This is a genomic window from Streptomyces sp. NPDC025638 (assembly GCF_055558775.1).
Window position 1 is genome coordinate 1 of the sequence record NZ_JBVHLX010000014.1, and the last position, 112,803, is coordinate 112,803.

Genomic DNA, 112,803 nt, shown 5'->3' on the forward strand with positions numbered 1-112,803 from the left:
GCAGCTGGTGGGCGAGGTCGCAGACCAGCTTGGCGGCCCGCTTCTCCCCGGGCAATGCGGTCAACTGCGACTGGGCGGCCTCCACGGCCTTGGCCGCCACGGCAGCAGCCCCGCGGACCTTGCGGCGTTCCAGCCAGGTCGTCAGCCGCTTGACACCGATCCGGCGCAGGGCGGCCGGGGTCTGGTACTCCGTCAGCATCACCACCGGCCCCTTGGCTGCGGAGTAGTCGAAGGCCCGCTCCAGCGCGGGACAGATCCCGACCAGCAGGTCGCGGAGCCGGTTGACCAGCCGGACCCGGTCGGCGATCAGGTCGGCCCGGTAGTTGGTCAGCACCTGGAGTGTGGTGACCAGGTCGGGAGGGGTGCTCAGCGGGGCGAAGTCCCGGGGGCGCATGCGGGCCTGGTCGGCGATGACGCGGGCGTCCTTGGCGTCGGTCTTGCCCTCGCCGCGGTAGGCACCGGACATGCGGTTGACCGTGCGGCCGGGCACGTAGACCACCTGCTGACCGTGCGCGATCAGCAGGGCCAGCAGCAGGGTGGAGGCCCTGCCGGAGATGTCCACCGCCCACCGCACATCCTCGGCCCGCTCGCGGGCGGTCTCGATGAGGGTGAGGATCTGCGCCTCGTCGTTGATCACCTTCGTCGAGAACAGCGTCGCCCCGTCGGCGTCGACCGCAACCGCCCAGTGATGCCCCTTGCCGGCGTCGATACCGACCCATATCCGTCCGTGAGGCGTGCTCGAGCCCGTCGCTCCGTTCCACCGTGACCAGCACTTCAGTGGTCCGAAGAACACTCCGCCGACAGGTCCCTGACCAGCGATGACCGCAGTTCTCAATCAGTGGTCGGAGCGTCCCGGAGGACCGGGCGGCCATTCCTTCCGAGCCATCAACGGCAAACACCCATCAGCCATACCCGGTCCTCCCGGACCGGCCAACATTCTTAGGGAACTCCCATGACGCGCACGGGAATCAAGGCCGCCCTCACCGACCTGCTCTTCACCTGGGACCTCACCGTGCAGGAGGCAGCGGACCGCCACTTCACCCCGCAGTACCGCCAGCGCACGGACGGGCAGTGGGCCGACCGCGCCGAGTTCCTCGAGCACATCACCCACCTGCGTGACATGGTCGCCGACGGCCACGTCCAGGTTCACGAAGAGCTCTACGACGGCAGCAAGTACGCCGACCGGCACACCGCCCACATCACGAAGAAGGACGGCTCGGCCGTGAGCATGGAGGTCTACGTGTTCGCCGACCTCGCGCCGGACGGCCGATTCAGCCGCATCGAAGAGACGACGCTGATGCTCCAGGGCAACGAGGCCGACCGCAACATCGGCAGCGCCCGCTAGAAGCGTCGCGATCGCATGCGCTCATGCCGATCGCACCCGTTCATACGAGCCCGCCGCCGGGGCCGGGTTTCTGAGTCGGCGTCGGCACCGCGCCGCATTCCGCCCATGTGATGTCGACCCCTGGCAGAACCCGGCTCCATCTGTCGGTGGTCTCGGCCAGGCCTGCCGCGTCGGGCGGGTGGAGACCGAGTCCGATCGCGTACCGGGCCGAGCGCGGGCCGGTGTCGAAGGGGTGGGGCCAGGCGTGCGCGTCGGTCGTCCCCGCCTCTTCGAGGGCGCTGACCAGACCCCGGACCCGGCCACGGAAGCGACCGAGGGTTTCCTCGAACTCCTCGCCACGGTACGGGCGTACGGTGAGGATCGCCCACGCCGCGTGCCGACGGTGCAGTGGTGGGGGTGACAGCAGTTCGGGCCAGGGGGTACTGCCCGTCCTGGCCGCCTTCTCCAGGGTCTCCCAGGCCTGGTAGAGCTCCTGGGTCAGCAGGTCCCGGAGGCCGGCGGTGACCTGTTCGGTGCACGAGCGGACCGGTGTGGTGGGCGTCATGACCGTCACCGCGGCGTGCGGTGCCGGTGCGGGGGCCGCCGTGGGGGACAGGGTGATCGGCTCTCGCCAATCCCAGGCGGCCCAGGTGGCGAAGAAGTGCCGGAGCAGGTCGGCGGCGGGAAGGGGCCCGGCCTCGCGTGCCGTACGCGCCGCCAGGACCGTCCAGGCCAGGCCGGGCAGTCCGCCGAACGGTGCCGAGTCCAGGCCGTGGGCCTTCGCCCACGCCTTCACCTGCCGGGCCAGCCGGGCGAACGACGGGTGGGCGTCGCCGCTCGCGGCACGGACGGCGTCGGCGTCGCTGACCGCGCTCAGGGCGACAGCGTTCGCCTCGCCCAGCTCGGTCCGGAGATCCACCGCCTCACCACAGGGCACCGGCCCGGCGGAGACCACCACCACATCGACGTCCAGCCCTCCGACGGTGAGCCTCAGACCCGGCACCCTGGCGCCGCTGACCCGGCGTACGCGGGTGACGTTCGGCAGCGCCACCGTCACGCGGTCGGTCACCTCTGCCATGTCGACGGGGTCGGGCATGACCGCCACAAGATCGAGGTCGGCTCCCGCCAAGTGGCAGCCCATGCGCCGGGATCCGACGACGTGCACGGTTCCTTCGGCCAGCGCCTCGGTGATGCGCCGCGCCGTCCGCCCGGCATCGGCATCGCGCCACACGTCCTCCGTGGCTGGATCCTCAGCACGCGCACCTGCGCTGCCGGGCACCGCGCCGGTGTCGGGCAGCCAGCGGACCTCTCCCGTGCCCAGGGCGACGGTGGCCCGCTCCCGCATCGGCTCGTCGCCGCGGCGTGACAGCAGTACCAGCTCCCCGACCTCGGCCGTCATGCTGTCGAGCCGGGCCGCACAGAGGGCGGCCAGGCGCTGCGGGTCCTGGGTGCGGCCCAGCGTCAGGTGCGGGGTGAAACCCTCGGCGCGGTCCCGGCAGCGGGGGAAGCGCCGCTGCAGGGCGTGGGCAAGCGCCGCCCAGGGGTCCTCGCCGTCCGCCGCGGGGTCGAGCCAGACAGTGGCGTCCTCCCGGTGCCCGAAGGTGTGCACGCCGTCCAGCCGGGTGGTGAAGGCCGGCGTCTCCTCGGCAGCAGCAGCCAGCAGGGGTGCGGCCCGCTCGAAGTGCGACTCCGGTACGAAGCCGAAGAGAAGGTTGACATGGGGCGGCCAGCGGTGGACCTGCGGGTCGTGCTGCCGGCGCAGTTCCTGGATCTGCGGCCACAGGTGCCGGGGCGGGAGCCACGCCACCGCCGTACGGGCGGTCGGCGGCACGTCGAGGACGTTGCTGTCACCGGGCAGCACACCGGCGGGGGAATCGGGGGAACCGCCCAACCGCAGGACGACCTCCACGCCGTAGTGGTCCGAGAGGTAGAGGCCTTCCCGGGTGGGAGAGTCTCCGCGCAGGGTCGCCCCGGCCACACACAGCGCGTCGCCGCGCACCAGTACCCGGTCCAGGCGGGAGACGCGGCCGGACAGCGAGGAGACGGCGGCCAGCGGATTGACGACGGGATCGAAGGTGGGGGTGGCGTCGTCGGGCCCGTGCGCATCGGTCCAGGCGTCGCGCATCCCGAGTACGGCGGCCGGTCCGTCGTGCCCGTTGCCGCCGTCGTTGAAGTCGCCCAGCACGACCAGGTCGCAGTCCACACCCGCCAGTCCTTCGGCCAGCCGGGCCAGTTCGGCCTCCCGCCGGGCCGGTCCGTTCTCGGAGTGGTCGCTGCTGAGGTGGGTGGCGGCCACCACCAGCGGACCGGACGCGGTGTCCACGCTGAGCGCGGTGACTGCTTTGTGCGGGCCGAGGACGTGCCGCCCCGCTTCCCGCACCGGCAGGCGGCTCAGCAGCAACAGCCCGTTGTCGTCGACGTTCTTGCCCTCCGGATCGGTGTCCAGGGTGTAGCGGGCACGGACCCAGTCGGCGTTCAGGAGCATGTCGAGCAGGTGCGGCTCGACCTCCTGCAGAGCGATGACGTCCGCGTCGGCGTTCTCCAGAGCGTCGACCAGCAGAGGACGGCGGCGTGCCGTGTCGATCAGGTCACTGTCGTAGCGGTCCCACAAGGTGTTCCAGGTCAGTACGCGTATCGTGCCCGCCCCGCTCGGCGAAGCCGCACCGGAGGCGTCGGCCACGGGGCACCACCCGGCCCCCTCCTGCCAGGCGTACGGCGTGCCGGCGGTGAAGAACGGAGCCCTCAGCAGGCGCGGCCGCCGTACCCGGCCCGCGTCGCAGTCGTCGAGGCGGTCCGTGCCCGTGGCCCGGTCCCACACCAGCTCGCCGTCCGCCTCCACGAACAGCACCCGGTGCCAGGGGATGTCACCGCCGGGCGTGAAGGACGGCAGCGGGACGCGCTTGACGCCGGCCCCGCGCTGATGAATGCCCAGCACGAACCGGGCCGGGTCGAACCGGGCATCCCAGCGGACCTTGTGGTAGATCTCCTCGCTGGTGCGCATCACGCCTCCTCTCCCTCCAGGGTGCTCTGCAGGGCACCCGCGATGTCGTCGACCGATCCGCCCGCCCCGATGTACCAGGTGCGGTGCGCCTGACCCGGGTAGGGCGGGTCGAACCGGCGCTGCTGAGCGCTGAGCACCTCCGCCGGCACCGGATGCGTCCGGTCGGCGTTGCGCCGCGCGGTCTCTTCCTCGTCGACGAGGACGACCGCGTGGGTCACCAGCGCATCACGGCGCTGTGCGACAGCAAGCACCAGAGAACGCTGCTGACGGCTGAGGGAGGTGGCGTCCCACACGACGGTGCCGCCCCCGGCCAACGCGGCATCCAGCCTGCCCAGGCCCTCACGCAGGACGTCCGCGTTGGCGCTCTGGTCCGCCCGAGAGCCGCGTGCCTGACGCAGGTCGTCCAGGCAGACGAGAGCATCGACACCGGACAGGCCCGCGCCGAACGTGCTCTTGCCGCTGCCGGACGGCCCGACGAGGTGGATCAGCCGGGGGAACGCCCCCGACCGCCAACGCCAGGTCGCCGCCAGCGCCTCCTCGACGCTGACGATCCGCCCCTGGGCACACATCTCCCGTGCCTGGGCCCAGCAGCGGTCGGCGGCGTCGGTGTCGAGGTCCGTCAGTGCGTCGTGCAGGCCGCTGCGCAGCGGTTCGAGTGGTGCCCGGCCGAGCAACCCGGCCTCCTCGGCGTGCAGCGCGGACCACTCCACCTGCTCGCGTGCCTCGGCGGCCGCCACGTCCCCGCGTCCGGCCAGTACGGCGCCCGCCACCGAGTGCAGCACCCCCAGATCGACCGCCGTGGTCATGCGTATCAGTCCGCCGCGGCGCTCCTCGTCGGGGAACGGGCGGTGCAGCCCGGTGTGCAGCCCGACCAGGTCGCCGACGCGGCGGGCCAGCGGCATGCCCAGCGGAACCGCGAGCCGTGCCATCAGCCGGGCCCGTGGGCGGCGGTGCAGCAGCGCGGCCAGCACACCGGCCAGTCGCGCGTCACCCAGCCGCCCCAGCAGATCGAGTCGCGCGGCTGTCTCGGCCACGGCCGCCTCGACGGCCACGGGTTCGGCGGCGGGGGAGGGGCCGTACTCCGGCACTCCGACCGCGGCCAGCAACGACGGCACATCGGGCGCGGCGCCGGAACGCACGGCCCACAGGGCCGCGCCCGGACCAAGTCCGTTCTCCACGACGGGCGCGTGCATCCAGTGCGTACCGGTCTGTACGTGTCCCGGGCGCACCCACTTGGCGACCCGCTGCCCGAACTCCGCGCGCTGGAAACCGTCCACGGCCCGTACGACGTACCCCTCCTGCCGCGCGGCATCCAGCCGCAGCGCACGCAGGGCCCGCTCGTCGAACGTGCCACGCCACAGCACGCGCGGGACGGGTATTCCGAGCCTCCGCAGGAACCGCACGGTGGCGTCCCAGTCCAGGCATCGTTCCCTGTCCCAGACGGAGAAGCCGTAGAACCAGCTCTCCAGGCCGTCGTAGGCGATCGAGTGGCGGGCGTAGAGGTTCTCTCCGCATATGCGCCATCCCGCCGGAATCCCCGGTCCGATCCGTCCCTGAAGGGCCTTGACCCAGGCCCTGGACGGATGGTGCCCCGAATCCAGTGACCGCGCATGCAGCCCGTCCGGGTAGAGGGTGGTGTTCTCCCCGTCGAGTTTCTCGGTGACCACGATCTCCCGGCCCCTGAGCCCCGTCAGGTCACCGGCCCGCACATCGTCGGCTGTCGCACCCGGGGACCATGGCAGATGCGGTGTGCGCGGATAGTGCGTCCGCATGATCCGAGAGCCTCCCCGTGGCGATGTCGTGCCTGGCCACTGTAGGGATCGGGCAGAGGCGCAGCCACGCAATATCCGCCCGGCCGGGGGCAGTCGCGGTGCCGCGTGGCTGCGCCGGCGGGCCAACTGCTCGCAATCCGGGGTCGGATGAGGCGCACGGCCGCCCAAGGTGTCGCGGCCGGTGTTGTCAGGGCTGTGCGGTCAGGTCCCGGGCCGGAGGCGGGCTTTTGAGGCGATGGGCCAGGGCCGGCTCCTGGGCCGCGACGGCACCCGAGCTGATGCTGATCGCGACGGCGACACAGACCACGATCAGCCACGACAGCATGATGAACACCGAGCCGAGGGGGCCGTATTCGGCGAGGGCATGGTTGAGCGCCCGCGGCAGATACAAGCGGGCGGTCCCGGTCAGCGCGGTGAGGGCGACCGCCGTGATCACCGCTCCCGGCAGCAGCGGTTTCCAGCCGATCAGGCCGCCGAGCAGCAGGTGCTGGGTCCACCACCACAGACCCGTCAGACCCACCAGGCTCATCGGGATCCCCAGCCAGGCCCCTACGCCGAACCCGTCGTGCAGGGGGCCCTGCACCAGCAGTGCCCCCAGCCACAGTGCGAGCCAGGCCAGCCAGCGCCAGGGGGCGATTCTGGTTCCGGCCCGGGGAATCTCCCAGGCACGCTTGCACAGCCGTTGCATCGCCCTGCTGACCGCGGTGGCCGAGAGCAACACCATCAGGCCACCCACCACGCCGGTCGCCTGCCGCAGATTGCCCGTCGTGGGACTGAGCGCGTGTACGAGCTGGGCGTCCGCGGCACCCGTGAGCCCGAAGACAGTACGGACAGACGTGATGAGCTCGTGTCTCACCGCAGGCGGAGCGTACGCCCCGATCACGAAGAGCAGCGGAACCGCGGTCAGGAAGCACTCCGCCGCCAGGCGCGTCGCGGAATCGAAGATGTTGACCGACACCATGCGGTCCACGAGGTGGGTGAGCACCGGAAAGCGGGTCGCCGCCCGCGTGTGCGCGGCCCGGGCGGAGGCGACCAGCCCACGTGTCCATCTCTGCCGGCGGGACGCGTCGGCGGGCTCGCGCTGCGAACGGAGCATGCCCGTTGGCGGCACCTTTCCGGTACGGGGCATGACGTTGCTCCTTCCTCCCACCAGGTTGGGGGACGGGGCGCTGCGCGGCACGTCAGGTACGTCCCACCGACGGAGGACCCGACGGAGGACCCCACGGAGGACCGCGCAGACCACGAGATGCCGCGGACCGTGCGGGTCACCTCACCCGGTCACCGGTACGGGTACAGGCGCGAGACATCCGGTGCGGTGCAGCTGCGCCACCAGCCCGGCGCACACGAGCCCGGTGCCGGCCAGCACAGCCCACGGCAGCCACCCCACGCCCGTGTCGAACAGTGCCCCGACCGCGAGGTTCCCGAGGGAGATCGCGATGCCGCAGACGGTGTTGTAGGCGCCGTAATAGGTCGCGATGAGCCGGTCGCTGGAGAGACGGACCACGGTGTCCATCTCGAACGGGTACAGCAGGGCCCCGCCCCAGGCCAGCAGCGCGGCGCAGAGCACGAGCGCGAGGACGCCGGCCGCCAGGCCCGCTGCCCCGTCGTACGGACCCGGCAGAACCAGCAGGAAGGCGGCGCTCATCACCACCATCCCGTACGCAATGGCCCGTGGTCCGGGCAGAGTTCGTTTCGCCCACGCGGTCAGCTTCAGCTGTCCCGACAGGGCGGCGAGCGCGGAGACGGCGAAGACCGCCGCGGTCACCGGTCCCGTTCGTTCGCCGAAGAGTTCCCGGGCACGCAGGGGGAGGGCCAGATAGACCTGGAAGCCCAGGACGTAAGAGCCCGTCATGGCGGCGGTGAACAGGAGGAAGGGCCGGTTGGCGGCGACGGCCCGCCAGTCGGCGGCCACGGCGCGCCAAGCGGGTTCCGCGCTCCTGCCGGCCGGAGCGCGTGCCGGCAGGGCCCGGGCCTGGAGTACGGCAAGGACGGCGAAGATGAGCGCCGCGGCCGTACACACCGCGCTGAAGTCCCAGGTCAGCAGGGCCAGCCCCGCGAGCGGGCCGATCAGGATTCCCGCCTGGTAGAAGACGTTGAAGGCGGCGAAGGCCTCGACGCGGCGCTCCTCGCCCGCGTCGGCGGCCAGATACGCCCGTACGGCCGGGTTGAACAGCGCACCCGCCAGCCCGGTCAGAGCGGAGGCCAGGACCAGCGCGGGCAGCGTGTTCGCCACCGCGAGAGTGGCGAAGGCGACCGTCCGCAGGGTGCAGCCGATGAGAATCATCGGCTTGCAGCCGTAGCGGTCGGCGAGGGTGCCGCCGATGAGGAACATGCCCTGCTGGGAGAGGTTGCGCACGCCGAGGACCAGGCCGACCGTCCAGGCCGCGAGGCCGAGCCCGTGAGCCAGGTGATCGGCCAGGTAGGGCATGAGCATGTAGAAGCCGAGGTTGATGGCGAACTGGTTGACCATCAGCAGCCGCGCCGGCCGGTCGAAGGAGGCCAGCTGGGCCCGCAGCCCCCTCATCGAACGCCTGCCTCGGCGGGCTCCGCGGTCGTACGGCCGAGCGGGTCGCGGACCTTGCCGCACCGGGTCCAGCCGGTCACCTCGCTCTCGTCGGGCTCGGTGATCTCCTCGGGTGCCGACGGCGGTTCCTGGCCCAGCAGCTGCTGGTGGCGGCACCATGCGTCGTTGTAGACGGTGTCCAGGTAGCGGTGCGGGCCGTCGGGGAAGACCGCCGCGACGCGGGTGCCGGTGGGATACGTCCGCGCGACCCACCCCGCGACGAGCGCGACGGCCCCGACACTCCAGCCCCCCGTAGCGAAGTGGCGGCGGCCCAGCTGACGGCAGGCCCACACGGCTTCGGCCGGTGCCACCCAGTGGACCTCGGCGAAGGCCGCGTAGTCGACGTTGCCCGGATGGATGCTGGAGCCGAGGCCGCGCATCAGCCTCGGCCGGGCGGGCTGCCCGAAGATCGTGGAGCCGACCGCGTCCACGCCGATCAGGGTCAGCGCGGGGAAGGCCTCGCGCAGCACGGAAGAGACGCCGGCGGAGTGACCTCCGGTGCCCACCGACGCCACGAGGACGTCGATACGGCCGAGTTGCGCGATCAGCTCGGTGGCCAGCGGCCGGTAGGCGGCCACGTTGTCGGGGTTGTGGTACTGGTCGGGGCAGTACGCCCCCGGCGTACGGGCCAGCAGCTCGGCGACGCGCCGACGGCGGGCCTGCTGCCAGCCGCCGTCCGCATCCGGGGCCGCCACCTGGTCGACGTGCGCGCCGAGCGTGGTCAGCAGCCGCAGCACCGACGGCTCCATGCCCGGGTCGGTCACGACGGTGACCGGATGACCGAAGGTCAGCCCGGCCAGCGCGAGCCCCAGGGCGAAGGTACCGCTGGAGGACTCGACGATCGGGGTCCCCGGCGCGAGATCCCCGCGCCGGCGGGCCTCACGGATCATGTGCAGACCGGGACGGTCCTTGATGCCGCCGGGGTTCGTGCCTTCGAGCTTGGCGTAGAAGCCGCGGCCGGGCGGGGCGAAGGGCTCGTCGATCCACAGGACCGGGGTGCAGCCGACCAGCTGTGCGGGGCGACGGGCAACAGCGGGGAGCGAAGCGCGGGCTCCAAGGGTTTCGGACAGCGGAAAGTTCATGCGTGTACGGCTCCTTCGCACCGCGCAGGGCAGAGGAGGGCGCGGTGCGGTCGTCATGGGTCATGGGCGCGCGAGCACGCCCCTGCCACGTGATCTCGGGCGGGGTCGGGGCGTGCGGGCGGTGCTCAGAGACGCCAGACGCAATGGAGCGCGAGCGTACGGGGGCCGCCGGTGGCGCAGGCGGCGGTGTCGACCGGCCGACCCCAGCTGGTGGGCACGACCGCGAAGCCCGCCGATCCGGACGCGCCGGCTGCCGGATCGGTCCGGTCGCACTCGGCGACCGCTTCGTCCGCCGTGGCCCTGGGACGGTCGGCCGCGTGATCGATGTGGCCCCCGGCGCTGTGCCGGTGCGCGGGGGCCGGTTCGTGACCGTGCCCGGTGCCGGCCGGCGGCTGAGCAGTCGCGGCGGCCTCGACCGTCACAGGCGGCCCCGTGAAAGAGGAGGCATGGACGGCACCGGCGAGATGGGCGGTGATCAGGAGGACGAGGCCGAGGAAAAGCCCCACCCGGCCCGGCCGCATCGCGGCCCGTCGCACCACCCGCACTCCGATCACATACACAGAGTATTTGACCGATTACTGAATGCGTTGCAGGACGGGGCGGCGGCCTGGCACGGGACCGCCGTCACCCTCGACCGGCCCCACTCACCGGCGCGCCGCTCCGACCCGTGCAACGGCGACGTACGGTGGGCACATGGCCCTGCCCCTCCCGGGCCCTCTGGTCCACTTGGCCCCGCTCCTCAGCGCCTACGGCTACTGGGCGGTCGCCGCTGTGGTTCTGTTGGAGGACTTCGGCGTTCCCGCCCCGGGCGAGACGATCCTGATCGCCGCAGGAATCTACGCCGGGCCGGACAGCTGAACATCGTCGCTGTCGCCGCGCGCGCGTTCACCGCGGCCGTCGCAGGGGACAACATCGGCTACTTGCTCGGCCGGTCCGGAGGCCGAGCCTTCGTCCACCGCTGGGGCCGCTATGTGTTCCTGACAGCTCTACGCGCTCCTCGCCCTCGGTCTGCTGGCCGCCGGGCTCCTCGCCCGGCATGTGCTGCGGCGCAGGCACCAGAACTGAAGCCGTCCTTGCGCCCGTTCACCTGCCTGTCCCGGGTTTGAGCACGACCGACGCCGAGCGGCGGTGCACGATCGCGACCACCGCGCCCGTCCCGATCACAACCGCGAGCGCCCCGAAGCCGTAGGTGAGCGTGGTGAGCGAGGCGACGGCGGCGACGAGGAGGGGCCCGCCCGCGTCGCCGAGTTCGCGACCGAGTTCGGCGGCGCCCATGGTCTGGCCGAGGCGCTCGGTGGGGGTGCTCGCGGCCAGCGCGGCGAAGCCGAGCGGAGTGATCAGTCCCGTGCCGACGCCGATCAGGGCCGCACCGAGGAGGACGCCGGTCAGGCCCGGCAGCATCGCGCAGGCCAGACCGGAGGCGGTGACCAGCAGTCCCGCGGCCAGGCCGGTACGAGTCGTGAGGCGCCCGTCGTCCAGAGCGCGCCCCGCTCGCGGCTGGACGACAGCGGCACAGCCGGCGAGCACCGACACCGCCGCACCGGTCGCGACCGTGCCCAGCCCGGCGGCGCGGCCGGAGACCGGAAGGAAACCGACCCCGACCGACAAGGCCGCGGTCGCCGCCGCAAGCGCGGCCGTCGGGGCGAGGAAGGCAGGGTCCGCCAGGCGGCGGGCCAGATCCAGCACCGTCTGCCGGGCCTTGGGCAGCGGGGGTACGACGGGAACGGCGACGGTGGCCCAGACGGCGACCGCCGCGCCGAGAACAGCGAGAACGGCGAACAGCAGCCGCAGGCCCCCGGCCCACACCAGGACGCCGCCGAGCAGTGGACCAAGGGTGTAGCCGATGGACTTGTAGAAGCCGTAACTGCCGAACGCGCGGCCGTGTTTGGCGGCCGGGTTGAGGCGGGCGACCAGTGCCGAGGCGGACGGGGAGAACGCGGAGGCCGCGGCGCCCTGCCCGAGCCGGGCGGCCCACAGCCAGCCCGGGCTGTCCGCCATGACATACAGCGCGGACGCGGCGGCGAACGCGACGAGTCCGCCGAGCAGGACGGGGCGGGCCCCGATGCGGTCGGCGAGGGTGCCGAAGAGCGGCTTGAGGAGCACTTCGGCGCCGTCATAGAGGGCGAGCAGTCCGCCTAGGACAAGCAGCGAGGTGACCGCGTCCTCGGAGTTGCTGCCGAGGGTCGCTGCGATGCCGTGAGCGCCGAAGGCGGTGGTGAACCCGGCCGCGTACAGCGGCCACATCTGCCGTGTTGGAGCACCCTGCGCCGTCATTGTTCCCCCTCCGGAGTCTGGTGCAGTGCGGCGAAGACCCGCTCGGCGTAGTCCTCGCACGCTGCGGCGCACTCCTTGAGCCGTCGGCCGGCCTCGGCCGCCTCCGGAGCGCCGAACACATCCCGCGCGGTCAGGTCACGGTGCCAGCGCCGCAGCCGCTCCAGCGACTGCTCCTCTTCCTCCAGCTCGGCCAGCGTGAACTTGGCGATACGGATCTCCTTGGCCAGTTCCTGTTCGAACTTGCCGCAGTCGGCCAGGAACTCCGTCCAGTCCGCGGACCGGGCGGCCGTGAACAGCTCCTGGAACCGGGACGCGTCCTCGGCACTGCGCCCGGAAGCGTTCAAGGTCACGGCCTGCCCACCGGCCTGCTCCGTGAGGGTGAGCGCCCGGGCGATGCCGTCGGCGAAGACCGGCACGTCCGGTACGGCCCAGATCCCCTGGCCGAGCGAGAGCGCACCGCACTTGCGCAGCTCCCGCCAGACCCCGACCCGGTGCCGGGTCGGCTCCGCCGGAAGTTTGATCACGAGGACGAGCCAGCGGCTCCCCGGTTCCATGTTCGCCACGAAGGCGAATGTAGCAGGCGTTACATCGGCCGATGTGTCCGCTGATCGCGAGGAAGCATGGTGCCGCTGTGCGCGTCGTGCGGGGAGATCAGGATCGGTAGGCGACCAGCGCCATCATGCCCGCCTCGCCGTGGTAGGCGTTGTGGCAGTGCAGCATCCACTGCCCCGGGTTGTCGGCGTCGAAGAACACCGACACCGTCCTCTTCGGCAGCACGATCGTGGTGTCCTTGCGCGGTCCGCTGCCGCCGAGTTGGTAGGTGTGGCCGTGCAGGTGCATCGGGTGCCACATGGTGGTGGTGTTGACGAAGTCGAGCCGGACCCGCTGGCCTTGCTCCACCGTGATCGGATGCGCGGTCGGGTTGTTCATGTCGAACCGTCGGCCGTTGATGGCCCAGTTGTACATCATCATGCCGCCGGTCAGTTCGATGCGGTGGACCCGGTCGGTCTTCTTCGACGCCAGCCGGACGTCGTCCGCCGCGTGCAGCTGCGCCGCGGCCAGGAGCATGCCGTCCAGTTCCGTGGGGCGGACGGCCGCCGGGGGAGTGCTGCCGGAGCCGGTGCGGATGACGGCCATCCCGGTGGCGTCCTTGCCCTCGGCCGACGCCACCAGGGGGAAGACACCGTCGCCCAGGGTGACGAGGACGTCGTAGCGTTCGCCCATGCCGATCAGCAGGGCGTCGACCTGCTGGTGCCGGACGGGGAAGCCGTCGGTGTGGGTGATGGTGAGCTTGTGGCCACCGAGGGCGACGCGGTAGGCGGTGTCGCTGCCGGCGTTGATCAGGCGGAGCCGGACGCGCTTGCCGGGCTTGCTGCGGAAGATTGCCGGGTCGTTCGGAACGCGCCCGTTGACCAGGTGATACGGGTACTTCACATCGCCGGCATCGCCCCCGAGCAGTGGGCTCCGAGCGCCCGTCAGCATGTACCTCATGCCCATGCGTCCGTCGGGGGACGAAGCGGAGGGGGAGCTGGGCATGCCGTCCGTGCCACCGCTCATATCCATGCCGTCGCCCATGTCCATGCCGCCCATCCCGTGCCCGAGCTCGGCGAAGACGTCGTCCGGGGTGCCGGTGACGCCGTCGAGCCAGTCGTCCAGGACGATCACCCACTCCTCGTCGTACGACAGCGGCTCCCTCGGGTCCTCCACGATCAGCGGCGCGTACAGGGCCCGGTCGAGCTGGACACCGACGTGCGGGTGGAAGAAGTAGGTACCGGCGGTGTCCGCGGTGAACCGATAGGTGAAGTTGCGTCCTGCCCGGACGGCACTCTGGGTGGCCGGCGGTGCGCCGTCCATGTCGTTGCGCAGGGCGATGCCGTGCCAGTGGATGGAGGTGGCGGTCTGATGGGGCAGTTGGTTGGAGAGCGTGGCGGCCAGCGTGTCGCCGGCCGAGACGCGCAGCTCCTTGCCCGGGATCCGACCGTCGTAGGCCCAGGTCCTGGCCGTGATCCCGGCCCCCAGGCCGACCTTGGCCTGTGCTGCGGTCAGGGTCAGCTCGTGTGTCCTGCCGTTCTTGCCGCGCTTCTTGTCGACGGCGGCCACGTCCGCCCCGGAGGGGCTGACGAGGGCAGGCGTGCTACCGGAATCGCTGCAGGCGGCGAGCGCGCCCGCGCCCGCGACGCCGAGGCCGGCGAGCAGGACGGAGCGGCGGTTCATGCTGTTCACTGAGGTGTCCTTCTTCTCGATATCGCTTCTGTCCGACGCGCGTGCGGACGGCTGAGAGCACGTTTGAGTGCGCGCAGCCGCGGGCGCGGCCTACAGCAGGAATCGAGAGAGGACGGAGAGATCGGGTGGTGCCCGGCCTGTGGTTCCCGGGATGTCCCGGCCGACGGCTGCACCGGCACACGGGGCCGGGGCACAGCCGATGGCAGGCTGGTGGGGAGGGGAGAGCTTCATGCTGTCGACCCCGGCGGCGGAACAGTGCTGCATCGCCGTGCCGGAGCACGCACCGCCGTCGTCGTGGCCCGCGGTCGGCACGGTGACACCGGCCTGACCGGCGTGCCCGCTCGTGTGGACGGACATCTCCGACGTGGCCGTATGGTGCATGCTCGCCATGGCCCCGGCGGGCGGCACGTGGGTGAGGGCGGCGGCCGTTTCGTGGTGGACGAGCACCGCGAGGGCCGCCAGCAGCGCGATGACCGCAGCGCGGGTCCACCGGAGCCCGGCGCTGCGAGCGCCGTCTGACCGGTGGCCGGCTGTCGTCATGGCTTCCATCCGTGCTTCCGCTGAGAACGGCTGATCGCTGCCAATATACCGGGAGGGGTACGGGGCGCGCCCGGAACGGTGAGGTGCTCGGTGAGGGGTCAAAGAATGCGAAGTCGCCGCCGGGTTCGCTGTCGGTGGAGCGCTACGCTGACCGCATTCCGGCATTCCGGCATTCCGGTCGAAACCGCGCCAGCGATGAGGTGAGCAACGATGAGGGTGCTGACTTGGCTTCTCGTCGCCGTCGGCCTCCTCACCGTAGCCGCCTGCGGCGTTCGGGTGCACCGCGAAGGCGGTCCGTCGCGTCAGGTGGCGATCGTTCTGCCGGCGGCTGTTGTGCTCGCCTTCGTCGGCCTCCTGGCCGACGAAGCGCCCGCCGCTGCCTGGGGCCTGTGGGGTGCTACGGCCATCGCCGCCGCCTTGACCTGGGCCGTCGCCGACGCCTTGCGTGACATGCCCGACCGGGCAGCAGGCAAGCCCCGCAAGTCGTCATGACGCCTGCCGTCCCCCGCCCTGCGGGCAATCGCTCGGAAGTGCCCGGACTGCAAGCGTGCTCACGGTGCGCGGGCGGAGCAGCGATCTGGCTTCGCGGCATGAAACGGTCACCGTCGCCGGGCAGGCCAATCCGGGCGCGGCCTGGTACTACCCGCACCCCGGCCCACTGGCGAGGAAGATCAAGAACCAAGTGGCGTTCTGGTGCGGCGTCGTGGTCGAGGAGGCGGAGCCGGGAACCGGGACGGTGACCCTGCTCGTCGCCGAGAAACCCCGGTGTGCACCAGGCGTCTCGCCCCGAACGTAAGGGCCCTCACATACCCGCTCCTGTCAGCACACCTGGCGTCGATGCCGTAGCAGCACCGTGTGGTGGGTCCTCGGCGCGCTGTGGATCATGCCCGCCAATATGCACCTGCCGGTCTTCGCGTGGAACGCCGTCACGAGTTCCAGCCTCGGCGCCCACCTGGTGTACGGGCTGCTCCTCGGCTTGGCCTTCTCCTGTATCGCCCAGGCGATGGCCAGGCGGACGGGCTCGGTCGGCCGATGACGCCGCCGCATGGGGCGGACGGCTCTCCCGCACCGACTTGGGGTGCTGATCAGCGCGGTAGCACCCTGGACGGTAGGGGTGTCGCCTACTGTCTGGCCGAGGGCCTCGACGTTCTGGCGAGCCCGTCCGGGGTGCCGCACCCCCGCCCCGGGCCCCGGGGCGACGCGAGGAGGCCATCCACATGATCGAGCGCGATGGCGAAGCCGACCGCACCTGGTGCAGCTCCGAGGTCGACATCTTCCGTGACCTGTCCGCGGCCGAGATGGACGCCATCGCCGCCGCGGCCCCGATGAAGGCCTACAGCGCCGGCGAGATCCTCCACTCGCCCCAGCAGCCCTGCGAGGTGCTGTTCATCCTCGAACGCGGACGCGTCCGTACCTTCCGGGTCTCCGCCGACGGCCGCGCCCTGACCACCGCGATCATCAGCCCCGGCACGATCTTCGGCGAGACGGTGCTGCTCGGCCGGCGCATGTGCGACAACTTCGCCGAGGCCCTCGACGACGTCACCGTGTGCGTGATGAGCCGCGCCGACGTCCACAAGCACCTGTTGTCCGGCCCCCGTATCGCCGCCCGGATCACCGAGGTCCTCGGCCGCCGCCTCGCCGATCCGGAACAACGCCTGTCCGACAGCGTCTTCAAGTCCGTCCCGCAGCGCATCGCCGCCACCCTGAGCACCCTCGCCGCCCGCGCCGACACCCGCACGGGCCGCCTGCGGCCCGGCACCCGTCACGCCCAGATCGCCCTCACGCACGAACAACTCGCGGCCCTCGCCGACACCTCACGCGAGACCACCACAAAGGTCCTGCACGAGTTCGCCGATCGCGGCATGCTGCACCTGGCCCGAGGCCGCATCACGGTCCTGGACCGCGGGCGTCTGAGCGACGCCGCCGGGTAGCCCCCGCACACCGGCCGAGCCAAGGAGACGGAAATGGACCTGACCGTGCTGGTCGTACCCGAATGCCCGCACGCCGCCCTGCTGCGCGAGCGTCTGGCCCTTGCCCTGAAGGAGCATCCCGGCACCGAAGTGACCTGGCGTGAGATCAACGACGTCCAGGAAGCGGAGCGCCTCGGCATGCACGGTTCGCCCACGCTCCTGATCGACGGAGTCGACCCGCTGGCAGCTCCGGGGCAGGCGCCGAGCCTGTCCTGCCGAGTCGGCGCACTACCCTCCGTGGACCGGCTCCGAGCGCTCCTCACCGAAGCAGCGGCACGGAACTGAAGCAAGCGGTGCGCAACGACGCAGTGAGACCTCAACCGCGGTTCGACGCGCCGCTGTGCGCGTGCGGCGGCGTCGCGTGGTGCATGCGGATACGGCCTTTGCCCGCGGCCTTGGCCGCATACATGGCCAGGTCGGCTTGGTGCAGCAGCTGGTCCGGAGTGCTGTCCGGTACCGCCACCGCCATGCCGATGGAGGCCGACACCTCCACATCCTTGGTGCCGATCGGGTACGGCTGCGTCAGCGCGGTCAGGATCCGCTGGGCGATGTCCCGCGCGCTCCAGGGACACGCTCCCGCCTCCCGCTCCAGGAGGGCTGCGAACTCGTCGCCGCCGAGCCGGGCCACGGTGTCGCCTGCCCGTACGGATGCCTGGAGCCGACGAGCGGCGTGCCGCAGGAGGGCGTCTCCTGCGGCGTGTCCGGCCGAGTCGTTGACCGCCTTGAAGCCGTCCAGGTCCAGGAAGAGCACCACGGGCGGATCCGCGCCGGGCGCCCGCTTCCGCAGGGCACGGCCGACCCTGTCGGTGAACAGGGCCCGGTTGGGCAGTCCGGTCAACGCGTCGTGGAACGCCAGGTGTTCCAACTGCACCTGCTGGGCGACGCGCTCGCTCACATCGCGACTGATGAAGGTCATTCCATCGGGGTGATGGCTGATCGTCGACTCGACGTGCCGCCATGTTCCGTCGGCGGCCATCACCCGGCACGACACCCTGAGAGCCGGCCCGCGGGTGTCCGACGCGGCTTCCTGCCGCAGCGTCCGGACCGCCTGCATCAGGGTCTCAAGATCGTCCGGGTGGCAGTACAGGGGCAGGCGAGCACCCACGAGGTCCTCGGGCCGGTGGCCGAAGACGGTCAGGGCGGCCGGGCTGACGTAGAGCAGAAGCCCGTCCAGGGAGACGATGGTGATCACGTCGGAGGTGCGGTCGACCAGCGTTCGGTAGTGAGCCTCGCGCGCCGCGGACTCATGCGTGATCCGCAGGTGGTCGGCGTGGATGACACCCTGCCGGACACCGAGCGCGAGAAGCACCGAACCCGCCAGGCCCGACATCACCGTATCGATGGGACCGCCGGCGGCCGTGTGCGCCGTGATGGCAAGCGCGCAGACGACGACGGGCACGAACGCCGCCACCACGCCGATGACGGGCATCATCCGCTGGTCGAAGCCCACGACACTGACACCGCCCGGCAGCCAGGGCGCCGCGGCGACGAGGATCAGCCCCGCCACCGAGCATGCCGCGGCGAGGGGGACCGCGTGCCACGTGTCCGGCTCGGGCCGCAGGACGCGAAGCACGTCGCCCGTGGTCAGGACCGCGAGCGCCAGGGCTGCCACCGTGGTCGCCGTGCGCTCCGCCTGCTGCAGGCCGAACCGCAGGGTGACCAGCAGGCCGAACACGAGGATGTCCGCCACCACGCGGGTCAGACCGAGAAACGATGCCGATACGTCACCGCCGTGGTCGGCACGATGGAGCAGCAGGACCCAGCCCACCGTGAACAGGGACCCCGCGATCAACCAGCCGTCCAGGAGCCGCCGTAATCGGATCAGGGCCGTACCGTTCTCCGCGGCGGCCATGACCAGCGCGGCGACCGCGGCCCCCAGGCATGCGGCGATCCCGGCGCATGCCAGCACCCGGACGAGGGGTTGGAGGTCGCCCGCGGCAAGCGGCTGTGAGGCGGCCACCTGAGCTCCGAGGGCGTAGTGAAGTCCGCCTGCGGCCACCGAGACGACCGACAGCCTGAGGCGCAGCCGGACTCTTCCCGTGACGGTCTGGGCGCGGGCGAGGAGGGACACAGCGGCTGCCACGTGTGCCGTCGGTACGGCGATACCCGTCGGCACCACGAGGGCCACCAGCACGCCTGCTCCGACGGCGACCACGACCGCGGCGCCCTCGGACAGGGCCCTGCCTGCTTTGGCGACATGCGTTCGGCCGACGCGAGCAATCCGGCCAAGACAGCCTCGACCGGCCCACGCCTGCATCATGCGAACCCCCCGACGATGATCGAGCCTGAAGAGCAGAGGCACACGACGTCCGGGACTGCTCGAGCGATTACGAGAGTAGGACGATCACTTCGCGTGCTGCACGGTCGACCATGGGGTTTTCACCTGAAGTAGCGACAACTCGGCACGCTGGGCATGGCGTTGCCCGTACACGGGTAACCGAGGGAATTCCACCAGCACTTGAGATCTGGCGTGCCGCGCCCGCCCCCGCCTCGGACCCGGCAGGTGAGGTCAGCGGCACATCATCAATTCGGAGTAATCCGATCGTCCGCCGATCGCATGTCACCCGTTCGGAGTGGTCGACGGGGAGCGTCCGAGCGACGTCGGTCCACCCGGGTCCGACAGACACCGACCAGTCAGGAGCGCAGAACCCCGATTCCGTCCCCGAGGAGCTTCAGCCCGAACACGAAGAACAGAACCGCCATGACAGCTGTGTTGTGCCGCGCCGCCCATTCCTTCCAGTTGCCCAGCATGCTCTTTGCCCGCTCACCCATGACCAGGAAGACCCCGAGCGGGGTCAGCAGCCCGAGGGAGGCGATGACGACGAAGATGGCCAGCGTGGCGATCTGCTCTGCGAGCGGCAGCCCCGACGTGCTGATGGACGCTGCCGCGGCAATGGTCAGCGGGGCGTTCTTCAGGTTTCCGGCCGACAGAAGGAGGGCGAGGAGGAAGACCTTCACCGGTGTGAAGCGGTCGAGCGCGGCCATCCATTTGGGCAACTGCGCCTGCGTGGCATCGGCAGGGCGATGACGCCACATCCTCGCGGCGAAAAGAACCAGCGCCACCCCCAGCGCGAGCTTGAGAGCCCCGACCCAGTCGGCCGGCTGCCCGTGGGAGGTGGAATTCCCATGGCCGCCGATGGCCAGCATCACCGCGCCCAATGCCGACAGACCCACCACCCAGCCGAGGGCGAACACCAATCCGTTCACGCGTCCCCGAGGCGTGGCCAGCACGATGATGATGGCGATGATCGGAAGAGGACTGACGGCGACACCGGCCGCCAAGCCCAGCACATCACCCAGTACCTCACCCATGCGTGCCTCCGGCACATCCAAGAACTGCACTCAGCGCTCTCTAAAGAATCAACGACAGTGCACGGTTCTCGCCGCATGGGCGCGCGGCGCGCGAGTGAATGACGGTCTCGGCTGCCAGGTGGCTCCGGCACCGAATCGGCAGGACATCCCCTGTCCTTCCCGGGGTGCGGGTGATCTGCCCGCGGGATAGGCTTTTGACGGCAAGGTCAGGTTCTCTGAGCGGTTTTACAGACGCCGGTCGCCTCATTCGCGACGATCGGTTCCTTCCGTGGAGACCCGACGAGCGCGGTGCGCCCCCTCGAACCTCCCAGGCGTGGGCAACGGCCGAACCCCATCTCTCGCAGCCCGTCTCGCGCTTTGTGCGCCCGAGTGGCACCGGCTTTCAGGGTCCGCAGCTTGCAGTCCCTGTGGAGGTCGGGATGAGAGTTGTCGTTGATCTTTCCCGATGCGAAGGGTATGCGCAGTGCGCGTTCCTCGCTCCGGACGCGTTCCGGATGCACGGCGAGGAAGCGCTGATGTACGACCCGAACCCCGATGACACCCGGCGCGAGCAGGTCCTGCGGGCCGCGGCTGCCTGCCCGGTCCAGGCAATTCTGGTCGACCAGTTGGAGGGACGGGACGTACCGGTGGAGGCGTCGACGTCATGACCAGCGCCGACACTCTGCGAGCGTTCAAGCGCGACGGCCGCATCGTGGTCGTCGGGGCGTCACTGGCGGGACTGCGGGCCGCGGAGGCTCTGCGCGACGAGGGTTTCACCGGATCGCTGACCATGATCGGTGACGAGCTGGGCGAGCCCTATGACCGGCCTCCCTTGTCCAAGCAGGTACTGACCGGATGGGTGCCGGCCGACGGCACCACGCTGCCGCGCTGCCGTGACGTCAATGCGGAGTGGCTGCTGGGCGTGCCCGCCAGCGGGCTGGACCTGGCGACCAACCACGTGCGTCTCGCCGACGGACGCGAGGTTCCCTTCGACCGGGTGTTGATCTCCACCGGGGTACGGGCCCGGCCCTGGTTCGTCGAGAGCGAGGCGGCCCTGGACGGCGTGTTCGTCGTGCGTACGCGCGAGCACGCCGAGGGCCTGCAGCGAGCCCTTGCCGCCGGGCCCTCACGCGTACTGGTCATCGGCGCGGGATTCACCGGCTCCGAGATCGCCTCCATCTGCCGGGAGCGGGACATCCCGGTGACCGTCGCGGAACTCGCGCCGGCCCCACTCGTCGGCGCGCTCGGGGCCATGATCGGTGAGATCGCGTCGGACATGCAGCGCGCTCACGGCGTCGACCTGCGCTGCGGTGTCAAGGTCACCCGACTGGAGGGCGACGCGCAGGGGCACTTTCGCCGCGCTCACTTCGACGACGGCAGCACGATCGACGCCGACGTGGCGGTCGTGGCACTCGGAGGCATCCGCAACACCGAGTGGCTGCGCGGCTCGGGACTGGCGGCCGGCGTCTGGGGCATCGCCTGCGACACGGGGTGCCGCGCCCTCGACCTCAACGGTCTGATCACCGACGACGTCTTTGCCGCCGGAGACGTGGCACGCTGCCCGAATCCGATTTACGAGTACCGGCTCATCTCGCTCGAACACTGGGCCAACGCCGTGGAACAGGCCGAAGTCGCCGCGCACAACATGGTCAGCGGCCAGGCGGACCGCTGGCCCCACCTGTCCATCCCGCTGTTCTGGTCGATCCAGTTCGGCGTCAACATCAAGTCCGTCGGCGTGCCGACCTTCGCCGACGAGGTGGTCGTCACCCAGGGCTCGGTGTCCGACCACCGTTTCGTCGCCGCTTACGGCTATCGGGGCCGTGTCACCGCGGCGGTCAGCTTCAACAACGCGAAGTGGCTCGACCACTACCGGCAGTTGATCGAGACGGCCGCACCGTTCCCGCCGCCCTGTCCCACGCCGGACCAGCCCGTCGACATGAAACCGGTGCCCGTCGACTTCCCCGGCCCCGTCCTGCTCGCCCAGGGCGCCACCGTGGTCGTCACCGGTCACGATCCGGGTGAGCGGCGCGTCACGGCCGTGCAGCAGCACCGTTAGGAGGGAAGGCGAGATGACCACGACCGAGATGCCCGACACGCTGCACCGGATCCTCGACTACTCCTCCCGGGCCGACCCGTACCCGCTGTACGCCGAACTGCGCGAGACGCCGGTGGCGCCGCAGGAGGACGGCAGCTATGTCGTCAGCACCTATCGCGAGATCACGGAGCTCCTGCACGACCCGCATCTGAGCTCGGACGTCCGCAATCTGTCACGTCCGATGCCCGCGGCCGAGGGAGGCGCCACGCCGGCGTTCATCAACCTCGACCCGCCCGAGCACGACCGTCTGCGGCGCATGGCGATGCGCCACTTCGGCCCGCCGCACACCCCGGGACTGGTGACCGGCCTGGAACCCGACCTGACCGCCATCGTCGGCGGTCTGATCGACGACTTCGCGGGCAAGGAACAGATCGACATCGTCGACGACTTCGCCTACCCGTTCCCCGTCACGGTGATCTGCCACCTGCTCGGCGTGCCACGCGAGGACGAACCGACGTTCCGCCTGTGGGTCAACGACATCATCAACTCGATCGACTACGACCCCAGGACCGACCCGAAGGAAAAGCTGGACAACGGCGTGCAGGCCCGCAAAGCCCTCCGCCAGTACCTCGGCGGGCTCCTGGAGCAACGCCACGGCCGACCGGGTGACGACCTGTTGACCCGGCTGGCCAACGATGACGGGCCGGACGGGCGGATGACCGACGAGGAAATCATCAGCACCGCGAACCTGCTGCTGATCGCCGGTCACGAGACCACCGTCAACCTCATCACCAACGGCATGCTGACGCTGCTGCGCCACCCTGAGGTGCTCCAGCGACTGCGCGACGAACCGGATCTGGTCGTCCCGCTGGTAGAGGAACTGCTGCGCTACGAGCCCCCCGTGCACATCATTCCCTGGCGCGCGGCCTACAGCGACATCACCGTCGCCGACACCGTCATCCCCAAGGGCTCGCAGATCATGCTGATGCTGGCTTCGGGCAGCCGCGATCCGAACCGCTTCCACGATCCCGACCGCTTCGACCCCGATCGACGTGACAACCAGCACCTCGGATTCGGCAGCGGTATCCATCTGTGCTTCGGCGGCCCGATGGCCCGGCTGGAAGCCCAGATCGCATTGAGCGAACTGGCACGCCGCCTCTACGGGCCCAGCCTGGTCGCAGACCCGCCGCCGTACCGGCGCAGCCCCGTTCTTCGCGGTCCGATCCATCTGCACATCGAGCAGAGCTAGCAGCCGTCGCCCATGGGCGCACTGTGCCGCCCGCGCTTTAACTCCCGCGTCCGGCTTGCGCAAGTCTTCGGAAATTGCGTAGGCATATGGAGCATGATCGAAATGCGATGAGCGTCGTTCCCTTCGACGATGGCGATGAAGGGCGGAGCGCAAGGCTTGTGACAGCCGAGCGCTCCGCTGAATCATGCATCAAAGAAAGAGGAAAACATGACGGCAACGACGGAGACTCCCACCCGGGAAAAGGCAGGGGCAGGCCAGGAAGAGTTCGGCGAGGAAACCGGCTTGGGTCCGCTCCTGCTGGCAGCGATGCTGGCCCGTCGTGAGGAGCGTGGTGAGGAGCCGATCATTGAGAACCCGCTTCTCCTCGCTGCGCTGATGCGTGGCCGTGAGGAGCGCGGCGAATCGCTGATCCAGCACCCCCTCCTGCTCGCCGCGCTGATGCGTCGTCGTGAGGAGCGTGGTGAGGAATCGATCATCCAGCACCCGCTTCTCCTCGCCGCACTCATGCGCCGCCGTGAGGAGCGCAGTGAATCGCTCATCCAGCACCCCCTCCTCCTTGCTGCGCTGATGCGTCGTCGTGAGGAGCGTGGTGAGGGATCGATCATTGAGAACCCGCTTCTCCTCGCTGCGCTGATGCGTGGCCGTGAGGAGCGCGGCGAATCGCTGATCCAGCACCCTCTCCTGCTGGCCGCGCTCATGCGTGGCTGATGAGAAATGGTGACACCCCTGCCCTCCGGTTGTTGCGGTCGTCAGCAGCGGAGGGCAGGTCCGTACGGAAATGGAAGACTTGAGGAACCACAATGGCAGCTGAGTCCGGCGGAGAATCGGAACGGGACCCCGTGGAGGCCTTCATCGACGAGGTCTTCGAGGAAATTGTGCGCGAGGCCGGAATCCCGCATACCGGCATCGGTGTCAGGCATGGAAAGGACCCGCTGGCGGGAGCCCTGATGGAAGCGGCCGTGGCATCCCTGTCCCAGCCGCCCTCCCGTTCCTCGGAACTGGAAAGGGTGCTGTTCGCGCAGACCCTCGCGACCGCCCTGGCGGAATCTCTCGCACCCGCTCTGGCGGACGCGCTGTCCTCGGAGATCATGAAGGTGCTGACCCAGCACGCCGCGTCTCAGGGCGGCAGCACCCACGAATCCGTCGGCGGGACCGGCCGCAGCCACCGTGCGTCCGGCGGAAGCGGACGCTCCTGACCGACCGTCGGCCCGGCGCCCACCCTCGCCCACCACTTCACAGGCGCGGGTGGGCGCAAACGTGTCCGCGCTGGGCCCGGCACTTCGGTCTGTCACAGGGGTTGCGTACGGCGCGGGGACGGGGGCTCGCTACGATGCGCTGCCGGTCGCGCCCAAGGCGGCGCGGATCCGTTTCCGGAGGGGGACCACCTGTGTTCGTGCTGTCCATCCTGCTGCTCATAGCGGCGGTCGTGCTCTTTCTCGTCGGCCGCGCACGCGACGCCGGGAGCTGGAAGCTCGGTGCGGTGCTCAGTGCCGTGGCGGGCGTACTGGCCGGCGTCTTCGCCTGCGTCTATGTTGTGAGCGCCTATGAGGTCGGCGTGCCGGTGACCTTCGGCAAGGTCGGTACGCCACTGTCCTCCGGCATCCACTTCAAGTCGCCCTTCACCGACGTGACGTCCTACTCCACCCGCCCGGTGGACCTCAACCTCTACGACAAGGACGTGGTCGAGGTCCGCTCCTCGCAAGGGGGCGTCCTGTACGCGGACGTCACCATCAAGTGGGCGGTGGTGCAAGGAAAGGCGGTCGCGCTGTACCGGCTGGCGGGCAGTGAGGAGTCGATCCAGGCACGCCTGGTGCTGCCGGACAGCCGCGAGATCATCCGCAACGTCTTCGCGAAGCACACCAGCGAGGAGGGCTACGCCTCTGCCCGCGAACAGATCAGCTCGGAGATCGAAAGCCTCATAAAGGAGCGCCTGGCGCCGCGTGGGATCGACGTCACGGCCGTCAACCTGCGCAATGTGAAGCCGTCGGACAAGCTGCAGGAACAGATCGACAAGAAGATCCAGCAGGAACAGGCCACCGAGCGGGCTGTCGAGGCGTCACGCACGGCCAAGGCGGAGGCGGAGCGCAAGCGGATCGAGGCGGAGGGCATCGCCCGCGCCAACAAGATCATCGAGAAGTCACTGAGCGACAAGGTGCTGTACAACCAGTGCCTGGAGGCCTACCGGGAAGCCGCCAAGGCCAACCCGGTGTACGCGGTGCCGTGCGGCACGGACTCGAACGGCACCCCGGTCATCGTGGACAACAGCAAGAACTAACCGGCACCTCGGCTACGCCGGTTGGCGACGGATGCCGGCGTCGGCCCCGTTGACGTCTGCGTCCGTCCCACCATCGACCCCGCTCTTGCCTGTTCGACGCCTGGCATGATCGACGCTCTGAGCAACCAGCGTCGGGTCTGGGGAACCTGGGCGGATCGGTATGGGCTGGATGCGGACGAGGTCTACCAGGTGGCTCTGCGCACACGGCCGATGGAGACCTCGCCCAGGTCGCCGCGGACCACGATCCGCGCGATTGCCCGGCCACGCTGCACGAGCCGGAGGACGAGGACGTCCGGTCCGGCGTCTGTGCGGCCTTCGACGGTGCGCCGGAGCTGCTGCCGCTGTCGAGGAGGGCAAGCCTTCTCCCGTTCCGTATCTGCGGGCCGCTGCGCAGCTCGGCGCCCAGCCGGGAGACTGCCTGGTCATCGAGGACGCCCTGTCCGGAGTGCAGTCCGGGCTGCGGGCCGGGATGACGGTGTGGGGCGTGAACGCCCCTGCCGCGGTGGGGGGCGTGCACCGCCACTTCGCGAGTCTGCGCGAGGCAGTCCCGCACATCCTGGCCTTCGCGTCAGGTCCTCACTGGAATGCCGCAGCCTGAGCCCATTGGTGCGCGGGTGGCGTCCGGGCCTTCTTGCGGGCGCCGCTATCGCGGCGCTCCCTCGATACCGTCGTCGTCCTTGACCATGCTTCCCTTGATGAGGTCGGCCGCCTTCTCCGCGGCCATGATGGTGGGCGCGTTGGTGTTCCCGCGCGGCACCGTCGGGAACACCGAGGCGTCGACGACCCGAAGGCCCGGCACATCGAACACGCGCAGCTCGGGATCGACGACGGCGCCGATGGCACATGTCGACGCCGGGTGGTACAGCGTCTGTCCGGACCGCTGTGCCCAGGCGAGGAGGTCTGCGTCGGAGTCCGATGCGGGTACGTCGCCGTACGGCCCGGTGACGAGATCGGTCACCGCCTGCTGCGCCGCGATCTCCAGGGCGATCCGTATCCCGGCGATGATGCAGTCCCGGTCGTCGGACGTCATCAGGTAGTTGTGCACGATCCGGGGCGCGGTGTCCGGGCGCGGGGAGCGCAGGGTCACCGCGCCGCGGCTGGTCGGTGCCAGCAGACCCGGGCCGAAGGCGAAGCCGTGCTCGGTGACGGGGCCGAGCCCCTCCTGGTGGAAGAGTACGGGGGCGGCGTGGAACTGCAGGTCCGGGGCGGCCATGCCGTACCGGCTGCGGAAGAAGCCGCCGGCCTCGCCGATGTTGGAGGTCAGCGGGCCGCGCCGCTCGCTCTGCAACAGCGCGGCGTTCTCCGGGCTCGCCGCGCTGATCAGCGACTCGGTGTCGGTGCGGAAGTTCAGCAGCGTCATGTAGTGGTCCTGCAGGCCCTGGCCGACCGGCAGATCGCGTATCACGTCGATACCGAAGGCGGACAGGGCGGCGGCGGGCCCGATCCCGGACAGCATCAGCAGCTTCGGGGACTCGTAGGCGCCCGCGGACAGGATCACCTCGCGCTCGGCGCGGACCACCTCGATGGCGCCGCCCCGCTCCACCTCCACACCCGTCGCCCGGCCGCTCTCGATCACCACGCGGTGTGCGCGGGCCGCGGACAGCACGGTGAGGTTGGGCCGTTCGAGAGCGGGGTGCAGATAGGCGACAGCGGTGCTGCAGCGCATGCCGTTGCGCTGCGTCAGCTGGTAGCGCCCGACACCGAACTGCGTCTCGCCGTTGAAGTCGTCGGTCGCCTTGTGTCCCGCCTGCTGGGCAGCCTGCACGAAGGCCGAGGCGAGCGGGTGCTCGGACCTGCCGTCGCTGACCGTCAACGGCCCGCCCACGCCGTGGAACCGGTCCTCGCCACGCTCGTTGTCCTCGGAGCGCCGGAAGTACGGCAGCACATCGGTGTAACCCCAGCCCGTGGCCCCGGACGCGGCCCAGCCGTCGTAGTCGGCGCGGTTGCCCCGGATGTAGACCATCGCGTTCATCGAACTGGAACCGCCGAACATCCGGCCCCGGGGCAGATAGCTCCGCCGCCCGCCGATCCCCGGCTCCGGGTCGGTGTCGAGGTCCCAGTCGAGGTCGGACTTGAACAACTGGGGGAAGGCGGCCGGGACATGGATCTCCTGCGCGGTGTCGGGGCCGCCCGCCTCGATCAGGGCGACCCGGACAGCGGGGTCTTCCGACAGGCGTGCCGCCAGGACGCAGCCCGCGGATCCGGCGCCGACGATGACGTAGTCGTACCTGCTCATGGCAACCCCTTTGGTCGAAAGGCACTACTGAGGAGCCAAAACCGAAAAGGGCACATCTGAAAAGGCGTTTTCACGCCCGTGCCGCGCATGGCGGCGCCACTCGGTCGCAGCGCGCGACTGTCAGGGGGACCGGCGGGAGTTGAGCCGGGCCGCCTGGCGCGTCAGGTGGTCGCGTTCGGCGAGGTTGGCTGCCTTCTGGGCCGCCTCGGCGTACAGCCGTGCCGCCGTCGCCAGGTCGCCGTCGCGCTCGTGGAGGTACGCAGCCACCGCGGCGCGGCGGGGCAGTGAGTCGTCCAGCGCCGCGAGTGCCGCCAGCCCGGCGCGCGGTCCGTCGGCCTCGCCGACGGCGACCGCGCGGTTGAGCCGGACGACCGGGCTGTCGGTCAGGCGCGTGAGCTCGTCGTACCACTCGACGATCTGCACCCAGTCGGTCTCCTCGGCGGTGGGCGCGTCGGCGTGGAGTGCCGCGATGGCGGCCTGGGCCTGGAACTCGCCCAGCCGGTCGCGGGCGAGGGCCGCCTGCAGGATCTCCACGCCCTCGGCGATCAACTCGGTGTCCCACCGGCCGCGGTCCTGCTCGGCGAGCGGTACCAGGCTGCCGTCGGGCGCGGTCCGGGCGGCGCGCCGGGCGTGGTGGAGCAGCATGAGGGCGAGCAGCCCCGCCACCTCGGGGTGGTCGATGGCGGCCGCGAGCTGCCGGGTGAGCCGGATGGCCTCGGCGGCGAGGTCGACGTCGCCGGAGTAGCCCTCGTTGAAGACCAGGTAGAGGACACGCAGCACGGTGGCGACGTCGCCGGGCTGGTCGAACCGCACGCCGGAGACGGTGCGCTTGGCCCGGCTGATGCGCTGCGCCATGGTCGCCTCGGGCACCAGGTAGGCCTGGGCGATCTGGCGGGTGGTGAGCCCGCCGACGGCGCGCAGGGTGAGCGCGACAGCGGACGCGGGCGTCAGCGACGGGTGGGCGCACAGGAAGTACAGCTGGAGCGTGTCGTCCACCGCGGGCGTGGGCCCGGGCGCGGGTTCCTCGTCGACGAGGTCTTCACGCCGACGGCGGGCGGTGTCCGCCCGGGTCGCGTCGAGGAACTTGCGCCAGGCCACGGTGACCAGCCAGCCCTTCGGGTCCCGCGGCTGGTCGGCCGGCCAGCCGCGGACCGCCTCGACCAGCGCGTCCTGCACGGCGTCCTCGGCCGCCGCGAAGTCGGCTCCGCGGCGGACGAGGATGGCGAGCACGCTCGGCGTGAGGCTCCGGAGCAGGACCTCGTTCATCCGAGATGGCACTCCGTGATGGTCGGGGCCGCGGCGAGAAACGGGCGCACCTCGAGCCACTCGTGGATCGGCTTCCCGCCCGCGCCCGGAGCGGCCGACAGCTCCCCGGCCAGCTCGGCGGCGCGCTCGTAGCTGTCGACGTCGATCACCATCCAGCCGGCGATCAGGTCCTTGGTCTCGGCGAACGGTCCGTCGGTGACCGGCGGGCGCCCCTCGCCGTCGTACCGGACCCAGGTCCCCTCGGGGGCCAGCGCCTGACCGTCGACGAACTCGCCGGTCTTCTCGAGCCGGGCCGCGAAGTCCTGCATGTACTGCACGTGCGCCGAGATCTCCTCCGGCTTCCACTGGTCCATGGGCACGTCGTTGACCGGAGCCGGGGCGCCGCGGTAGTGCTTCAGCAGCAAGTACTTGGCCATGGTGATTCTCCTCGGTACTGGTGCGACCCATTGTGGTCGCGTTCACCACTGGGACGGAGCCGACCACAGGTTCTCGACATCGCCATCCGATCTTTTCTTGGGATCTCGTGGATGAGTCCGGGTGAGCCGCCTCGCGGCGCCCGGGGCCGCGGCGTGAGCACACCGCCACTGTGCCAAGCGGGCGCCGCCGAATGGGCGGTACCACTGTGCCTGGACTGTGCGACCGCCTGCCCGTCGGCGGATGCGACAGTCGGACTCCAGCGGCGATCCCGAGCGCGTAACCGCCCCCGCTGTGCAACTCAATTGCCACTCGAAAAGCTCAATGAGACGCGTCGCTCGAAAGGCCCAATAAAGTTTGCATCACTCGAACGCCGGACCTGCCATGCGTACGCTTGCCATGCCGGGAAGCCTAGGATCCGTCACCGACAACGGGTCATCGTCCGCCGTGCCTGAAATGGGCGGGCCGATTTGACGACTGAAGGAGACGGGATGTCGCATAGCGCTGGCAGAACTCGTTGGAGACGCTTCGCGGCAGTTCTGGTCCCCGGCGTCGCAGCCAGCGCGACTATTGCCGTCGCCATGGCACAGGGAGCACTCGCCGCGTCGTTCCTCATCTCCGGCCAGAAATTCCAAGTCTCTGCGGACACCATGACCGCCCACGGAGTCAGCATCTATGGCATGGTCGACGTGACCCGGAAGGGCAGACTTGTGCCCGTCGTGGTCACAGGAGCCCGGCGCGCGTCGATCACCGGCCTGTGCCAGTCCGTTGTGGTTGATATCCCGGTGCTCGGCCCGTACACACTGAGAGTGACCGGCGGCAATGAACGGCCGGCTGAGGCATCGAATCTGTTTCTCGACGCGACAAGTCAAACGGCCGACGAGGTGAAATTCAGGGACCTCGACATCGGAATCGCACAGGGGGCGATTACCAAGGGTCCGATCAATCCCGGGGACAGACACTCGCGATTCTTCGACCCCGACGGCTTTGGCCAGCAGGCCGAGTCGTCCACCCTGATCAACGTGCGCTGGACCACGGTCGCGGTCACTGCCGGCACGTTCAGCATTCCCGGTCTGTTCACTCGGCTCAAGTCAGGCGTCCACGAATGCTTCTGATCCCCGGGTGGGGAGTTTCGCACCCAAGCCCCATGTCGGCCCTCATGCGCTTGATGCGTACGCCGTGCCGCTCATCAGGACAGGACACGTGATCACCAACTTCTTCGGCAGACAGCGCGATCTGCGCGTTGTCGTGGCAGACGCCCGGTGCAGATTCAGAACCTGGCGTGGTGTACGCCCTTTCTGGGCCGGGCTGTTCACGTTCCTGGCCGGCTTGCCGATCCTCTACTGGCCGTACGCGAACCTGGACTTGAGCGGTATTCCGCTGGCTCTGTCGACCACATCCGGTGCCGGATCACTGGTCATCGGCATCCTCCTCATGGTCCTGGGATTCACTCTCTGGTATCACCCCGACGTTCGCGTGTTCGCGGGGATCGCCACGCTGCTGCTCGCGCTCATCTCCTTTCCCGTCGCGAACTTTGGTGGCCTGTTCCTCGGACTGATCTCCGGCCTGATCGGCGGCTCCCTGGCGTGTGCCTGGCTGCCACCCATCGACTCCGAGCCCTCTACGGGGTCGACGGACGGCGCGTAGCGCAGGCGCACATGGTCCGGGCTCAGGAGCCGGCCCTGAGAAAATCGATGAGGGCCGCGTTCACCTCGTTCGGGCGTTCCTGCTGAGTCCAGTGTCCGCAGCCGCCGACTTTGAGGGGCTTGCGCGACAGGCTGGGCATCAGGTCGGGGAGTCTGTCGATGAGTTCGGGTGTGCCGGGAAAAGCCGGGACGGCGCCGCGGTCGCCGTAGATGTACAGGCTGGGCCGGGTGACGACGGCGCCATGCCAGGGAGCGGTCAGTTCCCAGTTGCGGTCGAGGTTGCGGTACCAGTTGAGTGCCCCGGTGAAGCCTTTGGAGAAGCTCTCGGTGAATGCGTCGAGATCATCCTCGGTGAACCACTCCGGCAGCACCTCGGGGTCCGGCATGGTCGCGAGCCAGCCGCGCTCGGGGTCGACCAGTGGCTGCTTGCCCTCCTGGGCGTCGGGAGCGTCACCGGAAGCCCAGTAGAAGAACTTCCGCAAAGCGGTGCGCGTGTCCTTTGCGAACTCCGCGTCGGCGACGCCGGGGCGGTTGAAGTAGTTCCAGTAGAAGCGCCCGCCGAATTGATGGTCCATCGCGGCCAAGGGAGGCTCTGTTCCCCGGAAGGGGGGTGGCACGCTCAGCCCGGCCACCCCGAGCACCCTGTCCGGTCGTAGCAGCGCGGTGTGCCACGCGACGGGCGCGCCCCAGTCGTGTCCGACGACGTACACCTTCTCCTCACCCAGGGCCTGGATCAGTCCGACGACGTCGCCGACCAGATGGAGGATGGTGTACGCGTCGACGTCGTCGGGATGGTCGCTGCGTCCGTATCCGCGCTGGTCCGGGGCGACCACTCGGAAGCCCGCGTCGGCCAGGGGCCCGAACTGGTGGTGCCAGGAGTGCCATGACTCGGGAAAGCCGTGCAGGAGCACCACCAGGGGACCGTCGCCTTGCTCGGCGATGTGAAGCCGAATGCCGTTCGCGTCGACCATTCGATGCTCAACCATGTGCATGAGCGTATGCGTCGTGATCGTCGGACGGTGGCGTCGCATCCTGGTCCTGTCGCGAGCCTCCCCCGTTTGTCTCACAGAGGGCCGCCTCTACCCGGTGACACGCAGCAATGTGCTCGAAGTGATGTCGTATGCCTCAGGGTCGAATTCGGCCAGGCGCCGCCGCATCCGACCCGTCGACCAGGGCCAGCTGAAGCTGTTGCGGCCGTTGTCGTCGAGGTAGTAGCTGGAGCACCCGCCCGCGTTGTAGACGGTACGCGGCAGAGCCTGCTGGATCTCGGCGCTGAAGGCGGCCTGGACCTCGGGGCGTACATTCATGCTCGTCCAGCCTGACGCGCGGAAGTGACGCACCGCGGCTGTGACGTAGTCCAGTTGTGCCTCAAGGATCGTGTAGGCGGAGGAGTGCCCGGTACCGAGGTGTGGCCCGAGCAGGACGAACGCGTTGGGGAAGCCACTGACCGTGGTGCCCAGATAGGCGTCCGGGCTGCCCTTCCAGTGGTCGTCGAGGCTGGCGCCGTCGGCGTCGAACACCCGGTGGGCGATGGGCATGTCGAGGATGTGGAAGCCGGTTCCGAGAATGATGGTGTCGACGTCCGCGCCGCTGCCGTCCGCGCCGATGACACGGCTGCCGCGGACGGCCGCGACCGCCGTGGCGTGGACGGTGACATTGGGCCGGGTCAGCGCGGGATAGTACGTGTTCGACAGCAGCAGCCGCTTGCAGCCCAGGGTGTAGTCGGGTGTCAGGGCCTGGCGCAACTGCGGGTCCTTGACCGTCGCTTTGAGATGGAGCGTGCCCACCTTCTGCACCGCGCGCAGAAGGGACGGGTGTCGGAAACCGACTCCCAGGGTCTCCAGCGCCGCGTATTCCGCGTTCCGCAGGGCCCGTTGGGCCGCGGGAAGGCGTCGCATCAGCCATCGCTCGGCACGGGGCACGTAGTGGTCGGGCTTGGGCAGCACCCATTGGGCGGTGCGCTGGAACAGGTGAAGTCGCCCGACGTGTGGCTGGATGGCGGGGACGAACTGGACGGCTGACGCGCCGCTGCCGACCACGGCGACACGTGTGCCCGTCAGGTCGTGATCGTGGCGCCAGCGCGAGGAGTGGAAGACCTCGCCGGGGAAGTCGGCCAGGCCGGGGATGTCGGGGAGCAGGGGTTCGTGCCAAGGGCCTGCCGCCGCGATCAGGAAGCGGGCCGTGTAGCGGTCCCGGTTGGTCTCGACATGCCAGCGGGCCTGGTGGGGGTGCCATTGGGCACGTACGGCCTCGGTGCCGAAGTGGATGAGCGGGGTGATGCCGTACCTGGCCGCGGTGTCACCGAGATAGGCGCGTATCTCCGGCTGGCCCGCGAAGGCACGCGTCCACTCCGGGTTGGGTGCGAACGAGTACGAGTAGAGGGCGGAGGGAACGTCGCAGGCGCACCCTGGGTAGGTGTTGTCCCGCCAGGTGCCGCCGAGGTCGTCCGCCTTCTCCATGAGGACGAGGTCGTGGATGCCGGCCTGGCGCAGTCTGACGGCGGCTCCGATGCCGGACAGACCGGTGCCGATGATGAGGAGCTCCACGTCGCGGGTCTCGCCGGTGACTCTTGCCACGGGAGCGTTGGGCTGGGGCATGTCAGGCTCCTGTCCGAGCGTCGAGGCCGTGGCCGGCGGGGGTGTGCGGAGCGGGTGAGCCGGCCGATCGGAGGCGCTCGCGGACGGTGGCTCGCGTCGTGCGCAGGGCCGTCTCCAGGACCGTCAGGCGGCGTCGGCCGTTCATGAAGTTGCCTCCCATCACCTTCAGATCGGTGGCGGTGGGCTCGATCCGGATCACCCGTGTGCCCGCTGCCTGCAACGCGGCGCATTCGGCATTCAGCGTGCGGGTCATCACGCGGCGGAGCAGCGACTCCGCGCGGCCGAGGCCTGTGCGTGATGCGGGGGAGGACGAACTCATCGGCGCCACGACGTACACCTCGTCGAGGCCGCGGGACACCAGGAGGTCCGCCGAGGCAGTGGAGACGATGCCGCCGTCCGCGTAGCGTCGGCCGCCGATGCTTACGGGTGGAAACCATCCCGGGACCGCCCAGGACGCGCGCAGGGCGTCACGCAAGGCGACCGGCGCGGTGTCCGGATGCCCGAAAACGGTACGTCGCCCCATGTCGAAGTCGGTCGCCACCAGCCAGGTCGCGGGATGGGTGACCCAGCCCCCGGCAGGGGCGAGGAAGTCCGCCAGGGCTGCCAGCCAGTCCGCTGAACCACGTCCTTGCGGCAGCAAGCCGGACAGGCCCGCGAGAGAGGGAGCGCCGCCGCCCAGCGCGCGGCGCGTCAGCCGGGGCGACCCGGGGAAGAGCGCGGGCCGGGGCGGTAGGCCTCGGGGAGGGGCCGCGAAGTGGCGGCGGAGTTCGGGTTGGGCATCTGGGCGCGCGAGTTGTGCGGCCAGGAGTTCTGCCGCTCCGATGCCGCTGCCGAGCATGGCCGCCAGCTCCGCCCCGGCCGAGGTGCCCACCAGGACATCGGCGTCCCGCACGTCCCACTGCACGATCTGTTCGAGTGAATGCAGAGCGCCGATCGTCCAGGCCGCGCCGAGGGTTCCGCCACAGCCCAGTACCAGTGCGCGGGATGGGGTCGTTCGCCTGCCAGTCATGGTCACTGAGTACTCCGCCCAATCGGGACATCGAGCCATCGGGGTTCCGGCGAGATCGGGATACCGGTGGTATCTGAATTCGGGATACTAGCGGTATCCGGGTGGGGTGGACAGCCCGTGTCGGGGATAGGATCCGAGGACTTCAAGAACGTCCGAGCCTGCGGGTCGAGCCGCGCAGGACGGGAGGGAACAGAAACTTGGCCCGCCTCAGCCGCGTCGAGAGCCAGGAGCGCACGCGCGAGCGACTCGTCGCCACCGCGCGGGACCTGTTCTTGCGCAACGGCTACGGCGCGACTTCCCTCAGCGAAGTAGCGGAGGCGGCCGGGTATTCGAAGGGCGCCGTCTACTCCAACTTCCGCAGTAAGGGCCACTTGTGCCTGGCCGTCCTCGATGACATCCGTGCCGAGCAGCTGGCCCTGCTCACCGACTCCGTCATGCATGACGCCCGGATCGAAGACCGCCTTGCGGCCTTCACCGCGTGGGGCGAGGCGCACATCGGTGACGAGGCCTGGACCACGCTCGAAGTCGAGTTCCTCACCCAGGCCCGCCACGACGACGAGCTCCGGCACGAGATCACGGCGCGCGCCGTCTCGATCCGCGAGGCACTCGCTCAGCTGCTCGACGCCCTGGCCCAGGAGTTGGGCGCCTCCCTGGCCATGCCCGCCGAGCAGGCCGCGATGACGCTGCTCAGCCTCGGCATCGGACTCGGCCTCCAGCGGATCACCGACCCTGCCGTTTCCACCGGGGTCCTCACCGACACGCTGCGTCTCATCCTGCGCTGATGGCCGTGCGCACCCCGCGGAGCTGACAGGGAAGACCCCGGTGATCCAGTGGTGAGCCGTGGCGGCCGCCATCCGAGTGCAGTTGGTGGCGAGGGCGATGGGGAATGCCGTGGCTGCCGTGGTCTGGTGGGACGGTGGTGGCCTCATGCCGGCGCCGCTATGCCACGATTAGTCCATTTTGCCAGAGCATCTACCCGTGAACGAAACCTTGCGGCCGCTGCCGCGTCATACCTAAAATAATTTCGCTGCTACTCGCATTCGGCGAAATATATTCGGTGAACGGCTATCGAGAGTAGGTGCCTCCATGACGGTTGCTGCTGCGTCGACGGTCCACCCGGACGAGGTGCACGACAGGCTCGGCCGCTATGTGCTGACCGACGGTTTCAAACTTGTGCTCGACCCGCTTGCCAGTCACGGCTCGTGGATCGTCGATGCGCGCACCGGTGAGAAGTTCCTCGACCTCTACTCGTTCTTCGCGTCCGCTCCGCTGGGGCTCAACGCGCCGGGCATCGTGGACGACCCGGCGTTCATGACCCTGCTCGCGCAGGTGGCGGCGAACAAGCCCGCCAACCCCGACATCTACACGACCCACTACGCCGAGTTCGTCGAGACGTTCGTGCGCGTGCTGGGCGATCCCGACCTGCCGCGACTGTTCTTCGTCGAGGGTGGCGCGCTCGCCGTCGAGAACGCGCTCAAGACGGCGTTCGACTGGAAGAGCCGCCACAACGAGGCCGCGGGCCGCTCACCCGAGCTCGGCACCAAGGTGCTCCACCTGCGGCGGGCGTTCCACGGCCGCAGCGGCTACACCCTCTCGCTGACCAACACCGAGCCCAACAAGACGGCCCGCTTCCCGAAGTTCGACTGGCCGCGCATCGACGTACCCGCCGTGCGGTTCCCCCTCGATCGCCACCTTCCCGAGGTCGAGGCGGCCGAGCAACGGGCCCTCGAACAGGCGCGGCGAGCGTTCGAGGACAATCCGCACGACGTCGCCTGCTTCATCGCCGAGCCGATCCAGGGCGAGGGGGGCGACAACCACATGCGCGCGGAGTTCCTGCAGGCGATGCAGGCGCTCTGCCACGAGTACGACGCGCTGTTCGTACTCGACGAGGTACAGACCGGGGTGGGCATCACCGGCACCACCTGGGCCTACCAGCAGCTCGGTCTTGAGCCGGACATCGTCGCCTTCGCCAAGAAGGTCCAACTCGGCGGCATCATGGCCGGCCGCCGCGTCGACGAGGTACCCGACAACGTCTTCCAGGTCTCCGGCCGGATCAACTCCACCTGGGGCGGCGGGCTGGTCGACATGGTCCGGGCCCGCCGCATCCTGGAGATCATCGAAAGGGACGACCTGGTGGCCCATGCCGCTGCCGTGGGATCGTGGTTCCTGGCCGAACTGCGTGATCTGGAAGTCCGACACGCACCGGTGGCGTCCAACGCGCGGGGACGTGGACTGATGAGCGCCATCGATCTGCCCGACAGCGGCGTCCGCGACGAGGTGGTACGCCGATTGCGAACCGAGGAGCAGGTGATCGCATTGCCGTGCGGTGAGCGTTCGGTGCGCTTCCGCCCTGCCCTGTCCATCACCCAGGACGAGCTGTCGATCGCCCTGCGGGCCCTCGACCGGATCCTCGCCGGTCCGCAGTGACCCCGTACCAGCCGACAAGGAGCAAAGTCATGGCCCGTTCCGTCGCCTCGATCGTTGCCGGCCGCATGGTCGCCGGCGCTCCCGGCGGGACTCTTCAGCGCCCCAATCCCGGCCGTACCGCCGAGCTGGTCTCCGAGGTCTCGCTCGGTGACGCCTCGACGTTCGTCGCGGCCGCCAAGGCCGCGAAGGCGGCTCAGCGGTCCTGGGCGGACATCCCGGCGCCGGTGCGCGGATCCGCGATCGGAAAGATCGGCCGGCTCGTCGAAGCCAACAAGGACCGGCTGGCCCGCATCGTGACCGAGGAGATCGGCAAGCCGTACGCCGAGGCACTCGGCGAGGTCCAGGAGATCATCGACACCTGCGACTTCTTCCTGGGCGAGGGCCGTCGGCTGTACGGGCAGACGGTGCCCTCGGAGATGCCCGACAAGCAGCTGTTCACCTTCCGCAACCCCGTCGGCTCGGTCGCGGTGATCACCGCGGGCAACTTCCCGGTGGCCGTGCCGGCCTGGTACCTCGTACCGGCGCTCGTGACCGGCAACACCGTCGTGTGGAAGCCCGCCGAGTACGCCGCCGCGAGCGCCAAGGCCCTCTTCGAGCTGTTCGTGCACGGAGGCGGCCTGCCCGACGGCGTACTCAACCTCGTACTCGCCGACGGAGAGCAGACGTACGCCGGTCTGGAAGCCTCTCTTGAGGCCGGGCTGGTCGACAAGGTCGGCTTCACGGGGTCCACGGTCGTCGGCCAGAAGATCGGCGCCCTGTGCGGAAGCCATCTGCAGACCCCGTGCCTGGAACTGGGCGGCAAGAACCCCCAGGTGGTCACCCCGAGCGCAAACCTCGACCTGGCGGTGGAGGGCGCGTTGTTCTCCGGATTCGGCACTGCCGGGCAGCGCTGCACCTCCCTCGGGACGGTCATCGTCCATGAGTCGGTGAAGGAGGACTTCCTCGCCCGCTTCGACGCCGCGAGCCGCGCGGCCCGGATCGGCGACGCGTTCGAGGACGTCCTCTACGGCCCGATGCTCGACGAGCGGTTCGCGCAGCGCTACGAGACCTTCCTCGGGTGGGTCAAGGATCACCACCGGACGTACGGCTCCGACGGCATCGGGCGGATCACGGCCGACAACCCCCGCAAGGGCTTCGTCGGGGACCCTGATGCGGGCATGTTCTACCACCCGGTGATCGTCGACGGAGTGCGCCGCGACGACGAGGTGTTCCTCAACGAGACCTTCGGCCCCATGGTCGGAGTGACCACCTACCGGGACTTCGACGAGGCCGTCGAGCTGGCCAACGCCCACGGCTACGGCCTGTCCGCCGCGATCTACACCACCGATCCGCACGAGGTGTGGACGTTCCGGCGCGGCATCTCCGCGGGCATGGTCAGCGTCAACAACACCACCTCCGGAGCGGAGGCGCACCTCCCGTTCGGCGGCAACGGCAAGTCGGGCAACGGCAGCCGTCAGTCGGGGCAGTGGGTGCTCGACCAGTTCACCCGCTGGCAGTCGATGAACTGGGACTACTCCGGCCGTCTGCAGAAGGCGCAGATGGACGTGGCCACGCTCGAGCCCGACATGGCCTTCCGCCTGTGAACGGCGTCGAGGACCTGGACCGGCACTTCCGCGAGGAGGTGGCCGGTCTCCGGTCCGCCGGCCCAGGGCTGACGGGCGGTGCCGCCGGTTCCGGGTCGCTCGCCGGGAGCACCGACGCGGCGATCCAGCCGCATCCCGGCGCACTGGACAGCCGTACCGCACTGAACAGCCGTACCGCACTGGACCTGTTCGACGCCCAACTGGAGAGCCGGCACGCCGACGCCGCTGCGCGCTGGATGCAGCAGCAGGGCCGTGGCTACTACACCATCGGATCGAGCGGGCACGAAGGCAACGCCGCGGTCGCCCTCGCCTTGCGCCCCACCGACCCGGCGTTGCTGCACTACCGGTCAGGCGCCTTCTACTGCGCCCGCGCCCGGCAGGCCGGCGGCGTCGATGCGGTCAGGGACATGCTGCTGGGGGTGGCCGCCGGGGCCGACGAGCCGATCGCCGGTGGACGGCACAAGGTGTACGGGCGTCGCGAACTGGCCGTCATCCCGCAGACGTCGACCATCTCCTCCCACCTGCCGCGGGCAGTCGGGGTGGCATGGAGCATCGCCCGCGCCAAGCGGCTCGGGACCGAGTGCGCCTGGCCCGGCGATGCCGTCGTCTGCTGCTCCTTCGGCGACGCCTCCGCCAACCACTCCACTGCGGCAGGCGCCATCAACAGCGCCTGCCACGCGGCCTACCAGGGCCTTCCGATGCCGGTGCTGTTCGTCTGCGAGGACAACGGCCTGGGAATCAGCGTGCCGACACCGCACGACTGGGTGCGGCGCGCCTACGGAAACCGGCCGGGGCTCGCCTACTTCGCCGCGGACGGGTGTGATCCGTCGGCCGCCTTCGACACCGCGCGCGAGGCAGTGGCCCATGTACGCAAGAGCCGGCAACCCGCCTTCCTGCATCTGTCGATGGTGCGATTCCTCGGCCACGCGGGCTCGGACGCCGAAGCCGCGTACCGTATGCCTTCCGAAGTCGCCGCGGATCTGCAGCGCGACCCATTGCTGGCCACGGCCCGGCTGCTCACGACGACCGGCGTCCTCACCCCGCAGCAGGTTCTCGAGCGGTACGACGAGGTGGCCGGGCGGGTGTTCGCCGTCGCCAAGGAGGCCCTCGACAGCGAGCCCCTGACCACCGCCGCGGAGATCGCCGCGCCCGTCGCCCCCCGCCGTCCCGACCTCGTGGCGGCTTCGGCACGCCGCACGAGCGAACCACCCACAGCGCCCGTGGGCGAGCCCGTCACCGTCGCCCAGGCCATCAACCACACACTCGCCGACCTGCTCGGCAGCTACCCGGAGATGGTCGTCTTCGGCGAGGACGTCGGCCGCAAGGGCGGGGTCTACGGACTGACCCGGGGATTGCAGCGGCGTTTCGGTACCGCCCGGGTCTTCGACACCCTGCTCGACGAGCAGGCCATCCTCGGCCTCGCGCTGGGTGCGGGGCTGTCCGGGCTGCTGCCGGTGGCGGAGATCCAATACCTTGCGTACCTGCACAACGCCGAGGACCAACTGCGCGGCGAGGCCGCGACGCTTCAGTTCTTCTCCCAGGGCCAGTACCGCAACCCCCTCGTGGTCCGCATCGCCGGCTACGGCTACCAGCGCGGGTTCGGCGGCCACTTCCACAACGACAACGCGCTGGGCGTCCTGCGTGACATTCCGGGCCTGGTCATCGCCTCTCCGTCCCGCCCCGACGACGCCGCCGCGATGCTGCGCACCTGCGTGGCGGCCGGCAAGGTGGACGGAACGGTCAGCGCCTTCCTCGAACCGATCGCGCTCTACCACACCCGAGATCTCCACACGGAGAAGGACAACGGCTGGCTCGCCGCATACCCGCCACCCGCACAGCACGTACCGATCGGCCGGGCACGCACCTACGGCACAGGCACGGACCTGACCCTCGTGACCTTCGGCAACGGCCTGCCCATCTCGCTTCGAGCCGCACGCCGACTGGAGCAGCAGGACATCGACTGCCGGGTCGTCGACCTGCGCTGGCTGGCACCCCTGCCGGTCGACGACCTGCTGCGCGAAGCACGTGCGACGGGACGCGTCCTCGTGGTCGACGAGACCCGCCGCACGGGAGGGGTCTCCGAGGGAGTCGTCACCGCTCTGGTCGACGCCGGATTCACCGGCGCCGTCCGACGGGTCACCAGCGCGGACACCTTCGTCCCGCTGGGGAACGCGGCGCAGTTGGTGCTCGTGTCCGAGTCCGACGTCGAGCGCGCCGCCGGCGAGCTGTTCTCGGCGGGCCCGCCTGCTCACCGTTGACGGTTGGTCAGCCGGTCGAGGCGGTCGGTGGCGCACGGTGATCCGGAGGGAATGGCCTGGACACGATCGGCGGGCAGGTCGGACGATGAGCGCATGCTCAGCACCCTCCTCGCCTTCCTGGGCGCCTGCACCCTGGTCGCGGCATCACCCGGCCCCAGCACCATGCTGATCATCCGGCAGTCCTTGCACAGCAAACGGGCTGGGTTCTTCACCGTTCTGGGCAACGAGACCGGTGTGTTCCTGTGGGGTGTCGTTGCAGCGCTCGGGCTCACGGCGCTGATCGCCGCCTCACAGCTGGCCTACGACATCATGAGGATGGTGGGGGCAACTGTCCTGATCCTCTTCGGTGTACAGACTCTTCTGGCTGCCCGGCGCGGGCACGCGAAGCCGGTCGAGCAGACGACGGCAGACGTTGTCCAATCCGGTTGGAAGACGTACCGCTCGGGCCTGCTGTTGAACCTGGCCAATCCGAAGGCTGCGTTGTTTGCGATGTCATTCCTGCCGCAGTTCGTGCCGACGGGTGCACCCAAGCTGCCCACGATGATCGCTCTTTCGGTGATTTGGGCGGTTTACGAGGTCGGCTACTACGGCTTGTACGTGTGGTTCGTCGGCCGGATGAAAGCTCTCATCTCAAAGGCTGATGTGCGCCGGCGACTGGAGCAGGTTTCCGGAGGGGTGCTGCTGATCCTGGGTGTTCGGATGGCTGTCGAAAGCTAGCTGGATCGCGTACGGCCCTCAACGGACGTACAAGCCTTCCAGCAGCGAGGTCAGATAGCGGCGGGCGGTCTCGACGCGGGCCGCGGGCGTGCCGTGGACGTTCGCGGCGTAGGCGATACCGCACATCAGCGGGACCAGGTCGGCAGAGGTCAGGTCGGCGCGCACGACCTCGGCGTCGCGGGCCCGCTCCAGCAACTCTTTGCCGACCGACGACAGGGTCCGCTTCAGTTCGGTGGTGCGTGGCAGGGCGTCCGTGGAGGCGGCGGTGACCGGGGACAGGGACGCGTCGGTGACCTGCGCTTCGATGGTGCGGGTGAGAAAGCCGGCGAGGGCGCGCCCGGGGTTGTCGTCGGCCAGCGCCTGCTCGCCGTGGGCGGCGAGCGCCTCCAGGCTGGGGGTGGCCACGGTCTCCAGGAGCGCCTCGGCGGTGGGGAAGTGGCGATAGACGGTGCCGACGCCCATGTGTGCACGGCGGGCGATGTCGTTGAGCTGCAGTGGCGTGCCTTCGTCGACGAGATCGCGAGCCACCGCGACGATCCGTTCCCAGTTGCGGGCAGCGTCCTTGCGCAGGCGGGCGGTCGTCATGCGAGAAGTCTAACTGGATGGCTCATCCGCATCGCTGTCAGAACGCGATCCGGATGAGCCACCCGTTTCCCGCCGTTGCTGATCGTCTTCAGATCGCGTCACGCATGCGTGAGTGGCGCGAGACGCTCGCTGAGGTGGCGGACGGCTTCGGCGATGCGAGGATCCGTTGCCGAACGGAAGGGGGTGACCGGCAGCGCCCGGGGTCCGATGACCACGCCGGTCCGGCCGGCCAGTGAGCCGTCGGTCGCGGCGAAGATCGAAGGCTTGGCCGCCAGGGACGCCGGGCCCGAAGTCGAGCGCTCGAACTTACGCCGGACCAGCGGCCAGAGCAGCCGCAGCCCCGGCGAGACGATCTTCGGATCGCGCATGGTGCCGTTGGTCATGTCGGTCGCGGCGCCGCCGGGATCCGCCGCGAAGACCGAGACGCCCGTGCCGTCCAGTCGCCCGGCAAGATCAAGCGTGTAGGCGAGGTTGGCGAGCTTGGCGCGGCCGTACCAGTGAAAGCCGTAGTAGCCCCCTGGCGGCTCGACGGAGTCGAAGACGCGCTTTGCGACACCGATCGCTCCCGAGGTGACGTTCACGATCCGGCTCGGCGCACCGGCGCGCAATGTGGGCAGCAGCAGTTCGGTCAGCAGATAGGGCGAGAGGTGGTTGACGGCGAACGAGGCCTCGATCCCGTCCACCGAGTCCTGCCGGTCCGGGAACATCGCACCGACGTTGTTGACCAGACCGGTCAGCGGGCCGTCTGCGGCGATGCGGTCGGCGAGGGCGCGGACCGCATCGAGCGAAGAGAGATCGGCGGCCAGGAACCGGGCGGAGTGCAACGGCGCCGTCGCGTTGATCCGTTCGACCGCACGGGCACCGCGCTCGGCGCTGCGCCCGACCACGGTGACGGCAATACCTGCCTCGGCCAGCCCCAAGGCGGTCTCCAAGCCGATTCCCGCTGTTCCTGCTGTGACGACCGCTGTCTGCTTCATTGCGCAACCGTTCTGCGTATGTGGATGAGCTATCCGGTTAGTGTCACCGTAGCAGATCCGGATTGTCTATCCGCTTTGTGCGACCGAACGGACGGGCCTTGAGGTGGCGTGACGGGTGCGGTGTCACACGCCAGTCAGGATGTGTTCAGGTGTCCGGTGGCACGGTCGCTCTCCATGACCTACGAAACGTCTGAGGCTTCCGCCGTCTCCGCGGCCGACAGGCCCGTCGCACCGGGGCGGCGTCGGCTGCGCTGGAACAAGGTGCCCGAGGTCACCGTCTACTTCTGGATCATCAAGGTGCTGTGTACGACGGTCGGTGAGACCGCGGCCGACCTGTTGAACGAGAAGGCCGGCCTCGGCCTGACCGGTGTGTCGGTGTTGATGAGTGCGTTGCTGGCCGTGGTGCTGGTCGTGCAGTTCCGGACGAGCGCGTACCGGGCGGGCGTGTACTGGCTCGCCGTGGCCCTGATCAGCGTCGTCGGTACCCTGATCAGCGACAACCTCACCGACAACATGGGCGTGCCGCTGGAGGTGAGCACGACGGTGTTCGGGCTCGTTCTCGCCGTCGTGTTCGTCGTCTGGTACCGCCGGGAGCGGACGCTGTCCATCCACAGCATCGACAGCGTCGGCCGCGAGTCGTTCTACTGGCTCGCCGTCCTGTTCACCTTCGCCCTGGGCACCGCGGCCGGTGACCTGGTCTCCGAGCGCATGGATCTCGGCTACTGGCTGTCCGCCGTGCTGTTCGCCCTGGCCATCGCCGCGGTCGGCGTCGCGCACTTCGCACTCGGTCTCGACGCGGTCTGGAGCTTCTGGATCGCGTACATCCTCACCCGGCCGCTCGGCGCTTCCATCGGCGACTATCTCTCCCAGTCGACCGGTGACGGCGGAGTGGGTCTGGGCACGGTCGTCACCAGCGTGCTGTTCCTCGCGGTCATCCTCGGTCTGGTCGTGTACCTGGGCGTCACCCGAAAGGACGTCACCGAGCCGGAAGGGGCCGCACAACACGCGGCGTGACCTGCAACCCGCCTGTGTTCAGGATGCGTTCAGGATCTCTGTGCCACGGTCGAAGATCACGGCCGCCGCCGGCGGCCGAGTCATCTCACAGGGCGCTCGTCCCGGTTCCCAGGGGCGAGCGCCCTGTCGTTCGACCGAACAGGAGAATCCGAGTTGGAGAAATCCGAGGTCCTCACCGACCTCGACGTGGCGAGCACGTCGAAGACCAAGTCGGTGATGAAGAAACTGCCCGAGGTTACGCTGGCCTTCTGGATCATGAAGATCGCCGCAACGACCTTGGGTGAGACGGCGGGCGACCTCTTCGCGCAAACCCTGAAGCTGGGCTACTTCCTCACCACGATCGCGCTGTTCCTGATCTTCGTGGTGACACTGGTGGTCCAGCTGCGAGCCAGCCGCTACAACCCGTTCTGCTACTGGACCGTGATCCTGTCGACCAGCATGGCCGGCACCACGATGTCCGACTTCATGAACCGCGACGCCAGCGCCAAGTTCCTGTCGAACGGCGCGACCAGGCTGGGCTGGGGCCCGCAGGGCCTTGGCCTGGGCTATCCCGTCGGAGCGGCCATCCTGATCTCCATCCTCCTGGCGATCTTCCTCGCCTGGAAGCTGAGCGGGATGACCTTCCAGATCCGCGACATCGTCACCTTCAAGGGCGAGGCCCTGTTCTGGTCGGCGATCCTTGTGTCGAACACCCTCGGCACCTCGATGGGCGACTTCCTGTCCGACAGCTCCGGCCTCGGCTACGCCGGTGGTGCGCTGCTCGTGACCGGGGCGCTCGCCGTGCTCGTAGCGCTCATGAAGGTGCCCACCGTGCCGAACGTGCTGCTGTTCTGGATCGCCTTCGTCCTCACCCGGCCACTGGGCGCCACCGCGGGCGACTTCCTCACCAAGCCGGTCACCAAGGGCGGCCTGGATCTCGGTACCGTGGGCTCGTCCGCCGTGCTGCTCGTTGTTCTGTTCGGCCTGATGGCCTATGCCCACGGGCAGGAGCGCCGGTCCTCGGCCTGGCTGGCGACGGAGAAGCGGGAGTCGGTCACCCGGCGGGGAGACTGACCGTGAACCTGGCCCCGGGCGCGTGTCCGGGGTCGTAGGAGACCTCGCCGCCGACGGTGCGGGCCAGACGTCGCGCGAGCGGCAGCCCGAGGCCCGCGCCGTCGTGCCCGTCGTCGGCGTCGGCGCGTCGGCCGGGCTGGAACAGCTCCGCCACGAACGCCTCCGGTACGCCGGGCCCGTCGTCGACGACATCGATCCGTACCGCACTGGGCAGGCGCCGCGCGGACACGGTCACGCTGGAGCGGGCATAGCGGACGGCGTTGGCCAGCAGCGGGCTGAGGATGCGTTCGAGGAGAGCGGGTGCGACTCCCGCCTCCAGTACCCGAGTGTCCGTCGCCACCGTGGCCTTGACCCGATCCCCTCGGTCGACGTGCTGGAGCAGGCGGCCGAGGAGGGGGACGACGTCGGTCGTTGCGGGGGCCGTCGCCGGGTTGAGCGCATTCTCGCGGGCGTCGTCGAGGAGCGTGTCGCAGATCGTGCGCATGGACTGCGCGGCCTCGGCGATCACCTCATGGGTGGCGCGGGTCTGGGCATCCGTCCGCGGACGGGCCTGCCACCAGTCGAGTTCCATGATGATCCGGGTGAGCGGCGTGCGCAGTTCGTGGGACAGTTCCCCCGTCAACTGCCGTTCGTGGCGCAGTACGGTGCGTATCCGGTCCAGCAGCGCGTCCAGTGAGCCACCCAGGCGGGCGAGTTCGACCGGGTGATCCTCCGTACCGAAGCGGTCGTCGGAGCCCGCAGCGCTCCACTGCGTTGCCTGGTCGGTCATGGTCCGCACCGGTCTCAGTGCCCGGCCGACGGACAGACGCGTAAGTACGTACGTGCAGCCGAGCATCACGGCGTCCAGGACCAGCGACCCCAGCAGCAGGGTGTCGGCCGAACTCCGGTACGGAGCCAGGTCCAGGGCGGTGACGACAGTGGCTTTGGCATCGTGGCCGGGGATCGGCTGGGAGCACAGCCGGACGGGTCGGTGACCGTCGACGGTCGTGCAGGCGTGCTCTCGCTGTGCGGCCAGCCGGTCGGCGGCCTGGGTCACCGGGCTTCCGACGGTGGCGGACGGCGGCCTCTCCAGCAGGCGGGTGTCGGCGTAGATCCACACGTTCGCGTCGAGGAGGCGGTCGTTGACAGTTTCCAGGACGCGTACTCGGGGACCGCTGGTGTCGACGGTCGTGGTCACCGCTGCCGCTCTGGTGCGCAGCTCGTCGTCCGCCTGGCGTTGCAGATGCTCGTCCATCACGGCGTTGAATGCCACGGTCAGGACCGTCATCAGCAGTGCGGCGGCGGCCAGTGCCACGAGGGAGAGCCGGCCTTGCAGGGTGCGTGGGGCCAGGCGACCGAAGACGCGGTAGGCACGGGTCATGACAGGCGGTGTCCGACTCCGCGTGCCGTGTCGATCGTCAGACGGCTGCTCGCCTCGCGCAGTTTGCGGCGCAGTCGGCTCAAGTACTGGTCCAGAGTGTTGTCACTGACTTGCGCGCCCTCGGGCCAGCCGGCCCGCACCAGGTCACGGCGGCGCACGAGGGCTCCGTCCGCGGCAACGAGCGTGGCCAGCAGCCGGAACTCCGTCGGGGAGAGGTCGACGCGTGCGCCGTCGTGCACGGTCGCACTGTGATCCACCGCGTCCAGCACCAGATCGCCGGTTGTGGCACAGGCCCGGGGGGCGGCCCGTCTGAGCGCGGCGCGCAGCCTGGCGGCGAGTTCGGCGAGGTGGAAGGGCTTGGGCAGGTAGTCGTCACCCCCGGCGGAGAAGCCGGACAGGCGGTCGGTGAGCTGGTGCCGGGCGGTCAGGAAGATCACGGGGGCGAAGAAGCCGTTGGCCCGCATGGCCTGGCATACGTCCCGTCCGTCCGCGTCGGGCAGGCCGACGTCCAGTACGGCCGCGGCGATGCCGGCGGTCGCCAACCGCAGGGCACTGGCGCCGTCGGGGGCGAGGACGGGCTCGAAGTCCTCGTCCTGAAGGCCCCGTCGCAGCACGTCCCGCAGGGCGTGATCGTCCTCAACCACCAGGATCTTCGGGTGCATGATCCTCTGTCGGTCCTCCGGTCATGGTTGTGGTTGCGAACCCCCGTGTGTGTAGCGCGCCACACACGGGCCGAACGGGTGACTACAGGAATGTAGACCGTCCATGTCACTGTAGACGAATGGCGGTCGAGGTCCGTTCCCGAGCTGCGGGTGCGTCCCGGTAGAGCCGGAACAGCTCCAGGTTTGGGCGAACGGGACGCAGTCTGAGCGGGCTGCGGTCTGGCGTCGGCCTTGATCAGTGGTCGTGAGTTGTTCGCCGATGTGGCCGTGTGTGGTGGTCGTGGCCGTCCGTGGGCAGGCCAAGCCCGGCGGTTGTCAGGTCCACGAGGCGCTGGACGGCTCCCGGGTCGGGTGCCGTGGCCGCTGCGGCCAGGGCGTGGACGCAGTAGTTGGTCCCGCCCCTACACCGCATACCGCCGCCCGCTGTTCGAGCTCGGCGCCCTGCTGGAGGCCAAAGCCATGCACGGCAGCCGCAGCGCCCACCATCACCTGCTGTCCCTCGCGCTGAGCAACGGCATCGGCAAGGCCCGGGTCGGGCAGGTGCTGGAGCAGGTCGGACTCGGCAGCGTCGCACACAAGCGGACCGGAGGCTTCTCGCTCGGCATGAGCCAGCGCCTCGGCATTGCCGCCGCACTCCTCGGCGACCCTCCGGTGCTCATGCTCGACGAGCCGGTCAACGGGCTCGACCCCGAAGGCGTGCTGTGGATCCGCACCCTGCTCAAGGCATTGGCCGCAGAGGGGCGCACCGTGTTCCTCTCCAGCCATCTGATGAGTGAGATGGCGCTGACCGCCGACCGGCTCGTCATCATCGGCCGCGGCCGCCTGATCGCCGAGACCAGCATCGCGGACTTTCTCGCGAGCGGCGACAGCGGCTTCGTCCGGGTCCGCACTTCGCAGTCCGCGGCGCTTGCCCAACTGCTGCGCTCCCACGGCGCGTCGGTGGCCGAGCCCGCCCCGGACACGCTGCAGATCACCGGAGCCACCAGCGACACCGTGGGCGAGCTCGCCCGCTCCGCCGGCATCGCTCTGCAGGAACTTGCTGTCCAGCAGGCCTCCTTGGAAGAGCGCTACATGCAACTGACCGGCGAAGCCGTCGACTATCGCACCGTCGCCGGCCCCGCGCTCACCGCCCCGGCACCCAACGCCACCTGAGGACGACTCGTGACCACCCCTGCCTTCGTCTCATCCCTGCCCCGGCCCGCCGACCGTGCCGCGTTGTCCGGCTTCACCGCCGTGCTCCGCTCCGAGTTCTGCAAGGTGCGCTCCGTCCGCTCCACGCTCTGGACGCTGCTCGGCGCCGTCGTGTCCAATGTCGCCCTCGGCGCGCTCGTGGCGGTTTTCCTGGTCAGCCGCCTCAGCGCGGAGCAACAGCAGACCGCGGACCCGGTCCGGCTCAGCCTGATCGGCCTGCACCTGTCGCAGATCGCGCTCGGCACGCTGGGCGTCCTCATCGTCACCAGCGAGTACGGAACCGGGCTGATCCGCGCCACCCTCGCCGCCGTACCGAGGCGTCGTACCGTCCTTGCCGCCAAGGCGGTCGTCTTCGCCGGCATCGGCCTCGTCGTCGGCGTGCTGTCCTGCGTGGCCGCGTACCTGGTCTTCCACGCCGCGCTGCCCGCCGGCACCGGCAGCAATCTGAGCCGGTCACTCACCGGCCCGGGTGTGCTGCGAGCCGCCGTCGGCGGCGGGATCTACCTCACCCTGCTCGGTCTTCTCGGCCTCGGCCTGGGCGCCGCCCTGCGCTCCAGTGCCGGGGCCATCGCCGCCCTGCTCGGCCTGCTGTTCGTGCCCGACATCCTGGTCGGCATGCTGCCGGACACCTGGCAGAACACCGTCGGCCCCTACCTGCCGATGAATGCCGGAGACGCCCTCTACCTGCTGCACCCCGAGCCCAACGGCCTGAGCCCCGCGGCCGGGTTCGGCGTCCTCGCCCTGTACACGGTCCTCGCCCTCGCAGCGGGATTTGCGGTGATCCGCCACCGCGATGCTTGACCGCTGTCGCAGGACAGGGTCAGGGTTTGGTGAGGGGTCCGGCGTGCAGTGCGGTCAGGCGGCGCCGGTAGTCGTCCTCGTCGATCTCCCCGCGGGCCAGCCGCTCTCGGAGGATGTCCTCGGCCGACGGCGTGGCCGGGGTGTGGGTGTGCTCTTGGGGCCGGTTGAGGGCGCGGAAGAGCAGCACGGCGATTGTGATGATCAGCGCCCAGAAAAGGATCATGCCGGTCGACATCGCGAACCAGCCCCAGCCGCTGACATTGTGGTCGTACCAGAACATCATCGCTATTCACCTGCTTCGGCCTTGTTGTGTGGCCGGATGCGATGGGGCATCCGGCGACCTTTGCCTTCTCCTGCATCGTCCCGCCGCTGGGCGTGGCCGTCCGGGGCCGGATGGTCCAAAACCGTGGGCCACTGCGCCCCTACCAGGTAGGGGTAGCCAAGGCGCAGGCTGGAGAGTGACCCGACCAGGGAGGTGAGCAGCGCATGGGTGCTCTTGAAGTCGTCGTCGTCCTGGCCTCGGCAGTGCTGATCGCCGCGCTGGGCTGGTACTTCTTCGGCCCGCGCCGGACTGGTGCCGCCCGGCTGGAAGGCGGGGTGCAGCGGGTGGACGTGACGGTGCGGGGTGGCTACAGCCCTGACCTGATCAAGGTCCGGCAAGGTATCCCGGTGGAGTTGGTGTTCGACCGGCAGGAAGCCGGCGAGTGCACCTCCCGTGTGGTCTTCCCCGATCTGCAGATCGGAGCGGGCCTGCCCGCCCACACGCGCACCACCGTGCGGCTGAACCCCGACCGTCCGGGTTCCTTCGGCTTTGCCTGCGGCATGAACATGATCCACGGCACCCTGCTGGTCGAGCCCGCGGAAGGCGCCGTACCGCCTGGGCCGGGCGGTCACGGCGGGACGGCCGCAGCTCCTCCTGCTGCCACCGGCGGGCCCGCGGCGGGTGAGGAGCGGACGGCGGCCGAGTCGGAGGCCGCGGACGCCGCCGAGCGGCGGGCGGAGATCAAGGACCTCACCCGCAGAGTCGTGGTGGGCGCGGTGCTCACCGCCCCGGTGCTGTTCGCGGTGATGGCGCACGAACTGTTCGGCGCGGACTGGGTGCCTGGATGGATGCTGAACAGTTGGCTGCAGCTGGCGCTGATCACGCCGGTGATGTTCTACACCGGGTGGCCGATCCATGTGACGGGCTGGCTGACCCTGCGCCACCGGGCCGCCGACATGAACTCTCTGATCACCCTGGGTACGAGTGCCGCCTACGGCTACAGCCTGCTGGTCACCCTTGCGCCCGGTCTGCTGCCCCAGGACGTGCGGGAGGTGTACTTCGAGACCGTCGGCGTCATCCTGACACTGATCCTGCTCGGGCGGCTGCTGGAGGCCCGGGCGAAGGCCGGCACCGGTGAGGCCATCCGCGCTCTCCTGGGCCTGCAGGCCCGTACCGCCCGTGTCGTGCGGGACGGAAACGAGAGTGAAATCCCCGTCGAGGACGTGGTGGTCGGAGACGTGCTCGTCATCCGGCCGGGGGAGAAGATCCCCGTCGACGCCGAGGTGCTCTCGGGCTCCTCCGCCGTGGATGAGTCGATGGTCAGCGGCGAGCCGATGCCCGTCACGAAGCACACCGGCGACACGGTCATCGGTGCCACCGTCAACGGCACCGGGTCCCTGCGGGTGCGGGCGGCCAAGGTCGGTGCGGACACGATGCTCGCCCAGATCATCCGCCTGGTGCAGCGGGCCCAGGCGTCCAAGGCCCCCATCCAGCGGCTTGCGGATGCCGTGTCGGCGTACTTCGTGCCCGCGGTCATCGCCGTCGCGATCGGCACCTTCGCCGTCTGGTTCGCTCTGGGACCGTCTCCCGCGCTGACCCTGGCGCTGGTCTCGGCGGTCGCCGTGCTGATCATCGCCTGCCCGTGCGCGCTGGGCCTTGCCACGCCGCTGTCCGTGATGGTCGGTACGGGCAAGGGTGCTCAGGCCGGCATCCTGATCCGGTCGGCCGAGGCGCTGGAGACCGCGCACAAGCTGGACACCGTCGTGCTGGACAAGACCGGCACCGTCACCGCGGGCAAGCCCGTTCTGACCGACGTGCACCCCGTGGGCGGATTCGACGAGACAGAGCTTCTGCGGCTGGTCGCGGGGGCCGAGGCCGACAGCGAGCATCCGCTCGCGCGGGCCATCGTCACCGGCGTCCGTGACCGCGGTCTTCACCCGTCGGCGGCGACCGGCTTCGACTCGGTCACCGGCAAGGGCGTCCAGGCCACCGTCGACGGGCACGCCGTCCTGGTCGGCACCGCCCGGCTGCTCGGTGACGTCGGTATCGACACCGCCGCACTGACCCCTGTGGCGGCTGCCCTCTCCGCCGAGGGCAAGACACCCGTTCTCGCCGCGGTGGACGGACAGGCCGCCGGTGTGGTCGCCGTCGCCGACACCGTGAAGGACGACTCCGCCGCGGCCATCGCCGCCTTGCAGCGTCTCGGCGTCGAGGTCGTCATGCTCACCGGCGACAACGCCCGCACCGCCGCCGCGATCGCCGCGCAGGTCGGCGTCACCCGGGTGCTCGCCGAGGTGCTGCCCGAGCACAAGGCCGACGAGATACGACGGCTGCAGGCCGAGGGCCGTACTGTCGGCATGGTCGGCGACGGCATCAACGACGCCCCCGCGCTGGCCGCCGCCGACGTCGGCCTGGCCATCGGCACCGGCACCGACGTGGCCATCGAGGCCGCCGACATCACCTTGATCTCCGGCTCGCTCGGCGGAGTCGTCACGGCGATCCGGCTGTCGCGGGCCACGATGCGCAACATCCGGCAGAACCTGTTCTTCGCCCTGGTCTACAACGCCGTCGGCATCCCTCTGGCCGCCGGTGCCCTGTATCCGCTGTGGGGCATCCGTCTCAGCCCGATCGTCGCCGCCGCGGCCATGGCGCTCAGCTCGCTGTCGGTCGTGACCAACGCGTCCCGGCTGCGCCGCTGGAGCCCCCAGCCGCTGCCCGACGTCCGGCCCGCCCGCAGCCGGCCCCGCGTCGAGTCGGCCGTCGACCGAGCAGCGACCAGCAGCACGGCAACCACGGCGGGCGAGGGGCACCACCGCCACACCTCCCACGGCGACAGCGACAGAACGGTCGCGGACCCGGTGTGCGGCATGCAGCTGGACAAGGCGACCGCCGCCGAACACCGGCACACCGCAAACGGCACCTACTACTTCTGCTCCACCCATTGCGCCGCGACCTTCGACGCCGACCCGGACCGCTACACCGCCCCCACGACAGGCGGCACGCGCGAGGGAGGCGAACCCCGATGACCGCCGCCGCCACCCCGCGCGACGCTCATGAGCAGCACACCCAGGCACCCGGATACGCCGACCACAAGGCCGATCACCTGGACCGCCTGAACAAGATCGAGGGCCAGATACGCGGCATCTCCCGCATGGTCACCGACGACCGCTACTGCATAGACGTCCTCACCCAGATCACTGCCGCCAGCCGCGCGCTGCAGGAGGTCGCGCTCGGCCTCCTCGACGACCACGTGCGCGGCTGCGTCACCGATGCCGCCCGCGCCGACCCCGCCCGGGCCGACGAGAAGTTCGCCGAGCTCACCGACACCTTGCGCCGCGCACTGCGTGTGTAGCCGCTCAGCCCTCCTTGCGGGTGGGCAGGCGCCATCCCGGGCGCGGGAAGTGGCAGGTGTAGCCGTCGGGGTAGCGCTCCAGGTAGTCCTGGTGCTCCGGTTCGGCCTCCCAGAAGGGGCCGACCGGTTCCACCTCGGTGACGACCTTGCCCGGCCACAGCCCGGAGGCGTCCACGTCCGCGATGGTGTCCTCCGCGATCCTCTTCTGCTCGTCGTCCACGTAGTAGATCGCCGAGCGGTAGCTGAGACCGATGTCGTTGCCCTGGCGGTTCTTGGTGCTCGGGTCGTGGATCTGGAAGAAGAACTCCAAGATCGTGCGGTAGTCGGTCTTCTCGGGGTCGAAAAGGATCTCGATGGCCTCCGCGTGGGTGCCGTGGTTACGGTACGTCGCGTTCGGCACGTCACCCCCGGTGTATCCGACCCGGGTCGCTGTCACGCCCGGGAGCCGGCGGACGAGGTCCTGCATCCCCCAGAAACATCCGCCCGCCAGTACGGCCCTCTGCGTCTGCGCTGCCATTTCGGCCCCTTCGATGTCTTTCGTCGGTCGCCCGGGCTGCTCGGCTCGCCTGCCGCCGGCATCCCGTACCTTCCGGCTCCATCAGCACCTGAAGCGTGCAAACAATTCCGTGCCTGCCCGCCGGCCATGGCTCAGTGTCCCGCGGACCCCTCGGGGCGTGCGTGGCGCGGCAGGAGGAACGCGAGCAGGAAGGTCAGGGCGAGCATGCCGTCGACGATCCACAGCAGCGTCTTCATGACGGAGCCGAAACCGGTCCGGAAGGCCGACGACGCGGTTGCCTTCAGCGCGGCGGGTATCCGGTCACCGGCCTGAGGTGAGGTCATGGCGGACCCAGTGTCCTTCTCCAGGCGAGTGCAGGACGCCGGGGTCGCGGCAGGATCCTTGGCCACGGCGCGGTCCGAGGTGCAGGTACGCAGGTCCGCCACGATGCGCTCCTGAGCGGCGGGCGCGACGTGCGCCGCGGTCAACTGAGCGCGCAGGCCGTCCGAGTGGTGGTCTACGGCGGAGGCGATCCCGCCGCCCAGCAGACCGAAGAACACGGTGCCGAGGACGGCTACGCCGAAGGCGCCGCCCAGCTGCTGTATCGCGGTCATCGTGCCGGACGCCGAGCCCGTCTCGTGCTGCTCGACACTGGCGAGCACGATGTCGAAGAACGGCGCCATGAGCAGGCCCATCCCGATGCCGGTGACGAGGAGGGACGGCAGGAGCTGCCAGGGGCCGACACCGCTTCCCACCAGGTCGAGGGTCAGCCACACGCCGAGCACGCCGAGGGCCATGACCAGCGTGCCCGCCTGCAGGACGGCGCGTCCGAACCGGGCGACACCCTGAGCGATCCCGAAGCCGACGATCATGCCGCCCGACCAGGGCACCATCACCAGTCCGGCCTTGAGCGGCGAGTAGCCGAGGCCGATCTGGGTGTAGAGGTTGAACACCAGCATGAAGCCCTGCATGGTCGAGAAGAAGACCAGGCCGAGGGTCATGCCGCCGCTGAATCCACGCTTGCGGAAGAGGCTGGGGACGACCAGCGGGTCCCGGCCGGTCTTGCTGCGGCGCGACTCGTACGTGGCGAAGGCGACGAAGACGACCACTGAGGCGGCCATCATCAGGAACGTCCACATGGGCCAGTCGTACTCACGGCCCTGGACCAGCGGGAAGATGATGAGCAGCGCGGCCAGCGAGACCAGGAGCATGCCGGGGATGTCGAGGCGCGGCTTGCTCTCGGACCGGCCCCTCGGCAGGTAGCGCAGGGCACCGAGGATGGCCGCGGCGCCCAGCGGCAGGTTGATCAGGAAGATCATCCGCCAGCCGGTGCCGAAGTAGTCGGCGTCGACGAGCCAGCCCGCCAGGATCGGCCCGCACACCGCGGACAGTCCCATGACCGGGCCGAACATGCCGAAGGCCTTCTGTGACTCCTTCGGCGGGAACATCTCCTTGATCATGCCGAGGCCTTGCGGCAGCATCACCGCGCCGAACAGTCCCTGTACGACGCGTGCGGCGATCAGCATCTCGGGCGACGCGGACGTCGCGCACAGCAGCGACCCCAGGGTGAAGCCGGCGGCTCCCACCAGGAACATCCGGCGGCGCCCGTGGATGTCCCCGAGCCGCCCTCCGGTGACGAGCCCGACGGCCATCGAGAGCGTGTATGCGGCGGCGAGCCACTGCAGGGTGGAGGCACCGCCGCCCAGGTCGGCCCGCATGGAGGGGCCGGCGATGTTCGTGACGACGGCGTCGAGGAGGTCCATCACCTCGGCCGCGAGGATCACGAAGAGCGCAGCCCAGCGCCATCGGTAGGGCGCTGGTGAGTCGATGGGCGTCTCGGCGGACGCGACACCGGTGGTGGACATCGGAACTCCTTGCGAAGGGCCCGCGGAGACGGGCGACTGGGCGCTCGAATCGAGAGAACGGTGTTCACCGTAACAGAACAGTGCTCACCTGGAGAACGGTGTTCATCAAGATATAGCGCAACTTTGGATGCAGGCAAGATATATCGCGTCTGGGGGGTCGGGTGAACGCCGCTCGCTCAGGAAGAACACTGTTCTCCCGACGCCTAGACTGTCCTCATGACCGACGCGGCCGCCGGCACCCCCGCACCCCCTCCGCCGTCCCCCTGGGAGCGCGAGCGCCCCGTTCGCGCCCGCGTCGCCCCCGCGCGCGCCCCGCTGTCGCGCGAACGAGTCGTCGAGGCCGCCTTCACCGTGCTGGACCGCCAGGGGCTCGACGGGCTGTCGATGCGTCAGGTGGCGGCCGAGCTGGGGGTCACGGTCTCCGCCCTCTACGCCCACGTCAGCTCCAAGGACGACCTCTTGGAGCTGATGTACACACGGCTCTTCGACAGCTTCGAGATGCCCGCACCCGACCCGGAGCGGTGGCAGGAGCAACTGCGCGACTTCGCCTGCTCCGTACGGCAGCGCCTGCTGTCCCACCGGGACATGGCCCGGATCTCCATGGGGCACGTCCCCTTCACCGCCGAACTGCTGCCGCACGTCGAGGCGTTGCTCGCCGTCTTCCGGACCGCCGGGCTGCCCGACCGCATCGCCGCGGAGGCGGGCGACCTCATCTCCACCTACATCGACGGGTTCGTCCTGGAGGAGGGCATGTGGCAGGACCGGGCCGCCCAGCAGAGCGGTGACGATCCCTCCATGGCCCGCCCCGACTGGCGCGAGATGGCCGACGAGATGCAGAACTACTTCGCGTCGCTGCCCGCAGCGGACTTCCCCCATCTGCGCGCCCTGGCCGGACTGATGGTGACGGACTCCTCCGACGAGAGGTTCGACATCGGCCTGGAGATCATCCTGCGCGGCCTCGCGAGCTACCTGCCGGACCCGGAGGCGTGCGCTCCAGACGCCACCTGATGGTGAGTCATGGGTTCGCCGAAGCCCGCGGTTCGGGCCGCGCCGGAATAGAACCGAACGGAGCGGCGCCGCCCGACTTGCAGCCACGCGCAGGGAAGTTGTGGCGGTACGCAGCGCGCAGCAGGCGGTCTCGTGCGGACACGCTACGGCCAAGTAGCTTTACGGCTCGTACAGAAGTCCGAGTGCCAGGGAGGCCGCGATGGGAGACCCCCGCCCCTTAGTCATCGACGCGACCGGCCGTGACATCCACGCCGAGGCTGCCCGGATCCGCGAGAGGGGACCAGTGACCCTCGTCGAACTTCCGGGCGGTGTCGAGGCATGGGCCGTCAGTAGTCCGGAGCTGCTCAAACGCCTGCTCACCGACCCACGGGTGTCGAAGGACCCGCGCCGCCACTGGCCGCGGTGGATCAACGGTGAAATCTCGCCGGAATGGCCGCTGTTCACCTGGGTCGCGGTGCAGAACATGTTCACCGCGTACGGCGGTGAGCACAAACGGCTGCGCGCCCTGGTCGCCAAGGCGTTCACCGCCCGACGCACCGCGGCGCTCCAGCCCCGGATCGAGGAGATCACCAAGACGCTGCTCGACGGACTGGAGGAGGCCGGGCGGCGGAATTCGGTGGTCGATCTGCGGGAGGGGTTCTGCTACCCCTTGCCGATCCAGGTCATCAGCGAGCTGTTCGGGCTGCCCGAGGAACAGGGCGAGGAACTCCGGGCCGTTGTGGACGGCATCTTCCACACCTCCGCCAGCCCGGAGGAGGTCACGGACATCTATACCCGGCTCTATGCCGCGCTCGGTGAGCTGGTGGCCCTCAAACGGCGGTCGCCCGGCGACGACCTGGCCTCGGCCCTCATCGCGGCCCGCGACGACGAGGGCGACACCCGGCTGAGCGAGCAGGAGCTGCTCGACACTTTGGTACTCATGGTGAGCGCCGGCCACGAAACCACGGTCAATCTCATCGACAACGCCATCCACCTCTTGCTCACCCACCCGGAGCAGCTCGCCCAGGTCCGCTCGGGCGGTGCTTCCTGGGACGACGCGATCGAGGAGGCGCTGCGGGTGGAGGCGCCGGTCGCCAGCCTGCCGCTGCGGTACGCCGTGGAGGACCTCGGCATGGAGGAGTTCGGCGGCCCGGCCGCAGTGGTGATCGGCAAGGGGGAGGCGATCCTCGCCGCGTATGCGGCCGCCGGACGTGACCCCGAGAAGTACGGCGCGGACGCCGACAGGTTCGACGTCGCCCGCGCCGACAAGGAGCATCTGGCGTTCGGCTACGGCGTGCACTTCTGCCTGGGTGCCCCGCTGGGGCGGCTGGAGGCCCGGATCGCGCTCCCGGCGCTCTTCGACCGCTTCCCGGGGCTCCGTCTCGCCAAGGAGGGGGAACTGGAGCCCGTCGACTCCTTCATCTCCAACGGCCACCGCTCCCTTCCCGCGCTGCTGTCCTGATCACTCCCCGCGCCACCAGGACCGCAGCCGCGCCACCCAGCCGCGGCCCGTCCGGCTTGCCGGCCTCGCCGTGGGCGGCCGTACGTCCGATGAGGAACTCTTGCGCCGCGTGGACCGATCGTCGTCCGAGGCGGGCTCGGCGGGTGGCAGGAGCGGGGCCGCCGGGTAGACGACGGGAAGCGCGGCCAGCGCCCGGTGGAAGGGACCGGGCCGCCAGGTCAACTCCTTCACAGGGATGGCCAGTTCGACATCGGGGAGGCGGTCGAGCAGCTTCTCGACCGCCACCGCCGCGATCAGCCGGGCCGGACTCTGCGCCGGGCAGGTGTGCGGGCCCGCGCTCCAGGCCAAATGGGCGCGGTTGCCCGCGCGCTGATCCGACGTCAGGGACGGGTCGGTGTTGGCGGCGGCCAGGCTGACCACGATCGGGTGGCCCACCCGCAGTGTCACCCCGTCGTGGACGACATCGTGCACGGGATAGTGCACGGCGTAGTTGGCCATGGGCGGGTCCGTCCACAGCACCTCGTCCAGGGCGTCCTCCACCGGCAGGCTGCCGCCGGACAGGGTGCCTTCGAACCGGTCGTCGGACAGCAGCAGCCGCAGGCTGTTGGCGATGAGGTTCTGCTGGGGCTCGGTGCCCGCGCCCATCAGCAGGACCAGGCTGTGGACCATCTCCTCGTCGGTCAGTGCGGCGGGATGGGCCATGAGCCAGGAGGTGACGTCCTGCCCGGGCCGGGACCGCTTCAGTGTCACGAGGTCGAGCAGGGTCGTGGCGAGCAGTTCGTTCGCCTTCTCGGCGTCCACGCCGTCGAAGATCCCGGACATCCCCTCGACCAGCCGCATCCCGTACTCGGGCGGGCAGCCGAACAGCCGGTTGAACACCAGCAGCGGCAGGACCTGGGCGTACTCGCCGAGCAGGTCGGCCTTCCCGGCCGGCGCGATCCGGTCGATCAGGGTGTCGGCACTGGCCTCGACGTAGCCGCGCAGCGTGTTGGGATCCACCTGGGCCAGGCTGTCCGTGATCGCGTCGCGCAGTCTGCGGTGTTCGGCGCCGTCGGTCCACAGGGCGTTCGGCCGGTACATCATCATCGGGACGACCGGGCTGTCCATGGGGACGGTGCCGTCCGCCAGGTCCTGCCAGCGGCGGGGGTCCTTGGAGAAGGTCTCGGGGCTGCGCAGGACGTGCAGGGCCGCCTCGTAGCCGACGACGAGCGATGCGTGTACGCCGGGCGCGAGTTCGACCGGAGCGATCGGGCCCGCGGCCCGCAGCCGTCGGTAGGCGGCCGCGGGGTCGGCCGCGAACTCGGGCCCGTACAGGGGCTCGTGGGCGGGGCAGCGCGGTGGTGGTGTTGGCGAGGTCACGCGTTCTCCAGTTTGCCGGTGCGGGTCAGGAGGTATTCCACGAGGGCGATCAGGGCGTGTGTGGACGAGATCCGGTCGCGGGCGTCGCAGCGGACGAGCGGGGTCTCGGGAAGCAGGTCGAGGGCCTCGCGTATCTCGTCGAGGTCGTGCGAGGGTGCGTCGTCGAACTGGTTGAGGGCGACCGCGTACGGCAGTCCTAGCTCCTCCAGTACGCCCATGACCTCGAAGGACTGGCTCAGCCGCCGGGTGTCGGCGAGGACGAGGGCGCCGAGCGCGCCGCGGGTCATGTCCTGCCACAGCTGGGTGAAGCGCTGCTGGCCGGGGGTGCCGAAGAGGTAGAGCACCAGGCGGTCGTTGAGGGTCAGACGGCCGAAGTCCAGGGCGACGGTGGTGGTCGTCTTGTCCTTCATGCCGGCCAGGTCGTCGACGAGTGCGCCGGCCTCGGTCATGACCTCCTCGGTGCGCAGCGGCCGGATCTCGGAGAGCGCGCCGACGAGGGTGGTCTTGCCGACCGCGAAGTGGCCCACGACCAGCAGCTTGGCCGCGGTCTGCACACTGGGGCGCAGATACAGGTTGCCGGCGGCGTGTTCAGAGGCGGGCGCGGAGCCCATCGAGCACCTCCTGGAGGATTCGGGCGTCGGTCGGCCGGGCTGCGGGGATGGGCGCGCGGGTGACGATGTGACCGCTGTCCATGAGGTCGGCGATCAGGACTTTGGTGACGCCGACCGGGAGGCCGAGGTGGCCGGCCACCTCGGCGACGGACAGTGCTCCCGGCCGGCACAGTTCCATGAGCCTGCGCTTTTCCGGGTTGAGCCCGGTCAGCGGCAGATCGTCGGTGGCGATCAGCAGCGTGACCAGGTCCAGGGTGTTGCGGGAGGGCTGGGCGCGGCCGTCCGTGATGACGTACGACCGCACCAGCCTGTCTGCGGGCCGGCGCCGGGGAGTCATGCCGGGCTGCCGGTGTCCTGCCGGGCCGGGCTGGTCAGCTCCTTGCCGAGCCGGTCGACGAGTTTGTGCATGCGGTACGTCACCGCCTCCATGTCCACGTCCTGGCTGGTGGAGACCGCGAGGTAGGCGCCTTCGCCGGCGGCGACGAGGAACACGTAGCCGTGCGCGAACTCGATCAGGGTCTGTCGCCACGGGGTGTGCGGGGTGCCGCAGAACTCGGCCGTGCTGCGGCTGATCGACTGGACTCCGGACAGGCCCGCGGCCAGCCGTTCGGCATCGTCCCGGTCGATGTCCTTGGAGTAGGCGCGGAGCATGCCGTCGGCGGAGAGCAGGATCGCGTGGAGCGCCTCCGGCACCTTCAGCACGTCGTCCAACATCCAGCCCAACTCGTTGTTGGTGGGCCCGGTCATTCGTGGCTGTTCCCTTCGTCTTCCTGGGGGGTGTGCTGGGCGGACCGGCCGGAGCGGGTGCCGCGGGCGAAGGCGCCCATGCGCCGGGCGTTCTCCTCGGCGGAGCGTCCGCCGACCTCGTCGGCGGGAGGGGGAGCAGGCTGTACGGCGGTTTCCCGGAGGGCACGGCGACGGCGTTTGGGCAGGCCTCCGGACGTGGTCGCCTCCGTGGTGCCGGGGTCGGGTTCCGGGTCGGCGGCCGGTACCGGGTGCGCCGTCGGCACTGCCGTGGTCGCGGCAGGGGATGCGGGGGCGGACAAGGTGGGGGAGTCCGGGGTCCGGGCGGGTGCCGCATCAGGGGTGGGTGCGGCCGGCACGCCGGACGGCTGCCGCTCGGGCGTGGCGTCCAGGTGTGTGAGCAGGGCGGACGGCAGGAACAGTACGGCGCGTACGCCGCCGTAGGGGGAGACCGTGTCCACGGAGACGTTGAAGCCGTAGCGCCTGGCGAGCACCCCGATGACGGCGAAGCCGAAGCGGGGCGGGTCGCCGAGCCGGGTGACGTCGGAGGTGTGCCCGCCGCTCAGCAACTCGGCGGCATGCCCGGCGGCCTGGCCGTCCATGCCGACGCCTGCGTCGTCGATCACCACGCAGGCGCCGTTGTGCACCGCCTGGATGGTGACCTCGACGGTCGTGTTGGGCTGTGAGTGGCGTGCGGCGTTGTCGAGCAGCTCGGCGACCGCGAGTACCACCGGTTCCACCGTCCGGCTGGCCACGGCGATGGCGACCTCGCCGTGGATGCGGATGCGCCGGTAGTCGCGGATGCGGGAGGTGGCGCCGCGTACGACCTCGATGAGTGCGGAGGTGGCACGCTGACGGCCCGGCCACGAGCCGCAGAGCACGGCGATGGCTTGGGCCCGGCGGCCGAACTGGGCGTTGGTGTGGTCGATTTCGAGCAGGTCGCGCAGCACGTGGGGGTGGTCGTGCCGGTCCTGCATCTCCGCGATGGACACCTGCTGTTCGTTGGCCAGGGCCTGGATGGATCGCATGGACGCCTTCAGGGCGGCCTTCGCGGACTGGTCGGCGCGGGACTGCGCGTCTTCGACGGCTCCGGCGAACCGTGCCAGGACCTCGTCCAGGCACTTGGCGAACTCCGTGTCGGCGAGCCGGGTGTCGAGCGGCCCGACGGCCGGGGAGTGCTGCCGGGCCGCATCCTCCAGGGCCGGCAGCCGGGCGGACACGAGGTGACGTACTTCCTCGTCCCGCGCCCGCAGGCCGTCCGCGAGTTCGGCGTTGCGACTGCGCTGCCGTGCGGTGATCCCGCGTTGGCGCACCAGCAGCACGGTGACGGCGAACAGGCTTACGGCCAGGCTCCAGAACACCGCTTCCGGTATCTGTTCGGTCATGAAGTCCTCAAAGACGGACGTGAGTTGACGGGCGCTTGACGGTAGCGACGGTTCCGCGCCCGTACTTGTGCGTGCGCGCAAGGAAGTTGTCACCAGGCGCAAACAGGCCGGATGAGACGTTTCAGGCGACCGGCTTACCTTTGGCATATGCCAAACGGCTGAGATTGTCTTACGGGGACCGGCTGTTGCCCTAGTCTGACTACGCGTAACGGTCGATGGCGGCGAAGAACACGACGCCGCTCGTCAAGCGCTGTCGTGACGCGTCGCAGCGGAGGAGATGGGTTGTCCGCGGGAAGCTACTTCGTGGAGACGACCAGGACCGGCGAGGTCTCGTCGAGCGAGGGGACCGACCTCTGGAGCGAGCGCATCGATGTGTACCAGACGCGCATGGACTACCGGTTCACCCAACCCGACACCTTCCGGGGCGAGCTGGTCCGGCAACGCAGTGACAACTACCAGCTCGTCAAATGGCGCAGCGACCAGATCGAGTACGTCCGCACTCCCGGCCTGATCCGCCAGAAACCCGACCCCGACTACCGGTTCGTCCTCCCCCTCGCCGGCGAGGTGGTCCTGCGGCAGGACGACCAGGAGACACGGCTGACGCCGGGGACGGGCAGCCTGCTGACGCTGGGCGCGCCCTTCGAACTGCTCCACGACGCGTCCTTGGACGGATTCATTCTGTCGATCCCGGCCCGGGAGATCGACAGCCCGCTGAACCGGAAGGCCCCGCTGGCCACCGGAATCGATCTGGGCCGAGGGCTGGGCCGCATCGTGCTCGGCATGGTGCGCACCCTGCACGAGGAGCGCGACCAACTCACCGCCACGGCGTTCGACGCGATCTCCGACCGCATCGTCGAACTCCTGTGCATGCTCGCCTGCGGCGACGACCGCCCCGACGTCCCGGGCCATCTCATCGAGGTCGAGGCGCTCGTCCGGCGCTACGTCCGCGATCACGCGGCCGATCCGGGCCTCACGGGTGCGTCCATGGCACGCGCCCTCGGCTGGTCCCTGCGCCAGATCCAGCTGGCCCTCCAGTGTGTGGGTACCACTCCTCGCGGACTGATCCGTGAAGAGCGCCTGCGCCTGGTTCGCGACCGCCTCCAGTGCGCCGACTGCGAGCACATGACGATCACGGAATTGGCCTACGCCTCGGGGTTCTCCTCGGCCAGCGCGCTGAGCACGGCCTTCCGTCAGCGCTATGGCCTCAGCCCCCGGGAGATGCGCGACAGAACCCGTCGGGCGTGTGTGCCGGCTCCGGCCGACGCGGAATTGCGCTCCGTGTGAGTTGCCGGTGGCAGCACGGTGTGGCTACGGCCCGGGTGAAAGACCAGGTCAGCCGACCTTGAGGAGGCCGGCTTCGACGACGGCGCGGCCGAAGGGGCTCGCGAGTTCGGCAAGACGCTCGCAGTCGGTGTCACCCAGGGCGGCGTAGGCGGGGAGGGCCAAGTGGTCGGTGCGGTCCTCGATGTGCCGGCGCAGGCGTGTGCCTTCCGGGCTGAGGGAGTCACCGTCGAGGAGACCTCGCGTGCGCAGGCGCTCTTTGGTGGCGACCCACTCGTCCTCGGGCCATGCGCGGCTCGCCTTGAGGAAGTCGACGGGGACCTCGGCGGTGGCAGCGTGCAGGATCAGGGCCTCCAGGCCTCCCACGCCCTCGGTCAGCAAGCACGCGACATGGCCGTCTCCACGGAACTCCCGGAGCAGCGTCTGGGCGTGCCAGAGTTGCAGTACCGGTTCGTCCGGCCAGGGCAGCGCGGCATGCGCGGCGAACAGCGGGCGGCCCTGAGCGTGCTCGCGGGCGGCTTCGGCGGCCCTGCGCGCCAGCGCCAAGACCTCGTCGAAAGCCGGGAGTTCGTGGATCCCGGCCCGCCGCAGGGCCTCACCCGCGCCCGCGTAGCGCGCGTCCAGCACCTGCTGTGGTGTCGTCGCCTCCCAGACCCCGTGGACCGCCTTCCGTACCAGATCGGGGTTGAAGTTGTAGAAGGTCGCGATGACGAGCTCGGCGGATGCCCGGCCGAAGGCGGCGCTGCGGGAAGCGAAGTACCCGGCCCGTCCGCCCAGTCCGAGCTCCGCGTACCGCCGCCTTGCCTCGGGGGCGAAGTAGATCATGCCGTGCACGGGCTCGAGCCGGCGCCAGGCTGCTCGCGCTGTCTTCAAGGGGGTCACCTTTCGGGATTCGGCAGACGGGTGGTCGCTGAGGTTCCTCACTCGCCGTGCGCGCGCAAATGTTCGAGCAGTAGACGGTTCAGCGTTTCGGGTGCCTCCTCGGGGACCCAGTGGCTGACGCCCGTGAGGGTCTCGAACCGGTACGGCCCGTTGACCCACTGCCTCGTCTCCTGCGCGGCCGCCGGGCCGAACGCGCTGTCCTCCGTGCTCCAGACGTACAGCGTGGGCACGTCGATGGCGCGGATCGCGCCGTCAGGGCGGCCGGACCGGTACCAGTTCAGCGCCGCGGTCAGAGCGCCCGGCTGGGAGAGGTGTCGCACGTAGGCCTCGACACTGTCCTGTGGGATCTTTCCGGCGTAGACGGAGCGAAGGGCCTCGGCGTTGTCGGCGAGCATGAGCTCTTCCGTTGCGGGCGTTTCACGCCAGTCGATCATGTAGCGCGAGCGTTCGCGTTGGTCCGGGTCGGTGCGCAGAGCGGTGGCGAGGGCGCCCGGGTGCGGGGTCGAGACAACCGTCAGGGTGCGTACGCGGCCGGGGTGGGCCTGGGCGGTCCACCACGCCACCGCGCCTCCCCAGTCATGACCGACCAGATCGAACGAGGCCCAGCCCAACTCCTCCGTGATCGCGACCACATCGTCGACCAGGACGCTGATGCGGTAGTCCTCGGGCCGTTCGGGGCGAGCCCCGGGGGAGTACCCACGCTGGTCGGGTGCCACGACCCGGTAACCGTGCGCGGCGAGCGTCGCGATCTGCTGCTGCCATGCCAGGCCCGTCTGCGGGAAGCCGTGCAGCAACAGCACCGGGCGACCCTCGCGCGGGCCCGCCGCGACCGCGTCGAACAGGCCCGCCGCGGTGGAGATGCTCAACTCGGTCACGATCCGCCCCTTCATACCGACTGGTCGGTCAGCATTTCAGCTGTGCGAGGGGGTTTGTCAAGGGTGAAGGGAGACGCACGGAAGGCTGTGCGGCCTCTCACCCCAGGTAGGCGGGGGCCACGGCGGAGGTCATCAGTCGGCGGGCCGTGCCGGTGCCGTCGGCGGGGACGGTCCACAGGTCCGAGCCGTAGTCGCCGGGAAGGGCGTAGACGAGGGTGGAGTCGTCGCGCCACAGCGCCTGGTCGTCGATGTTGCGCTGCTCGGCGGTCGCGGTCTCCTTCATGGTGCGCAGGTCGAGGACGTACAGCCGCCAGGGAGCGTCGGACGAGGCCCCCGGGATGCGCTTCTTGTAGGCGATCCGGGTGCCGTCGGGCGAGAGGGAGGGGCATTCGACGTTGCGGTGCACGGTGGTCAGGGTGCGTGCGGCGACGTCGCCCCGCACGAGGTAGGTGCGGCCGCCGGTTGCCAGCGTGGCGTAGAAGCGGGTGTCGTCGGCGAAGGTGACACCCCAGACGTTGATGTCCGCGGCGCGGTAGGTCCGGCCGTCCTTGATGACGCGGAACGTCTCCAGATTGTCGTCGATCGCCCAGGTGCGGGTGTCGACGATGGCGGTGCGGGTGGAGAAGTCGGTGCCGGCATAGGAGTCTCCGCTGACGAAGACCGTCCAGGCCACCAGGTGGCCGGAGGGTGAGACCCGGGCCCGGGTGGGGATTCCTGCCGCCGGGAAGTGGTGCAGCTCGTGCAGTTGCGAGTCGAGTACCACCGCCCGGTAGGTGTCCTGCAACGTGCCGTGCACGGCCTGCAGGCAGATGCCGGTACCGGCTGCCGCGTGGAAACGCAGGCACTTGACGCCCGACGCGGTGCGCGGCCCCTGCGGATCGTCGGCCGACACGGTGGCGATCTCGTCACGGTGCGGGCCCCAGGCCAGATTGCGTACCAGGAACCGACGGCCGCCGGCCGGCCGGAGCGAGACGGTACCGGCCCGCACGGTCGGACCGTTCGCCTGCTGCTGGTCACGCATGCCCGACCGGTGAGCGGCGTACAGCACCGCCCCGGTGCCCACGCTCCCGAGCACCACGACGGCGACCAGCAGGATCACGAGGCGGGTGGTTCTTCTCATGCAGGCACCTCATCGGCGGTACGGAGGACGAACCAGGCCACGACGGCGCTGACGGCCAGTGCGACGGCGGTGACGGCCAGCGCGTTGCGCCCGCCCCACAGGCTCCAGGCCGCGCCGAAGGCGAGCGAGCAGGTGAACCGGGCCAGCGCCTGGCCGGTGCCGACCAACGCCTGCCCGGCACCCTGGTGTTGCGCCGGGACGACCCCGGCGGTGGCGGCCGCAAGGACTCCGTCGGTGGCCGCGTAGAAGGTGCCGTGCAGCACGAGAACGGCGACCACGGCCGGGACACCGCGCCAGGGGCTGAGCACCAGGCTGTAGCCGAGCAGCAGGACGCCGTGGCCGGCCAGGAAGAGCCGACGGCGGCTGATGCGGTCGGCGAGTGCGCCCAGCGGGACGGCGAGCAGCAGGAAGACGGCGGCAGTACCGAGCGGCAGCAGCGGGAACAGATCGGCAGGCAGGGCCTCTTCGCGCTGGAGCAGCAGATAGAGGAAGGAGTCGCTGACGGTGGTCAGGCCGAGCAGAGCCGCGCACACGGTGAGCCGGCGCAGCTGCGGGCGGCGCAGCAGCCCGATGGCGGCGCGCAGCGTCGGCCGCTCTGCCTCGGGCGGCTGTGCGGGACCGGCGGGGGAGATGTGGCGGGGCACGAACAGCACCAGCACCAGGACCCCGAGCACGGCGACGCAGCCGCTGACGGCGAAGACCGCGTCGTAGCCGTCGACGGTGGCCCGCAGTACGGCGAAGGCGACGAGCGGGCCGAGCAGCGCGCCGGTGGTGTCCATGGCGCGGTGCACCCCGAACGCCCGTCCCCGGTGCTCGGGTTCGGTGGCGAGGGAGATCATCGCGTCCCGGGGGGCCGTGCGCAGCCCTTTGCCGGTGCGGTCGGCCGCGAGCACGGCGCTGATCACGGGGAGGGTGTGGGCGAGCAGCAGCAGCGGCTTGCACAGCGCCGACAGGCCGTAGCCGACGCCCGCCACGATCTTGTGCCGGCGGCCTCCCCGGTCGGCGAGGTGACCGCCGGCCAGCCGGACCAGGGCCCCGACGCCGTTGTTGATGCCGTCGAGGAGACCGAACCCGAGGGGCGACAGGCCGAGGCCCGCCACCACATAGAGCGGCAGGACGGCCGTGACCATTTCCGAGGAGACGTCCGTGATCAGGCTGACCGCACCCAGGGCCAGCACGGTGCCGGGCACAGCGGCCGGCCGCCGCCCCGGACGGGTGTCCGGGGCGACGGCGGGCTTGGTGCTGCGGGAGTCCGCGAGATACACGGGCGTCAGTTCCAGATGCCCGCGATGTCGGATGCCGAGGCTGCGTTGCCCGCGTGCGTGGTCAGACCGGCCAGGTCCTCGACGGTGCGCAGCACGTTGTAGTGGTTGTAGGTGGTGGAGCTGGAGCTGCCGGGCGCGACGTGCTGTCCATACAGGACGGTGGGGATGCGGTTGCCGGACAGCTTGTTGTCCTCGTCGAAGGTGACGGCGAGGATGCTGTTGTGGCTCTGTGCCCAAGTGGCGTAGGCACCGAGGTTGTTCTTGATCCAGGTGTCGCCCGTGGAGACCGAGCAGTCGTGCATGTCACTGCACAGGTTCGGGATCACGAAGGAGACCTTCGGCAGCGTCGTGTAGTCGGTCGGGAACTGCGTCATGGTCTTCGCGCTGCTCGTCGGCACGTTGGAGAAGCCGAACCACGGGTTGTGCTTCTGCGCGTACTTGCCACTGCTGCAGGTCGTCGAACCCTGGCTGGGCAGCGACTCGTTGTAGCTCGCCCAGGTCTTTCCGGCGGCGAGCAGCTCGGAGGCGAGGTTGGGCGCGGAGATGGAACCCACCGGTACGCAACTGTCGTCGGTGCGGCCCTGGTTGGAGCCCGAGAAGAGCATGTAGTAGTTCGGCTCACTGGGGTGGGTGAGGCCGTAGGACTGGGTGAGGTTGGCGCCACCCGCTTTGAGGGTGTTGTTGATGTACGGGGCGCTGGAGCTGCCGATGACCTGCGAGTAGGCGTGGTTCTCCATCACCACGACCACCACGTGGTCCGGGGTCGGGAGAGCGGCGGCCTGAGCGGGGGAGGTCGTCGCGGCCCACAGACCGATCGACGTGGCGGTGAGGGCGACGGCCCCGGCGAGTGCGGCGAGCGGGCGATTGGTGCGCTTGGGAGCCTTGACGGCGGTCATGACTGTCCTCCGGGCAGGGGTGACGGTCGTACGGGGAGCGGCGCGGCAACCCTAGGAGTCTCAAGCAGGGTCTGCGTGAAGGACAGACGAACGGCGGACTCTGCCAAGCAAAGGTCATGTACAAGTCACGTAAAGCAAAGGCATGCTGAGCAGGCGTCAGTCATCGGTCGGCACAGGACCGGGCGCGGCGTCGCGGTTCAGCCGGGCGGAGTCGACAGGTGGGTGAGGATGCCGCACACCTCGTCCACGATCTCCCGGGCCTCTGTCTCGTCCGCGCAGTCGCCCAGCTCGCGCGCCGCTCCTCCGATGACCGTCGTCAGCACGATCACCCTGACCCGGCCCGCGCGGTGCCGCTCGTCCACCTGCAGGAGTCTGGCGTTGCGCCGTACCCAGGCCTTGTCCCATTGGCGGCGCAGCGTGTCGAAGCCCGCCGGGCCGTCGTCCTCGGCGAGGAGTCTGCCGAGCGGCCGGTTGTTCCAGATGCCGTCCAGGTAGGCCCGCGCGCCCGCGGTGAACACGGCGACGGGGTCGTCCACCCCACGGCTGCGCGCCGCGGCCAGCGCTGCCGCGGTCCGGCGTTCCTGCTCCTCCCGGAACTCCTCCCACAGCGCCAGATACAGTCCGCGCTTGCCGCCGTAGTGCTGGAAGAGGCTGCCCACGGGGATGCCGGAGTGCGCCGCGATCTCGGCGAGGCCGGCATCGGCGTAGCCGCGCTCGGTGAACACCTTCAACGCCGCGTCCAGAAGGGCGCGTCGGAGGGGGAGGTCCGGCTCTCCGGGTTCCTTCGGCACGCCGGACGTCCCGTGCTCGCCGGGCTGATGGCGTGCCGCCACCTCGGTCTCCGCAGGCTCAACGATGCCGCTCACGGGCAGTCCTCACCTTCCCCGGCCTCGTCGCGGATGGCGAGGGCGACCAGCAGTTCCAGGAGGTCGGCGATCCGGCGTGGATTGCATCCGGTGCGTTCCTCGATGCGGCGCAAGCGGTAGTGCGCCGTGTTGTGGTGCACCCGCAGCCGGTCGGCCGCCAGCCGCAGGTTCAGGTCCGCCTCCGCGAACGCCCGTATGGTGGCCGCCAGCGTGCCGCCGCGTCTGCGGTCCTCGTCCAGCAGCGCACGCACCCGGGGATCGACCAGCTGGCGGGCGAGGTCGTCGGCGCGCAGCGCCAGGTAGTCGAAGGGGGACAACCGCGGCAGCGCCGCCACCCCGCCCCCCATCGGGACCAGGTCGAGGGCGGCCCGCGCCTCCTGGTAGGCGCGCGGCAGTTCGGCCGCGCCCCGGGCGACCGTGCTGATCCCCATGGACAGCACGGTTCCCTTGCGGCCGAGCCGCTGCTGCACACCCTCGAAGTGGCTGCACATGTCCTCTTCGTCCATGCCGGCGCGCATCACGGGTACGGCCACCACCTCGCCCTGGCGCACGACGACGAGTGTCCTGCTGGCCCAGACGCCGGCGACGCTGATCGCCGCGCTGGTGGCGTAGCCGCTTTCGGCGGCGGCGAGGTCCCCGCTGGAAATATTGCTGTCGCAGACCGCCACCACCACCATCATCGGTGAGTGCGGTCCGATGCCGTACGCCTGTGCCGCGGCCAGCAGCGGACCACGCGTCGGTGCCACGCCCGCCAGGAGCTGCTCCAGCAGGTCCCGGCGCTCGCGGTCCGCGTCTGCGACGACGTGCTGTTGGTAATCCACATAGGCCTGAGCCGCGTGCGTGCTGGCGTAGTCCACGTACCGCATCATGGGGGTGACCAGGGACAGCGCGGCCTGATGTGCCGCCTCAGAGGTGCCCACGTCGGCCACCATCGCGTCCCAGAAGACCTGTCGGCCGATCCGGAACGCGCTCATCCAGTCCTCCAGGGCGAACCCCGCGCGCGCTCTGCGCATGGCCGCCGCACGGCTGAAGCCCAGGTCCTCCGGGGCGATTTCCCGGTCACCGGCCAGTGCCGCCAGCTTGATGCGGTAGTGCGTGAGCACCTGGTCGCGTACATCGTCGAAGAACGGCTCGCTCTGGAGCGCGTACGAGGGGATCTCGGCACGCATCACGGCAACGGCGGTCTCCACCACGTCCTCCAGCCGCTCCTCGACGGCGCGCAGGATCCGCCGCCGCTCCTGGAGCAGCGGTTCGGACAGACCTGGGGTGCCCAGGGTGAGGCCGCGAGGCATGCACAGATCGTGGTCGTGTCCTCGTGTCTCGTCAACAGGCACGGTGGGGGAGATGTCCGAGGCATTGTGCGCCGCGCACAGGTCGGCGGACCCGAAGTTGGGTGCTCGCACCCAATGTGCGCCGGGAAGGCCCCCACCTACTGTGACGCTCGCCCACATCCCAGCACGTCGGAAGGGGCGTCACTCATGCTCACGGTCGACGGTATCACCGTGCGTTTCGGCGGCATCACGGCACTGGACGGTGTCGCGTTCACCGTCGAGCCGGGCACCGCCGTGGGGCTCATCGGGCCGAACGGAGCCGGCAAGACCACGCTGTTCAACTGCCTCACCCGGCGCTGCGCCCCCGACGCGGGGACGGTGTCGTTCGACGGTGAGGACCTGCTCGCCGTGGCGCCCCACGCCGTGGCCGGGTGCGGAATCGCCCGCACCTTCCAGAACCTCGGCCTGTTCGCGCGGCTGACGGTCCGGGAGAACGTCATGGTCGGCGCCCACAGCCGGGGGCGTACCGGACACCTCGCCGCGGCGCTCCGGCTGCCCCGCGTCCGGCGGGAGGAAGCGGAACTGCGTGATCGGGCGGACGCACTGCTGCGACGGCTCGACCTGGAGGACGTCGCCGACCATCCCGCCTCCGGGCTGCCGTTCGGCACGCTCAAACGCGTCGAACTCGCAAGAGCCCTCGCGGTTCGGCCCCGGCTCCTGCTGCTCGACGAACCCGTCAACGGTCTCAGCCACGGCGAGGTCGGCCAATTCGCGGATCTGGTCCGGGCGGTGCGCCGGGACTTCGACGTCACTCTCGTGGTGGTCGAGCACCACATGGGGTTCGTGATGGGTCTGTGCGACAAGGTGGTGTGCCTCGATTTCGGGCGCAAGATCGCTGAGGGGCCGCCGGAGGAGATCCAGCGCGATCCGGCCGTCATCGAGGCGTACCTGGGGGTGGCGGCGTGAGCGGGCCTCCCATCGACGGCACCGAGGCCGGGGCGACCGCGGAGCGGGACTTCCTGAAGGTCTCCGGCCTGCATGCCGGATACGGACAGGCCCGGGTGCTCCACGGCCTGGACTTCTCCGTCGCCCGGGGCGAGGTGTGCGCCGTCCTCGGACCCAACGGCGCGGGCAAGACCACAACCCTGCGAGCCCTGTGCGGCATGATCCGCGGCCGCGGATCGGTGACCCTGAACGGTGCTGAGTTGCTGGGCCGTTCCCCGGAGCAGGCCGCCCGGCTCGGTGTGGCGCACGTGCCCGAGGGCCGCGGCACCTTCAACGAGCTGACGGTCGAGGAAAACCTGCGCATCGGCGCGCACCTGCGCACCCGGGGCCCGTGGCGCGGCCGCGGCGAGCGCGCGGCCGTGGCGGCGGACCTGGAACGGATCTACGACCACTTCCCCAAGCTGCGCCAGCGGTCCCGGCAGGCCGCGGGCAGTCTCAGCGGCGGCGAGCAGCAGATGCTCGCCATCGGCAGGGCGCTGATGCTGCGGCCCGCGCTGCTCCTGCTGGACGAACCATCCCTGGGGCTCGCGCCCCTGGTCACGCGTGAGCTGTTCGAGATCGTCCGCACCATCAACGAGGAGGAGCGCACCACCGTGGTCGTTGTTGAGCAGAACGCCCAGCTCGCGCTGGACATCGCGCATCAGGCCCATGTGCTGGAGGCCGGCCGTCTGGTGCTGTCGGGACCGGCCGCGCAGATCCGCGAGGACGGGCAGGTCGCCGAGGTGTATCTCGGCGTTCCGGCCCGCTCCGGGCAGGGCGGGTGAGCGCGTTGACAGATCTGCTTCAGCAAGTGGTGGAAGGGATCGGCTCCGGAGCGGTGTACGCCAGCCTGGCACTGGCCCTGGTACTGATCCACCGGTTCACGGGGATCGTCAACTTCGCGCAGGGCGAACTCGCGATGCTCTCCACGTACGTGGCCTGGCAACTGATGGCGTCCGGAATGCCGTTCTGGCTGGCGCTGCCGGTCACCCTGGCCGTGTCCTTCGCCGGCGGCATGCTGGTGGAGCGGATCGTCATCCGGCCTGTGCAGGGTGCCCCCGAACTGACGGTGGTCATCGTCACCGTGGGCCTGTTCATCTTCGTCAACGCGGCGGCCGGTCTGATCTGGTCGTTCACCGTCAAGGACTTCCCGCAGCCGTTCCCCGACGGCGGGATCGACCTGGCGGGGGTGAGCATGGACTGGTCCACCCTCGGGATCATCGGCGTGGTGGCCGCGGTGATGGGCCTGCTGTATCTGCTCTTCCAGCACACCTCGATCGGCCTGGTGATGCGGGCGGTCGCCGGCAACCCCGCGTCCGCCCGGTTGTCGGGCATCCGTGTGAGCCGGGTGCTGATGCTCGGCTGGGGGCTGGCCGCGACGGTCGGCGCGGTGTCGGGCGTGCTGGTCGCTCCGGTGCTGTTCCTGGAGCCGAACATGATGGGCGGGGTGCTGATCTACGCGTTCGCCGCGGCCACCCTCGGGGGCTTCGACAGTCCGGTGGGAGCGGTCGTCGGCGGCCTGTTCGTGGGAGTGGCCGAGACGCTGGCGGGCGCCTACGTGGACGTCATCGGCGCCGATCTGAAGGTCGGCGTACCCCTGGTGATCATCCTCGCGGTGCTGCTGGTGCGGCCCCAGGGCCTGTTCGGACGTGCGGCGGTGGAGCGGGCATGAGAACGATGACCGCGGTCCTCGACCGCACCCGGCTCGCGCGCCTCGCGCTCACCGCGCTGCTCGCGGCGGCCATCGCCCTGGCCGTGCCCTTCTACTTCGCCCCCTTCCAGGTCTTCCAGTTGAGCATGGTGCTGGTGTACGCCGTGGCGCTGGCCGGACTGAACCTGCTCGTCGGCTTCGGCGGACAGATCTCGCTCGGCCACGGCGCGTTCTTCGCGGCCGGCGCCTACACCGCGGCGATCATGCTCGACCGGTTCGACACCGGCCACCTGGCCACCCTGCCGGTCGCGGCCGCGGCATGCTTCCTGCTGGGACTCGGCTTCGGGGTGCCCGCACTGCGGCTGCGCGGCCTGTACCTGGCGCTGGTGACCCTCTCCTTGGCAGTGTTCCTGCCACCGCTGCTCAAGCGGCTGGAGGCCGTGACCGGCGGCTCCATGGGCCTGACGGTGGAAAAACCGCAGCCACCGGCCTGGAGCGGGCTGGCGGAGGACCAGTGGACGTACTTCGTCGTCCTCGCCGTCGCCGCGGTGGCGCTGTTGCTGGCCCGCAACCTGCTGCGCTCCCGGGTCGGGCGCGCACTGCTCGCGGTGCGGGACAACGAGAGCGCGGCTGAAATCATGGGCGTGCGGCTGTCGCTGCACAAGACCTTCGCCTTCGCATGGAGCGCGATGTTCGCGGGCGTCGCCGGGTGCCAGTACACCTGGGTGATCGGCTTCGTCTCGCCGGACTCCTTCAGCTTCGTCCTGTCCATCACGCTGCTGGCCGGCCTGGTGGTCGGCGGGCTCGCCTCGCTGTACGGGCCGCTGCTCGGTGCGGCGTTCGTGATGTACGTACCGAGCGTGGCCCAGGACCTCAGCGAGGCGGCACCCGGTGTGGTGTTCGGCCTGCTGATCATCGCGGTGATGTTCGTGGCTCCGACCGGGCTGGCCGGCCTGGCGAGCCGGGCCGGGGGTGCCGTCGCCCGTCGCCGCGCCCGCGCAGCCCCGTCCGACCGATCGCCGGTGGCGGAGTCCGCGCCCGAGTCCACGTCCGAACCCTTCGCGCCCCCCACCCCTGCGAATCCCGCATCTGTCGAGGCCGAACCCGTGGGCGCCCCGCCCCGCACGGAAAAGGAATGAATCACATGCGCAACATCACCGTTCTGCGGGCGGCCGCGGCAGCGACCGCCGCGCTGCTCACCGCGACCGCCTGCAGCACCCAGCGAGGTCAGGACGACCAGGGCACCGTCGCCGGCGGCGCCTGCAAGGGTCAGCAGACCACGGGCATCACCGACAAGACCATCAAGCTGGGCGGGATCTACCCGCTGTCCGGGCCGGCCTCCGCTTACGGCACCATCAGCAAGGGCGTCGGTGCCTACTTCCAGTACGTCAACGACCACGGCGGCATCGGCGGCCGCAAGGTGGAGTTCGTCGTCCGTGACGACGGCTACCAGCCGCCCAAGGCGGTGGAGGAGGCCCGCCGGCTGGTCGAGCGGGAGAAGGTCTTCGCCGTCTTCCAGACCCTGGGCACTCCCTCCACGGCGGCCGTGTGGGACTACCTCAACCAGCAGAAGGTGCCGCAGCCCTTCGTCGCAACCGGCGCCTCCGTCTGGGGCGCGGACACCAAACACCCCTGGACCATCGGCTGGCAGCCCAACTACGTCGCCGAGGCGCGCATGTACGCCAAGTACCTCAAGGACGAGAAGCCGAAGGCGAAGGTCGCGGTCCTCTACCAGAACGACGACTTCGGCAAGGACCTGCTCGGCGGGTTCAAGAAGGCCGTCGCCGGCAGCGGCGTCAAGGTGGTCGCGGAGGAGAGTTACGAGGTCACCGACCCGTCCGTCTCTGCGCAGATGACGAGTCTCGCCCGCTCAAAGGCGGATGTGCTGCTGGATGTCACCACGCCCAAGTTCGGCAGCCAGGCCCTTGCCGCCGATGCCAAGAACACCCGGTGGAATCCGCTGCACATCGTGAACAACGTGGCCTCGTCCGCCGCCGTGCTCAAGCCGGTCGGCTTCAAGAACGTCCAAGGGGTGGTGTCCGCCACGTACTTCAAGGACCCTGCCGACCCGCGGTGGGCGCAGGACCCGGAGGTGAAGACGTATCAGGACGCGATGCACAAGTACGCACCGGACACCGACCCGGCCAACCAGTTCAACGCCTACGGCTGGGCCGTCGCGGCGAGCCTGCACAAGGCCCTGGACGCGATGAAGTGCCCGACCCGCGAGGGGCTGCGGGACGCGGTGCGCAACCTCAAGGACGTGAAGGTGGGCATGCTGCTGCCCGGGGTCACCCTGTCCACCGGCCCGGACGACGCCTTCCCCATCGAGACGCTGCAGTTGATGCGGTTCAAGGGTGAACGGTGGCAGCTCTTCGGCAAGCCCGTGGACACCCGCAAGGAGTTCGGCCCGCTCACCGATTGAGCGAGGGAGGGTCCGGGGGCGGATTCGGCGCCCCCGGACCCCTGGGACATACCGACCAGTTAGTATCTCCTTCGGGTGTCACAGGCACCGACCCCCGCGGCATGCCTCGCCTCATACGGCCTGGGCGGGGGCCTTCTCGGTGTCGACGGGCTTGACCGCGCGGACGATGGCGGAGTGCATGCCGTCGGCGACCGGGTGGGTCGGGGTGATGGTGATGTCGGTGAAGCCGGCGGCCTGCAGGCCCGCCCGGTACTCGGCGAAGGACAACGCGCCGGCGATGCAGCCGGCGTGGTCGCCGCGCTCGGCGCGCTGTGCGGGGCTGAGGGCGTCGTCGGCGACGACGTCGGAGACGCCGAGGCGGCCGCCGGGCCTGAGGACGCGGAACGTCTCGGCGAAGACGGCGGGCTTGTCGGTGGACAGGTTGATGACGCAGTTGGAGATCACCACGTCGATCGTGTTCGCGGGCAGCGGGACGGCCTCGATGGTGCCCTTGAGGAACTCCACGTTCGTGGCGCCCGCCTTCTGCGCGTTGGCGAGGGCCAGGGTGAGCATCTCGTCGGTCATGTCGAGTCCGTAGGCCTTGCCAGTGGGGCCGACGCGGCGGGCGGACAGCAGGACGTCGATGCCGCCGCCGGAGCCGAGGTCGAGGACGCGTTCGCCTGCGCGCAGTTCCGCGACGGCGGTGGGGTTGCCGCAGCCGAGCGAGGCGGCCACGGCCTCGGCGGGCAGGGCGTCGCGCTCGTCCGCGGCGTACCAGGTCGAGCCGAAGTTCTCGTCGGTTTCGACCGGCTGCGGCCCGCAACAGCCGGCGCGGCCCTCGGTGACCTGCACGGCCGCCGCCGCGTACCGCCGACGGACGGTTTCACGCAGATCAGTGGACTGCTCGCTCATGACTCACTCCCAGGTGACGGGGCTCAGCACGGCCCCGGAACGGCCTGTATTGATGTTCATTGATGCAACCTTGCGCCTTGAATCGAAAAACGTCAACATAGAGGCATGTCGAAACAAGATCTTGAGGTGATCGGCCAGGACGCCGCCTGCTGCCCGGGCCTGTCCGCAGCGCCGCTCGACGAGGACCAGGCGACCGAGCTGGCCAAGGTCTTCAAGGCCCTGGGCGATCCGGTCCGGCTGCGCCTGATGTCGATGATCGCCTCACGCGGCCAGGGCGGCGAGGTCTGCGTCTGCGAGCTGACCCCCGCCTTCGACCTCTCCCAGCCGACGATCTCCCACCACCTCAAGCTGCTGCGTCAGGCCGGGCTCATCGACTGCGAGCGCCGCGGCACCTGGGTGTACTACTGGGTGCTGCCCGGCGTCCTGGACCGACTCGCCGCGTTCCTCACCACGTCCCGGAACGCCGGAGCCACCGCGTGAGCGCGCCGCTCGCCCGCCGCGCCGCGGCCGAAGGGATCGGGACCGGGCTGCTGGTGGCGGTGGTGGTCGGCTCGGGCATCCAGGCCACCGAACTGTCGCGCGACGTCGGCGTGCAACTGCTCGCCAACTCCCTCGCCACCGTCTTCGGCCTGGGCGTGCTGATCGCCCTGCTCGGACCGGTCTCCGGCGCGCATTTCAACCCCGCCGTCACCCTCGCCGCCTGGTTCACCGGCCGCCGCGACGCTGACGGCTTCACCCTTCGTGATGTCGCCGCGTACGTGCCCGCCCAGATCTGCGGCGCGATCGGCGGTGCCGTCCTGGCCGACGCGATGTTCGCCAGGCCGCTGGTGAAGTTCTCCACCCACGACCGGTCGGCCGGCCATCTGTGGCTCGGGGAAATCGTGGCGACCGCCGGGCTCGTCGCCCTGGTCTTCGGCCTGGAGCGCATCCGCCGGGCCGCGCTCGGCCCGGTCGCGGTGGCCTGCTACATCGGGGCCGCCTACTGGTTCACCTCCTCCACGTCGTTCGCCAACCCGGCGGTGACCGTCGGCCGGGCCTTCACCGACACCTTCGCCGGGATCGCGCCCGCCTCCGTCGCCCCGTTCATCGCCGCCCAACTGCTGGGCGCCGCACTCGGGCTGGGCATGGTGGCCGCCGTCCACGGCCCGAAACCCGCCCCGGCACGCCGCGAGGCGGCAGCGCACGGCGAACCCGAACTCGCCTCCTCCTGACCACACCCCGCCCTTCGAGAAGGACCCCCGCCATGAGCACTTCCGCCCCGCGCCCGTCGGTGCTGTTCGTCTGCGTCCACAACGCCGGCCGCTCCCAGATGGGCGCCGCTTTCCTCACCCACCTCGCCGGTGACCGGGTCGAGGTCCGCTCGGCCGGCTCCGCGCCCGCCGACTCCGTCAACCCAGCGGTCGTCGAGGCGATGAAGGAGGTCGGCATCGACATCTCCGCCCAGACACCGAAGGTCCTCACCACGGAGGCTGTGCGGTCCTCGGACGTGGTCATCACCATGGGCTGCGGGGACGCCTGCCCGGTCTTCCCCGGCAAGCGGTACCTGGACTGGCAGCTGGACGATCCCGCCGGCCAGGGCGTCGACGCGGTACGGCCGATCCGGGACGCCGTCGAGCAGCGCGTGCGCGGGCTGCTTGCCGAACTCGGCATCGCGGCCTCCGCATGACCTGATTCCGCACACCGAGCGGTGTTCGGTTATCGGAGCACGGGTACCGTGAACACGACAGTCACGGCGCTACGCGGAGCGGAGCGCGGAGCGATACGGGGGTGCAGCGGTGGCCCGACCGACCAGGCCGATCCTCAGCAGGGCACGGATCTGCGCCGCGGCACTGGCCGTCGTGGACCGTGACGGGCTCGCCGAGTTGTCGATGCGCAAGCTCGCCGGGGAGCTCGGCGTCCAGGTCTCCTCGCTGTACGAGCACGTCAAGACCAAGGACGACGTCCTTCACGATGTCGCCAACACCATCATGGAGAGCGTGGACGTCTCCGCCTTCGACACCGGCGACTGGCGGCACGCCGTGGCGTCCTGGGCCCGGTCCTATCGCGCCGCCCTCGCCGCCCATCCCCACATCGTGCCGTTCCTGGCGTACGGACCGGCCCGCCGTGAGGCGTCGCTGCGACGCGCCGATGCCGTGCACGGCGGCCTGGTGGGGGCCGGATGGCCGCCGCGGTACGCCACGATGATCGGGGCCTCGACCAAGTATCTGGTGATCGGATCGGCGATGACCTCGTTCGCCCGGGGGTTCGAGGACGAGGCGCAGGTCTACATCGAACGCTATGCGCACCTGACGGACGCGCACCGGCTGCGTGACCATGCCGACACCATCGACCGGGACAGTTTCGAACTGGCCCTGGAGATGTTCCTCGACGGCCTCGACCGCCTGCACGCGCGCCTCGCAACACCTCAAGGGTCAATCGAGGGCCCTTGAGCCGCACGGCTTGCGGCCCCACCCTGCCCGTCACCGACTTTCCGCCGACGTTATGCGCCGATGCCTTGTACGGCGGTGTGACCCGCTCTAAGCTCCCACAACCGAACGGCGTTCGGTTGTGGGGTGCAAGACCCCGGTGCGGACACGACCACGCGCCACCGCTCTCAGCGAGGAGTTGATTGTCGTGTCCGGAATCCATGAACCGCCCCACGGGCTGCACGAGCCACGCAGACGACCGCCGTCGCCCCTGGGTGAAACACCCGAAGAGGGCACCACGCCCGAGGCGATGGCTTCTCTCGCGGGACTGCGCGCCGCACGCCGCTCCCGGATCGCCCCCGTCGCCGCCGCCGTTGTCGGCCTCTACCTGCTCAACGCCCTCCTGGCGAGCACGGCGGCAGACGTCATGGCGCTCAGAATCGTCGGTCATGTGAACGTCGGGCTGGGGCTGGCGCTGCTGCAGTGCGGCACCACGCTCGCGGTCTGCCGGTGGTACGCACGATACGCACGCACCACCGTGGATCCGCTCGTGGAAAGAGCCCGCGCCGGGCTCGGGTACCGAGGGGAGGAGCGTTGAACACTGCCTCCGTGCCCGCCCAGACGACCCACACCGGACTCGTCATCACCGTCTTCGCGGTGTTCGTCGTCGCCGTCGTGCTCATCTCCCTGCTGGACGCCTCGCAATCGGACACGCCCCGCCGCTTCTTCGTCAGCGGCGGCCGCCTGTCCTCCGCCCGCAACGGCATCGCATTGTTCGGCGACTTCATCTCCGCCGCGACGCTGTTGGGCACTCCCGGCCTGATCGCCCTCGCCGGGTTCGACGGCATCCCCTATCTGCTCGGCCCCATCGTGGCCTGGGCCGTCATTCTCCTGCTGATCGCAGAGCCGTATCACCACACGGGCCGCTACACGGTCGGCGATGTGCTGGCGCACCATCTCCGGCCCCGCCCGGTCCACTTGGCCCTGGGGGTCGCCACCCTCGTGATCTCCCTGTTCTATCTGACCGCGCAACTGGTTGGCGCCGGCGCCCTCGCCGCACCTCTGCTCGGCATCACCGGAGCAGTCGCCCAGCACTTCATGATGCTGTTCCTCGGCATCCTGATGATCATCTACGTGGCTCTCAGCGGCATGCAGGGAGCGACGCTGGTGCAGTGCTTCAAAGCCGCCTTCCTGATGGTCGCCAGCGCATACCTGGCCCTGCTCGTACTGGCGAAGTTCGGCTGGAACCCCAGCGACCTGCTGGAGGCCGCGGCCCACCGCAGCGGCGTCGGTGAGCACTTCCTGGCGCCCGGGGCACGGTCCCCGGGCGGTGACGCCGAAACGCTGGACTCGCTGAGCCTCCAACTGGGAGCGGTGCTCGGGGCTGCCGGCCTTCCGCATCTCCTGCTGCGCCTGTGCGTGGTGCCCGACGCACGCGCCGCCCGACGCTCCGTCCAGTGGACGGCAGTTCTGACGTGCGTCTTCTGTCTGATCGCCGGAGTACTGGGCTTCGGCGCGGCAGCCGTACTGGGCCCCGAGGCGATCACGAGCGGCAACTCCTCCGGAAATACGGCCACTTTGCTGCTGGGCGGCTCCCTCGGTGGGTCACTGCTGCTGACGGTGATGTCCTGCGTGGCGTTCGCGACCATCCTGGCCGTCGTGGCGGGCGTCGCCCTCGCAGCCGCCACCTCCGTGGCGCACGACATCTACGGCGTGGTCATCAGGAAGGGCAGAGCCACCGACTCCCAGGAAGTGCGGGTCGCCCGGGTCTCGGTGGTGCTGATCGGCTGCGCGGCGACGGCTCTTTCGCTGTGGGCCACACGCCTCAACGTGTCCTTCGCCGCCGGACTGGCCTTCGCCGTCGCTGCTTCGGCCATCCTCCCCGCGCTGCTGTACGGCCTGTACTGGCGGGGCTTCACCACCACCGGAGCGGTGTGGAGTGTCTACGGCGGCCTGATCTGCTCGGTGTCACTGGCGGTGTTCTCCCCAGCCGTGTCCGGAACTCCGTCGGCGTTGTTCCCCCACATGGACTTCGCCGTGTTCCCGCTGAAGTATCCGAGCATCGTCTCCATCCCTCTGGCCTTCCTGCTCGGATGGCTCGGCTCTGTACTGGGCAGGGACAAACCCCACTCGGCTGCCCGTTCGGCGTTCGAACTCCGCATGCTCGCGGGCAGCGACGCCTCGTGAAACGCACCGCCGTGGGCGGGAAGGCTCCAGTGCCGGCCCGGTGATCAGCTGGGCGTCTCCGTGCTTCGTAGGAGACGGACTCGCGCAGGCCTCCGGAACGATGCCCCCGGAGGCCTGCGCCACACGTTCGGATTATGGATGTTCGGCGGAACGGCGAGCCTGCCAAACATGCCTGAGTGCTTCGAGCCCGCTCCTGGGGAAGTGCTCACCCCACTTGCCTCGGTACCCACTCTCGCCATGGACGTCGCGACCTCTTCGAAGCAGCGAACCACCGCACGGGCGAGACCACCGACGCTCAACGCTCCTGACCACAGCTCGGTACCGGCGTTGTCGTGGTCACCGCCATGCCGGAGTTCGAGCAGGCGGAGCCGGACGGAGTCCTCTCCCCCCTGCGAGCGTGTGAGGAAGTGCCGGATGTCAGCCGCCAAAGCCGACATCTGCTCCCCGGCCTCCAGCCACGCGGTCACCGAGGCGCTCCAGCCGCCCGCGGCCTTCGGCCATGGGCGCAGAGTCCAGGTCAGACCGACATGCCCACCGGGCCGGAACACCGCCGAGACGGCAAGGTCCCGGTCGTCGGTCTGCCGGCCCCGTTCGCCGTCCCGCCCCCGGTAGTCCGAACCCAGCTCCTCCAGGAACGATGCGAGATCGCTGTCCCAGACCCAGGCGACCACCTCGTTCACATGGGCGGCCGGTCCTGGAGCCCATGCCTCGACGGCCTAGTGCACGGAGTCCTCGTCGAAGCTGAACCGATCACAGAACTTCACGCCGACGGACTGGTTGTCCTGGCAGCGAACAGTCACACCCAACTGCTCGTCGATGGCGCTGTCACCGTCTGGAGAGGTCACAAGTCGAACGCTAGGCCGGCATCACATCCGTCGTCACCAGAGTTCCTCTGGGGGAGGTGGCGCCCCGGCGGACCCCGGCGGATGTTAGCCGCATGTTAGATCTCGGCGCCCAATCTTGATGGGCCGGGCGGGCGGCCGCATGCTCATGCGCACTCCCCGCCAGGGGCATCGTTCACTGTCCCCGAAACCGTCCGGACTGGAGCCGCCATGTCCTCGTTTGCCGTCATGCCCGAAACCTCGCCCGAGGCCCGCGCGAAACGCCGGTTCGCGCTCATCGGGGGATCGTTGGGCAACCTCGTCGAGTGGTACGACTGGTTCGTCTACGCGAGCTTCGCGATCTACTTCGCCGACGCGTTCTTCCCGGGCGACAATCCGACCACCCAGCTGATGAACACCGCAGGAATCTTCGCGGTCGGCTTCCTGATGCGACCGGTGGGCGGCTGGGTGCTCGGCCGCGCCGCCGACCGGCACGGCCGCAAGAGCGCGCTCACGCTCACGGTGGCCATGATGACGCTGGCCGCCCTGCTGATCGCCGTCGCACCCGGCTACGACCAGGCGGGCTACCTCGGGGCTGTGGTGCTGCTGCTGGCGCGGCTGCTGCAGGGGCTGAGCATCGGCGGCGAATACGCGGCCAGCGCCACCTACCTGACCGAGGCCTCGGCCCGCAACCGGCGCGGCCTGGGCTCGTCGTTCCAGTACGTGTCGATGACCTGCGGCCAATTGCTGGGCCTGGGCGTCCTGATCACCCTGCAACACACCCTCACCACCGCCCAGTTGGAGAGCTGGGGCTGGCGCATCCCGTTCGTGCTCGGGGCGCTCTTCGCCGTGGTGGTGTTCTGGCTGCGGCGCCGGCTGCGGGAAACCGACGCCTTCACCGAGGAATCGGACACGGGCCATGACGACACCGGCCGCGGCACGCTGGCCCTGCTGTGGCAGCATCGCCGCCAGGCGGGCCTGGTCATGGCGCTCACCCTGGGCGGCACCGTCGCCTACTACACGTACACCACCTATCTCACCAAGTACCTCATCGGCAGTGCGGGCCTGGCCAAGAACACCGCCACCCTCGTGAGCTTCGCCGCCCTGTCCGTCTTCGCCGTGCTGCAGCCCTTCGCCGGGATGCTGTCGGACCGTATCGGCCGCCGCCCGCTCCTGATCACCTTCGCGGTCGGCTGCACCGTCGGCACGTACCCGATCATGACCGCGCTCGGGTCCGTGTCCTCCTTCTGGCAGGCGCTCGGCCTGTCCCTGCTGGCCCTGGTCATCGTCACCGGATACACCTCGATCAACGCGGCCGTGAAGGCGGAGCTCTTCCCCACCCGGGTGCGGGCCCTGGGCGTGGCGCTGCCGTACGCGATCGCCAACGCGCTGTTCGGCGGCACGGCGGAATATGTGGCGCTGTGGTTCAAGGACGCCGGCCACGAAAAGATGTTCTTCTGGTACGTCTCCGGGTGCGCGCTGGTCTCCCTGGTCACCTACGTGTTCATGCCGGACACCCGCACGGCAGTCCTCAGCCGCGCCGAGGCCGACGCCGACGCCGACACGGCCCCCGCCTCGGCAGCCTCGGCGTACCGCGCCGAAGGCGTTCGCTGATCGTCCCGGTGACCTGGGCCGGCCGTTTCCGTAAGCTGCGGTCCAGGTTGTCCAGGTCACCGCTCCCCAAGGACTCCCCATGCACGCCCTTCTCGTCGAGGACGACGACCGTATGGCCCAGGCGCTCGTCACGGCCCTCGCCCAGCGTGGACACAGTGTCCGCCGGGTCGGCCGGGCCCTGGACGCCCTGCGGCATGTCCGCGAGGCGCAGTTCGTCCTCCTCGACCTGGGCCTTCCCGACCTGGACGGTCTGGAGCTGCTGCGGCGCCTGCGCACCGTCTGCGACGCCCCACTGATCGTCGTCACCGCCCGCTGCGAGGAGCGGGACATCGTGCAGGGGCTGCGTGCCGGAGCCGACGACTATGTGGTCAAGCCGTTCCGCATGGCCGAGTTGATGGCCCGGATCGACAGCGTGCGCCGCAGGACCACGTCGCCGCCCGGCCGCCCGGACGGCGGCGCCGCGTCTTCCGTCCGCGCGGGCGACGTGGAGATCGACCTCGCGGGCCGTACCGTCACCGTGGCCGATGCGCTTGTGCGGCTCACTCGCCGCGAGTTCGACGTCCTCGCCTTCCTCGCCGAGCGACCGGACCAGGTCCACTCCCGGGAGGAGATCCTGGACCGCATCTGGGGCGATGCCTTCCTCGCCACATCCCGTTCGCTGGACGTGCACGTGGCCGGCATCAGAGCCAAGACCGGCCGGGCCGGTCTGGTGCGCACCGTCCGCGGCTTCGGCTACCAGCTCGGCTCTCCCTCGGCCGACGGAGCAGGGCACGGCGAAGGCGACGCCGGCGGATGAGACGCCGACTGATGATCGTTCTGATGGTGCTCATGGGAGCGGCGATGCTGCTGCTGTCCCTGCCATTGGCCGACTCCTACGCGAGCGGACGCACCGAACGACTGCTACTCCAAAGACGCTCCGAGGCGGTGCGGTTCGCCGATCTGGCCGACCGGGTGCGCACACGGGCCGACCGTACCGAGCTGTCCGCCGAGATCAGCCGCTACGCGGAGTTGTACGGAGCCTCGGTGGTCGTGGTCGACACGACAGGGCGTACGGTCGCACGGGCCGGGACAGCCTTCATCGTCTCCGCCGACTCCACAGCGGGCGAGGCCTTGCGCCGTGCGCTGACCGGCCGTTCCACCGAACAGCTGCCCACCGTGCGGCCCTGGGGGCCCGACACGGTGGTCCTGGCCGAGCCGGTCGGCCAGGACGAGCGCGTCAGCGGCGCGGTGCTCGTGGCGGCGCCCACCGACGCCGCCCGCCGGGACGTGTCCGTGCGCTGGTCCCTCATTGCCGCCGGGGCGCTGGCCGCCTTCTCGGCCGCGGCACTGGCCGCGGTGGCCATCGCCCGGTGGCTGATGCGGCCGGTCCGCGACCTGGACCGGGCCGTGGAGGGCCTGGCCGCCGGGAGTCTCCAGACGCGGGTGGTCACCGAGAGCGGACCGCCGGAACTGCGTCGGCTGCGCAAGCACTTCAACGCCATGGCGGAGGCCGTGGCCGACTCGGTCGGCCGCCAGCGCGACTTCGTCGCCGACGCCTCGCATCAACTGCGCAATCCGCTGGCCACCTTGGTGCTCCGGCTGGAGAACGTCGAGCCGCACCTGCACCCCGGCCCCGGCAGGGACGAGCATGCCCGAGCCCTGGAGGAGGCGGAACGTCTTGAAGAACTGCTCGATGGTCTGCTCACCCTGGCACGGGTGGAGTCGGGCACGGCGCAACCGGTCGACCAGGACGTCTCCCGGGCGGTACGGGAGCGGGTGGCGGCCTGGGGGCCGGTCTTCCGCGACGCCCAGCTGGAACTGACCGTCACCGCCGTCGCGGCCGGCCTCAGCGCACGGGCGCTGCCCGACGCGGTGGGCCGGTTCCTGGACGCCGTCCTCGACAATGCCACCAAGTTCATACCTCCCGGCGGCCACGTGGAGGTGCGGGCCATACCGCGGGACGGCGAGGTGACCGTACGCGTCTGCGACGACGGCCCGGGCGCCGACGAGGAGCAACTTCCCCTGCTGCTAAGGCGGTTCGCCCGAGCCCCCGAGCACCAGAACGTCCCCGGCAGCGGTCTGGGCCTGGCCATCGCCGACGAGATCGCCCAACTCAGCGGCGGCCGGCTCACAGCGGCCCGCAACCTCCCGCACGGCCTGGTCCTGGAACTGACGCTCCCGTCCAGCTGACCCGTCAGCCGTACACCGAGCGGTAGTAGGCGACCGCGCCCGGATGCAGGGGCACCTCACCGGTGGAGATGGCGAACCTGGGCTCAAGCCGCGCTCCCGCCGTCACCTCCCGCAACAGAACCCGCCACTCGTCGAACACCACCTGCAGCACCTCCCGCGCCGCACGCTGCGGTACCTCCGCGCGCGTCATGAGGTAATTGCCGACCCCGATGGTGCCCACCGGCTCCTTCAGTCCGTAGGCCCCCGCCGGAAGCGTCACCGCCGTGTAGACCGGTCCGTACCGCTCGCGCAGATCGCTCACCTGCCCGTCCAACGGCAGGAATCGCAGCGGCAGTTGGCGTGCCAGGGACGAGAGTGCGGGCGTGGGCACGCCACCGGACCAGATCAGCGTGTCCACCGAGCCCGCCCGCAGCGATGTCACCGACTCCGAGAGCCCGAGCTCCCGCTCCCGTACCGACCTGTGTCCGGTCAGCCCGGCCACCCGCAACAGGCGCCGCGCCACCACCTGCGCCCCCGAGCCCGGAGCACCCACGGCGACCGGCCTTCCGGCGAGATCCTGAACGGTCCGCACCGGCCCGTTCGCCGGCACCACCAGGTGCGTGTAGTTCACGTAGACCCGCGCAAGAGCCGCGACCGCGGCCGGGCGGGAGAAGGGTGACCGGCCCCGTACCGCGTCCTGTGCGCTGTCCGCCATCGCGAGAGCGAGCTCCGCCGAGCCGTCGTCCAGCATCCGCAGGTTGTCCACGCTCGCCGCCGTACTCACCGGACCGATCCGCAGCCGGCCCGTGTGCTGCGCGACCGCCGTCGCCAAAGCCCTTCCGAAGGCGTTGTACGGCCCGCCCTGCGGGCCCGTCGCGAACCGCAGCCGCCGCACCGGTTGCGAGTCCTTGGAGCAACCGGCCAGCACGGTGGCCGCCGCGGAGCATGCTGCCCCCAGCAACCGTCGGCGGCTCGCCTCTGCCCCAGTCACGACGGAAGCGTAACCGCACCCCGGCACGCACCGGCGCCGACGGTCCTTGAGGTTCGTGTCTGCCGCATTGCCCCGGCCGTGGCCGTTCATCGCCACTGAGGGTTGTTCAGCGTCAGGGATGCCCGCTCGGCGGCCAGTGTCCGTACCAGAGGATGTCCGAAACCCAGCCCCTCGATGATGTCGGGCAGCCGGGCCTCCAGCAGTTCCCGGTACTCCGGCCCGTGTTTCGGGCGCAGCAGGGAGAGCAGGATCCGTGCCGCCATCAGCGTCGCGTGGTGGGTCCGTCCCAGGCTGCGGTCCGCGTCCGCCAGGGTCTGCCGAGCCGTTGCCGATGCCGCCTCCACGTCCCCGCACCGCTCCAGGGCATGCGCCAGCCGGTAACCGGTGTGGACTACGACCGGGTGGCCACGGCCCAGGGAGGCCGAGCCCCGTTCGATCGCGTCCCGGCAGCCGCGGACGGCTTCCTCGTAGCGGCCCTGTTCGAGCAGGATCCCGGCACGTTCGGTGAGCGCGGCGGCGACCGCGGGGCTGGACTCGCCGTCCGAGTCGGCGAGCAGAGCGACCCGCGCGTCGACCTCGGCGAGGACGGCCTCCCCGTCCGCGCCGTCGCGGTCCCCACGGGCCTGGAAAAGGGCGGCGCGGACATCGATGGTGTCCGGGTCGTCCGTGCCCAGCGCCGCCTCGAAGTCGGGCAGTACCGCCTCCCACAGGGCCACGGCCTCCTCGCGGCGCCCGGCGCGCTCGGTGATGACGGCCAGGTTGTTGCGGGCCAGCAGCGTCGGCCGGGCTGCGGGCCCGTGGACCTCGGAACAGCGGGCGATCAGCCGCTCCACGATCCGGGCGGACGCGTCGTACTCGCCCATGCCGAGGTACATGTGGCCCAGGTTGCTGCGCAGCCCCCACACATCGGGGTGGTCAGGGCCGAGCTGCGCCGCGCGCACTGCGATGACCTCCTCCAGCAGGCGCGCGCCCCGCCGCTGGTCGCCCGCCTGGTCGTACGCCGCGGCGAGGTTGGCGCGTACCGTCAGTGCGGCCGAGGCGTCCGGCCGCAGGTTCCTCTTGGCGGTCCGGGCGACTCGCTCGGCCAGCGGAGCCGCGGCGTTGCCCATGTTGTTCTGGAGCAGTAGCACGACGGCACGGCTGAGGAAGGTGGCCCCCGAGGGGGTGTCGTCCTCGGGACCGGTCAAGTTTGTCCACTTGGTGATGTGCGGCAGGAGCCGCAGGCAGCGCGCGGTTTCGCCGGGGGAGCCCGGCTCGCCCAGGTGTGCCTGCAGCAGGTGCAGGGCGAGGTCCCGCCCCGCGTCGTCGAGGGTGGTCAGGAGCCAGTGCCGGGTGGTTTCGGGAAGGGTGAACCCACCGTCGTCACGCGGGACCAGCCGCCCCGCCGCGGCCAGCCCGGACAACGCGGCGGGCCCTGGCATGCCGTCCGCGCCGGAGAACAGCTCGACGGGGACGGGATCGCCGTCGAGCCAGGCCAGGACGGATGCGAGGGCCAACTCGTCGATGCTCAGCCCGGTCAGTGCGGCGGACCGGTCCGGTTCGGTCATCGGTCAGGCTCCCGTGTGGATGTACGACGCCCAGTTGGTGGGTGTCGCGCGGTAGTCGGCGCGCAACTCCCGTACGGCCGCGTGGAGGGCGAGGGCGGCCTCGTCGGTGCGCGGCGGATGTGCTCCCGATCCGGTGAGCCGGTCGTAGAAGGCCTGGGAGATCCGTCCGGCCGTCGCGTCGCTGACCGGCCACAGTGCGCCCACCACCTGGCGAAATCCAGCCAGCTGGAACGCGCCGATGAGGTGCAGGGCCTCGTCGGTCAGATCGGGACTGATCTCGGCAGTACTGCACGCGGACAGCATCGCGAGCCGGCGCCCCGGCAGGTGCAGGGCCGCGAGCTCGGCGACGGTCAGGGGATCGTCGCGATGGTCCGCCAGCAGCAAGCGACTGGCGCCGGTGGAGTGGACATCGGTCGTGGCATGACAGGCCAGATGCACGGTGTCTTGCTCGGCGAGCGCGGCGAGGACCGCCTCCTTGGTCGCGTCGGCCCCCTCGATCAAGGTGGCGTCCGGGATCAGGGACCGTACGGCGGTCACTTCCTCCGCCACACCGTGAAGTCGCGAGGCGTCGGGTGCCTCGGCCTGGGCGACGACCAGGGTGCGGGGCGGGGTGGGCCCCGGGGGCGTCCGGCGCACGTAGGCCAGGGCGCGCAGGCTCGCCGTGTACGAGGACACCACCCGGTCCAGCGCGCCGTCGCCGGACGCGGGTCCTGCCGCATGCCAGGGCAGATAACCGAGGAAGCCGATCGGACACCACCACATACGGGGCCAGGCGCCCTCGGGAGAGGCTGTCAGGCCGAGGGCTTCGAGTACCGGCCGCACGGCGGCGGTCCACAGCCAGGCGAGGGTGTCGCGCACTTCGGCCTGCGCTTTCTGGCGTACCCGCAACGGGTAGGTGTCGGTGGTGGCGAAGTGGCGTGCGGTGAGAAAGGTGAGGACGCGGTTGCTGGCGGACTGGTGGTCGAGATCCGGGAGTTCGAGAACCCGCACCGGGTGGGCCGGGTCACCGGTGAGCAGGAAGGCGTAGCCACCGGAGGTGACGGAGGCGACCAGGGCCACCGGGCCGTCGGCGGCGAGCGCGGTGAGGTCGGTATCGTCGTCCGGCGCCGCCTCGCCACGCAGCCGGGACCAGCGCTCCGTCAAGCGGGCGCGCTCGGCGACCAGCTCACGGTCGAGTGCGCGCCGGCGCTCGAAGTCCTCGCCGGCGGCCGCCCGGTCCCGCGCGTCGAGCGCCCGTAACTGTGAGTCCACCAGCCGGAGTTCCTCCGCGCGTGCGGGATCGAGCGTGTTCGGTTCGCGCCGGATGTCCATGGCGTCGCCGGACAAGAGCCCCCGAGTGCGTTCGAGGAGGATCACGACGCGTTCAGGGGCACCGGCGGCCAGCCCGGTGGCGATCACGCGTTCGGTGAGCCCGAAGAAGCTGCGCAGGGTGAGTTCACGGTCGGTCCACAGCGGCGCCGAAGCGACGGTGCGTTGCAGCAGGGCGACGGTGGTGGACAGGTGGTCCAGGGCGTCGGGCGCGGTGACGTCGGTGGCCGCCAACTGGAGCAGGGCCGCGCGCATGCGCACGTCCGCCCGGCCGGCCGGTGCGTCCCGGGCGCGGACGAACCCAGCGGAGGCCTCGGTTCGCAGCGCGGTGGCCGTGCTCGGGTCCGTCTCCAGGACGGCCAGGTGGTACAGCGCCTGGGCGCGCTGGATCTCCGTGGAGATCACGGCGGCGGGCACCGCCTGCTCGCCGAGTGCCAGCAGCCGGTCCGACAGGGCCACGGCGGCGCTCAGCCTGTCGCGGTCGGACTCGGCTGCGCCGAGCAACCGTTGGGCACGGGCGTATTCATCCAGGACGAAGGACTCCCGGTATTCGCCGGCCGTCACCAGGGCCAGGGCGGCCTCACCCACGTGTACGGCCTCCTCCAGCGTGCTCAGCGGTTCCTGGGGGAACAGCGTGTAGGCGTCCGCGAGCATGGAGAGCAGGCCGCACAGCACGGTCACCCGGTTGGGTCTCGTGTCGGTCACCTGCCGCGTCTCGCCGGACCAGAGGTCGGGCTGAGCGGCGACGCTTCGCTGGGCATCGAGTGCCTCCCGCAGCAGCCCGGCGTCGTCCGTCCGTGCCGCGTAACGATGGAGGATCATCGCGTGCAACACGATGAGCCCGGCCTGTTCGGCGTCGCCTTCCGCGGCGAAGTCCGCGAGGGCCCGCCTGCTGGCGTGCACCGCCTCTCGCTGGCACTCCTGGTCCCCGGTGATGTCGAACAGCACGTTGTGGGCCGCGGCCAAGTTGGCACGGGCGGTGGCCTCGTCCGGTGTTTCGGCGTGCGCGGTGTGCGCCAGCGAGGTACGGGCCAGCGCGATCGCCTCTCGGGCCGCGGAGGCGTCATGGGTGACCTGGGCGATCTGGCGCAGGGCGCCGGCGGCGTTGTTGGCGGCCTCGCCCATGACCTCCGGATCCTCGGACGCGGCGAGCATCCTGCGGCACAGGGCGACGCACTCGCGCCAAGCGGTGAGGTCGGAGCCCGCCTCACCCTGATGCTGCCGGAGGATGGCGAGCACGCGCAGAGCCGGGATGTCGACGGGCCGGTCCGGGCCGGGGTGGTCCACGACCGACGTGCAGAACGCGGCCAGACGCCCGTACGACGGGGCGGGCCCGCTCAGCAGCATGCCGAGCGCCGAGCCGAAGTTGTCCGCCGCGGCCTTCCCCGCCGTTCCGGGCCGTCCCGCGGCCACATGGAGCAGCGGTAACGCTTCGAACACCGGCTCGGGATCGGTCAGCAGTCCGCCCAGGACGGCGAGGGCGGCCCCGAGATTGATCATGTGGCCGCCTTCCTCGTCGTCCTCCAGGGACAGCGCCTCGCGGAACCAGCCGACGGCCAGGGCGGCCGCGGAGCAGTCCTGCAGCCGCCGGGCCAGCTCCATCGCGGCCAGGCCGGTGTTGGTGAGGGTGAGCGCGCGTACCGGGGCGTCGGGCGGCAGCACGCGCAGGGCGGCCTGCCCCACCTCCACTGCCTCACGGCACACCGCCAAGTCCGCGATGGCGACGCGGTGAAGGCTGAGCAGAATCGCCAGGTCGGCCAGGACCTGCGGGAGACGAGGATCGGACGGGGCGGCGGACTGCCGTGCGAGCCGTAGCAGATCCAGGGCGAGCGCGAGGTCGGCCGGGTCGTCCGAGCGCAGATGGCGGGCCGCCGGTTCCTTGTGCAGCTCCCACCACACATACGGATCCGTGGTGAACCCGGTCTCCGTGGAGAAGTACCGCCACGGATCGTTGCCGGCCGCGTAGAAGACCCGGATGCGCTCGGGCACCTGATGCGGATCGTGGGCATAGACCGGGCCGAGCAGCTGCGCGGCCGCCGCCACCTCCATCAGGTGACGCTCCGGCGGTCGGCGCGCGGCCCGGTGGAAGAACAGGAACCCCGCGGTCCTGAGCACCTCCGCATCGACGCCCCCAGGCCTGCGATGTGCCAGGAGCGCCACCGTCTCGCTCAGCGCCTCCCGCGACAGCACATCCCCGCCATCGAGGCCGAGTTCCGCGCTCCTGATCCTCGCACTCACACGTCCCAGCAACCGCTTGCGCATGCCTGGCATCCCCCGATCCCCCAGCGGACCGCAGCCCACGGTATCGCCCTGCAGACTGTATGCCCGGATGTCCGGGAAAATCCCTCCCGGACGGGGACGTCACCCTAAACTGCCGGAGTGGCAGACAGCACGCGTTCCGCCCTCACCCCACAAGCCCTGGTCGAGCTCGCCGAGCGGGTGGAACGCCTGTGCCGGGAACAGGGCCGAGACGGACAGCTGACGGCGCTGTTGGAGGAGGCGGGCGCCGCGGGCCTCCTCGACGAAGCGGTTGCACTGATCACCTCCTCCGCATACGACCCACAGCGCATGCGGGAGACACTCGACCGGATCGAGCGGGAACTGGCGGCGCAGGGCGTGCACGGTCTGACCCGGCCGGACCGGGCCTACAGCCCGCTGCCCGGCGTCCGGGTTCCCGGACAGCCGCCGTCCGGCTACGTCTGTCCGCTCTCCCGGTGCACTCGGGGCGAGGCCGTGCAGGGCCGCTGCGCACTGGCGGACCGGCGGCTGCAGGAACTGCCGCTGGGTGGACCGGGGTTTGGGCGACTGTGAGCACGCTGCTCCAGGAACTGTCCAAGAAGGCCGCCGAACGCTGGGCCACTGTCCTCCTCGGGCCGGGGCTGATCTTCGTGGTCTGTGGGCTCGTCGCACACCATCAGGGCTTCAGCCATCCCCTCGATCTCGACGCGCTGCGCTCGTACGTGAAGGACATCGGGACGGACAAGGCCAACCGGGAGCCGGCGAACCTGCTGGTGAGCGTGGGTCTGTTCCTGCTCGGCGTGGCGCTTGCGGGACTGCTCGCGGCCTCGGCCGGCCGGTTCGTCGAGCGATGCCTGTTCCCCGAACACCCTTCGCGGTACGCGACCGTCCTGACCCGCTGGCGTGCCTGGCGCTGGGACAGCGCCGACACCTCACTCACTCGCGCCGTGACCCAGGCGAGCAGGACCGTGGCCCGGGACCGACTGCTGCGCGTGACCACGACGCGGACCTTTCCGGAGGTAGTGCGCCGACAGGTCCGGCGCGACCGGATCGCCGCGACCCGTCCCACCCACCCGACCTGGCCGGCCCAGCGGATGGCGGAGGTGACGGATCGTGTGCGCCGCCGCTACGGCCTGGAACTCGCGGAGGTCTGGCCGCACATATGGTCCGTGGCCGGCGGCGAGTCACGCGCCGACATCCAGACGGTTCGGGACAACACAGCCGCCGCGGCCCGGCTGATGGCCTGGGGCTGGGGCTACGCGGCCCTCGCGTTCGGTACGGGTTGGTACCCCGCGGCGGTACCGGCCGCGGTACTGATGCCGGTGTCTCTGCGCCGCGCCCGCGACGCCGCCGACGTTCTCGCCACGCTCGTCGAGGGTGCGGTGGACCTCCATCTGAGGGAGGTGGCCGAGCGGTTGGGGGTGCCCTGCCCCGATGCGTTCGGACCCGGCACGGCCGCGGCTGTCAACGCGATCCTGCGCGCGTGAGCGACCGCCAGGGCGGGGCGTGACGGCGACGTGCTGCGTGAAACGGCAGGATCGGCGTGAACTCGCCCTGCCGGATGTGCAGTTCGGCGGAGGTTCGGGCAGACCCGCTCACGCATCCGTCGGCTGATGCAGCGCGGTGTCGGCCGGTCCCTGGGTGAAACGCGTGAAGCGGACCTCCAGGCCGTCCCGCTCGGGCGAGCAGCAGAAAGGCCCTGCTGTCGCTGAGGCTTCCGCAGGCAGCGGGGCCAGCCGGACCGTGCGCCAGGGACCGTCCTCGCAGCGGGCGCGGACGGTCACCGCGTCCCCACGGCGGCTGGCCCGCACGGTGACGCGGCGCTTGTGCCAGTCGGGAACCGGGGCCAGCGACCAGTCCGAGACACCTCGGGTGACGACCGCACCCAGCTGGGGCACGCCGTCGGACGCCTCGACCCCCGCCTTGATCCATGTCTCGGCGTCGACGCGCACCATCAGGCCCGCTTGGTCGTAGAGCGTCTCGAAGTCGGCAAAGAAGGTGACTTCGGTTGCGCTGTCCTGCGGGAAGTCGTGGAGCAGGGCGTGTCCGTCGTCGCGTATGAAGCCGTAGCTGGTGGTGCGCCAGAAATCGCTGCGAGCACGGGCGGTGACCAGAAGGTCGGGTCCGTCGGTCTCCATGCGCTGGGGCTCGTTGAGCCAGGTGGCCTCGTGCCAGGGAACCCTGTGGTGCTGACCCATGTGTCCTCCTTGGCCTGTGACTGGCTCTCAGACGTGCCGACCGTCGGAAGAAGCGCCCTCGTGCTCGTTCCGAGGGGTGGGGGGCGGGGCTGTGGTGGCCCGGGGGATCAAGTGCGTGGGGAGGACGATGTGTTGCTTGTGGTCCGCGTCGGATTCATGGATGAGTTTCAAGGCCAGCTCGCCGGCGAGGCGGCCCATGTCCGAGGGTGACTGGGCGACCGTGGACAGGTCTGTCCACTGGGCTATCTGGTGGTCGTCGAAACCTATGACGGAGATTCGCTCGGGCACCTGGATCCGGGTCTGGCGCAGGAAGTGGATGATGGCGATGGCCAGTTCGTCCATCTCGGCGAAGATCGCAGTGGGCGGCTCCCTCAGGCTCAGCAGCTTGCCGACCCCCTCCGTGATGCCCCGCTTGTCCTCGAACGACATGGTGACCACCAGGTCGTCGTCCAGTGGGATGCCCGCCTCGGTGAGGGCCTGCCGGTAGCCGAGCAGCCGCTCGCGCGAGCTGAAGCAGAAGCCGCTGGCGCCCAGGGTCGGTGCGAAGGCGATCCGGCGGTGCCCGAGGTTGAGCAGGTGCCGGGTGGCCTTGCAGGCTCCGGCCACGTCGTCGACGTACACGCTCGGGCGGCCTTCGGCGTGCTGGCTGACGTAGATGACCGGCATGCCGAGGTCGTCCAGCCGCAAGGTCTCCTCTTCGGTGAGGTCGAACCCGAACACCACCAGTGCGTCGGCGTTCCGCCGGGCCGGGAGGCGCTCGAAGAACGCGGTGCGCTCGGTCATGTCGGGTATCACATAGACGGACAGCTCCATGCCGGCCGCGCGCAGCAGCGGACCCAGGCTGGACAGCGCCGACCCCATGAACCACGAGTTGAGCGTGGGTACGAGCGCCGCCACGACCCCGGTCTTGCCCGTGACCAGACTCGCGGCCTGTCGCGAGACCGCGAAGTTCAGCTCACGAGCGGCCTCTTCGACCCGGGCACGGACCTCCGGCGAGACGGTGGGCAGGCCGCGCAGGGTGCGCGAGACGGTGGATGGGGAAACCCCTGCCCGTTCGGCGACGTCGGCCATCGTGGGGAGCCGTTGAGCGGATGACATGAGCGGAAGTTAGCACAGATCCGCTTGTCTGTTCACTGTCTCGTGACAGCGCTGTCACGAGGTTTAATACGCACTCTTTGTCCCGATTTACTCCCTCAATAAGGTGTGCGGCTCATCTAAATCCGTCTGTATTACCGGCAAGTTACGCATTGACTTCCCGTAGGTGCCCTCCTAGCGTGCAAGCGTTGTCTCGACGGGATCGATCTCGTTTCCGGGTAGCCATGCGCTGGCTCATTGACCAGCTCTTTTCCTTCCCGCAACGTCGTGACAGCACTGTCAGCCGCTGCTTCGGTTTCGCACGACCAGGAGAAAGACAGTGAAGACCAGGACCACCAGAACCCTTCAGTGTTCGGCAACGCTCGCCACCGCCGGACTGCTCCTCAGCGCCTGCGGCTCGTCCGGGGGCAGTGGCTCCGGGGAGCAGGCAGGGAGCACGTCGTTCCAGGGCCGTGGCCCCATCACGTACGTGGCCGGCAAGGACACCTCCGGCGTCGTCCCGAAGGTCATCGCCCGCTGGAACGAGCTGCACCCGAAGGAGAAGGTCACCTTCATCCAGCTGCCGACGGACGCGGACTCGCAGCGCCAGCAGATGATCCAGAACGCGGAGACGAAGTCCGACGCCTACACGGTGCTCTCCCTCGACGTCGTGTGGACGTCGGAGTTCGCCGCCCACCAGTGGATCGCCCCCCTGCCCGAGAAGCAGTTCCCGCTGCGGAACATGCTGAAGCCGGTGGTGGAGACGGCGAAGTACCGCGGCAACCTGTATGCGGCCCCGGCGAGTTCGGACGGCGGAGTTCTGTACTACCGCACCGACCTGCTGAAGAAGGCCGGAGTCAGCAAGCCTCCGACCACGTGGTCGGAGATGACGGCCGACTGCGCCAAGGTGAAGAAGCTGCCCGAGGCCAAGGGCATGTCCTGCTACGCCGGCCAGTTCCAGAAGTACGAGGGCCTGACGGTGAACTTCGCCGAGGCCGTGAACTCGGCGGGCGGTGTCGTCACCGACGCGAACGGCAAGCCCGACGTCGACACCCCCGAGGCGAAGAAGGGCCTGGACTTCCTCGCCGGCTCCGTCAAGGACGGCACGATCCCCAAGGAGGCCATCACCTACCAGGAGGAGGACGGCCGTCAGGCGTTCCAGTCCGGGAAGCTGATATTCCTGCGCAACTGGCCGTACATGTACTCCCTGGCCCAAAAGGCCAAGGTGGCGGGCAAGTTCGCGGTCGCACCCCTGCCCGGCCTGAACGGACCCGGCTCCTCCAGCCTGGGCGGGCACAACCTGGCCCTGTCGTCCTTCGCCAAGAACAAGGCCACGGCCCTGGACTTCATGAAGTTCTTCAGCAGTGAGGACAGCGCGAGCACGTTCCTCAAGGACGCCTCCCTGGCCCCGCCGTACGCGGACCTTTACGACGACCCGTCGCTGGTCAAGCAGTACCCGTATCTGCCCGTCCTGAAGGAGTCCATCCTGCGGGCCGTGCCGCGTCCGCGGGTGGTGCAGTACGGCGATGTGACATCGGCGATCCAGCAGGAGGCCTACGCGGCCCTGACCGGCAGCAAGAGCAGCGCACAGGCGCTGAAGGACCTGCAGAGCGAGCTGCAGAAGTCCACGGCGCAGTGAGGAGCGGGGCCATGGCCGATACGAAGTCCCCGCCCGACACTGCCGCGGGCGAGCCCGGCGGCGCGGCTGACAGCTGTTCAGGACAGTCCGGCAAGCCGCCGACGAGCCGTCGGCGCACGCGGACCAGGGCGACCGCGGGCTCGGGGCGGATGGCGGCACTGCTGGTGTCCCCGACGCTCCTGGTGCTGTCGATCGTCGTGCTCTATCCGACGGTGATGGCGCTGAAGGAGTCGCTGTACGGGACCAAGGGGCTGGACCCGAAGACCGGCTTCATCCGCACCAGCGAGCCGTTCGTCGGGCTGAAGAACTACACCGAGGTCTTCGGCGCAGCCGGGGACCGGTTCTGGAACGCCTTCTGGAACACCACCTTCTTCAGCGTCGTCACGGTGGGGCTGGAGACGGTGATCGGTGTGGCCATGGCATTGATCATGCACAAGGCGTTCCGGGGCCGGGCCCTGGTACGGGCCGGCATCCTCGTGCCCTGGGCGGTCCCCACGGCCATCTCGGCCCTGCTGTGGCGCTGGATCTTCAACAGCAACGGCATCGCCAACGCCGTCATCGGCCACCAGATCCTGTGGACCACCGAAGGCTTCCATGCCAAGGTCGCGGTGATCATCGCCGAGGTGTGGAAGACCGCCCCCTTCATCGGGCTGCTGGTCCTGGCCGGCCTCCAGGTGATTCCCAAGGAGGTCTATGAGGCGGCCCGGATCGACGGGGCAAGCGCCCTGCGTCAGTTCTGGCACATCACCCTGCCCCTGGTGAAGCCCGCGCTGCTGGTGGCGGTGCTGTTCCGGTGCCTGGACGCGCTGCGGATGTTCGACCTGCCGTACATCCTCATCGGTGCACAGAAGAACTCGGTGGAGACCCTGTCCATGCTCGCGCAGAACGAGGCCTCCAACGTCCGCTTCGGACCGGCCTCCGCCTACGCGGTGCTCCTCTTCCTCTACGTCTTCCTCATCGCGCTCGCCTTCGTCCGGCTGCTCGGCGCCGACCTCGTCGGCGGCGGCGCCGCACGCGGCAGCGAAGGCAGGAACAGGCGGCTGCGTATCGCGGCGCCGCGCCGCGCGGAGGTGACGGCATGACCATCACAGCGAAATGGCGAAGCCGGCTGCTGTACGGGGGTGTTGCCGCGGTGGTGGCCTACTGCCTGGCCCCGTTCTACTGGATGCTGGTCTCCAGCCTGCGGCGCACCTCGGACATCTTCGACACCTCGCTGCTTCCCTCCCGGCCGTCGCTCGAGAACTACCGGGCGGTGTTCGACCCGTCCCAGGGGTTCACACGCGCGCTGCTCAACAGCCTGATCGTCGCCGGAATCACCACCGCACTGGCGTTGCTGCTGGCCACGTTCACCGCCTATGCGATGGCTCGGCTGGAGTTCCGTTTCAAGCGGCTGATCCTCACGCTGATCATCGCCACCTCGATGTTCCCGGTGGTGTCGATCGTGGTCCCGCTGCTGAAGCTGTTCACGGACATCGGCTGGATCAACACCTATCAGGCCATGATCGTGCCGAGCATGTCGTTCGCGCTCCCGCTGGCGGTGTGGAACCTGACCACGTTCTTCCGGCAGATGCCGGACGAGCTGGAGCACGCCGCAATGATCGACGGCTGCACCCGGGGCCAGGCCTTCCGCAAGATCATCATTCCGCTGGCCGCACCGGGTATCTTCACCACGGCCATCATCACCTTCATCGCCGCCTGGAACGAATTCCTCATCGCCCTGTCGATGACGAACAAGCCCGTCATGCAGACGGCGCCCGTCTCCATCTCCAAGTTCTCCGGCGCCACCCAGTTCGAGACCCCGTTCGGCAGCCAGATGGCAGCAGGAGTCCTGGTCACCGTCCCTCTGGTGGTCATGGTGCTGCTCTTCCAGCGCCGCATCGTCGCCGGGCTCACCGCCGGCGCAGCGAAGTAGACACCGGGCGGCACGCAGTCCTGCCCTCTTCCTCCAAGGAGTAACGCAGCCGTATGTCCGGTACCGCACCGTGGTGGCGCAGCGCCGTCATCTACCAGGTCTACATCCGCAGTTTCGCCGACGGAAACGGCGACGGCGTCGGTGACATCGCCGGCATCCGCTCCCGCCTGCCCTATCTCAAGTCCCTTGGCATCGACGCCATCTGGATCAACCCGTGGTACAAGTCGCCGATGGCGGACCACGGTTACGACGTCGCCGACTACCGCGAGATCGACCCGCTGTTCGGCACCCTGGCCGAGGCCGAGCAACTCATCGAGGAGGCGCACCGGCACGGAATCCGCGTCATCCCCGACATCGTGCCCAACCACACCTCCGACCGGCACGCATGGTTCCAGGCGGCTCTGACCGCCGGACCGGGCAGTTCCGAGCGGGAGCGCTACATATTCCGGCCCGGCCGCGGACCCGACGGCGCCGAACCACCCAACGACTGGGTTTCGTGCTTCGGCGGCCCGGCCTGGACCCGACTGCCCGACGGCGACTGGTACCTGCACCTGTTCGCCCCCGAGCAGCCGGACCTCAACTGGGAACACCCCGAGGTGCGGGCCGAGTTCGAGTCGGTACTGCGGTTCTGGTTCAGCCGGGGCGTCGACGGGTTCCGAATCGACGTGGCCCACGGACTCGTCAAGGACCCCGAACTTCCCGACCTGCCGCCCCGCCAGGAGCCGGCCCGGCTGGGTCCGCTCGTCTCCCGCGATCCCGCGCGGGAGCAGCCCCGGCAGCACGTCGACCATCCCCACTGGGACCGCGACGAGGTGCACGACATTTACCGCGCCTGGCGCACGGTGGCCGACGAGTTCCTTGGCGACCGGTCCTTCGTCGCCGAGGCCTGGGCCGACACCCCCGAGCGACTCGCCGCCTACGTCCGCCATGACGGCCTGCACACCGCCTTCAACTTCGACTTCCTGATGTCTGGTTGGAACGCGAAGGACCTGCGCGCCGTCATCGACGACTCCCTTGCCATGCTCGGCGCGGTGGGTGCACCGGCCACCTGGGTACTGTCCAACCACGACGTCATGCGCCACCCCAGCCGCTACGGCCGTAAAACCGTCAAGCAGTGGGTCGCCAACGAGCCCTACCGGCCCGAAGGCCCCCTGGACCTGGAACTGGGCACCCGGCGCGCCCGCGCCGCCGCCCTGCTGATGCTCGCCCTGCCCGGCGGCGCATACATCTATCAGGGGGAGGAACTCGGCCTGCCCGAGGTCGAGGACCTGCCCGAGGCGGTGCTGCAGGACCCGATCTGGGAACGGTCCGGACACTCCGACCGCGGACGCGACGGCTGCCGGGTACCGATCCCCTGGACCGGCCACAGCGCCCCGTTCGGCTTCAGCCCCGAGGGCACTTCGGCCGCCCCCTGGCTGCCGCAGCCGGCGGGCTGGGGGGAGCGGAGTGTGGCGGCACAGACCGGGGACGAGACGTCCATGCTGGAGCTGTACCGCACAGCCCTGCGCCTGCGCCGCGCACACCCCGCTCTCGGCGACGGCGGCTTGACGTGGCTGGACGCCCCCACCGGAGTCCTCACCTTCCGACGCGAACCGGGCTTCGTCGCCGCGGTAAACCTGGCATCCACGCCCTACCGGCTCCCCGACCACACCAGGGTCCTGCTCGCCAGCGGCACCGTGGAGGGCGGCCTGCTCGCGCCCGACGAGGCAGTCTGGCTCGCCGTGTAGCCGTTCACCTGTCCAACAGGGGCTGTCGGGAACCTTGCGCGATTAGAGTGCTGTTCGACGCGCGATGAGGGGGCACTGTGGCCAAGGTCAATATCAGTCTCGACGCCGAACTCGTGGTGGAAGTGATGGTCCTGGCTGGGATCGGCTCGCCCCAGGACGCGGTCGAGGCGGTCGTGCGGGACTACATCGCCCGTGGCCACCGAACGGAGGCCCGTACCGAGCTCAAGGATCAAGGTCTGCGCGAGCTCGACGTCAAGCCACAGGAGCCGCAAGGCTGACTCCCCGGCTGCGTGCCCCCGCTCAAACGGCCGGGGCACGCAGCCGAGGGTTCGCCGGCACAAGCGGCGGAGGGCGGTTACGGAACAGCCCCGAGTTCGGGTTGCAGTTCCGTTTGGCGCGCTGTTACGGCCTTCGGTTCCCACAGTCTGGTGGTCCGTATGTAGCCGTAAACCACCGAAGTCATCGCCAGAATGAGAAGCGGGCCGAACACCAACGGATGTTTGGCCATCTCCATCGGCAGATAGCGATACGACAGCAGGAGCGCGGCGAAGACCGTCGCGCCGTAGGCGACCAGCTGGATTCCCGACCGGTCCCAGCCACGCGCCTGCAAGCGCAGCGCTGACTCGATCGTGACCGTGAACACCACGCCGGCAACGAGATCCGCACCGTAGTGGTAGCCGAAGCCCAGCGTGGCGCCGAGCGTGGCAATCAGCCAGAACGTGCCTGCGAATCGCAGAATCCGTGGGGCCTGGCGGGAATGAATGAAGATCGTGGTCGCCCACGCGGTGTGCAGGCTCGGCATGCAGTTGCGTGGGGTGATCTCGTCGAATGGCATCGGATGCGGGGCATTGACCGGCGGCGGCGCGTCCGGCCACAGGTTGGCCAACGCCCAGTGCCCGCCGTCGGCGCCGTAGGCGAAGACCGGCCCGACCACCGGGAAGATCATGTAGATGCCCGGCCCGAGGAGGCCGATCGCCAGAAAGGTGCGCACCAGATGATGGCGCGGGAACCGGCGCTCGGCCGCCACGTTGCGCAGCTGGTACAGCGCGACGATGACAGCGGCCACGGCGAGCTGGACGTAGACGTAGTCGAGCACATGGGCGCCGATCGGACCGGTGGCCCTGACAAACCGGCCCACCAGCCACGACGGATTGCCCAGTGCGTGATCGGCGATGGCCACGTACTGATCGAGCACCGCCGGGCGGGTCTTCGACGTGATGAGCAGCCAGGTATCGCCGGTCTTACGGCCGGCCACCAGCAGCAGCGCCAGCCCGACGCCCTTCAGCAGCAGGACACGTTCCTGGCCGGTGCGGAGAGTGATGGCGATGACCGCATATCCCAGAATCACCCACAGCGCGCCGTTGCCGAACGGATGGCCCTCGGTCACCTTGGCACCGACCGCCCACCGCACCAACAAGAAGACGACGTCGATGCCGATCGCGACACCCGCCGCGATGAACCGCTGCCGCCGGGGGAGCACCACCATCATCAACGCCAAACTGGCGTACAACAGGAACCCCGACTTGGGCGGGAATATCACCTCTCGCGCCTGATTGGTCATCGGCCCCGGTAGGCCGTAGCGGCGTGCGGCGATCTCCAGAGCGATGAGGAATCCGAGGGCCACCGCACCCGCGCCGGCCCACAGAATCGCCCGTGGTTGACGCCACGAGGCGAACGGAATTCTGCTCTTTATTTGCGAAAACACCCGGGATGCTATCGATATCAACTTTTTGGCCGGTTTGTTAGAAGTTGGCAACTAGGGGTCTTGTCATGCCGGATGGCATGGTTTTCCGGTGAAGAGCGGGCAAGGGCGATCATCGTGAGTTCGAACATGTTAACGGGGGAGAGCGCGAGGGTTGCATCGGAGTTACGGTCCCGACCATGGTCGCTCAGACAGTGATGCTCGTGGGAGTACTCGTGGGTGTACTCGTCGGCGCCCTGACCGGAGGCCTCGCGGATGGAGGCCCATCACCGTGGTCCCGCGCTGTTGCACCGAGTCGACCCCCGGTCCGGGCTGGGGGCCGGTGATTTTGCCTCGCTGACGAACTGGGCAGCCAACGTGGCCTTGCCGCCTCAGCAGGCCGACGGTCGCCTGACCGCCGCGTTGCAGGATCGTTCCGCGACACCCTTTGGCCGTGGACTTGGCCGCCCGCCCGGCCGCTGAGGACCTGGCGGACGCCCTCGTCCGGAGCGCAGGGGCGCAGCCCCAGGATCCCGCCGACCAGACCGAGCCCGGCCATGGACACCACGCGCATCACCGTGACCTGTCGTGGCGTCATCCGGACCGATTTCAGCATTCCCAGGTCGCGTTGCCGCTCGCGAGGAGCTGTCGCACGCTGCGAGATCGCGGTGCTAGCGGACCGTGATGCTGCCGAACGCGTCCAGCAGGCGGACGTCGATGCCGTCAGCTTTGGCGCGGGTGAGCACGGTGTCGAACGCGGCGGGGGTGTTGTCGATCAGTTTGCGGTGCAGCAAAAGGCTCTCGCGTGCCGGGCAGAAGAAGTCGTTCCAGTGGGTGGGGATGACAAGGGCGGGTTGAACGGCGCCGATGGTTGCGTTGAGGAAGCCCTCGCTGAAGCGTTGTCCGGCGCGTCCGAGACCGCCGATGCCGAGGAACAGTGCATCGGCGTGAACTCCGGTGAGCGCGCCGGGGATCCAGTTCGCCGAACCTTTGAACAGGATGCTCGTCTCTGGTGTCGCCACGAGGAAGTCGTAGGTTCCGCCCTCCTTGTATGCGCTGATGGGCGCAGGTTGCAGCAGGGGCTTGTCAATGGTCGTACCCTCACCGCCCATCGGGTTGGGGGAGTGTTTGGAGACGATGGTGCGTACCGTGAAGTTGCCCACCTCGACTGGATTCTCTGGGTCCAGGAGTGCCAAGCGATCCTCGGGGACGTTGCCGCCCCTGGCGATGTTCAGCGTGGACGGTGAGCCGTGGACGGTCGCTCCCGTACGGGTTGCGATGTACGCGACGTCCAGCGCGTGGTCATGGTGGGAGTGAGAGATGAAGATGGCGCGCACGCGATCCGCCCCCACCTTGTCGAGCGCGGCGTCCACTGCGTTGCGGTCCGTGCAGACCGGTCGCCCGAGCGCGGCGTCGAGAAGTGCGGCCGGGGTGATGAACGCGTCGATGAGAATCTGGGTGGTGCCGTCATCGACGAGCATCATGGTGGTGCCGAGCGAGGTCACCTTGACCGAGGCTTTGTCCGGTGCACCGGGATCGTCCACGAGAAGGTCTCGGTAGTCGTCGAGGTCTCCAGAGCGGCGGATCTTGGTTTGCCACACCACGCCCAGGGCCACGGCGGTCGTCAGCTTCAGCGCGAGGGCGATCGAGAGCACGGGGTGTTTCCGCACGGCGCCGGCCAACCGAGTTCGTAGACCCGGGGCGAACCCGCTGATCTCTGGCATGAAGTCTCCTTGCTCATCCTCGCGGCGCTGTTGAGACGCGTGCCCGCCATGATGCCTGCCTTCCACTGCGGGGGATGTCAGTGGCATGGGCTTGACTGTCCGCCATGGGAATCAGCGCATTCGTCGACAGCGTCTGGCGTGGCATCGAGGGGAATCCCCCTGATCGCGACCAACCCGTCATCATGGAGGCTCCGCAGGGCACGGACCTCCAAGAACTTGTTGCGGAGATCGGTTCGTGGGCAGGGCAGCACCGGAATCTGGCAGCGGGCGCGTTCGTCGATCCGTCGCTGACCGAACGTACCGGCCTGCCGCTGGTCGAGCCTTTTGGGGCAGGGGAGTTGTTCGAGATGCGGGGCTGGGGCTACCGGAACCGCTGGGTCGGGTGCGGCATGATGGCCTCCCCGCAAGGGCCCCGTACGGTCGCTGTGATCGCCCACCGTGAGGACCCGGCATTCGCAGGTTTCCCCGAGAGCGCGTCCTGGGCCGAGAAACTGCGCATGGTCACGGGCTGGGAACCGATACTCCGGCCCCGCATCGACTGGCCCACCATCGAGGCCGACCTCGGCACGCGGCTGCCCAGCGACTACAAGGAGATCGTCGATCTGTTCGGCGCGGGCAGCTTCGACGAGTACTTCGAGCTTGCCGTGCCCCGTGATTCCGGCGCCGGCCGAAATCCGTGGAAGAGCGACGGATTCGACCCGGCGCGCGGCGGACTCCTGCCTTTTGGCTGGTCCGAATACGAGCTCCTCATGTGGATGACGGGCGCGACCGATCCCGACTCGTGGACCGTGGTCACGCAGTCACATGACGGCGACGATCAGCGATTCGATTGCGGGGCCGGCGAGTTCATCCTGCGCATGCTGACAGATGTGCAGCTGGGACACTCCATGAGCCACGCCTCCGGACACTTCTTCGTGAGCCATGGCGAGCCGGACCTCTGAGAGCGATCGCTGAGTCGGCGTGATCCCGGACCTGGGGCCCGCAGGTGGTGGGTTCGGCGCCTGCCTCGCGCGGTGCGTCCTCTGTCCGTCGGCGTCGGTCCACGGACGGACCGACGCCGACGGGCCGAGGCGCTGTTGTGCACTGGGCGTGCCAGGGCACCCCCGTGGCCCTGGCACGCCATCGGGCACGTGAGCCTGTTGAGCGGCCGGAATCAATGATGTGCGAGTGCGTCGAGGGTTGTCGTTCGCACAGCGTCCACGGCCGTGTGCACACCGTCCACGGCTGTTCGGTTCAGCGCCTGGTCCCGCAGTTCACTGGGTGCCATGCCATGTGCGGCACGGAAGGCCCTGGTGAAGTCGCCGGGGCGGGAGTAGCCCCAACGGGTGGCCACGGCGTGGACGGGGAGCGTGCGCAGGTCGGGGTCGGTGAGGTCCCGGCGGGCGTTGGTCAGCCGCTGGTCGCGAATGTACGAGGCCACAGTCAGGCCCTCGTCCTGGAAGAGGCGGTAGAGGTAGCTGCGCGAGATGTGGTGGGCCGCGGCGATGTTCGTGGGGGTCAGCTCCGGATCGGCCAGATGCCGCCGGATGAAGGACTTGATGCGCAGGGTCAGGGTGCGGGCGTAAGTCTCGGGCGGCAATTCCGGCTCCGCGTCGAGGGCATGAGCGAAAACGGCAGTGACGAGATCGGTGACGACCATGCCCAGCCGCTCCGCGTCGGCTGCCCGGTAGGGAGAGGTGTCCGAGGTCAGTTGCACGAGCATCCCCGCGAGCAACGCACCCATGCCCTCCCGGCCGGATATCCGGCGTCCGACCACCTGGTCGGCCCGGTCGGCCGGGAGATTCAGGGCGGCGCGCGGGATCTCGACCCCGACGATGGTGACGGGGTCCGGTCCGGTGGATATCTCGTAGGACCGGGACGAGTAGTTCACGTGGAAGTCGTCGATCCGGTACGCCACCTGCTGCCGGCCCCAACTTGCCGCGCCGTCGCCGTGCCGCAGCAGGGACAGGTGGAACACCTCCGGGTCGGACCGGCGCACGAGCCTGGGCGTCCGGCGGAAGACCAGGTGGTCGAAGGTCGCGGGCCACAGCGTCACGTCGCCCAGCCCGATCACGCGCTGGTGTCCCCGGTAGTCCGCGGTGCGCTCGCTGCTCAGCTGCATCGGCGCGTGGGTGCGGCCCAGTTGCTCCGTCCAAGCCTCGAAGCGGTCGCTCGCCGGAAGATCCTGGGTGGTGAAGACGGTTTCGGGCAACACGGTGGTAGTCAATCACAGGGCTGCTCACGCCCCGCGAGACGTTCAGGCGCGGGTGTCTCGGAGCCGCGCAGCGGCAACGTCCTCTCCAGGGTGGGGAGTCTCCGGCGGACCGGGAAGCGTCCGCCCCAGGCGGGCGAGGGGGGACAGGGCCATCAGTGCCGGCGACAGCAACATGCCTGCGGCTGTTACCAGGAGGCTGGTGCGCGTCCCCCATACTTCCGCGAGAAAGCCGCCGAGCAGCGACCCGAGCGGGGTCAGCCCCATGCCGACAAAGTTGATCGTCGCGGCCGCGCGCCCTTGCATGCCGTCCGGAGTGACGGTCTGCCGGACGGCCATGACCGTGACATTCACCAGCTGGCTGAAGGTCCCGAAGGCGAAGTTGACCGCAAGGAGCGCGGGAACCGTCACCACAGAGGAGCCGTGCAGTGCGGGCACGAACAGGAACACGCCGTCGCCGAGTGCGGCCGCGTGGTGATGACGCCCAGCAGTGGTCCCCCAGGCGACCGGGGGAGGTAGAGGCACTCGACGATGGCCCTGCCGAGGGCGGTCAGGCCGTGGTGGGGCAAGGTCCACCAGAGCGCGAACGGGGCCCACAAGAAGTCAGTGCGATGGCTCCGAGGCCGGCCGGTACGACGGCTGTGAGCGGGTGGACACGGCGGCCGCCGAGCAGCGGGATCCAGTACGGCGGAATTTCTCCCCACGGCCGGACCAAGCCGAGCGTGAGCAGTGCCGTGACGTGGGCGGCCCGCACGCCCAGCGAGGCGGGGACGAAGCGGCGGAGCGGAACTGCGTGCTGGTCATGCGCCCATCCTCCCGACGTGCCGCTCCCGCAACGTCGTCCCCGGGACCTGGACGTCCAAGCCGACCTGGGAAGGAGATCCGTGCAACCGTCTCGCCCTCCGGAGGGAGGATCGTCAGCGCTGGGCCTGACCGAATCGTTCGAGTTCATCGGCGTCAGGCACGGACAGAAGAGAATCAGCGCCGCCTTCGAGCATCTGGGCAATTTCGGTCGAGCGCGGGAACATCGACTCCTCGTAGCGGTGCACAGCTTCGTCGATGGTGGGGGAGTGGGCGAGTGCGAGCGCGAGTTCGCAGGCGTCGAGCATGGCGAGGTTGACGCCGACGCCGAGCGGTGGCATGAGGTGGGCGGCATCTCCCAGCAGCGCGACGCTGGGTGAGTGCTCCCAAGTGTGCGGCACCGGCAGGGCGAAGAGCGGACGATCGACGTATGCGCCGTCGTTGTCGGTGATCATCCGGAGTATCCGCGGAGACCAGTCCGTGAACTCGCTCAGCAGTTGCGCGCGGATGCTTTCGGTGTCCTCGGGGTGAAGCCCGTTCGTCATGATCCAGCCCGCAGGGACGCGCCGCATGATGTAGACACGCATGTGGCCGCCGCCGTTGCGCTGTGCGAAGAGGCCGCGTGCGCCGTCGGCGATGTGGGCGTTGCCCTTCCCGACCAGTTCGGAAAGCTCGGGGTGCGTGGTCTCCATGTCGTCGAACCACGCTTCCAGGAAGCTGACCCCGGTGTAGCGCGGTGTCGCGGGCGACACGGCAGCGCGGACGCGGGAGTTGGCGCCGTCCGCACCGATCACGAGATCCGTCTCAAGGGACGTCCCGTCGGTGAACGTCAGCGTTCGCGGCCCGTCGGCCGGTCCGCTCACCGATGCGAGAGTGCGTCCCCACTGAACCGTCCCCGCAGCGAGTGACCGCAGCAGGAGGTCGCGAAGCTGTCCACGGTCGATCTCGGGGCTGGCGGTTTCGCCCTCGCCCGGCAGGTGGTGGGCAAGAAGACGTCCTGCCGGGTCCATGCGGCGCATTTCTTGGCTCTCGAACCTGGCGAGCGCGAAGAACTCGTCCAGCAGGCCCGCTTCACGGAGTGCCGGCTGGCCGTCGTCCTCGTGCAGGTCGAGTGAGCCTCCCTGGTTGCGGGAGTGCGCGTCGGGATCGCGGTCGTACACCGTCACCGCAATGCCGTGCCGCTGCAGGATGCGTGCGCACGTGAGGCCTCCCGGGCCGGCGCCGATGATGCTGATCCGTGCGTTTGCGGGGGTCGGAGAGTTCACGGTGGATTCCTTTCGTCGGTGGGGCTCCACCAAAGCAGAATCGAGTCCATAAGTGCAACCATTACAGTTTCTGCTTCGTTCCAGTGGTGAGGTACAGTGACGCCATGTCCGACTCCCCGACCGTTGGCCGTCGCGAGCGCAAGAAGGCCGCGACGAGGCAAGCCATCGCCGATGCCGCACTGGAGCTCTTCCTGGAGCACGGGTTCGAACGCGTGGGCGTCCGCGACATCGCCGAACGAGCCGATGTATCGACTACGACCCTCTTCGCGCACTTCCCGAGCAAGGAAGCGCTGGTCTTCGACCGCGAGGAGGACGTCGATGCACAGTTGGCCGCCGCCGTCCGCGAACGGCCCGCGGGCCAAGACGTGGTCGAGGCACTCCGCGCGCACGTGCTGAAGTCCTGGGTGCCCATCGCCTCGGATCCGCGTCTGGCCAGGCTGACCGCACTGGTGGATCACACGCCCGCGCTCCGTGAGTACGCGGAGCGTATGTGGATGCGGCACGCGGGCACGCTCAGCGCCGCAATCGCGGAGGAGCTCGGCCGAGAAGCCGACGATCTCGCATGCTCGGCACTTGCGCGGTTCGTCCTGGAAATCCCGACCTTGGCCAAGGGCCGACACGATCCGCGCGCGGCTGTGGAGACGGTGTTCGACCTACTGATCCACGGTTGGCAGTCACAGCATGATGCCGGGGCTGCGATCACAGGCTCCTAGGTTGTTCCATGAGCTCCTGATCTCACCTTTCAGCGGCTCCAGGTCCTCGTCCGCGCTTCGTGTCACATTCCCGGCGGCTGCCTCGTCCTACTGCTGAGACACCGTGCAGCACAGAGCAGAGGAGAGGCCGCATGCCGGCAGCCGGAGCACCACTCAACACAGCGACGCTCCACCGCTTCCACTCCGCCATGAACAGTGGCGACCCGGAAGCGGTCGCGAAGGCCATCGACGAGTTCGTCGCACCGGACGTGCTCTTCCACGCCCCGGTACCGATGGGCGCGACGGGAGCGGAGGCCCTGAAGCGGGTGTGGGAGGTACTCCTGCGCGCGTTCCCCGACATCCACGTCGCCATCGAGGAGACGATCACGGAGGGCGACAAGGTCGTCTCCAGGAACACGGTGACCGGGACCCACCGGGGTGAGTACCAGGGCCTGCCGCCCACCGGAAAGACCGTCACCTACGACGAGATCTTCATCTTCCGCTTCACCGACGGGCTGATCACCGAGATCCGCGGCATCGTCGACGTCCTCGCGCAGCTCCGCCGGCTCGGCGCCCTCCCGTCCTGACGAGGCCCACGGGCCGCCGACGCGGTCCGGCCTCTGCCCGGGCCGACAGCGACTACCGGAGGCCGGAGACGTCCCTGTTCCGTAAGGGTTCACATGCTCCGAAACGGCCTCGTGGCGAGTGGGATGGAGGGCATGAAACTGCGTGTCTCTCCACCGGTGTTCAAGGGCAGGCTGCACGATGCCCGCACGGCGACCTCGATCGGTCGCTGGCTGGGTGCGGCGTTCGGCGTGTGCTTCGTCACCGGTCTGATCAGCCACTTCATGCAACATCCGTCGAGTTGGCCGGCCATCGACATCCCGAGCCGTCCGGCATGGGGCTATCGGGTCACCCAGGGCCTGCATGTCGCCTCCGGTATCGCGGCGATTCCGCTGTTGCTGGCCAAGTTGTGGACCGTGTATCCGCGCTTGTTCGAGTGGCCGCCGCTGCGGTCGGTCCGGCACGCGCTCGAGCGGCTGTCGGTCGCGGTGCTGGTCGCCGGGGCCGTCTTCGAACTGGCCACCGGGCTGCTGAACACGGCCCAGTGGTACCCGTGGCCGTTCTCGTTCGTGCCGGTGCACTACGCGGTGGCGTGGCTGGTGGTCGGGGCGCTGGTCCTGCACATCGCGGTCAAGGCACCCGAGATCCGGGCGCACTGGAGCCGACGGTCGCCCGGGACTCTCGCCCTGCCCGCGCAGGACGGTCCCGACCGGCGGTCGCTGCTGACCGCGGTGGGCGCGGCCGTCGGGGCCGTCACGCTGACCACGGTGGGCCAGTCCTTCACTCCTCTGAAGGACTTCATCCTGATCGCGCCCCGCCATCCGGACCACGGCCCGCAGGCCCTGCCCGTCAACCGGACCGCTGCGGCGGCCGGAGTCGGCCGGATCGCCGACGAGGAGTACCGCCTGGTGGTGGCCGGGCCGCGGCCGTACACCCTGACGCTGGACGAACTGCGTGCTCTGCCCCAGCACGTGGTGGAGTTGCCGATGGCCTGCGTGGAGGGCTGGAGCAAGTCGGCGCACTGGACGGGCGTGCGGATCGTGGACCTGCTGGAGCGGGCGGGCGCTCCGCCGCATGCGCGGGTGAGGGTGGTGTCGTTGCAACTGCGCGGCGGCTACCGGGTGTCGGAGATGGGGCACGAACACGCCCGCGACCCGCTGACCCTGCTCGCCCTGCGCCTGAACGGAGAAGAACTCGACCCCGACCACGGTTACCCGGCGCGGCTCATCGCCCCCAACCGTCCGGGCGTGCTGCAGACCAAGTGGGTGGGCCGGCTGGAGGTGCTGGCATGAAGGTGACGCGTTACCTCGCGGGTGGGCTCGGCGTTGCGCTCATGAGCGTCGGCGCGTCCCTGCTGGTCGACGTCCGTGACTTGACGGACGTACTGCTCTGGCTGGGCGGGGCGATCGTTCTGCACGACGCGTTGATCGCGCCGTTGGTGCTGCTGGCAGGGCTGGTGCTGGTCCGTGGCGGCGCTCGCGGGCCGGTCCGCGGGGCGCTGCTGGCCGCGGGCGCGTTGACGGTGGTGGCGCTGCCGGTTCTGCTGCGCCCGGGGCCGCGGGCCAACGCCTCGGTGCTCCCCCTGGACTATCCGCGCAACTGGCTCATCGCGCTGGTGGCCGTGGCCGCAGTGACGACCCTCTTGGTTCCCGTGCGGGTGTTCGCCCAGGCCCGGTCCCGGTGGCGACGTCAGCGATCCGTAAGGAATGGCGATGTCAGCGATCGGTAAGAACACCAAACCCCTTATGTCTGCTTTGCGTTCGTAGGGTGAGTGGGGTGATTGAGACATCCTCCTTCCGTGTGGCCGTCGTACTGCCCCGACTCGACGAGGCCGCGGCGCTGCCGCTGCTCCGGGACGTCGACACCGGAGCCGACGCCGCTCCAGTGGCCGGCCTCTGCCGACCCGGCTCGCGTTACGCCGCGGTCCTGACCGCATTCGCGCAGGTCGTGATTCCGTTGCCCGCACACCTCGTTGCGCCGGCACCGCCCGCCGATCGGCTCGCGCCCGCGGAGCCCGGTGAGCCCTGGACGGACGATCCCTACGCCCGTGCCCTGCGCACCGGCCGCGGTCCGCTGTACCTGCGCCGCATGACACCCTGCACGCCCGGGGCGGCAGAACTGCTCCCGCTGGACGTGGAGCGGTGGTGCGCCGCCCCCGATACCGCCGACACCGGCGTGCTGCGCCGCTGCACCGGTCCCGTCCTGGACGTCGGCTGCGGACCGGGACGCCTGGTGGCCGCCCTGGCCGCGCGCGGCGTACCGGCGCTGGGCGTGGACATCAGCCCGGCCGCCATCGCCAGGACCCGGCGTCACGGCGGAGTTGCCCTGCGGCGGTCCGTCTTCGACCGCCTGCCGAGAGAGGGCCGCTGGGGCACCGCTCTGCTGATGGACGGCAACGTGGGGATCGGCGGCGACCCGGTCGCCCTGCTCGTCCGCATGCGGAGCGTGGTCCGCCCCGGTGGCCGTCTGCTGGTCGAGGCGGCCGGCGATGACGTCGACGAGCGCCTCACTGTCCGCGTCGAGGACGCTCACGGGCGCCACGGGCGGCCGTTCGCCTGGGCCCGCGTCGGTACGACCGCGCTGCTGGATGCCGCCGACGCTTCCGGCTGGGCTCTCACCGGTCGGTGGACGGTCGCCGGCCGCCCCTTCGTGGAACTCCACCGCCCGAATCCCGGGTACGTCGAGTCCTCCACGGCCCACGACGACCACCTCACGGCCACCCATACGGGGCCCACACGGCCATGAGCGACACCGCCACCTCACACCAACCAGGCTCCGGGGCCTCCGCGACGCCGCCACCTCCTGCAACCGCTGGGGACTGATTCACACCGTGACGCCACGTCACCCCTGCCAGACGTCCGCCACCGAAGGGGCCAGGGCACTGGCCTGGGTGTGGCCCGCGCGGGCGGCGGCCGGCCGACGCCTGTCATCCGTCATGTTGCGGCCCATGACACGGCGCGCTGTGTGGTCCGGGGTCAGCAGGACGACATGCGCCCCGTCGTCGGACAGTTCCGCGGCCTGTTGCGAGGCGCTCGGATGCGGCCCGACCGCCTGGGGGATCGGCACGACCGCCAGCACCCGGCGGTACCCGCGTGCCAGCTGAAGGTTGGCGGTCGCACGACTGCCGCCATCCATCCAGCGTCGGCCGGCCACGGCAACGGGTGGCCATACGACGGGCACGGCGCAGCTCGCCGCGACCGCTTCGAGGAGTGCCACTCCAGAGCGCGAGTCGAACACCTCAAGTTGTCCGGTCTGCACGTCGATTGCGGTGATCCGCAGCTTGCGCTCGGGCCAGTCGCGTACCTCGCCCAGGAGCGCGCCGACCGTATCGAAGACCTCCGACTCCGGGGCGGTCCGGGTGCGTAGCGCTGCCCGGGCGAGGCGTTCGATGGACCGCTGGGGGTCGCGGGAGCCGAGCGCCGCCCAGAGGAAGCGCGCCGTCTGGCGCGCTGTCACCGGCAGTTGGACCGCGTCCGCTCCAGACAGTTGGCGCTCGTACAGATCCGCAGCCGGGACGCCTGCCAGGAGTCGGGATCCGAAGACGGCACCGGCGGAGGTACCGATCACGACGTCGGCGCTGCGGAGATCGATCCCGGCTCCGGTGAGCCCTGCGAGCACTCCGGTCAACCAGGCCCCGCCCACCGGTCCGCCGCCGCCGAGCACGAGTGCGGTGTCGGACAAGTTTCCCCCTTCCTCGTGAACGGCATCCCCGTGTACGGCCGCGAGCGTCCCGTCCATGGGAGGCAAAACGGGG

106 protein-coding genes and 3 pseudogenes are annotated in these 112,803 nt (G+C 69.9%); 57 read left to right on the plus strand and 52 right to left on the minus strand.

What is annotated here, in order from left to right:
* Positions 1–778: IS110 family transposase (locus ACZ4EG_RS31955; RefSeq protein WP_467793292.1), on the minus strand; the 778-nt coding region annotated here is incomplete at its 3' end.
* 174 nt (positions 779–952) lie between these two features.
* Between ACZ4EG_RS31955 and ACZ4EG_RS31960 the strand changes: the two genes are divergently transcribed.
* A complete protein-coding gene (locus ACZ4EG_RS31960; RefSeq protein ID WP_467793075.1) occupies positions 953–1,345 on the plus strand; it encodes a nuclear transport factor 2 family protein in 393 nt (130 codons plus the stop codon).
* A 40-nt stretch (positions 1,346–1,385) separates the two neighbouring features.
* On the opposite strand, the gene ACZ4EG_RS31965 is transcribed toward ACZ4EG_RS31960, so the two are convergent.
* From ACZ4EG_RS31965 to ACZ4EG_RS31990, 6 genes are all read right to left on the minus strand, one after another.
* On the minus strand, positions 1,386–4,325 hold the full coding sequence (locus ACZ4EG_RS31965; RefSeq protein WP_467793076.1) for a poly(A) polymerase: 2,940 nt from the start codon (positions 4,323–4,325) through the stop codon (positions 1,386–1,388).
* Positions 4,325–6,097: an RNA ligase family protein gene (locus tag ACZ4EG_RS31970; RefSeq protein ID WP_467793077.1), complete on the minus strand. Its 1,773-nt coding sequence runs from the start codon at positions 6,095–6,097 to the stop codon at positions 4,325–4,327. Before ACZ4EG_RS31970 ends, ACZ4EG_RS31965 begins: the two co-directional genes overlap by 1 nt.
* A gap of 187 nt (positions 6,098–6,284) precedes the next feature.
* Entirely contained in the window at positions 6,285–7,226 is a 942-nt protein-coding gene (locus ACZ4EG_RS31975) for a YhjD/YihY/BrkB family envelope integrity protein (RefSeq protein WP_467793078.1), read from the minus strand.
* A gap of 141 nt (positions 7,227–7,367) precedes the next feature.
* Positions 7,368–8,621, minus strand: coding sequence for an MFS transporter (locus tag ACZ4EG_RS31980; protein WP_467793079.1), 1,254 nt, complete (start codon positions 8,619–8,621; stop codon positions 7,368–7,370).
* Entirely contained in the window at positions 8,618–9,742 is a 1,125-nt protein-coding gene (locus tag ACZ4EG_RS31985; protein ID WP_467793080.1) for a PLP-dependent cysteine synthase family protein, read from the minus strand. Before ACZ4EG_RS31985 ends, ACZ4EG_RS31980 begins: the two co-directional genes overlap by 4 nt.
* A 125-nt stretch (positions 9,743–9,867) precedes the next feature.
* A complete protein-coding gene (locus tag ACZ4EG_RS31990) occupies positions 9,868–10,296 on the minus strand; it encodes a hypothetical protein (RefSeq protein WP_453553281.1) in 429 nt (142 codons plus the stop codon).
* Positions 10,297–10,435: 139 nt separating this feature from the next.
* Here ACZ4EG_RS31990 and ACZ4EG_RS31995 point away from each other — a divergent pair, with 139 nt between their 5' ends.
* Positions 10,436–10,600 (plus strand): hypothetical protein, encoded by a 165-nt coding sequence (locus tag ACZ4EG_RS31995; protein WP_467793081.1) that lies wholly within the window; start codon positions 10,436–10,438, stop codon positions 10,598–10,600.
* 225 nt (positions 10,601–10,825) lie between these two features.
* Here ACZ4EG_RS31995 and ACZ4EG_RS32000 read toward each other — a convergent pair whose 3' ends face one another.
* From ACZ4EG_RS32000 to ACZ4EG_RS32015, 4 genes are all read right to left on the minus strand, one after another.
* On the minus strand, positions 10,826–11,986 hold the full coding sequence (locus ACZ4EG_RS32000) for an MFS transporter (protein WP_467793293.1): 1,161 nt from the start codon (positions 11,984–11,986) through the stop codon (positions 10,826–10,828).
* Positions 11,987–12,012: 26 nt separating this feature from the next.
* Complete coding sequence (locus ACZ4EG_RS32005; RefSeq protein WP_467793294.1) at positions 12,013–12,570, minus strand: Chromate resistance protein ChrB; 558 nt, start codon at positions 12,568–12,570, stop codon at positions 12,013–12,015.
* 97 nt (positions 12,571–12,667) lie between these two features.
* Positions 12,668–14,239 (minus strand): multicopper oxidase family protein, encoded by a 1,572-nt coding sequence (locus tag ACZ4EG_RS32010; RefSeq protein ID WP_467793082.1) that lies wholly within the window; start codon positions 14,237–14,239, stop codon positions 12,668–12,670.
* 90 nt (positions 14,240–14,329) lie between these two features.
* Positions 14,330–14,779: a hypothetical protein gene (locus tag ACZ4EG_RS32015; protein WP_467793083.1), complete on the minus strand. Its 450-nt coding sequence runs from the start codon at positions 14,777–14,779 to the stop codon at positions 14,330–14,332.
* Positions 14,780–14,989: 210 nt separating this feature from the next.
* On the opposite strand from ACZ4EG_RS32015, the gene ACZ4EG_RS32020 reads away from it, so the two are divergent.
* The 5 genes from ACZ4EG_RS32020 (at position 14,990) to ACZ4EG_RS32040 (ending at position 17,034) form a co-directional block, all read left to right on the plus strand.
* Positions 14,990–15,271, plus strand: coding sequence for a hypothetical protein (locus tag ACZ4EG_RS32020; RefSeq protein WP_467793084.1), 282 nt, complete (start codon positions 14,990–14,992; stop codon positions 15,269–15,271).
* Between the two features lie 55 nt (positions 15,272–15,326).
* The gene (locus ACZ4EG_RS32025) at positions 15,327–15,575 is read left to right on the plus strand and encodes a DUF427 domain-containing protein (protein ID WP_467793085.1); all 249 of its coding nucleotides are present in this window, start codon (positions 15,327–15,329) and stop codon (positions 15,573–15,575) included.
* Between the two features lie 57 nt (positions 15,576–15,632).
* Positions 15,633–15,815, plus strand: coding sequence for a hypothetical protein (locus tag ACZ4EG_RS32030; RefSeq protein ID WP_467793086.1), 183 nt, complete (start codon positions 15,633–15,635; stop codon positions 15,813–15,815).
* A gap of 181 nt (positions 15,816–15,996) precedes the next feature.
* Positions 15,997–16,710, plus strand: a complete 714-nt coding sequence (locus tag ACZ4EG_RS32035; RefSeq protein ID WP_467793087.1) for a Crp/Fnr family transcriptional regulator — start codon at positions 15,997–15,999, stop codon at positions 16,708–16,710.
* Between the two features lie 33 nt (positions 16,711–16,743).
* Positions 16,744–17,034 (plus strand): thioredoxin family protein, encoded by a 291-nt coding sequence (locus ACZ4EG_RS32040; protein WP_467793088.1) that lies wholly within the window; start codon positions 16,744–16,746, stop codon positions 17,032–17,034.
* 31 nt (positions 17,035–17,065) lie between these two features.
* Here the strand turns inward: ACZ4EG_RS32040 and ACZ4EG_RS32045 are convergent, their stop codons facing one another.
* Positions 17,066–18,904: a diguanylate cyclase domain-containing protein gene (locus ACZ4EG_RS32045; RefSeq protein WP_467793089.1), complete on the minus strand. Its 1,839-nt coding sequence runs from the start codon at positions 18,902–18,904 to the stop codon at positions 17,066–17,068.
* 479 nt (positions 18,905–19,383) lie between these two features.
* Positions 19,384–20,061: a GAP family protein gene (locus ACZ4EG_RS32050; RefSeq protein ID WP_467793090.1), complete on the minus strand. Its 678-nt coding sequence runs from the start codon at positions 20,059–20,061 to the stop codon at positions 19,384–19,386.
* Between the two features lie 419 nt (positions 20,062–20,480).
* On the opposite strand from ACZ4EG_RS32050, the gene ACZ4EG_RS32055 reads away from it, so the two are divergent.
* From ACZ4EG_RS32055 to ACZ4EG_RS32085, 7 genes and pseudogenes are all read left to right on the plus strand, one after another.
* Complete coding sequence (locus ACZ4EG_RS32055) at positions 20,481–20,708, plus strand: ferredoxin (RefSeq protein ID WP_390711169.1); 228 nt, start codon at positions 20,481–20,483, stop codon at positions 20,706–20,708.
* Complete coding sequence (locus ACZ4EG_RS32060) at positions 20,705–22,096, plus strand: NAD(P)/FAD-dependent oxidoreductase (RefSeq protein ID WP_467793091.1); 1,392 nt, start codon at positions 20,705–20,707, stop codon at positions 22,094–22,096. The genes ACZ4EG_RS32055 and ACZ4EG_RS32060 overlap by 4 nt, the downstream gene beginning before the upstream one ends.
* A gap of 13 nt (positions 22,097–22,109) precedes the next feature.
* Entirely contained in the window at positions 22,110–23,324 is a 1,215-nt protein-coding gene (locus ACZ4EG_RS32065) for a cytochrome P450 (RefSeq protein WP_467793092.1), read from the plus strand.
* Between the two features lie 207 nt (positions 23,325–23,531).
* The gene (locus ACZ4EG_RS32070) at positions 23,532–24,032 is read left to right on the plus strand and encodes a hypothetical protein (RefSeq protein ID WP_453553255.1); all 501 of its coding nucleotides are present in this window, start codon (positions 23,532–23,534) and stop codon (positions 24,030–24,032) included.
* Positions 24,033–24,124: 92 nt separating this feature from the next.
* The gene (locus tag ACZ4EG_RS32075; RefSeq protein WP_467793093.1) at positions 24,125–24,520 is read left to right on the plus strand and encodes a hypothetical protein; all 396 of its coding nucleotides are present in this window, start codon (positions 24,125–24,127) and stop codon (positions 24,518–24,520) included.
* 191 nt (positions 24,521–24,711) lie between these two features.
* Positions 24,712–25,599, plus strand: coding sequence for a prohibitin family protein (locus ACZ4EG_RS32080; protein WP_467793094.1), 888 nt, complete (start codon positions 24,712–24,714; stop codon positions 25,597–25,599).
* Between the two features lie 105 nt (positions 25,600–25,704).
* Positions 25,705–26,197, plus strand: a pseudogene (locus tag ACZ4EG_RS32085) (HAD-IA family hydrolase).
* Between the two features lie 45 nt (positions 26,198–26,242).
* Here the strand turns inward: ACZ4EG_RS32085 and ACZ4EG_RS32090 are convergent.
* The 3 genes from ACZ4EG_RS32090 to ACZ4EG_RS32100 form a co-directional block, all read right to left on the minus strand.
* The gene (locus ACZ4EG_RS32090; protein ID WP_467793095.1) at positions 26,243–27,835 is read right to left on the minus strand and encodes a GMC family oxidoreductase; all 1,593 of its coding nucleotides are present in this window, start codon (positions 27,833–27,835) and stop codon (positions 26,243–26,245) included.
* Between the two features lie 120 nt (positions 27,836–27,955).
* On the minus strand, positions 27,956–29,101 hold the full coding sequence (locus ACZ4EG_RS32095; protein ID WP_467793096.1) for an RNA polymerase sigma factor: 1,146 nt from the start codon (positions 29,099–29,101) through the stop codon (positions 27,956–27,958).
* A complete protein-coding gene (locus ACZ4EG_RS32100) occupies positions 29,098–29,517 on the minus strand; it encodes a YciI family protein (RefSeq protein ID WP_467793097.1) in 420 nt (139 codons plus the stop codon). The genes ACZ4EG_RS32095 and ACZ4EG_RS32100 overlap by 4 nt, the downstream gene beginning before the upstream one ends.
* Positions 29,518–30,096: 579 nt before the next feature.
* Here ACZ4EG_RS32100 and ACZ4EG_RS32105 point away from each other — a divergent pair.
* Complete coding sequence (locus tag ACZ4EG_RS32105; RefSeq protein WP_467793098.1) at positions 30,097–30,630, plus strand: DUF6230 family protein; 534 nt, start codon at positions 30,097–30,099, stop codon at positions 30,628–30,630.
* An 88-nt stretch (positions 30,631–30,718) separates the two neighbouring features.
* Positions 30,719–31,162, plus strand: a complete 444-nt coding sequence (locus tag ACZ4EG_RS32110) for a DUF6114 domain-containing protein (protein WP_467793099.1) — start codon at positions 30,719–30,721, stop codon at positions 31,160–31,162.
* 22 nt (positions 31,163–31,184) lie between these two features.
* Here the strand turns inward: ACZ4EG_RS32110 and ACZ4EG_RS32115 are convergent, their stop codons facing one another.
* The 3 genes from ACZ4EG_RS32115 to ACZ4EG_RS32125 form a co-directional block, all read right to left on the minus strand.
* On the minus strand, positions 31,185–32,147 hold the full coding sequence (locus ACZ4EG_RS32115) for an alpha/beta fold hydrolase (RefSeq protein WP_467793100.1): 963 nt from the start codon (positions 32,145–32,147) through the stop codon (positions 31,185–31,187).
* Positions 32,148–32,240: 93 nt separating this feature from the next.
* Positions 32,241–33,758 (minus strand): flavin-containing monooxygenase, encoded by a 1,518-nt coding sequence (locus ACZ4EG_RS32120; protein WP_467793101.1) that lies wholly within the window; start codon positions 33,756–33,758, stop codon positions 32,241–32,243.
* Position 33,759: 1 nt separating this feature from the next.
* Positions 33,760–34,767, minus strand: coding sequence for a patatin-like phospholipase family protein (locus ACZ4EG_RS32125; protein ID WP_467793102.1), 1,008 nt, complete (start codon positions 34,765–34,767; stop codon positions 33,760–33,762).
* Between the two features lie 197 nt (positions 34,768–34,964).
* Between ACZ4EG_RS32125 and ACZ4EG_RS32130 the strand changes: the two genes are divergently transcribed.
* The 5 genes from ACZ4EG_RS32130 to ACZ4EG_RS32150 all read left to right on the plus strand — a co-directional run bounded on the left by ACZ4EG_RS32130 (position 34,965) and on the right by ACZ4EG_RS32150 (position 41,752).
* Entirely contained in the window at positions 34,965–35,549 is a 585-nt protein-coding gene (locus ACZ4EG_RS32130; RefSeq protein WP_453553233.1) for a TetR/AcrR family transcriptional regulator, read from the plus strand.
* Positions 35,550–35,853: 304 nt separating this feature from the next.
* A complete protein-coding gene (gene lat, locus ACZ4EG_RS32135; RefSeq protein WP_467793103.1) occupies positions 35,854–37,194 on the plus strand; it encodes an L-lysine 6-transaminase in 1,341 nt (446 codons plus the stop codon).
* 29 nt (positions 37,195–37,223) lie between these two features.
* The gene (locus ACZ4EG_RS32140; protein WP_467793104.1) at positions 37,224–38,777 is read left to right on the plus strand and encodes an aldehyde dehydrogenase family protein; all 1,554 of its coding nucleotides are present in this window, start codon (positions 37,224–37,226) and stop codon (positions 38,775–38,777) included.
* Positions 38,774–41,035 carry a thiamine pyrophosphate-dependent enzyme gene (locus tag ACZ4EG_RS32145; RefSeq protein WP_467793105.1) on the plus strand — a complete coding sequence of 754 codons (2,262 nt, stop codon included), beginning with the start codon at positions 38,774–38,776 and terminating at the stop codon, positions 41,033–41,035. Before ACZ4EG_RS32140 ends, ACZ4EG_RS32145 begins: the two co-directional genes overlap by 4 nt.
* A 93-nt stretch (positions 41,036–41,128) precedes the next feature.
* Positions 41,129–41,752, plus strand: a complete 624-nt coding sequence (locus tag ACZ4EG_RS32150; protein WP_467793106.1) for a LysE family translocator — start codon at positions 41,129–41,131, stop codon at positions 41,750–41,752.
* Between the two features lie 18 nt (positions 41,753–41,770).
* On the opposite strand, the gene ACZ4EG_RS32155 is transcribed toward ACZ4EG_RS32150, so the two are convergent.
* Positions 41,771–42,337: a TetR/AcrR family transcriptional regulator gene (locus ACZ4EG_RS32155; RefSeq protein WP_453553223.1), complete on the minus strand. Its 567-nt coding sequence runs from the start codon at positions 42,335–42,337 to the stop codon at positions 41,771–41,773.
* Positions 42,338–42,435: 98 nt separating this feature from the next.
* Positions 42,436–43,314, minus strand: a complete 879-nt coding sequence (locus ACZ4EG_RS32160) for an SDR family NAD(P)-dependent oxidoreductase (RefSeq protein ID WP_467793107.1) — start codon at positions 43,312–43,314, stop codon at positions 42,436–42,438.
* 174 nt (positions 43,315–43,488) lie between these two features.
* Between ACZ4EG_RS32160 and ACZ4EG_RS32165 the strand changes: the two genes are divergently transcribed.
* Complete coding sequence (locus tag ACZ4EG_RS32165) at positions 43,489–44,328, plus strand: COG4705 family protein (RefSeq protein ID WP_467793108.1); 840 nt, start codon at positions 43,489–43,491, stop codon at positions 44,326–44,328.
* A gap of 153 nt (positions 44,329–44,481) precedes the next feature.
* On the plus strand, positions 44,482–45,381 hold the full coding sequence (locus ACZ4EG_RS32170) for a COG4705 family protein (protein ID WP_467793109.1): 900 nt from the start codon (positions 44,482–44,484) through the stop codon (positions 45,379–45,381).
* On the opposite strand, the gene ACZ4EG_RS32175 is transcribed toward ACZ4EG_RS32170, so the two are convergent.
* Both ACZ4EG_RS32175 and ACZ4EG_RS32180 read right to left on the minus strand, forming a co-directional pair.
* Positions 45,362–46,741, minus strand: a complete 1,380-nt coding sequence (locus ACZ4EG_RS32175) for a sensor histidine kinase (protein WP_467793110.1) — start codon at positions 46,739–46,741, stop codon at positions 45,362–45,364. The two genes, ACZ4EG_RS32170 and ACZ4EG_RS32175, sit on opposite strands and share 20 nt — an antisense overlap.
* Positions 46,738–47,403, minus strand: coding sequence for a response regulator transcription factor (locus ACZ4EG_RS32180; RefSeq protein WP_467793111.1), 666 nt, complete (start codon positions 47,401–47,403; stop codon positions 46,738–46,740). The genes ACZ4EG_RS32175 and ACZ4EG_RS32180 overlap by 4 nt, the downstream gene beginning before the upstream one ends.
* 459 nt (positions 47,404–47,862) lie before the next feature.
* Here ACZ4EG_RS32180 and ACZ4EG_RS32185 point away from each other — a divergent pair, with 459 nt between their 5' ends.
* Both ACZ4EG_RS32185 and ACZ4EG_RS32190 read left to right on the plus strand, forming a co-directional pair.
* Positions 47,863–48,555 (plus strand): ATP-binding cassette domain-containing protein, encoded by a 693-nt coding sequence (locus ACZ4EG_RS32185; RefSeq protein WP_467793112.1) that lies wholly within the window; start codon positions 47,863–47,865, stop codon positions 48,553–48,555.
* A gap of 9 nt (positions 48,556–48,564) precedes the next feature.
* A complete protein-coding gene (locus ACZ4EG_RS32190) occupies positions 48,565–49,395 on the plus strand; it encodes an ABC transporter permease (protein WP_467793113.1) in 831 nt (276 codons plus the stop codon).
* Between the two features lie 19 nt (positions 49,396–49,414).
* Here ACZ4EG_RS32190 and ACZ4EG_RS32195 read toward each other — a convergent pair whose 3' ends face one another.
* Positions 49,415–49,678 (minus strand): SHOCT domain-containing protein, encoded by a 264-nt coding sequence (locus ACZ4EG_RS32195; RefSeq protein WP_453553204.1) that lies wholly within the window; start codon positions 49,676–49,678, stop codon positions 49,415–49,417.
* Positions 49,679–49,881: 203 nt separating this feature from the next.
* Between ACZ4EG_RS32195 and ACZ4EG_RS32200 the strand changes: the two genes are divergently transcribed.
* Complete coding sequence (locus ACZ4EG_RS32200) at positions 49,882–52,683, plus strand: heavy metal translocating P-type ATPase (protein ID WP_467793114.1); 2,802 nt, start codon at positions 49,882–49,884, stop codon at positions 52,681–52,683.
* On the plus strand, positions 52,680–53,009 hold the full coding sequence (locus tag ACZ4EG_RS32205; protein WP_467793115.1) for a metal-sensitive transcriptional regulator: 330 nt from the start codon (positions 52,680–52,682) through the stop codon (positions 53,007–53,009). The genes ACZ4EG_RS32200 and ACZ4EG_RS32205 overlap by 4 nt, the downstream gene beginning before the upstream one ends.
* A 4-nt stretch (positions 53,010–53,013) precedes the next feature.
* Here the strand turns inward: ACZ4EG_RS32205 and msrA are convergent, their stop codons facing one another.
* Together msrA and ACZ4EG_RS32215 are read right to left on the minus strand one after the other, a co-directional pair.
* The gene (gene msrA, locus ACZ4EG_RS32210; RefSeq protein WP_390711136.1) at positions 53,014–53,526 is read right to left on the minus strand and encodes a peptide-methionine (S)-S-oxide reductase MsrA; all 513 of its coding nucleotides are present in this window, start codon (positions 53,524–53,526) and stop codon (positions 53,014–53,016) included.
* A 131-nt stretch (positions 53,527–53,657) separates the two neighbouring features.
* Entirely contained in the window at positions 53,658–55,370 is a 1,713-nt protein-coding gene (locus ACZ4EG_RS32215) for an MFS transporter (protein ID WP_467793116.1), read from the minus strand.
* Positions 55,371–55,586: 216 nt separating this feature from the next.
* Here ACZ4EG_RS32215 and ACZ4EG_RS32220 point away from each other — a divergent pair, with 216 nt between their 5' ends.
* Both ACZ4EG_RS32220 and ACZ4EG_RS32225 read left to right on the plus strand, forming a co-directional pair.
* Entirely contained in the window at positions 55,587–56,378 is a 792-nt protein-coding gene (locus ACZ4EG_RS32220; RefSeq protein ID WP_467793117.1) for a TetR/AcrR family transcriptional regulator, read from the plus strand.
* A 199-nt stretch (positions 56,379–56,577) separates the two neighbouring features.
* Complete coding sequence (locus ACZ4EG_RS32225) at positions 56,578–57,819, plus strand: cytochrome P450 family protein (RefSeq protein WP_467793118.1); 1,242 nt, start codon at positions 56,578–56,580, stop codon at positions 57,817–57,819.
* On the opposite strand, the gene ACZ4EG_RS32230 is transcribed toward ACZ4EG_RS32225, so the two are convergent.
* From ACZ4EG_RS32230 to ACZ4EG_RS32250, 5 genes are read right to left on the minus strand one after another with little or no spacing between them, the layout of a single operon-like run.
* Positions 57,820–59,178: a cytochrome P450 gene (locus ACZ4EG_RS32230; RefSeq protein WP_467793119.1), complete on the minus strand. Its 1,359-nt coding sequence runs from the start codon at positions 59,176–59,178 to the stop codon at positions 57,820–57,822. It abuts the gene before it with no gap.
* On the minus strand, positions 59,175–59,789 hold the full coding sequence (locus tag ACZ4EG_RS32235; protein WP_453553190.1) for a GTP-binding protein: 615 nt from the start codon (positions 59,787–59,789) through the stop codon (positions 59,175–59,177). The genes ACZ4EG_RS32230 and ACZ4EG_RS32235 overlap by 4 nt, the downstream gene beginning before the upstream one ends.
* The gene (locus ACZ4EG_RS32240) at positions 59,767–60,126 is read right to left on the minus strand and encodes a DUF742 domain-containing protein (protein ID WP_363295965.1); all 360 of its coding nucleotides are present in this window, start codon (positions 60,124–60,126) and stop codon (positions 59,767–59,769) included. Before ACZ4EG_RS32240 ends, ACZ4EG_RS32235 begins: the two co-directional genes overlap by 23 nt.
* Positions 60,123–60,536, minus strand: a complete 414-nt coding sequence (locus ACZ4EG_RS32245; protein ID WP_390711130.1) for a roadblock/LC7 domain-containing protein — start codon at positions 60,534–60,536, stop codon at positions 60,123–60,125. The genes ACZ4EG_RS32240 and ACZ4EG_RS32245 overlap by 4 nt, the downstream gene beginning before the upstream one ends.
* Positions 60,533–61,918 (minus strand): ATP-binding protein, encoded by a 1,386-nt coding sequence (locus ACZ4EG_RS32250; protein ID WP_467793120.1) that lies wholly within the window; start codon positions 61,916–61,918, stop codon positions 60,533–60,535. Before ACZ4EG_RS32250 ends, ACZ4EG_RS32245 begins: the two co-directional genes overlap by 4 nt.
* Before the next feature lie 282 nt (positions 61,919–62,200).
* Here ACZ4EG_RS32250 and ACZ4EG_RS32255 point away from each other — a divergent pair, with 282 nt between their 5' ends.
* On the plus strand, positions 62,201–63,202 hold the full coding sequence (locus ACZ4EG_RS32255; protein ID WP_467793121.1) for an AraC-like ligand-binding domain-containing protein: 1,002 nt from the start codon (positions 62,201–62,203) through the stop codon (positions 63,200–63,202).
* Between the two features lie 48 nt (positions 63,203–63,250).
* Here the strand turns inward: ACZ4EG_RS32255 and ACZ4EG_RS32260 are convergent, their stop codons facing one another.
* From ACZ4EG_RS32260 to ACZ4EG_RS32290, 7 genes are all read right to left on the minus strand, one after another.
* Positions 63,251–64,072 (minus strand): SCO6745 family protein, encoded by an 822-nt coding sequence (locus tag ACZ4EG_RS32260; RefSeq protein ID WP_467793122.1) that lies wholly within the window; start codon positions 64,070–64,072, stop codon positions 63,251–63,253.
* A gap of 47 nt (positions 64,073–64,119) precedes the next feature.
* Positions 64,120–64,956, minus strand: a complete 837-nt coding sequence (locus tag ACZ4EG_RS32265) for an alpha/beta fold hydrolase (RefSeq protein WP_467793123.1) — start codon at positions 64,954–64,956, stop codon at positions 64,120–64,122.
* A gap of 97 nt (positions 64,957–65,053) precedes the next feature.
* On the minus strand, positions 65,054–66,076 hold the full coding sequence (locus ACZ4EG_RS32270; RefSeq protein ID WP_467793124.1) for a TolB family protein: 1,023 nt from the start codon (positions 66,074–66,076) through the stop codon (positions 65,054–65,056).
* The gene (locus ACZ4EG_RS32275) at positions 66,073–67,341 is read right to left on the minus strand and encodes an MFS transporter (protein ID WP_467793125.1); all 1,269 of its coding nucleotides are present in this window, start codon (positions 67,339–67,341) and stop codon (positions 66,073–66,075) included. Before ACZ4EG_RS32275 ends, ACZ4EG_RS32270 begins: the two co-directional genes overlap by 4 nt.
* Positions 67,342–67,346: 5 nt before the next feature.
* A complete protein-coding gene (locus tag ACZ4EG_RS32280) occupies positions 67,347–68,237 on the minus strand; it encodes an alkaline phosphatase family protein (protein ID WP_453553176.1) in 891 nt (296 codons plus the stop codon).
* Positions 68,238–68,434: 197 nt separating this feature from the next.
* Positions 68,435–69,103, minus strand: coding sequence for a TetR/AcrR family transcriptional regulator (locus ACZ4EG_RS32285; protein WP_467793126.1), 669 nt, complete (start codon positions 69,101–69,103; stop codon positions 68,435–68,437).
* Positions 69,100–70,395 (minus strand): PucR family transcriptional regulator, encoded by a 1,296-nt coding sequence (locus tag ACZ4EG_RS32290; protein ID WP_467793127.1) that lies wholly within the window; start codon positions 70,393–70,395, stop codon positions 69,100–69,102. The genes ACZ4EG_RS32285 and ACZ4EG_RS32290 overlap by 4 nt, the downstream gene beginning before the upstream one ends.
* Before the next feature lie 186 nt (positions 70,396–70,581).
* On the opposite strand from ACZ4EG_RS32290, the gene ACZ4EG_RS32295 reads away from it, so the two are divergent.
* From ACZ4EG_RS32295 to ACZ4EG_RS32315, 5 genes are read left to right on the plus strand one after another with little or no spacing between them, the layout of a single operon-like run.
* The gene (locus ACZ4EG_RS32295; protein WP_467793128.1) at positions 70,582–71,340 is read left to right on the plus strand and encodes an ABC transporter ATP-binding protein; all 759 of its coding nucleotides are present in this window, start codon (positions 70,582–70,584) and stop codon (positions 71,338–71,340) included.
* A complete protein-coding gene (locus tag ACZ4EG_RS32300) occupies positions 71,337–72,143 on the plus strand; it encodes an ABC transporter ATP-binding protein (protein ID WP_453553168.1) in 807 nt (268 codons plus the stop codon). Before ACZ4EG_RS32295 ends, ACZ4EG_RS32300 begins: the two co-directional genes overlap by 4 nt.
* 5 nt (positions 72,144–72,148) lie before the next feature.
* Positions 72,149–73,030, plus strand: a complete 882-nt coding sequence (locus ACZ4EG_RS32305; protein ID WP_467793129.1) for a branched-chain amino acid ABC transporter permease — start codon at positions 72,149–72,151, stop codon at positions 73,028–73,030.
* Positions 73,027–74,148, plus strand: a complete 1,122-nt coding sequence (locus ACZ4EG_RS32310; RefSeq protein WP_467793130.1) for a branched-chain amino acid ABC transporter permease — start codon at positions 73,027–73,029, stop codon at positions 74,146–74,148. Before ACZ4EG_RS32305 ends, ACZ4EG_RS32310 begins: the two co-directional genes overlap by 4 nt.
* A 5-nt stretch (positions 74,149–74,153) precedes the next feature.
* Positions 74,154–75,431 (plus strand): ABC transporter substrate-binding protein, encoded by a 1,278-nt coding sequence (locus ACZ4EG_RS32315; RefSeq protein WP_467793131.1) that lies wholly within the window; start codon positions 74,154–74,156, stop codon positions 75,429–75,431.
* A 111-nt stretch (positions 75,432–75,542) separates the two neighbouring features.
* Here ACZ4EG_RS32315 and arsM read toward each other — a convergent pair whose 3' ends face one another.
* Positions 75,543–76,322: an arsenite methyltransferase gene (gene arsM / locus ACZ4EG_RS32320; protein WP_467793132.1), complete on the minus strand. Its 780-nt coding sequence runs from the start codon at positions 76,320–76,322 to the stop codon at positions 75,543–75,545.
* Positions 76,323–76,427: 105 nt separating this feature from the next.
* On the opposite strand from arsM, the gene ACZ4EG_RS32325 reads away from it, so the two are divergent.
* From ACZ4EG_RS32325 to ACZ4EG_RS32350, 6 genes are all read left to right on the plus strand, one after another.
* The gene (locus ACZ4EG_RS32325) at positions 76,428–76,802 is read left to right on the plus strand and encodes an ArsR/SmtB family transcription factor (RefSeq protein WP_467793133.1); all 375 of its coding nucleotides are present in this window, start codon (positions 76,428–76,430) and stop codon (positions 76,800–76,802) included.
* A complete protein-coding gene (locus ACZ4EG_RS32330) occupies positions 76,799–77,533 on the plus strand; it encodes an aquaporin (protein ID WP_467793134.1) in 735 nt (244 codons plus the stop codon). Before ACZ4EG_RS32325 ends, ACZ4EG_RS32330 begins: the two co-directional genes overlap by 4 nt.
* 32 nt (positions 77,534–77,565) lie before the next feature.
* Entirely contained in the window at positions 77,566–77,988 is a 423-nt protein-coding gene (locus ACZ4EG_RS32335) for an arsenate reductase ArsC (protein ID WP_453553154.1), read from the plus strand.
* Between the two features lie 109 nt (positions 77,989–78,097).
* Entirely contained in the window at positions 78,098–78,751 is a 654-nt protein-coding gene (locus tag ACZ4EG_RS32340; protein ID WP_467793135.1) for a TetR/AcrR family transcriptional regulator, read from the plus strand.
* A 184-nt stretch (positions 78,752–78,935) separates the two neighbouring features.
* Entirely contained in the window at positions 78,936–79,325 is a 390-nt protein-coding gene (locus ACZ4EG_RS32345) for a DUF485 domain-containing protein (protein WP_467793136.1), read from the plus strand.
* Positions 79,326–79,336: 11 nt separating this feature from the next.
* Positions 79,337–80,914, plus strand: a complete 1,578-nt coding sequence (locus ACZ4EG_RS32350) for a solute symporter family protein (RefSeq protein ID WP_467793137.1) — start codon at positions 79,337–79,339, stop codon at positions 80,912–80,914.
* Between the two features lie 44 nt (positions 80,915–80,958).
* On the opposite strand, the pseudogene ACZ4EG_RS32355 reads toward ACZ4EG_RS32350, so the two are convergent.
* Both ACZ4EG_RS32355 and ACZ4EG_RS32360 read right to left on the minus strand, forming a co-directional pair.
* Positions 80,959–81,618 (minus strand): annotated as a pseudogene (locus ACZ4EG_RS32355) (DUF6228 family protein); the annotation flags it as partial.
* A 12-nt stretch (positions 81,619–81,630) separates the two neighbouring features.
* Positions 81,631–81,759, minus strand: coding sequence for a hypothetical protein (locus ACZ4EG_RS32360; RefSeq protein WP_467793138.1), 129 nt, complete (start codon positions 81,757–81,759; stop codon positions 81,631–81,633).
* A gap of 225 nt (positions 81,760–81,984) precedes the next feature.
* Here ACZ4EG_RS32360 and ACZ4EG_RS32365 point away from each other — a divergent pair, with 225 nt between their 5' ends.
* The 3 genes from ACZ4EG_RS32365 to ACZ4EG_RS32375 all read left to right on the plus strand — a co-directional run bounded on the left by ACZ4EG_RS32365 (position 81,985) and on the right by ACZ4EG_RS32375 (position 85,518).
* Positions 81,985–83,349: an MFS transporter gene (locus tag ACZ4EG_RS32365; protein WP_467793295.1), complete on the plus strand. Its 1,365-nt coding sequence runs from the start codon at positions 81,985–81,987 to the stop codon at positions 83,347–83,349.
* 79 nt (positions 83,350–83,428) lie between these two features.
* Entirely contained in the window at positions 83,429–84,145 is a 717-nt protein-coding gene (locus ACZ4EG_RS32370) for a response regulator transcription factor (protein ID WP_453553146.1), read from the plus strand.
* An 11-nt stretch (positions 84,146–84,156) separates the two neighbouring features.
* Positions 84,157–85,518 (plus strand): HAMP domain-containing sensor histidine kinase, encoded by a 1,362-nt coding sequence (locus ACZ4EG_RS32375; RefSeq protein WP_467793139.1) that lies wholly within the window; start codon positions 84,157–84,159, stop codon positions 85,516–85,518.
* A gap of 4 nt (positions 85,519–85,522) precedes the next feature.
* Here ACZ4EG_RS32375 and ACZ4EG_RS32380 read toward each other — a convergent pair whose 3' ends face one another.
* The 3 genes from ACZ4EG_RS32380 to ACZ4EG_RS32390 form a co-directional block, all read right to left on the minus strand.
* Positions 85,523–86,488 carry a TAXI family TRAP transporter solute-binding subunit gene (locus tag ACZ4EG_RS32380; protein WP_467793140.1) on the minus strand — a complete coding sequence of 322 codons (966 nt, stop codon included), beginning with the start codon at positions 86,486–86,488 and terminating at the stop codon, positions 85,523–85,525.
* Between the two features lie 86 nt (positions 86,489–86,574).
* Complete coding sequence (locus tag ACZ4EG_RS32385) at positions 86,575–88,035, minus strand: tetratricopeptide repeat protein (RefSeq protein ID WP_467793141.1); 1,461 nt, start codon at positions 88,033–88,035, stop codon at positions 86,575–86,577.
* Between the two features lie 3 nt (positions 88,036–88,038).
* Positions 88,039–91,581: a CHAT domain-containing protein gene (locus ACZ4EG_RS32390; protein ID WP_467793142.1), complete on the minus strand. Its 3,543-nt coding sequence runs from the start codon at positions 91,579–91,581 to the stop codon at positions 88,039–88,041.
* 141 nt (positions 91,582–91,722) lie between these two features.
* On the opposite strand from ACZ4EG_RS32390, the gene ACZ4EG_RS32395 reads away from it, so the two are divergent.
* The gene (locus ACZ4EG_RS32395; protein WP_467793143.1) at positions 91,723–92,154 is read left to right on the plus strand and encodes a hypothetical protein; all 432 of its coding nucleotides are present in this window, start codon (positions 91,723–91,725) and stop codon (positions 92,152–92,154) included.
* Positions 92,151–93,068, plus strand: coding sequence for a hypothetical protein (locus ACZ4EG_RS32400; RefSeq protein WP_467793144.1), 918 nt, complete (start codon positions 92,151–92,153; stop codon positions 93,066–93,068). Before ACZ4EG_RS32395 ends, ACZ4EG_RS32400 begins: the two co-directional genes overlap by 4 nt.
* A 108-nt stretch (positions 93,069–93,176) precedes the next feature.
* Here the strand turns inward: ACZ4EG_RS32400 and ACZ4EG_RS32405 are convergent, their stop codons facing one another.
* Together ACZ4EG_RS32405 and ACZ4EG_RS32410 are read right to left on the minus strand one after the other, a co-directional pair.
* The gene (locus ACZ4EG_RS32405; protein ID WP_467793145.1) at positions 93,177–93,779 is read right to left on the minus strand and encodes a DUF1349 domain-containing protein; all 603 of its coding nucleotides are present in this window, start codon (positions 93,777–93,779) and stop codon (positions 93,177–93,179) included.
* A 27-nt stretch (positions 93,780–93,806) separates the two neighbouring features.
* Complete coding sequence (locus ACZ4EG_RS32410; RefSeq protein ID WP_467793146.1) at positions 93,807–94,877, minus strand: LacI family DNA-binding transcriptional regulator; 1,071 nt, start codon at positions 94,875–94,877, stop codon at positions 93,807–93,809.
* Between the two features lie 316 nt (positions 94,878–95,193).
* On the opposite strand from ACZ4EG_RS32410, the gene ACZ4EG_RS32415 reads away from it, so the two are divergent.
* The 5 genes from ACZ4EG_RS32415 (at position 95,194) to ACZ4EG_RS32435 (ending at position 100,409) form a co-directional block, all read left to right on the plus strand.
* Positions 95,194–96,492, plus strand: a complete 1,299-nt coding sequence (locus ACZ4EG_RS32415; RefSeq protein ID WP_467793147.1) for an ABC transporter substrate-binding protein — start codon at positions 95,194–95,196, stop codon at positions 96,490–96,492.
* An 11-nt stretch (positions 96,493–96,503) separates the two neighbouring features.
* Positions 96,504–97,574, plus strand: a complete 1,071-nt coding sequence (locus ACZ4EG_RS32420; protein ID WP_467793148.1) for a carbohydrate ABC transporter permease — start codon at positions 96,504–96,506, stop codon at positions 97,572–97,574.
* The gene (locus ACZ4EG_RS32425) at positions 97,571–98,404 is read left to right on the plus strand and encodes a carbohydrate ABC transporter permease (RefSeq protein WP_453553126.1); all 834 of its coding nucleotides are present in this window, start codon (positions 97,571–97,573) and stop codon (positions 98,402–98,404) included. Before ACZ4EG_RS32420 ends, ACZ4EG_RS32425 begins: the two co-directional genes overlap by 4 nt.
* A gap of 53 nt (positions 98,405–98,457) precedes the next feature.
* Complete coding sequence (locus ACZ4EG_RS32430; RefSeq protein WP_467793149.1) at positions 98,458–100,131, plus strand: glycoside hydrolase family 13 protein; 1,674 nt, start codon at positions 98,458–98,460, stop codon at positions 100,129–100,131.
* A 77-nt stretch (positions 100,132–100,208) separates the two neighbouring features.
* Complete coding sequence (locus tag ACZ4EG_RS32435) at positions 100,209–100,409, plus strand: type II toxin-antitoxin system VapB family antitoxin (RefSeq protein ID WP_467793150.1); 201 nt, start codon at positions 100,209–100,211, stop codon at positions 100,407–100,409.
* Between the two features lie 77 nt (positions 100,410–100,486).
* On the opposite strand, the gene ACZ4EG_RS32440 is transcribed toward ACZ4EG_RS32435, so the two are convergent.
* Together ACZ4EG_RS32440 and ACZ4EG_RS32445 are read right to left on the minus strand one after the other, a co-directional pair.
* A complete protein-coding gene (locus ACZ4EG_RS32440; protein WP_467793296.1) occupies positions 100,487–101,779 on the minus strand; it encodes a phosphatase PAP2 family protein in 1,293 nt (430 codons plus the stop codon).
* Between the two features lie 704 nt (positions 101,780–102,483).
* Positions 102,484–103,536, minus strand: a complete 1,053-nt coding sequence (locus ACZ4EG_RS32445; RefSeq protein ID WP_467793151.1) for an MBL fold metallo-hydrolase — start codon at positions 103,534–103,536, stop codon at positions 102,484–102,486.
* 104 nt (positions 103,537–103,640) lie between these two features.
* Here ACZ4EG_RS32445 and ACZ4EG_RS32450 point away from each other — a divergent pair, with 104 nt between their 5' ends.
* Positions 103,641–104,477, plus strand: coding sequence for a hypothetical protein (locus ACZ4EG_RS32450; RefSeq protein ID WP_467793152.1), 837 nt, complete (start codon positions 103,641–103,643; stop codon positions 104,475–104,477).
* A 212-nt stretch (positions 104,478–104,689) separates the two neighbouring features.
* Here ACZ4EG_RS32450 and ACZ4EG_RS32455 read toward each other — a convergent pair whose 3' ends face one another.
* The 3 genes and pseudogenes from ACZ4EG_RS32455 to ACZ4EG_RS32465 form a co-directional block, all read right to left on the minus strand.
* Positions 104,690–105,730 carry a helix-turn-helix domain-containing protein gene (locus ACZ4EG_RS32455; RefSeq protein WP_467793153.1) on the minus strand — a complete coding sequence of 347 codons (1,041 nt, stop codon included), beginning with the start codon at positions 105,728–105,730 and terminating at the stop codon, positions 104,690–104,692.
* A gap of 42 nt (positions 105,731–105,772) precedes the next feature.
* Positions 105,773–106,198 (minus strand): annotated as a pseudogene (locus tag ACZ4EG_RS32460) (MFS transporter); the annotation flags it as partial.
* A gap of 446 nt (positions 106,199–106,644) precedes the next feature.
* Positions 106,645–107,793 (minus strand): FAD-dependent oxidoreductase, encoded by a 1,149-nt coding sequence (locus ACZ4EG_RS32465; RefSeq protein ID WP_467793154.1) that lies wholly within the window; start codon positions 107,791–107,793, stop codon positions 106,645–106,647.
* Between the two features lie 104 nt (positions 107,794–107,897).
* On the opposite strand from ACZ4EG_RS32465, the gene ACZ4EG_RS32470 reads away from it, so the two are divergent.
* From ACZ4EG_RS32470 to ACZ4EG_RS32490, 5 genes are all read left to right on the plus strand, one after another.
* Positions 107,898–108,506 (plus strand): TetR/AcrR family transcriptional regulator, encoded by a 609-nt coding sequence (locus tag ACZ4EG_RS32470; RefSeq protein WP_467793155.1) that lies wholly within the window; start codon positions 107,898–107,900, stop codon positions 108,504–108,506.
* Between the two features lie 131 nt (positions 108,507–108,637).
* Entirely contained in the window at positions 108,638–109,072 is a 435-nt protein-coding gene (locus tag ACZ4EG_RS32475; protein WP_467793156.1) for an ester cyclase, read from the plus strand.
* Between the two features lie 123 nt (positions 109,073–109,195).
* A complete protein-coding gene (locus ACZ4EG_RS32480; RefSeq protein WP_467793297.1) occupies positions 109,196–110,341 on the plus strand; it encodes a molybdopterin-dependent oxidoreductase in 1,146 nt (381 codons plus the stop codon).
* Entirely contained in the window at positions 110,338–110,778 is a 441-nt protein-coding gene (locus ACZ4EG_RS32485) for a hypothetical protein (protein WP_453553110.1), read from the plus strand. The genes ACZ4EG_RS32480 and ACZ4EG_RS32485 overlap by 4 nt, the downstream gene beginning before the upstream one ends.
* A 218-nt stretch (positions 110,779–110,996) precedes the next feature.
* Positions 110,997–111,794, plus strand: coding sequence for a class I SAM-dependent DNA methyltransferase (locus ACZ4EG_RS32490; RefSeq protein WP_467793298.1), 798 nt, complete (start codon positions 110,997–110,999; stop codon positions 111,792–111,794).
* 96 nt (positions 111,795–111,890) lie between these two features.
* Here the strand turns inward: ACZ4EG_RS32490 and ACZ4EG_RS32495 are convergent, their stop codons facing one another.
* Positions 111,891–112,730 carry a patatin-like phospholipase family protein gene (locus ACZ4EG_RS32495; protein ID WP_467793157.1) on the minus strand — a complete coding sequence of 280 codons (840 nt, stop codon included), beginning with the start codon at positions 112,728–112,730 and terminating at the stop codon, positions 111,891–111,893.
* Positions 112,731–112,803: the final 73 nt, after the last annotated feature.

Excerpts from the sequence above, each read along its gene's own strand:
- ACZ4EG_RS31960 (WP_467793075.1), top strand. The coding sequence starts at position 953 with ATGACGCGCACGGGAATCAAGGCCGCCCTCACCGACCTGCTCTTCACC.
- ACZ4EG_RS31965 (WP_467793076.1), bottom strand. The coding sequence starts at position 4,325 with ATGCGCACCAGCGAGGAGATCTACCACAAGGTCCGCTGGGATGCCCGG.
- ACZ4EG_RS31970 (WP_467793077.1), bottom strand. The coding sequence starts at position 6,097 with ATGCGGACGCACTATCCGCGCACACCGCATCTGCCATGGTCCCCGGGT.
- ACZ4EG_RS31975 (WP_467793078.1), bottom strand. The coding sequence starts at position 7,226 with ATGCCCCGTACCGGAAAGGTGCCGCCAACGGGCATGCTCCGTTCGCAG.
- ACZ4EG_RS31980 (WP_467793079.1), bottom strand. The coding sequence starts at position 8,621 with ATGAGGGGGCTGCGGGCCCAGCTGGCCTCCTTCGACCGGCCGGCGCGG.
- ACZ4EG_RS31985 (WP_467793080.1), bottom strand. The coding sequence starts at position 9,742 with ATGAACTTTCCGCTGTCCGAAACCCTTGGAGCCCGCGCTTCGCTCCCC.
- ACZ4EG_RS31995 (WP_467793081.1), top strand. The coding sequence starts at position 10,436 with ATGGCCCTGCCCCTCCCGGGCCCTCTGGTCCACTTGGCCCCGCTCCTC.
- ACZ4EG_RS32000 (WP_467793293.1), bottom strand. The coding sequence starts at position 11,986 with ATGTGGCCGCTGTACGCGGCCGGGTTCACCACCGCCTTCGGCGCTCAC.
- ACZ4EG_RS32005 (WP_467793294.1), bottom strand. The coding sequence starts at position 12,570 with ATGGAACCGGGGAGCCGCTGGCTCGTCCTCGTGATCAAACTTCCGGCG.
- ACZ4EG_RS32015 (WP_467793083.1), bottom strand. The coding sequence starts at position 14,779 with ATGACGACAGCCGGCCACCGGTCAGACGGCGCTCGCAGCGCCGGGCTC.
- ACZ4EG_RS32020 (WP_467793084.1), top strand. The coding sequence starts at position 14,990 with ATGAGGGTGCTGACTTGGCTTCTCGTCGCCGTCGGCCTCCTCACCGTA.
- ACZ4EG_RS32035 (WP_467793087.1), top strand. The coding sequence starts at position 15,997 with ATGATCGAGCGCGATGGCGAAGCCGACCGCACCTGGTGCAGCTCCGAG.
- ACZ4EG_RS32040 (WP_467793088.1), top strand. The coding sequence starts at position 16,744 with ATGGACCTGACCGTGCTGGTCGTACCCGAATGCCCGCACGCCGCCCTG.
- ACZ4EG_RS32050 (WP_467793090.1), bottom strand. The coding sequence starts at position 20,061 with ATGGGTGAGGTACTGGGTGATGTGCTGGGCTTGGCGGCCGGTGTCGCC.
- ACZ4EG_RS32055 (WP_390711169.1), top strand. The coding sequence starts at position 20,481 with ATGAGAGTTGTCGTTGATCTTTCCCGATGCGAAGGGTATGCGCAGTGC.
- ACZ4EG_RS32060 (WP_467793091.1), top strand. The coding sequence starts at position 20,705 with ATGACCAGCGCCGACACTCTGCGAGCGTTCAAGCGCGACGGCCGCATC.
- ACZ4EG_RS32065 (WP_467793092.1), top strand. The coding sequence starts at position 22,110 with ATGACCACGACCGAGATGCCCGACACGCTGCACCGGATCCTCGACTAC.
- ACZ4EG_RS32070 (WP_453553255.1), top strand. The coding sequence starts at position 23,532 with ATGACGGCAACGACGGAGACTCCCACCCGGGAAAAGGCAGGGGCAGGC.
- ACZ4EG_RS32075 (WP_467793093.1), top strand. The coding sequence starts at position 24,125 with ATGGCAGCTGAGTCCGGCGGAGAATCGGAACGGGACCCCGTGGAGGCC.
- ACZ4EG_RS32090 (WP_467793095.1), bottom strand. The coding sequence starts at position 27,835 with ATGAGCAGGTACGACTACGTCATCGTCGGCGCCGGATCCGCGGGCTGC.
- ACZ4EG_RS32095 (WP_467793096.1), bottom strand. The coding sequence starts at position 29,101 with ATGAACGAGGTCCTGCTCCGGAGCCTCACGCCGAGCGTGCTCGCCATC.
- ACZ4EG_RS32100 (WP_467793097.1), bottom strand. The coding sequence starts at position 29,517 with ATGGCCAAGTACTTGCTGCTGAAGCACTACCGCGGCGCCCCGGCTCCG.
- ACZ4EG_RS32105 (WP_467793098.1), top strand. The coding sequence starts at position 30,097 with ATGGCACAGGGAGCACTCGCCGCGTCGTTCCTCATCTCCGGCCAGAAA.
- ACZ4EG_RS32115 (WP_467793100.1), bottom strand. The coding sequence starts at position 32,147 with ATGGTTGAGCATCGAATGGTCGACGCGAACGGCATTCGGCTTCACATC.
- ACZ4EG_RS32120 (WP_467793101.1), bottom strand. The coding sequence starts at position 33,758 with ATGCCCCAGCCCAACGCTCCCGTGGCAAGAGTCACCGGCGAGACCCGC.
- ACZ4EG_RS32125 (WP_467793102.1), bottom strand. The coding sequence starts at position 34,767 with ATGACTGGCAGGCGAACGACCCCATCCCGCGCACTGGTACTGGGCTGT.
- lat (WP_467793103.1), top strand. The coding sequence starts at position 35,854 with ATGACGGTTGCTGCTGCGTCGACGGTCCACCCGGACGAGGTGCACGAC.
- ACZ4EG_RS32140 (WP_467793104.1), top strand. The coding sequence starts at position 37,224 with ATGGCCCGTTCCGTCGCCTCGATCGTTGCCGGCCGCATGGTCGCCGGC.
- ACZ4EG_RS32150 (WP_467793106.1), top strand. The coding sequence starts at position 41,129 with ATGCTCAGCACCCTCCTCGCCTTCCTGGGCGCCTGCACCCTGGTCGCG.
- ACZ4EG_RS32155 (WP_453553223.1), bottom strand. The coding sequence starts at position 42,337 with ATGACGACCGCCCGCCTGCGCAAGGACGCTGCCCGCAACTGGGAACGG.
- ACZ4EG_RS32160 (WP_467793107.1), bottom strand. The coding sequence starts at position 43,314 with ATGAAGCAGACAGCGGTCGTCACAGCAGGAACAGCGGGAATCGGCTTG.
- ACZ4EG_RS32165 (WP_467793108.1), top strand. The coding sequence starts at position 43,489 with ATGACCTACGAAACGTCTGAGGCTTCCGCCGTCTCCGCGGCCGACAGG.
- ACZ4EG_RS32175 (WP_467793110.1), bottom strand. The coding sequence starts at position 46,741 with ATGACCCGTGCCTACCGCGTCTTCGGTCGCCTGGCCCCACGCACCCTG.
- ACZ4EG_RS32180 (WP_467793111.1), bottom strand. The coding sequence starts at position 47,403 with ATGCACCCGAAGATCCTGGTGGTTGAGGACGATCACGCCCTGCGGGAC.
- ACZ4EG_RS32185 (WP_467793112.1), top strand. The coding sequence starts at position 47,863 with ATGCACGGCAGCCGCAGCGCCCACCATCACCTGCTGTCCCTCGCGCTG.
- ACZ4EG_RS32195 (WP_453553204.1), bottom strand. The coding sequence starts at position 49,678 with ATGATGTTCTGGTACGACCACAATGTCAGCGGCTGGGGCTGGTTCGCG.
- ACZ4EG_RS32200 (WP_467793114.1), top strand. The coding sequence starts at position 49,882 with ATGGGTGCTCTTGAAGTCGTCGTCGTCCTGGCCTCGGCAGTGCTGATC.
- ACZ4EG_RS32205 (WP_467793115.1), top strand. The coding sequence starts at position 52,680 with ATGACCGCCGCCGCCACCCCGCGCGACGCTCATGAGCAGCACACCCAG.
- msrA (WP_390711136.1), bottom strand. The coding sequence starts at position 53,526 with ATGGCAGCGCAGACGCAGAGGGCCGTACTGGCGGGCGGATGTTTCTGG.
- ACZ4EG_RS32215 (WP_467793116.1), bottom strand. The coding sequence starts at position 55,370 with ATGTCCACCACCGGTGTCGCGTCCGCCGAGACGCCCATCGACTCACCA.
- ACZ4EG_RS32220 (WP_467793117.1), top strand. The coding sequence starts at position 55,587 with ATGACCGACGCGGCCGCCGGCACCCCCGCACCCCCTCCGCCGTCCCCC.
- ACZ4EG_RS32225 (WP_467793118.1), top strand. The coding sequence starts at position 56,578 with ATGGGAGACCCCCGCCCCTTAGTCATCGACGCGACCGGCCGTGACATC.
- ACZ4EG_RS32235 (WP_453553190.1), bottom strand. The coding sequence starts at position 59,789 with ATGGGCTCCGCGCCCGCCTCTGAACACGCCGCCGGCAACCTGTATCTG.
- ACZ4EG_RS32240 (WP_363295965.1), bottom strand. The coding sequence starts at position 60,126 with ATGACTCCCCGGCGCCGGCCCGCAGACAGGCTGGTGCGGTCGTACGTC.
- ACZ4EG_RS32245 (WP_390711130.1), bottom strand. The coding sequence starts at position 60,536 with ATGACCGGGCCCACCAACAACGAGTTGGGCTGGATGTTGGACGACGTG.
- ACZ4EG_RS32250 (WP_467793120.1), bottom strand. The coding sequence starts at position 61,918 with ATGACCGAACAGATACCGGAAGCGGTGTTCTGGAGCCTGGCCGTAAGC.
- ACZ4EG_RS32270 (WP_467793124.1), bottom strand. The coding sequence starts at position 66,076 with ATGAGAAGAACCACCCGCCTCGTGATCCTGCTGGTCGCCGTCGTGGTG.
- ACZ4EG_RS32280 (WP_453553176.1), bottom strand. The coding sequence starts at position 68,237 with ATGACCGCCGTCAAGGCTCCCAAGCGCACCAATCGCCCGCTCGCCGCA.
- ACZ4EG_RS32290 (WP_467793127.1), bottom strand. The coding sequence starts at position 70,395 with ATGCCTCGCGGCCTCACCCTGGGCACCCCAGGTCTGTCCGAACCGCTG.
- ACZ4EG_RS32295 (WP_467793128.1), top strand. The coding sequence starts at position 70,582 with ATGCTCACGGTCGACGGTATCACCGTGCGTTTCGGCGGCATCACGGCA.
- ACZ4EG_RS32310 (WP_467793130.1), top strand. The coding sequence starts at position 73,027 with ATGAGAACGATGACCGCGGTCCTCGACCGCACCCGGCTCGCGCGCCTC.
- ACZ4EG_RS32315 (WP_467793131.1), top strand. The coding sequence starts at position 74,154 with ATGCGCAACATCACCGTTCTGCGGGCGGCCGCGGCAGCGACCGCCGCG.
- arsM (WP_467793132.1), bottom strand. The coding sequence starts at position 76,322 with ATGAGCGAGCAGTCCACTGATCTGCGTGAAACCGTCCGTCGGCGGTAC.
- ACZ4EG_RS32325 (WP_467793133.1), top strand. The coding sequence starts at position 76,428 with ATGTCGAAACAAGATCTTGAGGTGATCGGCCAGGACGCCGCCTGCTGC.
- ACZ4EG_RS32335 (WP_453553154.1), top strand. The coding sequence starts at position 77,566 with ATGAGCACTTCCGCCCCGCGCCCGTCGGTGCTGTTCGTCTGCGTCCAC.
- ACZ4EG_RS32365 (WP_467793295.1), top strand. The coding sequence starts at position 81,985 with ATGCCCGAAACCTCGCCCGAGGCCCGCGCGAAACGCCGGTTCGCGCTC.
- ACZ4EG_RS32370 (WP_453553146.1), top strand. The coding sequence starts at position 83,429 with ATGCACGCCCTTCTCGTCGAGGACGACGACCGTATGGCCCAGGCGCTC.
- ACZ4EG_RS32375 (WP_467793139.1), top strand. The coding sequence starts at position 84,157 with ATGATCGTTCTGATGGTGCTCATGGGAGCGGCGATGCTGCTGCTGTCC.
- ACZ4EG_RS32385 (WP_467793141.1), bottom strand. The coding sequence starts at position 88,035 with ATGACCGAACCGGACCGGTCCGCCGCACTGACCGGGCTGAGCATCGAC.
- ACZ4EG_RS32405 (WP_467793145.1), bottom strand. The coding sequence starts at position 93,779 with ATGGGTCAGCACCACAGGGTTCCCTGGCACGAGGCCACCTGGCTCAAC.
- ACZ4EG_RS32410 (WP_467793146.1), bottom strand. The coding sequence starts at position 94,877 with ATGTCATCCGCTCAACGGCTCCCCACGATGGCCGACGTCGCCGAACGG.
- ACZ4EG_RS32420 (WP_467793148.1), top strand. The coding sequence starts at position 96,504 with ATGGCCGATACGAAGTCCCCGCCCGACACTGCCGCGGGCGAGCCCGGC.
- ACZ4EG_RS32425 (WP_453553126.1), top strand. The coding sequence starts at position 97,571 with ATGACCATCACAGCGAAATGGCGAAGCCGGCTGCTGTACGGGGGTGTT.
- ACZ4EG_RS32430 (WP_467793149.1), top strand. The coding sequence starts at position 98,458 with ATGTCCGGTACCGCACCGTGGTGGCGCAGCGCCGTCATCTACCAGGTC.
- ACZ4EG_RS32445 (WP_467793151.1), bottom strand. The coding sequence starts at position 103,536 with ATGCCAGAGATCAGCGGGTTCGCCCCGGGTCTACGAACTCGGTTGGCC.
- ACZ4EG_RS32450 (WP_467793152.1), top strand. The coding sequence starts at position 103,641 with ATGGGAATCAGCGCATTCGTCGACAGCGTCTGGCGTGGCATCGAGGGG.
- ACZ4EG_RS32470 (WP_467793155.1), top strand. The coding sequence starts at position 107,898 with ATGTCCGACTCCCCGACCGTTGGCCGTCGCGAGCGCAAGAAGGCCGCG.
- ACZ4EG_RS32475 (WP_467793156.1), top strand. The coding sequence starts at position 108,638 with ATGCCGGCAGCCGGAGCACCACTCAACACAGCGACGCTCCACCGCTTC.
- ACZ4EG_RS32480 (WP_467793297.1), top strand. The coding sequence starts at position 109,196 with ATGGAGGGCATGAAACTGCGTGTCTCTCCACCGGTGTTCAAGGGCAGG.
- ACZ4EG_RS32485 (WP_453553110.1), top strand. The coding sequence starts at position 110,338 with ATGAAGGTGACGCGTTACCTCGCGGGTGGGCTCGGCGTTGCGCTCATG.